The sequence below is a fragment of the Actinoplanes sp. HUAS TT8 genome (assembly GCF_051380535.1).
Classification (GTDB): Bacteria; Actinomycetota; Actinomycetes; order Mycobacteriales; family Micromonosporaceae; genus Actinoplanes.
Genome location: NZ_CP195646.1, coordinates 1,899,621 through 2,014,963 on the forward strand (window position 1 = coordinate 1,899,621; position 115,343 = coordinate 2,014,963).

Genomic DNA, 115,343 nt, shown 5'->3' on the forward strand with positions numbered 1-115,343 from the left:
ACCTCGACCCCGGCCCTGCTGATGCTGATCTCCATGGAGAGGATCATCCGCCAGCAGGCGGGGAACGATGTAGACCTCGCAGCGACCGGTTCCGAATGCCGCCCGCCACAGAGCCCCCCACCGCGAATCTCCGCCCTTCAGCGCGAACCCCGGCCCCGTTACCCAGCGCGAACCCCCAGCTCGCGCTGCGGGAGCGCCGGCCCAAGCGAGCCTCGCCCGACGCGAGTTGCTTGGCGGTAGGGGGAAGGCCTTTCGGGCGCTCCCTGGCAAGCAGGGAGCGCCCGAAAGCCGCCGCCGATGAGGTCAGTCGAAGTTCAGGCCTCCCGTTCGCGTGCGCTTGAGCTCGAAGAACCCGGGATAGTTGGCCAGTGTCCGGGCGGCGTCGAAGAGGCGCGCGGCCTCCTCGCCCCGCGGGATCTGGTTGAGGACCGGGCCGAAGAACGCAACCCCGTCGATGTGAATGGTCGGCGTGCCGACGTCCTCACCGACCGGGTCCATGCCCTCGTGGTGGGACTTGCGCAGCGCCTCGTCCCACTCGCTCGTCTCCGCGGCCGCCGCCAGCGAAGCCGGCAGACCCGCCTCGGCGAGCGCCTGCGGGATCACCGAGGCGAAGTCCTTGTCGCCCTGGTTGTGGATGCGCGTGCCGAGCGCGGTATAGAGGTCACCGAGCACCTCCTCGCCGTGCTGCTGGGCGGCGGCGGTCACCACCCGGGCCATGCCGAGCGAGCGGTCGACGAGCTCCCGATACCACTCCGGGAGCTCACGGTTCTCGTTCAGCACATACAGACTCATGGCACGGAAGCGCAGGTCGAAGTCGCGCAGCCGGCGCACCTCGAGGATCCAGCGGGACGTGATCCAGGCGAACGGACAGGCGGCGTCGAAATACAGGTCGACGGTGGTCATCAGATTGCTCCTCACTGAATTGCCGTGCCAACGCTAGAGCCTCGCTCGGCCGGTCCGGGCGCCAATCGTGCCTCAAGTGGATGGGCCAATGCATCGGACCACAGGGGTATATCGAATTCAGACCGTGGACTGAGGCGGCCCGGGTACCCGGCGGCCTAGCTTTGCCGCCATGTCCATCGCATCCCATGCCACAACCCGCCGCATCGAGGCCGCCACCAGGCCCGATCGCGATCGGGGCATCGACGCACTGCGCGCGGTCGCCATCCTCGGGGTGGTGCTCGGGCACTGGTTGGTGACCGCCCTGGTCTTCGGCGACGGGCCGGTCCAGGTGGCCAGCCCGTTGCGGTTCCTGCCGGCGCTGACGCCCGTGTCCTGGCTTTTCCAGACCTTGGCAATCTTCTTCCTGGTGGGCGGCCACGTCGCGGCCGCCAGTTGGTCAAGACGCCTTATCACGTACGAGGACTGGGTCGCGAGACGACTGAGACGGCTGTTCCGCCCGGCGGTCCTGGTCCTCGCCGCGTGGGCGGTGCTGGGCGGGTTCCTCCTGGCCCTGGGGATCGAGCCGGCCACCGTGCACACGCTGGTGTCGCTGGTGCTGTCACCGATGTGGTTCCTGCTCGTGTTCGCGGTGCTGACCGCGGCCACCCCGTTGGTGGTGCGACTGCATCCGGTGATCCCGCTCGCCGTCGTGGCGGTTGTCGATCTGCTCCGGCTCGACCTCGGTGCTCCCGCCTGGGTGGGGTGGATCAATCTGGCGGCCGGGTGGCTCGTGCCGTTCACGCTCGGCGGGCGGTGGGCGCGCATGTCCCGGAGGTCGCATGGGGGCTTGCTCCTCGGCGGCGCAGCGGCGACCGTCGCGCTGGTCACCTGGGCGGGATATCCGGCGGCGATGGTCGGGGTGCCCGGCGCCGGCTTCTCGAACCTGGCACCGCCGAGTCTGGCGGCGGTCACGTTCGGGCTGGCCCAGTGCGGTCTCGCCGGCCTGCTGCTGGATCCGCTGAGACGCCTGATGCGCCGCCCGGCGTGGTGGGCCGCGGTCGTGATCGCCAACCTGTTCGCGATGACGATCTTCCTGTGGCACCAGACGGCGATGATCACCACGACGGTTCTGGTCCGTCTCGCCATCGGCCCGCGGCTCGGCCTGCACACCGATCCGGACAGCGCGATGTGGGTGCTGGCCAGGCTCGGCTGGCTACCGCTGTTCGCCCTGGTTCTGCTGCTCGTCTGCCGCGCTGTGGGCAAACTCGTCCGCCAGCCCGGCTGACATCACGCATCCGCCGCGGTTACCGGACGGTCCGGTGGCGCCGACGATGCCGTAGGCGAAGGCCGGGTGGTGCCCGGGACGCGGCAACGGGACGGTCAGGGGGCGTCGAGGATGCCGTAGCGGGCCATCACGGCGGCACGGCGGGTTCGGTTGACGGTGCGGACCCGGCGGGCGATGAAGAAGACGTCGATCAACGTCCAGAGGCCGAGGCCGCCGAGGGTGAAGAGCATGAAGATCGAGCGGGCGGTGTCACCCAGGTAGAACCGGTGGCCGCCGAAAATTCCGGTCGCGCACCAGAGGACGTACGCAATCGTGGGGTTTTTCTTGATTGATTCGAATTCTGACTCAGCGCGCAGTAGGCGCAGGCGGTCCCACTCCGGGAGGGTGGCCTGCTCCTGCGGTGATCCCATTCGCGGAACGATAGCGGCCGGTGTGGCGCCGGCGAAAGTTTCCGGCACTGGCACTGGCATCAGCTCCGACACCGGCACTGGCACTGGCACCGACTCCGGCGTTGGCACCGACTCCGGCGTTGGCATCAGCACCGGCGTTGGCATCGGTGTCGGTGCTGGATCAGGGCTTCCGGGCGACCGCGCCGAACAGGGAGGCTTCGACCGGGGTGGGCTGCTCCTCGGCGTCCGGGTCGGGGCGCCACTCGCTGATGGCGGAGATGCCCGGCTCGATGAACTCCAGGCCGGTGAAGAACTGTTCGAACTCCGCGCGGGTTCGCGGGTAGACGTCCGAGCGGCCCGAACGCAGGGACTCGTCCCAGTTGGCCTTGAGTTCCGGAGTGAGGAAGTCCGTGGTGGCCAGCGTCATCGTCAGGTAGCTGCCGGAGGGCAGAGCGTCGACCAGCGAACGGACGATCTCCACCGAACGGGCATGATCGGGGAGGAAATGGGCGACAGCGACCAGGATCAGGGCGACCGGCTTCGACAGGTCGAGGATCTCCAGCGAGTCCAGGATCTCCGCCGGGTTGCGCAGGTCCTTCTCCAGGTAGCGCGTCTGGCCCTCGGACGTGCTGGTCAGCAGCGCGCGGGCGTGGACCATGACCATCGGGTCGTTGTCGACGTAGACGATCCGGCTGTCCGGGGCGATCCGCTGCGCGACCTGGTGCGTGTTGTCGGCGGTGGGCAGGCCGGTGCCGATGTCCAGGAACTGGCGGATGCCGGCCGGGCCGGTCAGGAAACCGACCGCACGCTGCAGAAACGCTCGGTTGGCGCGGGCCGCGATGCGCGCCGCGGGGTACGACTTGGCGAGCAGGTCGCCCGACTCCCGGTCGGCGGCGAAATTGTCCTTGCCGCCCAGCCAGTAGTTGTAGCGGCGGGCCGGGTGCGGCACCCCGGTGTCGAGCTTGTCGATCGTCACGCCGGGGATCCTAATAGGAAGGTGTACGGGCTGGAGCCGGCCGGCCGATGATCACGCATAGTGGCTGGCCGGGAGCCCTGAGTGTGGCGATTTGGCGAGCGGCCCGGGACGGGGCACTATGCACGGGTGCAGCGTTACCGAGTTGGAATCCTGGCTGGTGCGGCGGTCGTGGTCCTCGGCGGTGGCGGCCTGATCTATGCGGGCCTCAGCGACGGCGGCAGCTCCGACAGCGGCGTGCTGCCGAGCTCGCTGAGCCTCGGCGGCTCGAAGCCGACCGCGAGCGCGTCCCCGTCGCCGACCGGGCCGAGCCCGGAGGAGCTGGCGAAGGCGGCGCGGGCCAAGCAGGAGAAGCAGCTCACGGATGCGCTGAAGAAGCTCGCCGCCACGTCGCCCGAGTTCTCGGTCGCGGTTCAGGACAAGAAGACCGGCGAGACGTACGTCTATCGCGGTGATGAAAAATATGACACGGCCAGCATCGTGAAGGCTCAGATCCTTGCCTGCATGCTGCTCAAGGACCAGGACGCCGGCCGGGACCCGAGCTCGGGCGAGATGACGCTGGCCAAGCCGATGATCCAGCTCAGCGACAACAATGCGACGACCTCGCTGTTCACGCGCATCGGCGGCAAGACGGCGGTCGGCAAGTGCAACAAGCGGCTCGGATTGTCGGAGACCGTGGTCAATACGTCATGGGGTCTGACCCGCACGACCGTCGATGACCAGATCAAGCTGCTCGGCGAGTTCGTGGACACCAAGGGCCCGCTGGACGCGGATTCCCGCAAGACCGCGTTCACGCTGATGAACACGGTCAACTCGGCTCAGGACTGGGGCGTTCCGGCGATCGCCAAGACCGGCGAGACGTTCACGGTCAAGAACGGCTGGGACACGCGCTCGGCCGACGGCGGCCTGTGGGCGGTCAACACCATCGGCCGCGTCACCGACGGCGACGACGTGGATGTCTCGGTCGCGGTCCTGTCGCACAACAACAAGTCGATGGCGAGCGGCATCGCCCTGGTCGAGAAGGTCGCCAAGCTCACCCGGCAGTACCTCAAGTACTGAAAAGGCCTTCACCAGACTCGGGCGTTGATGTAGTCGGCGTCGCCCAGATACTGCAGGTGGTGGCCGGCGGCCAGGTGGCCCGCGAAGGCGGCGCTGCCGGCGGCGGCCTCGGCCCGCATGAACGCCACCATGTGGTGCAGCCGGGCGACGACCGCGTCCGGGAGCGCGGCGCGGGCGGCGTCGTCCAGTCCGTACCGGTCGCAGAACAGCCGGAGACGCTCAGCCTGGGAATCCGGCGGGCCGTGGGCGTCGGCACTTCCGGGCCTGGTCAGCGGGGCCCACCGGTAGACCGCGTAGGCGACGTCCCACAGGCGCGGCCCCGGCCGCGCGTGATCGAAATCAAACATGCCGACGACCCGATCGCCGTTCATCACGCAGTTGTACGGGGCGTAGTCGCCGTGACAGATCACCTCGACCGGCTCCAGGGCGGGCAGTTGCCAGCCGTCGCGCGGAGCGGAACGCGCATACGTCACGGTCGCGTCGTGGTAGGCGCGGAGCAGATCGGCCGCCGACAGGAGCGCGTCGGTCGACCACGCGGCCTCGCTCAGCGGATAGTCGGCCACCTCGCCGGGCAGGAAGTCGAGGATCTCGGCGCCGTCGCCGGCCAGGCCGTGGAACCGCGGCACGCCGCCGAAGCCCTGTGCCGCGAGTTCGCGCAGCAGTTCGTGAACCCGGGGCGACCAGGCGCCGGTCGGCCGGTGCACCCGGTCGCCGACGCGTACGACGTCGTTGATCCCACCGGTCAGCTGCTCACGTTCGGCCATCGGCCCATCATCACGAAATCCGGCAGATCGCGCTGCCCGATTTCGTCGTCGGCGGCACGATACTCCGGCATTGACGGTACTTCGGAATGCACAGTACTGTGCCGTGCGTGGATACCACGCAGCTCCTCAAAGGAGTGCTGGACCTGGCCGTCCTCGCAGCGCTGCGCGACGACGACGGTTACGGCTACGACATCCTGCGCCGGCTCCGGGCGGCCGGCCTGCAGGACGTCGGCGACGCCTCGGTCTACGGCACCCTCCGCCGCCTGTTCAACGGCGGTTTCCTCAACACCTATGTGGTCCCCAGCGACGAGGGGCCGCACCGCAAGTACTACGCGATCAACGCCGCCGGCCGCGCCGAGCTCGAGCGCAACGGCAAGACCTGGCGTGAGTTCGCCTCGACCATGAACGACCTGATCGGCGACCGGGGGACCGCGTGAACGACATCGCACAGGACGAGATCGCCGGGTATGTGGCGCAGGTGCGCACCGCCCTCGGCGGCGTTCCGGAGAGCACCCGGGAGGAACTGCTCGACGACCTGCCCGAACACCTCGCCGAAGTTCTCGCCGAGGGCAACGGCTCACTCGTCGAACGGCTGGGAACACCTTCCGCGTACGCGGCCGAACTGCTCGCCGCGGCCGGACTCGGCGGAGCGGCCGCGGTCCGCCGGGACCAGCTCACCGAGCTGCAGGAATGGGCGGCCGAGGCCCGCGTGCGCGGCGGCCGGTGGCTGAGCGAGGCGGACGTCCGGGTCGGACCGGTCATCGGATACACGAAGGCCAGCGAATTCCTGGTGCTGCTCCGGCCGGCATGGTGGGTGCTGCGCGGCTACCTGCTCGCGATGGTGCTGGCCCACCTGCTCGCCGGCGGATCCGGGCAGGTCGGGCTGCTGCCGCGGATCGGTGGCAGCCTGGTCGCCGCCGTGTTTCTGCTCGCGGCCGGCATCGTCGCGTCGATCTGGCTCGGCCGCCGGGGTACGCCGCCGGGGCGCTGGCCGCGGTACGCGTTCCGGTGGGGCACGGCGTTGCTGATCGTGCTCTCCGTGGTCGGGTTCGCCGGGGCCGACATGGACACGCGCAACCCCTCATACGTGGACGCGACGTACAGCGGCAGCTCCGGCTACGACAACGTGCGGGACGTGTTCGTCTACGACAGCCAGGGGCGGCTCGTCGAGGATGCGCAGCTCTACGACCAGTCCGGGGCGCCCATCCAGATGGGCAGCCAGTACTGCACCGACGAGCGGACCGGGGAGTCGTGGACGAGCTGGCATCGGGGGTTTCCGCGGTGCCCGGAGGGGAATCCCTTCCAGTCGCCGTCCGCGACGCCAGGTCCTGGAGGGGAAGAGGCGTTGCCCTCTCCGGTGGCGCCGTCGGGTGCACCGGGGCCGTCGGATGCACCGGGGCCGTCGGGTGCACCGGGAGTCACGCCGTCGGGGCCGCCGGCCTCCTCACCTGCCGGACGGGCACCGTCGCCGATCCCGTCAGTATCGCCCAGCCGCTGAGCCCCGCGAGGGTTGTCCACACCAGAAGGTTGTCCACAGGCCACCGACATGATCTTGCGACTTTGCGCAAGGCTGAGGGCAGCGGAGGTGGCCTCCCCTTGGGCTTCGTTTCAAGCGATCGTCGCAACACCTGATTGTTCTTGGGGTGTTCGTGTGGTGGATCGTGTGGGTGGTCAGGGAACCGGGCCGGTGGGGGCGGGCCGGCGGCAGGCATTCTTGGATCTTGTGGCTGCGGGTACGGGTACTAACGAGGCGTGTCGTCTGGTCGGCGTGAACCGTAAGACCGGTTATGAGTGGCGTCATCCGGGATTCAAGCGGGCCAAACAGGACCGGGCCCGGGAACGTCAGCGTGTGCGGCGTGAGCGGGAACAGGCAGCGGAGCAGGCGCGGGCCGCTGCCCGTTCGGACCGGTACTTGTCACAGGACGAACGGATTCGGATTGCTGATCTGGTCCGGGCCGGGTCCAGTCAGGCCGCGATCGCGGCCGGGCTGGGCCGGTCGCCGTCCACGATCAGCCGCGAGATCCGCCGCAACCAGGACCCCGACAGCGGCGACTACCACCCGTACGCTGCGCAGCAACACGCCGAGCAGCGCCGGCCACGCCCGAAACCGTCGAAACTGGCCGCGAGCCCACAGCTGCACACGGTCGTGCAGGCCATGCTGGACAGCAAGTACAGCCCGCAGCAGATCAGCCGCCGGTTACGCCGCGACCATCCCGAGCAGAGTGAGTGGCACGTGTCGCACGAGACGATCTACCAGGCTATCTACGTGCAGGGCCGCGGCGAGTTACGCCGCGAGCTCACCACCGCCCTGCGGACCGGCCGCGCGGTACGCAAACCTCGCCGCGAGCCCGGGCAACGCCGGCCACGGTTCACCTCCCCGATGATCATGATCAGTGACCGGCCCGCCGAAGCCGACGACCGAGCACTGCCCGGACACTGGGAAGGCGACCTGATCATCGGCAAGGGCGGCCAGTCCGCGATCGGCACCCTCGTCGAACGCGCCACCCGCTACGTCCTGCTCGTCCACCTGGGCAAAGACCGCTCCGCCGAACACGTCCGCGACGCCCTGATCGCCACCGCAGCAACCCTGCCCGCTCACCTGAAACGGTCACTGACCTGGGACCAAGGCGCCGAAATGGCCCTGCACCACGAGTTCAGCCTCACCGCGGACATGCCGGTCTACTTCTGCGACCCGCACTCACCCTGGCAACGCGGCTCGAACGAGAACACCAACGGCCTGCTCCGCCAATACTTCCCGAAAGGCACCGACCTGGCCCAGCACAACCCCGAACACCTCACCCACGTCGCCGCCGAACTCAACGGCCGGCCACGCATGACCCTCAACTGGGACACCCCCGCCGAACGCCTGGCTAAACTCCTCGAAACCGACCGTGTTGCAACGACCCCTTGAAACCGCCGGGAGGGTGGGCCGTGTAGTTGGGGCGGGGGACCAGCGCATCCGGGCGGTGGGTCGGGCCGCCTGATCGGGCCCGGATCCCGGTGTCGACGCCGGACACCGGGATCCCGCGGAAGGGCCGATCGACTCATCGGTGATCTTCTGTTTCACTGTGCTGCATGCAGACCGGTCCGCGCCTGGCCATCGATTACGGCACCGCCTGTACCCGGGCGGTGCTGGCCTGGCCGGAACGGCCCTGGCAGGCGCTGATCGTCGACGGCACGGCCGAGCCGTCGAGCGCCGTGCACGTCGGCCGGGACGGGAAGGTCACGGCCGGGGCGGCGGCGTGGCGGCTGGCCGAGGACGATCCGGACGGGTTCGTGGCGGCGCCGCTGGCCGAGGGGGTCGGGACGGTCCGCGTTCGTGGTCGCGGCGTGGACGTCGCCGATCTTGTCACGGCGACCCTGCTCATGATTGTTTCCGAGGCGGAGCGTACGGCGGGTGTCCTGCCCGCCGACATCCGGATGAGCGTCCCGGCGGGCTGGGACCCGGGCCGGCGTACGTGGCTCCGGCTCGCCGCCCACCAGGCCGGTCTCGGGCGCCCGCAGCTCGTCGAGGCGCCGGTCGCCGCGCTGCTGTCGACGCGGGCGGCGGCCGGGCTGGTGCTCGTGCTCGATCTCGGCGCGACCGTCGAGGTGAGTGTGGTCCGCTCGGACGCGGACGGTGCCGAGGTCCTGTCGACGGTCGCGGATCCGGACACGGGCGGCCGGGCCGTCGACGAACGCCTGGTGGCGATGCTGCTCAACACCCAGGACGGCGGGGTGGAGACGGCGTTGCGGGGGCCGACGGCGGGGACGGTGGCTGTCCTCCGTACGGGAAAGGAAGCTGTTTCTCAACAACCGGCGGTGACGGTGCCGCTTCCCGCGCCCGGGGCGGCCGTCGTGCTCAGCACGACCCTGGTCGAGCGGGCCGCCGAGCCGATGCTGCGACGTGTCGCCGAGCTCGCCGCCGATGCTCTCCGGGCCGCCGCGCTGGAGGCCGCCGACCTGGACGCGGTGTATGCGGTCGGTGCCACGGCCGCGATGCCGGCCGTGCCGCGGGTGCTGGAGCAGCAGCTCGGCGTGCCGGTCCGGGTCGCCACGATGCCCGGTGCGGCGGTCGTGCTCGGCGTCGCCGAGGCCGAGGGGGCGGCCGCCCCGGCGAGCGAGCCCGCCCCGAAGGTGCCGAAGCTCACCGTCCTGCGCGGGCTCGGCCTGCTCCTGCCCGGCCTGGCGTCTGTCGTCCTCTTCAGCCATTTCGTGTACGAGACCCGCGGCGCGACCGCGTCGAGTTGGGGCGAACTCGCCGTCGCGGGGATCCTCGCGCTGGTGTTGTGCCTGGCCGCGGGCCCGTGGATCGGGGCCGCGCTGGCCCGCGACGCCGGGATCCGCGGTCGCTGGGACGCGGCCGGGCAGGTGTCGGCCGGCCTGCTGACCGGTGACGCGTTCGGGGTCACGGTGGCCGCGCTGTACGCGGTCGCCGCCGGCCTGTACCTGGTCGTGCCGTTCGGCGAGCCGCTGCAGTGGGCCCTGCTGCCGGTGCTGCCCGCCGCCCTGCTCGCGGCCGCTGTCGCCGTGCTGATCCGGCGCCGGTTCAGCCCGCCCGTGATCGTGGAGTTCCCGCTGGTGGCGACGCTGATCCTGAGCGTCGGGAGCGTGCTGTTCACGCTGACCGTGGCCGGGGACGGCCCGCAGGTCTGGGCCAGCCGGGCCGGGGGAGCGCTGATCGGGGTCGGTGTGGCCCTGCTGCTGTTCCGGATCCGGGTACTGCAGGGGATCAGCGCGGTCGTGCTGGGCGTGTTCGGGTTCTTCATCGCCGACCCGCGGGCGATCGGCGTCTTCGGGGTCGGCATCGGCCTCGCCGTCGCCGTCTGGTGGGGCCAGCGCCTCCTGGCTCTTGTCCGAAGCTGAACATCCGGCGGGTGGGCCGACCATCCGCCGGCCGTAACCTGGCCGAAACTGACATTCGGCCGGTCGGACGGTACGGTGCGGCGGTGACCGGCCGCCCGCTGATCTTCCTCGACGTCGACGGCACGGTGATCCCGCTGCGATCCCGCGTCGTCCCGGGCGTGCCGCCGGCCCCGGCGGGCGGGAACCCGCTGCTCGACCGCATCGACCCGGCCGACGGCGCCCGCCTGCGCGCCCTCGACGGCGACCTGGTCTGGGCGACCACCTGGATGGACGAGGCCAACGAGGTCATCTCACCCCGGCTGGGCCTGCCCGCACTGCCGGTCGTCGACTGGCCGGACCGCGACCCGCAGCCCGGCCTGCACTGGAAGACGAGTTTCCTGGTCGAGTGGGCGGCCGGCCGCCCGTTCGCCTGGCTCGACGACGAGGTGACCGACGCCGACCAGCGCTGGATCGCCGCCCACCATCCGAACCGGGCCCTGCTGCGCCGCGTCCACCCGTTCACCGGCCTCGCCGACGCCGACTTCGCCGCCGTCCGCGCCTGGCTCCTGATGCTCAGCGCCTGATCAGGACCCGTATCCGGCCGGCCAGCCCTCCGCCCGGACGGCCTCCATCTCGCCGTCGGCGACCCGGCGGAACAGGGCGAACACCTCCGGGCGGGTGAGACCGCGGCGGTGGAACGGGCCGTCGTCACCTTCGTCGTTCTCCAGGACGACCAGCCAGTCGTCGCCGGCGAACGCACCCAGTGACCAGCCGGACCGGTTGTCGGCGAGCCAGACGTCGCCGTGTTCGACGTCGTCCGGGTCCTCGTCGAACTCGCCCAGCAGTTTGTCCAGGGTCTCGTCGGGGATCTCGTCGTGACCGGAACTGGCGCCGTACCGCCAGATGAGGGTGAACGTCACCTGAGCAGGATAGGCGTCGGGTTCAGTAGCGGAAGTGGCTGACCAGGGACTGCAGGTTGTTGGCCATCGTGCTCAGTTCGGTGACGGCCTGCTGGGACTGGGCGATGCCCTCGGTGCTCACCTGCGTCGCCGTGGCCAGGCCGTTGATGTTGGCGGCGATGTCGCCGGCGCCGGAGGCGGCCAGGGCGACGTTGCGGCTCATCTGTTCGGTGGTGGCGGTCTGTTCGGCGACGGCGGCGGCGATCGTGGCCTGGAATTCGTTGATGCTGGCGATGACCGAGGTGATCTCGCCGATGGCGGTGACCGCGCCGGCGGTGTCGGCCTGGATGGCCTGGACGCGGCGGGAGATGTCGTCGGTGGCCCGGGCGGTTTCCTGGGCGAGTTCTTTGACCTCGCCGGCGACGACGGCGAAGCCTTTGCCGAGTTCGCCGGCGCGGGCGGCCTCGATGGTGGCGTTGAGGGCGAGCAGGTTGGTCTGCTCGGCGATGCTGGTGATCACCTTGATGACTTCGGCGATCTCGGCCGAGGACTCGCCGAGTTTGCCGACCTGGGCGGTGGTGGCGTCGGCGACCGAGACGGCCTGGGCGGCGACGCGGGCGGCCTCGGTGGCGTTGTGGGCGATGTCGCGGATGGAGACGCCCATCTGGTCGGTGCCCTGGGAGACGTTGGAGACGTTGTCGTTGATGTTGTTGGCGGCCTGCGAGGCGGTCTGGGCCTGGTTCGCGGCCTGTTCGGCCGAGAGGGACATGGTGCTGGCGGTGGCCGTGAGTTCTTCGGCCGCGGCGGCGACGGCCTGGGCCGAGCCGGCCACCGAGGACATCACCCGGCGGGTGTTGGTCTGGGCTTCGTCGAGGGCGCGGGCCATCTGGCCGACCTCGTCCTGGCCGCGGACGTCGGCGGCCACGGTCAGGTCGCCGCCGGCCATGGCCTGCAGGGCGGCGCGGACCCGCTGCAGCGGCCGGGTGATGGACCGGACGATGAGGTTGGCCAGCACGATGACGGCGATCGCGGCGATGCTGACGGCCAGCCAGAGGACGTGTTCGGCGTTGGCCCGGCGGTGTTCGGCGTTGGTGTTGGCGCGGGCCACGGTGTCCAGGAACAGGGCCCGTTCGTTGGCCAGCACGGCGCTCATCAGGTAGTTGTCGACGCCGACCTGTTCCCAGGCGAGCCGGGCGCCGGCCTGGTCGGCCGCGGCCGAGGCGACGAACCGGGTCAGCGTGGCCGTGTAGTCGGCGGTCACCGCCTTGATCCGGCCGACCGACGCGTCCAGGCCGCTGGGCAGGTCGATCGCCGTCAGCTTGTCCAGCAGCGCGTCGGCCGAGGCGACCCGGTCCTTGAGCAGTTCGGCCTGCTTGGCCGGGTCGGTGCGGACGATCGCCTGGATGCCGTTGGCCCGCATCTCGCTGGCCTCGCGGTCCAGCTGGAGCACCAGGGCGCTGGCCGAGTTCAGGTTCTCCAGGTCGCGGGCGGTGCTGTCGGCCGTGTTGCTGTTGATCACGGTCACGCCGAGGCAGAGGGCCAGCGCGACCAGGCTGGCGGCGACCAGGACGGTCAGTTTGGTGCGGACCGAGAGGTCGAGGAAGCGCTGGATCATCGGATCATCCCGCCAGCTGGTCGGCGGTGTAGTACCCGCCGTCGACCAGCACCCGCTTGTAGTTGGTGCGGTCCACGTTCACCGGCTGCAGAAGGAACGTCGGGACCACCTTGACGCCGTTGTCGTACTGCTTCTCGTCGTTGACCTCGGGCACCCCGCCCAGCAGCAACGAGTTGGTCATCTGCACGGCGACCTTGGCCAGCTCGCGCGTGTCCTTGTAGACCGTCTCGGTCTGTGTGCCGGAGGCGATCAGTTTCACCGACTCCAGCTCGGCGTCCTGTCCGGTGACCACGGGCAGTTTCTTGTAACCGTCTTCCTGGAGCGCTTCGATGATGCCGCGACTCAATCCGTCGTACGGGGAAAGCACCGCATTGACGGTTTTGCCGTTCAACGGTCCGGCGAGCAGGCGCTGCATCCGTTTCTTGGCGACCGCGCCGTCCCATCGCAACGTCGCCACCTTCGTGAAATCGGTCTCGCCCGAGACGACTTTCAGACGACCCGATTTGATGTACGGGGTGAGAACGCTCATCGCCCCTTTGAAGAAGAAGGTCGCGTTGTTGTCGTCGGCCGACCCCGCGAACAACTCGATGTTGTCGCTTCCACCGCTGCTGCTCAGCTTCAACGCCTTGACGATGGCGCCGGCCTGGAGGACGCCGACCTTGAAGTTGTCGAAGGTGGCGTAGTACGTGATGTTCGGGGTGTCGCGGATCAGCCGGTCGTAGGAGATCACCGGCACCTTGGCCGTGGCCGCGCTGGCCAGCACGTCCTTGAGCGCGGTGCCGTCGATCGCGCCCACCACGAGCGCCTTCTCGCCGCCGCCGATCATGGCTTTGATCTGGCTGATCTGCTTGTCGACGTCGTCCTCGGCGTACTGCAGGTCGGTCTTGTACCCGAGCAGCTCGAACTGCTGGGCGATGCTCTTGCCGTCACCGACCCAGCGGGCCGATTTGGTGGTCGGCATGGCGATGCCGATGGTGCCCCGATCCGGCTGCTCGACGCTCGTCTCGTCCGAGCTGCTGCTGCAGCCGGACGCTGTGACGAGCACTATCGACGCGACGGCGATCAAGCGCATGGCGCACCCCCTCCACCCCCATGATCGGCCTTCGGGCGGGTGGCGTGAGGGCTATTCGTGACCTTCGGCAACCTTCTTGCCGGAGACCTTTTCACCGGACATCTTCGGCACCGGGGCGGGTCGGACGGAGAATGCCGGTTCGGTCGGCAGACAGGACACCACGCTCAGCGCGCCGTCCGGATGGCGGACGTACCAGGCGGAGGTGTAGGCAGCGACGATTTCCACGTCCAGCACGGTCGGCCGGTTCTCCGGCTCGTTGATTGCCGAACCGGTGCGAATCTGTCTCAAGATCGGGCGTCCGGTCCCGATACTGCGGATATGCGGCGGCCGGTGGTGTGGTGGGTCCTGGGCGGGCTGCTGCTCGCCCAGGCGGTGATCGCCGCGCTCGACGACACCGGGGCGGCGGCGCTGCGCGACGGCCTGGTCGCCGGGGTCGTCGGCAACCTGGCCTACGCGCTGCCCGGCCTGCTGGTCGCCGGGCGGGCCGCGCGCACGCCCGGCCCGGACCGGACGGCCTGGGGTTTCCTGGCCGCGGGCATGCTCGCGTACGCGGCCGGCAACCTCTACTGGTACTTCCGGATCCGCGAGCTCGACCCGGAACCCCTGGTCACCGCGGCCGACGTGCTCTGGTTGGCGTTCTACCCGTGCTTCGCCACCGCGCTCGTGCTGCTGCTGCGCCGGCGGCTGCCGCGGCTCAGCGCGGCCGCCTGGCTGGACGGGGTGATCGCCTCCGGCGCGGTGTCGGCCCTGGTCTCCATCCCGATCCTGGCCACCGTCGAACCGGCCCCGCAGGCCACCCTGAGCGGGGTCGTGGTCAACGCCGCCTACCCGGTCTCGGACATCGTGGTGGCCGGCTGCCTGCTCGGCGCGTGGGCGCTGTGCGGCTGGCGGGCCGACCGGACGATCGTCCTGCTGGTCGCCGGGATGGGCCTGTTCGCCACCGGCGACGCGTTCAGCATGGTGCTGATCTGGCAGGGCATCGACCCGTGGCCGGCCTGGCTCGACCTGTTCTGGACGGTCGGGCTGGTGCTGCTGGCCCTGGCCGCCCGGCAGCCGGCCCGCGCCGCCCGGGCCGGGTCGGACGGCTCCAGCATGTGGGTGAGCACCGCCGTCCCGTCCGGGCTGGCCCTGATCTGCCTGGCGCTGCTCGTCTTCCAGGCGGTCGGCGACCGGTCGCTGGCGCCGGTCACCAGCGTGCTGGCCGGGATCGCGGTCGCCGCCGCGCTGCTGCGCATGATCCTGAGCGTGCGCAGCGCCGAGGCGCTCGGCGCGGCCCGCCGGCTGGCCCGCACCGACGACCTGACCGGGCTGGCCAACCGGCGCCGCTTCGTCGAGGTCCTCGACCGATCGCTACCGGTCACCTGCCCGCTCGCGGTCGCGTTCGTCGACCTGGACCGGTTCAAGGAGGTCAACGACAGCTTCGGGCACGACGTGGGGGACAGCCTGCTGCGGATGGTCGGCGAGCGGCTGCGGGCCGGGCTGCCCGGCGACGTGCTGCTCGCCCGGCTCGGCGGCGACGAGTTCGGGCTGATCATGCCCGGACGGGACGCGAGCGGCGCCGGTGCGGTGGTCGAGGGCGTATTGCGTACGCTCAGGGAGCCTTTTGCCCTGCCTGAAGTTGATCTTCATGTGGACGCGAGCGTCGGCGTCGCGGTGTGCCCGGACGACGGCGAGGACCGGCCCACCCTGCTGCGTCGCGCCGACGTGGCGATGTACGCGGCCAAGAACGGGCACGAGGGGCTGACGTTCGCGACCGGGCTCGACGATCAGGCCCGGGCCCGGCTGACCATGCTGGAAGAGCTGCGGACCGGGCTCGGGCGCGGCGAACTGGTCCTGCACTACCAGCCGAAGGTCGAGGTCGGGCCCGGTCACCCGGTCGCCGGCGTGGAGGCCCTGGTCCGCTGGCAGCACCCCGAGCGCGGCCTGATCTACCCGGACACGTTCCTCTACACGGCGGAGAGCGCCGACCTGATGCGGCACATCACCGCGACCGTTCTCGATCTGGCCTGCGCGCAGAGCCGCACGTGGCGCGACCAGGGTCTGCCGGTCTCCGTCGCGGTCAACCTGTCGGTCTCCAACCTGCGTGATCCGTCCTTCCCGGGCCAGGTCGAAGAGCTGCTGACGAGGTACGGCCTGCCGCCCTCGGCGCTGGAGCTGGAGGTCACCGAGAGCGTGCTCATGACCGATGCCGATCACGCTCTGGCGCTGCTCGACCGGCTCCGGGCGATGGGCATCAAACTGGCCGTCGACGACTACGGCACCGGCTACTCCAGCCTCAGCTACCTGCAGCTGCTCCCCGTCGACGACCTGAAGCTGGACCGTTCCTTCGTCTCCCGCTGCACCACCGACCCGCGCAGCGCCGCCATCGTGCACAGCACCGTCCAGCTCGCCCACAGCCTCGGCATGCGCATCATCGCCGAGGGCGTGGAGGACGCGGCGACCCTGGCCAGGCTGGGCGAGTACGGCTGCGACCTGGCCCAGGGCTACGGCATCGCCCGCCCCCAGGACGCCGCCACCACCACCGCCTGGCTCCACTCCCAGCAGATCACCGCGGTCGCCGCCTAATGGTGATCGTCGTCGGCCGGCCACTCGTGGGGGATGACGGTCCACGGTTTGTCGGGGGAGTCCCGGTAGGCGGCGTGGCCGATCGGGAGGGTGGCCAGGTCGGCCACGGCCGGGTCGTCCTCGGCCAGGTGGGTGATGAGGGCCAGCACGGTGGCGTCGGGGAGGTTGGGGTCACTGACGCCGTCGCCGACGAGCCAGTCGTTGTGCTCGTCGTGGATGACGACGCGGGCCGGTTGCTCGCGGGTCAGCACGGTGCGCTGCACGACGGCGCCGAGCAGATCGGGGAAACGAGCGTCCGGGAACGGGAAGTCGACATTGCGGAGAATGTGGCCTGACACACCCGGTTATTACTGGTGAAACCCCCGAAAGGTTACGGCTCCGGGATCAGCGGCTGCTGAAAGCGGCGTCGAAGGCGGCGGTGGGAGCGTCGAACAGGTTCCTGCGGACGAACTCCAGGGCGGACGGGGCGCCGACGAGACGGTCCATGCCGGCGTCCTCCCACTCGACCGAGATGGGGCCGGTGTAGCCGATCGAGTTGAGGGCGCGGAAGCACTTCTCCCACGGGACGTCGCCGTGGCCGGTGGAGACGAAGTCCCAGCCGCGGTGCGGGTCGGCCCAGGCCAGGTGCGAGCCGAGGCGCCCGTTACGGCCGTTGCCGACGGCGAGTTTCACGTCCTTGCAGTCGACGTGGTAGATCCGGTCGGCGAACTCCAGGATGAAGTCGGCCGGGTCCAGGTCCTGCCAGACGAAGTGGGAGGGATCCCAGTTGAGCCCGAAGGCCGGCCGATGCCCGATGGCGTCCAGGGCCCGGCGCGTGGTCCAGTAGTCGTAGGCGATCTCCGACGGGTGCACCTCGTGCGCGAACCGGACACCGACCTCGTCGAACACGTCCAGGATCGGGTTCCACCGGTCGGCGAAGTCCTGGTAGCCGGCGTCGACCATGGCCGCGGTGACCGGCGGGAACATCGCCACGTACTTCCAGATGGACGAGCCGGTGAAGCCGACGACCGTGTTCACGCCCAGCCGGGCAGCAGTGCGCGCGGTGTCCATCAACGAGGAAGCCGCGCGCTGCCGGACACCCTCGGGGTCGCCGTCGCCCCAGATCGCGGGGGAGAGGATGTCGTGGTGGCGCTGGTCGATCGGATCGTCACAGACCGCCTGACCGGTCAGGTGGTTCGAGATGGCGTACACCTTCAGACCGTATTTTTCCAAGATCGCCAAGCGAGAAGAAACATACGAATCGTCGACGGCGCCGAGGGCGACATCCAGGTGATCACCCCAGCAGGCGATCTCCAGGCCGTCGTAGCCCCAGCCCGAGGCGAGCCGGCAGACCTCCTCGAACGGCAGGTCGGCCCACTGGCCGGTGAAAAGTGTGATCGGACGGGTCATGAGTCCTCCTCGACAACGGTCCACGCGGACGTCTCGGCCGACCGGGCCACGGCGTCGAGGACCAGCTGGACCTGCAGCGCGTCGGCGAACGACGGCGCCGGATCGTCCCCGGCGGCGATCGCCTGGACCAGGTCGTGCGCCTGGTGGGTGAAGGTGTGCTCGTAGCCGATCAGGTGCCCGGGCGGCCACCACACCGACATGTACGGATGCGTCGGCTCGGTCACCAGGATCCGGGTGAAGCCCTGCTCCTCGACCGGCGCGTCCAGGGAGTAGTACTGCAGTTCGTTCATCCGCTCGAAGTCGAAGGCGAGCGTGCCGAGCGAGCCGTTGATCTCCACGTGCAGGCCGTTCTTGCGCCCGGTGGCGAACCGGGTCGCCTCGTAGGTGCCGACCACGCCGTCCCCGAGCCGGGCCAGGAACAGCACCGCGTCGTCCACCGTGACCTCACCGGACTCCGACGAGCCGCCGGCCGCGGACAGGCCCGCCGACGACGACGGCAGCGGCCGGGACTTGACGAACGTCTCGGTCAGCGCGCACACCGAGGTGATCGACCGGCCGGTGACGAACTGGGTCAGGTCGACGATGTGCGCGCCGATGTCGCCCAGTGCCCCGGAGCCGGCGACCTCCTTGCGCAGGCGCCAGACCAGTGGGAACTCCGGATCCACGATCCAGTCCTGCAGGTAGGAGGCCCGGACGTGCCGGATCGTGCCGAGCCGGCCCTCGGCGATCATCTGCCGCATCAGCGCGACGGCGGGGACGCGGCGGTAGTTGAAGCCGCACATCGCCCGTACGCCGAAAGCCCGCGCAGCGGAAGCGGCCTTGACCATCTCGCGGGCCTCGGCCACCGAATTGGCCAGGGGTTTCTCGCAGAGCACGTGCTTGCCCGCGGCGAGCGCGGCGATGGCGATCTCGGCGTGCACGTCACCCGGCGCGCAGATGTCGATCAGGTCGACGTCGTCGCGGTCGAGCAGCGTGCGCCAGTCGTCGGTGTGCTCGGCCCAGCCGAGCCGGTCGGCCGCGGCGGAGACCGCCGTCGCCGACCGGCCGCTGAGCACCTGCATCCGGACCGGCGCCGGCAGATCGTAGACGTGGTTGACCGTGCGCCACGCCTGCGAGTGCGCGGCCCCCATGAACGCGTAGCCGACCATGCCGACGCGCAGCGGTTCCGACATGAGTACCCCTAGAAGCCGAGCTTCGCGTATTTCGAAGCGTTGTCCTTGGTGATCGTTTCCGAGGCGAGCGTGATCTCCTTGGGTACCTGCAGCTCGACCAGGTCCGACATACCCTTGCCCTGGCCGATCAACCGGGCCAGGCTGATCGCCGACGACGCCATCGACGGGCTGTAGGTGACGGTGGCCTTCAGCACCGAGTCGTCCTTGGTGATCGCGTCGATGGCCGCCTTGGAACCGGCCCCGCCGACCATGAAGAACTCGCTGCGACCGGCCTGCTTGATCGCGGCCAGCACCCCGATGCCCTGGTCGTCGTCGTGGTTCCAGAGCGCGTCCATCTTCGGCAGGGCCTGCAGCAGCGACGTCGCCGAGGCCTGCCCGGAGTCGGCGGTGAACTCGGCCGGGCGGCGGTTGGCGACCTTGAACCCGTACGTGGCCAGGGCGTCGTTGAAGCCCTTGGTGCGTTCCTGGGTGAGTTCCAGGGAGTCGATGCCCGGGATCTCGCCGATGATCGGGTTGCTGACGCCCTTGGCCTTGAGCTGCTCGCCGATGTACTGCCCGGCGGCCAGGCCCATGCCGTAGTTGTCGCCCTTGATCTGCAGCCGGTACGCCGCCGCGGACGGGAACGCCCGGTCCAGGTTGACCACCGGGATGCCGGCCTTCATCGCCTCCAGGCCGGTCGCGTTCAGCTCCTTGCCGTCGTGCGGGAGCAGCACGATCACATTCGGCTTCTGGGCGATCAGGGTGGACAGGGCGGCGCGCTGGGCGGCGGCGTCGGAACCGGCCTCGACCGGCCGCAACTCCACGTCGGAGTACGCCTGGGCCTGCGCCTTCGCGTTGTCGGTGATGGCGGCGATCCAGCCGTGGTCGGCCGCCGGCGCCGAGAATCCGATGATCACTTTCTGACCGGCGGCGGCGTTGGCGTCACCGGCGCCGCCGGTGTTCACCTGCGCCGGGGCGCCGGAGTCGTTGCTGGTGCAAGCGCTGAGCACGGCGCCGGCGCCGACGGCCGCGCTGCCGAAGAGGATGTGCCTACGGGTTATTGCCGACATCTCTCCTCCTGAGGAGGTTGGTGAGGGAGCGATAGCGGAACTGCTGAAGGAGCACGGCGGCCACGATGATGCCGCCCTTGACCATGTTCTGAACCTCGGTGGCGAGGTTGTTGATGGCGAACAGATTGGTGATCGTGGAGAACACCAGCACCCCGAAGAGGGCGCCGACGATGGTGCCGCGGCCGCCCGAGAGCAGCGTGCCGCCGATGATCGCGGCGGCGATCGCGTCCAGCTCGTACAGGTTGGCCATGGCCGCCTGCGCGCTGGTGGCCTGCGAGGTCAGCATGATCGCGCCGATGCCGCAGCACAGGCCGGAGAGCATGTAGAGCAGCAGGGTGTGCCGTTTGACGTTGATGCCGGCCAGCCGGGCCGCCTCCGGGTTGCCGCCGACCGCGACCGTCCGGCGGCCGAACGTGGTCCGGTTCAGCAGCACCCAGCCGGCCGCGACGACCAGCGCCAGGATCCACACCAGCAGCGGAATCCCGAGCAGTTTGGTGGTGGCGATGCTGTTGATCGTGTCGTTCGCGGAGACCTGCGTCTGCTTGCCGGAGATCTGCGCGGCCAGGCCGCGCGCCGACACCAGCATCGCGAGGGTCGCGATGAACGGAACCAGTTTCCCGTACGCGATGAGCGCGCCGTTGACCAGGCCCACGACGACGCCCACGACGAGCGCGGTGAAGATCATGCCGCCGGCGCCGTAGCTCTGCGTGGCCAGGGTGGTCGACCAGACGCCGGCCAGCGCGATGATCGCGCCCACCGACAGGTCGATCCCGCCGCCGATGATCACGAACGTCATGCCGACCGTGACCACGCCGATCCCGGACGCCTGCTGCAGGATGATCAGGAAGTTGTTCTTCACCCAGGCCGGGTCCGAGTAGAGCTCGGGCCGGGTGACGATCCCGATGATCACCAGGATGACGAGCACACCGACCAGGCCGAGGTTGCGCAGTAGATTGTCGTCGAATTTCTGATGTGCCTTGGGAAGCGCCGTCTCGGCGATCACGCGGCTTCTCCCTCCATCAACGACCCCGCCATCACGAGGTCGAGCACGGTGTCCTCGTCGATCTCGCCGGCGCGCGCCTCGTGGATCAGCCGGCCCTCGCGCATGACCAGCACCCGGTCGGCCAGGCCGAGCACCTCGGGCACCTCGCTGGAGACCAGCAGGACGCCGACGCCGTCCGCGGCCAGGTCGTGGATGACCTGGTACAGCTCGGCCCGCGCGCCGACGTCGACCCCGCGGGTCGGTTCGTCCAGCAGCAGCAGGCGGGTCTCTCCGAGAAGCCAACGGCCGACGACGACCTTCTGCTGGTTGCCGCCGGAGAGGGTGCGGGCCGGGCGGTCCACGTCGCGCGGGCGCAACTCCAGCCGGTCGGCGGTGCGCTGGGCGGCCGCGCGTTCGTCGCCGGCGGCGGTGAAGCCGGCCCGGGCGAAACCGGCGAACGATGCCAGGGTCATGTTCTTGAAGACCGGCTCGTCGAGCAGCAGGGCCTGGCTCTTGCGTTCCTCCGGGGCCATGCCCATGCCGTGCCGGACCGCGGCGCCGACACCGGTGATCCGGTGACCGTTCAGGATCACGGTGCCGGTGTCCGGGCGGCGGGCGCCGAAGATCGTCTCCAGGAGTTCGGACCGGCCGGAACCGACCAGACCGGCGATGCCGACGATCTCGCCGGGGCGGACGGTGAGGCTGACGTCGGCGAACTCCCCGGCGCGGCCGAGGTTGTCGACGGTCAGCAGCGGGGCCTGCGACTCGGCCTCGCCGATGCGCGGCGGGAACACGTACTCGAAGGATCGTCCGGTCATTTTTCCGACGAGTTCCCTGGTCGGAGTGCGGGCGGAGAGACCGGCGGCGGTCGTGCGGCCGTCCTTGAGAACCGTGACGCGGTCACCGATCTCGCGGATCTCGGCGAGCCGGTGCGAGATGTAGACGACGGCGATGCCGTTCGCGGTCAGCTCCCGGATGATCCGGAACAGGTTCTCGACCTCGTCGTGGGCCAGGACGGCACTGGGCTCGTCCATCACGATCAGCTTGGCGTCGTGCGAGAGGGCGCGGGCCATGCTGACGATCTGCTTGCCGGCCGCCGGGAGGTCCTTGATCAGGCGTCGCGCCGGGATCTCGGGGTGACCGAGCTTGGCCAGGATCGTCCGGGTCTGCGCGGCGGCACTACGGCGCCGGGTGAAGCCGAACCGGGACGGCTCGTGACCCAGGAACGCGTTCTCGGCCACCGACAGGTCGTCGACCAGGTCGAGCTCCTGGTAGATGGTGGCGATCCCGGCGCGCACGGCGGCCTGCGGGCTGGCCGGGGCGAACGGCTCGCCCTGCCACAGGATCTCGCCGGAGTCGGCGTGATGAACCCCGGCCAACACTTTGATCAGGGTGGATTTGCCGGCGCCGTTCTGCCCGAGAAGGCAATGGACCTCCCCTTCAAGGACTTCCAGGTGTACGCCGTCGAGCGCCCGGACGCCGGGGAACTCCTTCACCACGTCGGTGAGCGTGAGCACCGGCGCGGTCATGGGATCTGCTCGAATGCGGCGTCGCTGGCCAGGACGGCGGCACCGGTGACGCCGGCGCGGCCGCTCAGCTCGGAGAGCACGACCGGCAGGTTCCCGGTGGCCAGGGGGAGCGAGCGGCGGTAGACCACGCTGCGGATCTCGGCTAGTAGTACGTGGCCGAGCTGCGCCAACCCACCCCCGATGACGATCATCGACGGGTTGGCGAAGCTCACCAGGGCGGCCAGGACCCCGCCGACCCGGCGGCCGCCCTCGCGGATCAGCCGGATGCAGACCACGTCACCCTCGGCCGCGCCCTCGGCCACGTCCCGGGCGTTGAGCCGGTCGCTCTTGGTCAGGCGCTCGGCCAGCGCCGGGGACGCACCCGACCGGGCCGCGGCCAGCGCCTCCCGGGCCAGCGCGGCGCCGCTGAACACCGCCTCCAGGCAGCCCGAGTTCCCGCACGAGCAGGTCGGCCCGGACGCGTCGACCTGGATGTGCCCGATGTCGCCGGCGCACCCGTCGACCCCGCGGTAGACGTCACCACCGAGGTGGATGCCGCACCCGATCCCGGTGCCGATCTTCACGAACAGGAAGTCGTCGACCGAGCGGGCGACCCCGCCGTGCCGCTCGCCGATCGCCATGATGTTGACGTCGTTGTCGACCACGACCGGGCAGCCGTACTCCCGGGCGAGCAGTTCGCGCACCGGATAGCGGTCCCAGCCGGGCATTATCGGCGGGGAGACCGGCACGCCGTCGCGGAAACTGACCGGGCCGGGCACGCCGATCCCGACCCCGTCGAGACGGTCGTAGACGCCCTCGGCGCGTGCCTTGGCCAGCAGTTCGCTCACCCGGTGCAGGATCGGTTTCGGTCCCTTGCGGATGTCGGCCGGCTCCCGGTACGCCGCCAGGGTCTCCAGGCGCCCGTTGACCACCTCGACGTCGATCGAGCCGGCCCCGAGGTCGACCGCGGCGAACCGCAGCCGCGGGTGGATCTCGACCAGCGTCGAGCGGCGCCCGCCCCGGGACGCGGCCATCCCGGCCTCGGTGACGAACCCGGCCTTGATCAGGCGTTCTATCTCGCCGGTGAGCCTCGGGCGGGTCAGGCCCAGGCGGTCGCCGAGCTCGGCCCGGGACACCGGACCGTCGTCCCGGAGCGCGCGAAGAATCGATAACACGACAGCCACCTCACGTTCCGTGCTGTGTTCGCCGTCACGTTAGGACTCTTCTGTCGGTCGGGTCCATACCTTCGTTCGATGTAGACAGAACTTTTGTCGCTCCGTGCAAAAGTCGGCGTCCGGGACCCACGTTTCCGCGTCCTCCGGAGGCCGGGCCGCGTCGCGACCTCCGGGGGAGCGGAGGTCGCGACGCGGGGGCACGGGCGCGGTTCTACGGCCGTACGCGCAAGGGTTTGTGGGTTTTAATCGCAGCCGAGCGAGTCGCGGTAGCCGGCCGGGACGTGGCCGTCGGCGACGTCGTCGGCGACGTCCCAGAAGCCCTCGGCCCAGTCGCCCTCGTCGACCATCGCCTTCAGGGCCTTCCAGTTGTGGCTGCTGCGCATGGCCTGTTCGGCGCGGGCGCGGGCGTCCTTGTCGTGGGCCTTGTCGGCGCGTTCGAACTCGGCGATCCAGGCGCAGCCGACCTTGGCGGTGACCTGGGCGCTGAACTGGTACTGGTCGTTGGTGCCGAAGGTGAGCAGCTGGTCGGTGTCGAAGTTGGGCGGCATCGGGACGTCGGCCAGGACCTTGTTGGCGGCCTCGGCGGCGCGGGACGGGGTGACGATCTCGGCCGGCATGGCGGCGATGAACGTCTTGGCGTCGACGCGTTTCATCTTCTGGACGACGGCGTCGAACGAGGCGCGCGTCCAGGTCCCGCCGGTGCGCAGCTCGGCGAACATGCCGTCGCGGGGGCGCAGCATGAGCGCGAAGTCGCTCGCGCTGTAGGTGAAGACGTTGCCCGGCCAGTCGCCGATCGCCGACAGTTCCGGCTTGCTGACCTCGAGCCGGTCCTCGTAGTAGCTCTGGTACGACTTGGCCGGGTACCAGGTGATGTTGAGCGAGCTGGCACCCTTCTCGAAGAAGATGTCGCCGCTCTCGTCGGCGAAGCCGTAGACGCTGGTGACCTTCCAGCCCGGCTCGTCGATGAGCAGCCGGGGGTTGGCCTCGGCGGCCTTGAGCACGAAGGCCTGCGAGTCGGCCTCGTTCGGCGCGGCGATCGAGATGTTCGGCATCGGGCCGGCGTACTCGGTGGTGTCGCGCTGGTGCACGAACAGCGCCGCGGCGCCCACGACGCCGAGCACGGACGCGGCCGTGGCCAGCGGGATGAGGAAGCGGCGGGGTCTGGCCACCGTGGTCGGGACGGACATGATCTCCTCCAGGAGCTCCTGGTCAGCCCCGTGAAGGTCGTGAGAGCGGTACGGGTCGGCGTCGCGGACCATGCGGTCCAGGCGGTCGTCGGTCATCGGCCCTCCTCCGGGGTCGGTGCGGTCAGGACGCTGGAGACATGTCCGGGTCGGCGCAGATCGTCACCGACGAGATGACGCATCCGGGCGCGGGCCCGGGACAGGCGGGTGCGGACGGCGGCCGCGTTCACCCCGAGGACCTCGGCCACCTCGCGCGGCTCCAGGCCCTCCCACACGGTCAGGGTGAGCACCTCCCGGTCCAGGTCGCCGAGCCGGGCCAGGGCGTCGCGGACGGCCAGCCGCTCCGGGACGTCACTGCCCGGGTCCGGGGTCACCGCGGCCAGCCGGCGGCGCAGCCGCTCGCCGAGACGTTCCCGTCGCTCGCCGCCGCGGTGGTGGTTGGCCAGGACGCGCCGGGCGACGCCGTACAGCCAGAGGCGGGTCTCGGCGCCGCCGGGCACCTCGGCGCGGCGGCGCCAGGCGATCAGGAACGTCTCGGCGACGACGTCGGCCGCGTCGGCCGGCTGCTCGACGCGGCGCAGCGCGTAGCCGAGCAGCGGCTGGAAGTTGGCGGCGTACATCTGCCGGAACTGGTCGTCGGGGCTCACGGTCACCTCATGTCCGGGTGCGGCCCCATCGTGACAGGTGGCAGCGAGACGATGAAGGCCGATCCGCGGACCGGCTCCGGCCGGTACTGCACGTCGCCGCCGTTGGCCCGGGCCAGTTCACGGACGATGTACAGGCCCAGGCCGGTGCCGGCGACCTTACCGGCGGTGCGTTCGGCCCGGGCGAAACGGTCGAAGAGGCGGTTGCGGAACTCCGGCGGGACGCCCGGGCCCTGGTCGGCGACCTCGACGGTGACCGGGCCGGCGTTCGAGCGGCGGGCGACGATGGTACTGACGCCGCCGCCGTACTTGGCCGCGTTGCTGATCAGGTTGGTCAGGATCTGGTCGAGGTGGCCGGGCTGGGCCGACGCGGTCAGGTCGCGCGGGCAGGACACGGTCGCGGCGGTCGTCCCGGTGGCGCCGAGCGCGGCCTCGATGTGCTCGGCCACCCGGACCGGTCGCGGCGCCGCGGTCAGCCGCCCGGCGTCGATGCTGACCAGGGCCAGGACCTCGTCGACGATGGTGACCAGCCGCCGGGTGGTGGTCTGCACCCGGGTGATCATCTCGGCCGCCGACGGCGGTAGCGGATCGCCGTCCAGGACCAGGCCCAGGTAGCCGAGGATGCTCCCCAGCGGGTTGTTGATCTCGTGGCCGAGCATGCCGATCAGGTCGGCCTTGAGCTGGTTGGCGCTCTCCAGGTCCCGGTTGCGGTCGGCCAGCTCGGCCGTGCGCGCCCGCACCTGACTCTCCAGGGAGTCGTAGAGCAGCGCGTTGTCCAGGAACACGGCGAGCTGCCCGGCGATCAGCTCGACCGACTCCAGGCGCCCGGTCGAGAAGACGCCCCGCTGCCGGTGGTTGGCCAGGACCAGGACGGCGGCCTCGGCGTTGTGACAGACCACCGGCGTCACCAGAAGGGCACAAACCTCAAGACCTTGCACGTACGGGTCGGCGGCGAACCGGTCGTCGCACGTCGCGTCGGCCACCAGCAGCGGCTGGTGGGTGCGCTGCACGTAGCGGATCGCGGACAACGGCAGCCCGGTGTGCGGGGTGCCGGTGTGCCACTGCGAGTCGGCCCGGCGCCGCAGCGCCAGGTGCACGTCGGTGGCCCCGGTCATCGCGCTCAGCACGTCGCCGACCTGCGCGGTCAGACCGGACACGGTGGTCTGCGAACTCAGCGCCCGCGACGCCCGCAGGATCGCCATCAGGTCGAGCCGGTCGGCGCCGCTGCCCGGGGCGCTGCTGGCGGTGTTGCGCAGGAACGGGTGCTCGGTCTCCAGCCGGGCGACCGGGCCCTCGGCGCCCCACGCCCGGTAGGCGTCGCGCGCCTCGGTCAGCAGCTGCCGGCCGGTGTGGGTCAGGCCGAGCTCCAGGTGCAGGCGGGCGGCCCGTTCGGCCAGCAGGGCGTGGTGCCAGGGGCGGCCCTCGACGGCGTGCAGGCCGTCGTCGAAGCAGCGCAGCGCGGTGGCGGTGTCGCCCCGGCCCCGGGCGATCTCCGCGTCGACCAGCAGCAGCAGCGGACCCAGGTTGTGCGGGGACTCGGCCGCGCGGCGGGCCAGCCACTCCCGGGCGTCGTGCAGTTCCGCGGCCGGTTCCGGCGCGGCGGGCCCGGCCGGCTGGGCGCAGGCGGTGCCGGCCAGACTGAGGCAGCGCGTCACGTGGGTCAGCACGGTCGCGTAGAACCCGCGGATCGCGCCGACCTGCGCCATGGCCGCCGCCGAGTGCGTGTCCAGCGCCGCCGCGTCGCCGGTCAGCAGCGCGCCCAGGGCCCGCTTCTGGTGGTAGGTGGCCAGCGCCGGCGGAAACCCGGCGACCTCCGCGAGGTAGGTGCCCTCGTCGAAGTCGTCGGCCGCGAACGACCCGGGCGCCCCGGACCGTCCGCGCAGCAACCGGATCAGCTGCCGATGTCCGAGAGCGATCAGCCGCGCGAAGTGGTTCCCGGTCCGGTCGGCGAAGGCCAGGACCCCGTCCGTCTCCTCGGCGCAGGCCTCCAGCGACTCCTCGGTCTCCAGCAGCAGGGTCAGCAGCCGCGCGCAGTGCAGCCCGGCCACCTGTACGTCCCCGGCCGTGAGCAGGTCGTCGCGGGTCTGCCGGGCCGACTCGACGACCTCCTCCAGGGGCGTGAACCAGTGCGCGGCCAGCATCAGGTGCATGTACGTGGCGATCGCGGTCTCCGCCTGATACCCGTGCCGGCGCCCGGTCTCGGCCGCGTGCCGGGTCAGCAGGTACCCGGTGCGGTAGTCGTCCAGCAGCCCGATCGTCACGCAGATGGCCGCGCCGAGCGTCCCGGTCAGCGGCGCGCACACCCCGTTGCGCAGCCACAGGAGGTGGGCCTGGCCGACCAGCCAGGCGTGCCGGACCGGGTCGATCAGGAAGGTCGGGGTCAGCATCCGGTGCACGATCGCGGCGAGCGCCTCGATCCGCGGATCGTGGGTCTCCACGTCGGGGTAGTCCGGCCCGTTGACGGCCACCCAGTCGCGCATCTCGGTGACCACGCGCAGGTTGTCGGCGACCAGGTCGGCGGGTGGCTCCAGGCCGAAGCGCCGCAGGGTGTCGAGACCGAGGGCGATCGCCGCGCGGCACTCGCCCCGCTGGGTCAGGGAATTTATCTGTACGGCGGTGGCCCCGGCCGTCGCCACCGGCCCGCCCGGGCGCGCGGACAGCTCCCGGTAGATCTGATCGGCCTCGGCGTGCCGGCCCAGGTAGTAGAGCGCCGCGTGCCGGTCGACGGCCAGCGCGTCCCGGGTGGCCCGGTCGGCCTCCCCGGTCAGCGGCGCCAGCAGACGGTCGGCCGCCGCGAACAGCTCCTCGGCGACCAGGTAGTTGGTCAGCCGGGTGGTGCGCCGCCCGGCCGCGTGCAGCAGCCCGGCCGCCGTGCGCCGCTCCTTCTCCTCCGTGACCAGGCCGGCCACGGCCAGGAACTGCTCGGCCGCCTCGCGGGTGAAGTCGCCGTGCGCGGCCAGCCGGCGGGCCATGGTGAGCTGCAACTGCTCGATCTCGGCGGCCGGGAGCAGTTCGCGGGCGGCCTGCAGGACCAGGTCGTGCCGGAACCGTACCGGGCCGTCCACGCTGATCAGACCGTCGGCGACGGCCGGGGCGAGCCGGGCCGGGAGGGTGGCCGGCAGGGTTCCGGTGGCCAGCGCGAGCAGTTCCGGGCGCACGTCCGCGCCGAGACAGGTCAGCGCGGTGAGCAGGTCGCGGGTCGGCGGGGGCTGCTGCTCGAGACGGACGGCGAGGATCTGCGGGAGCCGGTGGCGCGCGACGAACTGCCGTACCTCCCGGGGGTCCCAGGCCCATCCGGACGGGGCCGGCGTCAGCAGACCCTCCCCGCGCAGCGCGTTGATCAACTCGACGATCGCGTACGGATTCCCGGCCCCGGCCGTCCCGATCAGGTCCGCGAGCTCGGCCGCGGATCCGGGCGCCAGGCGCAGGACCACACCGGCCAGCGCGGCGATCCCGGCCCGGTTCAGGCCGGTCACCCGCAGCGGCGGCCCGGCCAGGCCGTCCCGCTGCCAGCGGGCCACCAGCGGGGCGAGCGGGTGCTCGGCGTCGACCTGCTCGTCCCGGTAGGCGATCACCACCAGCAGCCCCGGCATCGGCCCGTCGGTGAGCATCCCGTCCAGGATCCGCAACGAGGACGCGGACGCCCACTGCAGGTCGTCGACGAGCACGACCAGCCGGCGGCGCTCGGCGACCGCCCGCATCAGCGAGGTCAGCGTCGTGCTGAGCCGGGTCGGCGCGGTCAGCGGGTCACCCGGGAACGGCGGCGCGTCGAAACCCATCAGCGCGGCCATCTCCGGGATGATCCCGGAGAGGACGGCGGCGTTCGGGCCGAGCGCGGCCAGGATGCGCTTGCGGTCCTCGGCCAGCTCCTGCTCGGGTTCGGCCAGCAGCAGCCGGCCCAGAGCGCGGATCATACGGGCGATGCCGCCGCTGTCCGTGCCGGTGCGGAACTGCTCGTACTTGCCGGCGACGAACCAGCCGCCGTACGCGCCGATCAGCGGTCTCAACGTCTGGACCAGGGCCGATTTGCCGATCCCGGCCGGGCCGCTGACCAGCACGGCCGGGGTGCCGCCGACCATCGCCCGGTCCAGGGACATGGCCAGCGCGCGCATCTCGCGGTCCCGGCCGACCAGCGCGGCCGGTGGTGGCAGAACCGCCGGGAAGTCGCGTTCGCCCAGCTCCCACCGGCCGTCCGGGTCCTCGAAGAAGCGGGCCAGGTCGTGGACCAGCCCGTCGGCGCTCTGATAGCGCCGGTCCGGGTCCTTCTCCAGCAGCCGCATCACGATCGCGCTCAGCCGGGGCGGCAGGTCGGGGGCGGGCGGGGTGGCGACGAGCGTGGCCCGGACCACGTCGAGCTGGTCGGTGCCGGGGAACGGGGGAGCGCCGGTGGCCAGGGCGTAGACGGTGGCGCCGAGCCCGTACAGGTCGGCCCGGCGGTCGGTGGTCAGCCCGGTCCGGCCGGTCTGCTCCGGGGCCAGGTAGCCGAGCGTGCCGACCGGGCCCTCGTCCGGCTCCGGGGTGCCGGCCAGCGCGAGGTCGTAGTCGATGAGCACCGGCGGGGCGTCCGGCCGGAGCACGATGTTGGCCGGGGTGATGTCGCGGTGCAGGACCCCGGCCCGGTGCACCGCGGCGAGCGTGCCGGCCAGGTCGTGCGCGGTGTGGACCAGCTCCGGCACCGGCATCGGGCCCGGCTCGGGCGGTGCACCGCCGTCGTCCAGCAGGACCAGGCACTGCCGCGGCTGGCGGGCGGCCAGACGCGGGACCCCGGGGACGCCGGCCAGCCGCTGCAGGATCGCGCGCTCGTGCTCGATGCGGCGGACCGCGCCCGGCCCGGTGGCCCGCTTGACCACGGTGGGCGAGGAGTCGGGTGAGGTGCGCCGGGTGACCATCGTGCGGTCACTCCGGTACAGCTGCTCCTCACCCACATACCGGATGATCCTACGTTTATCGCCGGTTTTCTCTCCTTTCACATCCTGCGACGCCCCGCGCCCGGCCACGGGCCCGGGGTCTCGGCCGGCAGCTCCACGGTCTCCGTCTCGGTACGGTAGAGCCGCAGGCCGCGGGCCTCGTAGTTGGCGACCGCGGTGGGGCCGTCGAGGCTGCAGGTGTGCAACCAGACCCGGCCGACCGGGGGCAGTCCGGGCCACCGGCCGGCCAGCGACCAGGCGTGCTCCAGGCCCCGGGCCAGCAGATGACCGCCGATGCGCCGGCCGACGAAGGCCGGCAGCAGCCCGAAGTACGTGATCTCCACCTCGCCCGGCCGGGTGCCGTCCAGCTCGACGTAGCCGGCCGGGGTGCCGCGCACGGAGGCCACCCAGGTCTCCACGCCCGGCCGGTCCAGGTGCTCCTGCCACTGCTGATAGGTCCAGGCCAGGCGGTCGGTCCAGAACCAGTCGCCGCCGACCGCGGCGTACAGGAAGCGGCTGAACTCCGGCGAGGGCAGCTCGGCCCGGACGACCTCGACCGGCACATCCGGTGGGCTCCCGGCCGTGACCTGGGAAGATGCGGTCTGTTCCAGATACCAGGTAGTGATCTCCACGCGCCCATGATCACACCGAGCGGGTGCTTCCGAGATTTCACGCACTGGTAATGACCGTGGCGGTGGGAGCGCTCCACAACAACGTCTATGGTTCGTCCATCGAAGCCACATTCAATCCCGAAGTGTCTCCCGCCGTCCTGTTCGACGCGCTCGGCCCCCTTGAGGTCCGGCGCCTCGGCAAACCCGTCGCCCTCGGCCCGCCGCAACGCCGGCTGCTGCTCCTGCGGCTGCTGGTGGCCGAACGCGCCCCGGTCGCGCGGGACGTCATGCTCGACGAGCTGTGGGGCGGCCGGCCGCCGACCGGCGGAGTCTCGTCACTGCACGCCCACATCAGCCGGCTGCGCGCGCTGCTGCCCGACGGCCCGCCGATCGTGCGCGACGGCGCCGGGTACGCGCTTCTGGCCGAGCCGGCGATGCTTACCACCGTGCGTTTCGAACGGGCCGTGGACCGGGCCCGCACCCTCTTCGCGGCCGGGCACGCGGCCGTCGCCCGGACCCGGCTGGAACCGGCCCTGAAGACCTGGCGCGGCCGGGCCTACGCGGAGGCGGCGACGTTCCCGTTCGCCCGGGCCGCCGCCGCCCGCCTGGAGGAGTGCCGGGCCGCCGCCGCCGAACTGCACGTGGCGATCCTGCTGGCGGCCGGCGACTTCACCGCCGCGACGATCGCCGCGCGGGACCTGACGGTGACCCACCCGCTGCGGGAATCGGCCTGGGAACTGCTGATGCGGGCGCTGTACCAGGCCGGGCGGCCGGCCGAGGCCCTCGCCCAGTACGGCCGGCTGCGGACCCGCCTGATCGACGAGCTCGGCGCCGAACCGGGGCCGGCCCTGCGCCGCCTGCACCTGGCGATCCTGCGACAGGACCCGGCGCTCGACGCCGTCCCGGAGCCGGCCCCGTTCCTGGGCGGGCGTCCGAGCCGGCTCATCGCCCCCGCGGTCTGAACGGCCCCCGCCGCGTTCGGCTGGGGCCTTCACGGCCGTACGGGAAAAAGGTCTCAGGTTGCGGTTTTCCACTTCTGGTTGGAAGTGCCCCCGCAGGACCACAGCTGCAACCGGGTCCCGTTGGCCGTGCCCTGGTCGCGGGCGTCGACGCACTGGCCGGTCACGGTGTTGACCAGGTTGTGGCCGGAGTCGATCTTGAACTTCTGGGCCCAGCCGCCGTTGCACCGGGCGACCTGGATCTGCGCGCCGTTCACGTTGTCGGCGTCGGCGATGTCCAGGCACAGGCCGAGCGAGCGGACCGTGCCCCCGGTGAACGTCCAGCGCTGGTTGGCCGCGCCGCCGCAGGACCACAGCTGCAGCGGGGTGCCGTCGCCGCCGGAGTCCTTGACGTCCACGCACTTGTTCGAGGCGTAGCCGACGATCATCTGGCCGCTCGCCGCCGCGGTCGTGGCCGCCTTGGTCGTCGCCTTGACCGCCGCGGTGGTGGGAGCCGTGGTCGGCGTCGCCGCCACGGCCCGGGTCGTGGTCGTGGCACCGGTGGCCGGTTTCGGGGCGGCCCCGGTGAACGGCGCGTTGCCGCCGGCCGCGACCGGCACCGGAGCACCCCCGCCGGACACCGGCTTCCCGCCCGCGGTGGCCGGCAGCGGCAGCGCGACGGCCGGGGTCGCAGCGGCGCTGGGCAGCAGCTGAGCCGCGGTGGCGGTCGCCGACGCCGACGGCGCGGCCTGAGCCGACGGCCGGTTCGCCTTGGTGATCAGGAACCCGGCGCCGACCGCGCCGGCCGCCACCGCCACCGCGATCACGGCCAGGACGGCGACCCGGCGCAGCAGGCCCGGCTTGCCGTTCCCGCCGCCGTCGTCGTCGCCGCCACGGCGGGCCGACGCGGCGAAGCTGGCGGCGAAACCCTGCAGTCGGGCGGTCGGGCGCGGCTGCTGCTCGGTCACGGGGAGTTCCTTCCAGAGAGGCCGGGCGAACGTATATCGACGCGGCCCACCGGTTCAACGCGTTGCGGGCGCCGCCAAGGAGACGACAAGAGGGCGACAAGAAATCGGCAAGGTCCTACCAAGAGCGCGCGGCCAAGATGGGTCGCTGTTGCCGTGCTCGGGGAGGAGTCCGCATGACCGACACCACCGTCGGAGGGGTGAGCTACCAGGTCACGCCGGAGTACCTGTCCGGCGCCGCCACGTCCGCCGACACCACCGCGGGGGACATCGCCGCGCTGCTCGACGGGGTGCGCAGTTACGTGGTGAGCCTGGAGGACTCGTGGCAGGGCATCGCCGCGACCAGCTTCCAGACGCTGATGCACAACTACGACGTGTACGCCCGGATGCTGCACGAGTCGCTGACCGGCATCGCCAGCGGACTGCGCGGGACGTACGTCAACTACACCGACGTCGAGACCCAGGTGGACCAGAACATCCAGCAGGTCGACCTGAACCTGCCGCCCGCCAACCTGAGCTGAGAGCGAGCCATGAGCGGTATCGATGACACCCCGATCTACGTCGGTGAGGGCCTGGAGGCGGCCGGTGGCTGGCTGAACGGCCAGTCCCACACGGCCGCCGACGAGCTGCACAAGCTGCGTACCCTGCTCGCCCCGCTGCAGGACGCGTGGACGAAGAGTTCCGCCGCCGAGTACTTCCAGGGCCTGCAGCACGAGTGGGACATCGCCGCGGTCGGCCTGTTCGGCCCGGACGGCGTGCTCGGCGAGATCGCCCACGTGATGAACGTCAACTGGACGAACTACGTGGACGCCGAGACCGCCAACATCGAGACCTGGCGGCACTGACCGAAATGCCGACGCTCGACCGTTGCCGGGTGACCGTGGTCGGGGCGCAACGCCGCGCCGACCTGGTCCTGCCGGCCCGCGCCGCCATCGCCGAGTACATCCCCGCGCTGCTGGAACTCTGCGGGACCGTCGACGACGACGCGACCTTCCCCGCGGTGTGGTCCCTGGCCCCGGCCGCGGCCCGCCCGTTCGCGCCCACGGCGACGCTGGCCGAGTCCGGCGTCACCGACGGCGCCACCCTCTACCTGCGCGACGCCGCCGCCGGCGAGCTCGACGAGCCGGTCGTCACCGACCTCGCCGAGCTGGTCGAGGCGGCCAACCGGCGCGGCCTGCGCTGGGACGCCCGGCTGCGGGCGCTGCTGGCCCTGCTCCTCGGGCTCGGGCTGACCGTGGCCGGGCTGATCGTGCTGGCCGCGCAGTCGTCGCCGCCCGCGCCGGCCGGGCTGGGGGCGGTGGCCGCCGGGATCGCCGGGGCGCTGCTGGCCCGGCGGGCCGTGAGCCGGGGCTGGCCGTTGCCGGGACCGATCCCGGTCATCCTGGCGCTGGCCGCGATCCCGCTGTTCGCGGTGGGGGCGGCGTTCCTGCCGGCGATCCGGATCTCACCGGCGACGGTGAGCGCGGGGCTGGCCATCGCGGTGACCCTGGGGGCGGCGGTGGCGCGGTTCGCGCTGCCGAACCTGGCGACGACGTTCGCGCTGGCGGCGTCGCTGCTGGCCCTGCCGGTGGGGGTGGTGCTGGCGCTGCTCGAACTGCCGGCGCCGCGGGCGGCGGCGGTGGTCGTGCTGATCGCGCTCGGACTGATCTACGTCGCTCCCCAGTTGTCCGGGCAGCTGGTGGCCTCGATGTCGCCGTTATCAGGAAATAATGCAATTGAGACCATGGTGGCGCGCGGGCGGGCGGTCCTGCTCGGACTCGTCGTGATCGGCGGCCTGACGGTGACCGGCGCGGCCACGGTGCTGACGGTGGACGGTGGACCGTTTTCGATCGCTCTGGCCGCCTCGGCGAGTGCGATTCTGGTTCTCCGCTCGGGCGGGCTTGCCGTCGTCCCGGCCGCCTTGGCGGCGCTGTTCAGCGGCGTGGCCGGCCTGGTTCTGACCGCGGTGCTGAGCGGTGCGACGCTGGCCGGCTGGGGCCCGCCGGCGGTCGCGGTCGCGGGACTGATCGCCGCTGGAGTTGGCCTTTCAGGGACATTTCGCGCGGCCGAGGAAGAGTTGGTCGACGCTTTGCCGGAAGAGCGCTCGGCCGTCGTCCGGATGGCCGGCACCCTCCTGGTCGCGGCCTGCCTGCCCCTCGCGCTGGGCGTGTTCGGCGTGTTCGGCACCCTGATGGACGCCGGCGGGCGGATGTGACCACGGCCGCCACCCTCCGGGTCGCCGCCAAGGGCTGGGGCGCCCACCGCACGATCGGCGCCGCCCTGCGCGAGGCCACGCCCGGCGCCGTGATCATGGTGCGGGCCGGCACGTACGCCGAATCCCTGGTCTTCACCCAGGACGTCACGCTGGTCGCCGAGAAGGGCGCCGACAGCGTCCGCGTGCACCCGGCGACCGGCCCGGCCGCCCGGGTCAACCACGGCCGGGTCACCCTGCGGGGCCTGACCCTGACCGGCAACCAGCCCGACGAGGCGGTCGTGCTGGCCCGCGAGGGCGAGACCGTTCTCGAGGACTGCGTCGTGGAGGGCGGCCGGGTGCACGTCACCCAGGACGCCGCGGTCACCGTCCGGCGCTGTCTGATCCGCGGGGCGTCCCGGGTCGCGCTCTACGCCACCGGCACCGCCACGGTCACCGTCGAGGACTGCACGGTCGAGAAGGCCGACGGGCACGGCATGGTCTTCGGTGACGCGGCCAAGGCGAACGTGCTGGCCAGCCGGGTCGACGGCGCGGCCGGCTGCGGGATCGTGCTGCAGGGCGAGGCGTCCGGCACGGTCGTCGACACCGACGTGACCGGCTGCGCCGACGCGGCCGTGCTGATCACCGGCCGGGCCAGCCGCCTGCTGCGCGGCACCCGTCTGCACGACAGCCGCACCGGGATGCGGGCCACCGGCGAGGCCGAGTCGCTGGTCCGGCTGGAGGGCTGCGAGATCTTCGCGACCTCGGCCGACGCGCTCACCCTGGACGGCGGCGGCGAGGTCCGTCTCCGCGACTGCCACGTGCACGACACCGGGGCCGCCGGCATTCAAGGTCAAGACCGTTTGCGCGTACGCCTGGAGAACTCCCGCTTCGTCGACATCGCCACCACCGGCGTGGCCGTGACCGGTCACGCGGTCGTCGAGGCGTCCGGGACGACTCTGGCCCGCAGCGGCGCCCACGCCGTCCACGCCTCCGGCGAGAGCCGCGTCGAGCTGCGCGACTGCACGATCAGCGACACCGCCGGCGTGGCCGTCGAGCTGACCGACCGGGCCCGCGCCGACCTGTCCGGGGGATCGCTGCGCGACGTCGCCGGGGCCGGCGTCCGGGTCTCCGGCGACGCGTACCTGAAGGCCACCGGCCTGACCGTCGAGCAGCCCGGCGTGGTCGGCGTCGACATCGACGGCGGCGACGCGGAGTTGCGCTCGTGCGTGGTCCGCGGCGGCCGGGCCGGGATCCGGCTGGCCACCCGCCACCGGCCGCTGCTGGCCGACTGTGTCGTGGAGGCCGCGGCCACCACCGGTATCGAGGTCGGTGAGGACACCGGCGCGGTGATCCGCGGCGGGACGGTGACCGGTACCGGCGGGACCGGCGTGCTCCTGTCCGACCGCAGCGAGGCCTGGCTGACCGACCTGACCGTCAGCGAGTCGCGCGGCAGCGGCGTGGTGGTGTGGTCCGGCGCCCGGCCGGTGGCCCGGCGCGTGACCGTCGACGGCGCCGGGAAGAACGGGCTCTACCTGCACGAGGACGCGCAGGGGCGGTTCGAGGAGTGCGTGGTCGGGCGCAGTGCGTACCCGGCCGTGCACTGCGGGCCGCGGGCGGTGCCCCAGCTGGTCGACTTCGTCGTGAAGGACGCCGCCGAGGATCTCTCCCTGGACGCCTCGGCCGAGCCGGTGCTGGAGAACTTCCGTACCGAGAACGTCGCCGCGACCAGCAGCAAGCCATCGGCCAGGAAAGAGCCGATCGACGTCGTCCCGGCCTCGGAAGATCAACTTCCGGTGTTGCTGGCGCAGCTGGAAGAGCTGATCGGCCTGGACCGGGTCAAGCGTGACGTGGGCGCGCTGGTCGACCTGTCCCGGATGATGAAGCGCCGCACCGAGGCCGGCCTGGCCGCCCCGCCGCTGAGCCGGCACCTGGTCTTAGCCGGCAACCCGGGCACCGGCAAGACCACCGTGGCCCGCCTCTACGGCCGGATCCTGCACGCGCTCGGCCTGCTCAGCCGCGGCCACCTGGTCGAGGCCGACCGGGCCGCGCTGGTCGGCGAGTACGTCGGTCACACCGGCCCGCGCACCCGGGCGTTGTTCCAGCAGGCGCTCGGCGGGGTGCTGTTCATCGACGAGGCGTACGCGCTGGTCCCGGTCGGTCAGCCGAGCGACTTCGGCCAGGAGGCGATCTCCACCCTCGTCAAGCTGATGGAGGAGCACCGCGACGAGGTCGTGGTGATCGCCGCCGGATACCCCGACGACATGGGCCGGTTCATCGCGTCCAACCCGGGCCTGGCCTCCCGGTTCACCCGGGTCATCGCGTTCGAGGACTTCACCCCGGACGAGCTCGTCCGCATCGTCCGGCAGCTCGCCGACAAGCACGAGTACACGCTGGACGAGCCGACCGTCGGGGCGCTGACCGAGCACTTCGCGACCGTCGAACGGTCGATCCACTTCGGCAACGGGCGCAATGCCCGGCAGCTGTTCCAGCGGATGACCGAACTGCAGGCCACCCGGGTGGCGAAGATCGCCGAACCGACCACGGCCGACCTGACCGCGATCCGATCCGGCGACCTGCCCTGGCTGGCCGCGTGATGACGAACTCAGTGACCGTTGCCGGTGCCCGCCGGGGGGCTCGGGAACTCGGAGTGACGCTCCAGTTCCGCGTACGTCCGGCCGGCGACGTTGACCACGCCGATGTACTGCCCGACCAGCTCGATCGCGTTCCCGAGGCTCTGCAGGGACTCCTGCATCATCGGGTTCATGTTCTTGGCGTACTCCTTCGCCGTCTCCTGGATCGGGCTCGGCTTGGTCACCGGGACGACCGAGCCGCCGCTGCCGCCGATCACCGCGCCGGTGCCCTGCCACTCGGCGACCTCGTCGGTGTCCACCTGACCGAAGATGGACCCGCCGGAGACGGCCGCCTGGACCTTGGCGGCCAGCGTCTCGTACTGATTGACCATGGCGGACGTGCGGGTCAGCATGCGCTCCAGGGAGTCACGCATGTCGCCCAGGTTGACCGAGATGGTGTCACCGGCGAGCGGCGGATCCTTCGGCGGCCCCGAGCCGGCCGCACCGTCCGGGAGGTCGGTGTTGAACGAGGGCATGGAGCCCGCGTCCCAGGCCATCACCAGGTGCGGCACCTGACCGCTCAGATCCTGGCCGGCGTGCTCGTACGGCGGCGCGTCGCCGGTGTCCGAGGTCGAGGGATGCGGGAAGAACGGGGTGGAGATCTCATCCGCCATGCCGTGCAGTTTTACATAGGCGATGGTTTCTGCGCAATAAAGGCGGAGGGGGCTTTCGGTGGCTGACCAGATGAGTTTCGCGGAATTCCGGGTGGCGCTCGGAGAACTGCAGGCGGCGATCGGTTCGGTGAGCTCCGAGAAATCGAAGATCGAGGCTGCCATGACCGCTATCGGTGGCGCTTTCACGACCGTCGACGGCGCCTGGGACGGTCCCGCCAGCGAGACGTTCGCCGAGCTCAAGACGTGGTTCGACCAGGTCTCGGCGGACTTGAGCGGCATTCTCGGCGACATGGTCACGCGCCTCGGAACGGCCTATTCGAACTACCACGAGATCGAATTGGAGAACCTGGGCAATGTCTCCTGAGCCGACCGTCAACTATGACGAGCTGCACACCGCGATCGTGGTCGACATGGACGCGATCAATAGCGCCGCGACGACCCTGGAAACACGGGGAAAAAATGTCGCGACCGGTCTCGTGAACATCAACAACACGCTCAGCGGGCTGCGCCTGGGCTGGGTCGGGACGACCGCCGCCGAGGTCGAGGCGTTCAGCAACCGCTGGGTCACCGTGGCCACCGCCCTGTTCGGCACCGAGGCGGCCAACAACGACGACGACCTGGACAGCAAGGACGGCGTCCTCAACGTGATGATCGTCGGCCTGAAGAGCGTGGTCGCGGCCTGGAACAAGACCGACCACGACCTCAAGGCGTACTTCGACGGCATGGCCGCCGGCCTCAACCCGGACAACACCAGCACCAGCACCGGCGGGGAAGCCCCACCCACCGCCGTCACCGAGACCTTCGGATCAGGTTCATGAGTGCCATCGGCTTCCACCGTCCCGCCCGCGCCTACCCACCGGAGGTCCCGGGCGAGAAGGTGGCCGTCCCGGCCCCGCCCCAGCAGAACCAGGAGTCGGCCGCCCAGGCCTGGCTCTACCTGCTGCTGCCCCTGCTGAGCAGCATCTCGATGGGCGCCTACCTGGTCACCTTCGGCCGCGCCTGGATGATCATGCTCGGCGTCGGCTTCATCCTGGTCTCGGTCAGCGTCACCTTCCTGGTCCGCGGGCAGACCCAGCGGCAGGCCCGCCGCCAGCGCGCCAAACAGCGCCGGCGCTACCACCAGCACCTCACCGAGCTGCGCGAACGCGCCCGCGAATCGGCCGCCGCCCAGCGCGCCGTGGCTGCCTACCAGCACCCGGCGCCGCACCGGCTGCTGGCCATCGCCCAGACCCGCCGCCGGGTCTGGGAACGCCGCCCGGCCGACCCGGACTTCCTGCACCTGCGGGCCGGGGCCGGGCAGGCCGAGTCGGCGCTGCGCCTGCAGCTGTCCGAGAGCAAGGACCCGACCGCCGACTACGACCGCTGGTCCCAGCGCGCCGCCCGCCGCCTGGTGGCCGACCACGGCACCGTCTCCGGCCAGGCCACCTGGGTCGACCTGGGCGGCACCGGCGTGCTCAGCGTCCTCGGCCCGGCCGCCGTGACCCGCGGCACCGCCCGCGCCCTGCTCGGCCAGCTCGCCGTCCTGCACAGCCCGGAGGACGTGCAGGTCGCCGTGCTCGCGGCCGGCGAGGGCGAGTGGTCCTGGGCCAAGTGGCTGCCGCACTGCCAGGACGGCTCGTCGCTGCTGCTCTCGACCCAGCTGGCCGGCCTCTCGGACCTGCTCGAGACCCGCCTGGAGAAGGTCCGCGCGGAACGCGCCGAACGCACCAGCGCCCTCTCCATGCGCCGCGGCCAGCGCGCCGACAAACACTTCGTGATCGTCCTCGACGGGTACGGCCCGCGCAGCGCGTCCGGCCGCGACCCGCTGATCGAGAGCCTGCTCACCGAGGCCGGCCCGGACTCCGGCCTGCACGTGATCTGCCTGGTCGAACGCGAGGCCGACGAACCCGGCCGGGTCGACGCCCGGCTGCGGGCCGGCACCGACGGGAGCATCGAGGCGCAGAGCCGGAACGCGAAACTGGTCGGCCCGGTCAGCGACGCGGTGGCCGACCAGCCGGGGACCGTCCTGGTCGAGCAGATCGCGCGGGCCCTCGCCCCGCTGCGGCTCTCCGGCGAGCGCGAGCAGGTCCTGGCCCGGACCGTGTCGCTGCCGACCATGCTCGGCTGCCCCGACCCGACCGAGGTCGATCCGCCGTCGATGTGGCGGGCGGCCGACGACCCGGCGCTGCTGCGGGTGCCGCTGGGTGTCACCGCCGAGGGGGCCGACCTGGTCCTCGACCTCAAGGAGTCCGGGCAGGGGGGCGTCGGACCGCACGGCCTGCTCGTCGGCGCGACCGGATCAGGCAAGAGCGAATTGCTGCGTACGCTCGTGACCGGTCTCGCCCTCACCCACTCGCCCGAGCTGCTGGGCATGGTGCTGGTCGACTTCAAGGGCGGCGCCACCTTCGCCGGCGTCACCGAGCTGCCGCACGTCTCCGGCCTGATCACCAACCTGGCCGACGACCTGGCCATGGTCGAGCGGATGCGCCTGGCCCTGGCCGGCGAGCAGGAACGCCGCCAGCAGCTGCTGCGCGACGCCGGGAACGTCGACAACGTCCGCGAGTACCAGCAGCTGCGCGCGGCCGGCGGCACCGACCCGCAGGGCCGTCCCCTGGCGCCGCTGCCGTACCTGATGATCATCGTGGACGAGTTCGGTGAGCTGCTCAGCCGGCGGCCCGACTTCATCAACCTGTTCGTGCAGGTCGGACGGCTCGGCCGGAGCCTCGGCATGCACCTGCTGCTGGCCAGCCAGCGGCTCGACGAGGGCAAGCTGCGCGGGCTCGAATCGCACCTGTCCTACCGGATCGCGCTGCGGACGTTCAGCCCGGCCGAGAGCCGTGCGGTGATCGGGACGCCGGACGCGTACCGGCTGCCGCCGCTGCCCGGCTCGGCCTACCTCAAGGTGGGCGAGAGCGTCTACGAGCGCTTCCGGGTCGCCCACGTGTCGGCGCCCTACCTGGCCGGGGACCCGGAGGCGCCCGCGCCGCGGGCCGCGGCGTTCGAGCCGGTGCCGTTCACCCTCCGTACGCCGGAAGATGCCAAGCGGGCCGAAGCGGCGGCGGCCGAGGCGGACGGCGAACCGGAACCACCGATCGCCGTGGCGAAGCCCGGCGGAGTGACCGAACTGCAGGTCATCGTCGAGCGGATCCTCCCGCACGGCCCGCCCGTGCACCAGGTCTGGCTGCCCCCGATGCCGCCCGTCATCGACCTCGACTCGCTGCTCGGCGACCTCGGCCACGACGAGCGCGGCTACCGGGCGACCGACTGGCCGGGTGGCTCGCTGCGGTTCCCGATCGGCGTGGTCGACCTGCCGTCGCGCCAGGAACAGCGCGTGATGGCCATGCGCATCGACGACGCCGGCGGGCACATCGCCCTGGTCGGCGCGCCGCAGACCGGCAAGAGCACGCTGCTGCGGACCGCGATGCTCTCGGCCATGCTCACCCACACGCCGGACGAGCTGCGGTTCACCGCGATCGACTTCGGCGGTGGCGCCCTCGCCGCGACCGCCGGGGCGCCGCACGTGCTCGGCGTCGCCGGGCGCACCGAGGACGAACGGATCCGCCGGGCCCTGTCGATCGCCCGCCAGCTGCTGGTCAGCCGGGAGAAACTCTTCGCCGAACTCGGCCTCGACGGTGTCGCCGAGTTCCGCCGCCGCCGGGACGCCGGTGAGCTCCCGGCCGGGCTCGACGCGGCCGACCACGTGCTGGTCATCGACAACTGGGCCGCGCTGCGCTCCGCCGTCGACGCGGCCGACCAGATCGTCAACGACATCTCCGCCCGTGGCCTCGGCGTCGGCCTGCACCTGCTGATCACCGCCAACCGCTGGGCCGAGATCCGCACCAGCCTGCGCGACAACATCGGCGGACGCCTCGAACTGCGCCTCAACGAACCGGGCGAGTCCGAGATCAACCGGGGCGTGGCCCGTGGCCTGGTCAGCCGCCTGGCCGGCCGGGGCATCGCGCCGCCCGGCAACCTGTTCCACGCCGCCGTCCCGCGCCTCGACGGGGCCGGCACCGTCGACGGACTCGCCGCCGCGCAACAGGCCGCCGTCGCCGACCTGGCCGCCGGCTGGCCCGGCCCGGTCCCCGACCGGCTGCGGGTCCTGCCACGCTCGGTCACCGCGGCCGACCTCGCCCCGGTCGACGGCGGCATCCCGATCGGCCTGCGTGAACACGACCTCAGCCCGGCCACGCTGCGCTGGGCCGCGACCGACCCGCACTTCCTGGTCCTCGGCGACTCAGGATCAGGAAAAACCACCTTCCTGCGTACGTGGATGCGCCAGGTCGCCGCCCAGCGCAGCTCCGAACAGGTGCGCTTCATCCTGTTCGACTACCGCGGCGGCCTGCAGGACGTCGTGCCGGACGAGTACATCGGCGCGCGGGCGGCCACCGGGGACCACGCCACGGCGTACCTCAAGCAGGTCTTGGACAAACTGGCCGAGCGCCGCCCACCGCTCGACCTGACCGCCGCCCAGCGACGGGCCCGATCCTGGTGGAGCGGCCCCGAACTGTGCCTGGTCGTCGACGACTACGACCTGGTCGCGGGCACCGGCGGACGCGGGCCGCTGAGCCCGGTGGCCGACCTGATCGGCCAGGCCGGCGACGTCGGCCTGCGGCTCGTCCTGGCCCGGCGGGTCACCGGCATGTCCCGCGCGGCGATGAGCGACCCGGTCCTGACCCGGCTGCGCGAATACGGCGCCGGCGGCCTGATCCTCTCCGGCGACCACCGTGAGGGTGTGCTGCTCGGCGACCAGAAAGCCGTCCGGCGCGACGAACCGGGCCGCGGCGTGCTCGTCGCCCGCGGGCGCGCCCCCGAACTGATCCAGGCACTGCACGACCCGGAGGACGTCGTCGATGGGGATTGAGTTCGACACCGGGCCGATCCGCGACCTGGCCCGGGAGTGGATGCACACCGGGGACACCCTGTACACCGAGACGTTCGGGATGTCCTTCGAGGTCATCGGCATGACGTACACGTGGCGGGGCCAGGCGTCGGCCGCGGCCCGGTCGCTGTTCTTCGTCTCCGACGGCAACTGTGTCTACGACGCCGTGCACAAGGCCTGCATCCAGGCCTGGACCATCGGGTACGCGCTGTCCGACTACGCCGACGAGGTCGACAAGGCCCTGGCCGAGGCCCGGCGGGCGCAGATCGTCGAGGCGCTCGTGGCGATCTTCGGCATGATCTTCGACCTGGTGCTGATGGGCGTCGGCATGCTCATCGCCGAGGCGCTCAAACTGCTCAGCGCGGTCTGGCAGTGGCTGCGCGCCACCATGGCCGCGTTCGAGGCGCTGCCCGCGGCCTTCCACTTCGTCTTCAACGGGGTCATCGCGGCCGGTACCGGTCTCGGCGTCGACATCCTCTCCCAGATCGCCGCGAACTCGATCATGCACCTGCCGACGGTCATCGACTGGAAGAACGAGGCGATGGTGATCGGTATGGGGTTCTGGATGGGGGCGGCCTTCTCCATCCCGGATCGCAACACGCCGCACTTCGGCCCGTCGGTCGTGCACGCCGACGTGCCGCACCTGCCGCCCACGCCGAAGCCGGGGGAGGTGCCGAGCCCGGGGAGCGTGGACGTGCCGCATCTCGGGCTCGACCTGCCCAACTTCGGGGGGAGGCGGCCGGAGACGCTTACGACGACGGACTTCACGACGCACAGTCCGGACCTGATCCTGCCGGGTCGAGGGAACCCGGAGAACTTCTCGGGGAACGCGCTTCATCTTGATCTCGGGGAACCGGTGGTGGCGCCCCGGCCGGAACCGACGATCACCCGGCCCGGGATCGACCCGGGGACACCGCGGCCGCAGGTGGATCGGGGGCTCTCGCCGGACACGATCGTGGCCCGGCCGTCCACGCCGGAGGCGTTCACGCCGCCGGGGCGGGCGCTCACCCCGGACCCGGGGACACCTCGGCCGGTGCTGGAGACGCCGGCGGGCACCGGGCATCGGCCGGTGACGGAGACTCCGGTGCCGGGCGGGCATCTGCCGGTCACCGAGACTCCGCGGTCGGTGATCGATCCGTCGGTGTCGGCTGGGCGGCCTGTGGTGGAGCCGCCCGCGCCGTCCACGGCCCGTCCTGTCGTCGAACCGTCCACTCCCGCGTCCGCGCGGCCGGTGGTGGAGCCGCAGCGGACGATCTCGCTGCCCACCTCCTCCAAGCCGACCCTGGATCTGCCGCCGTCGGTGGGGACGAAGTGGGGCACTGACGTCAACGCGCCGACCACCGGCATGCGGGACCTTTCGGGCGCGCCGGGTTCGCCTTCGCACGGGCACGTCGAACTGCCGGGCACTCCGGGCCGGCCGGCGCATCTGGAGCCGGCTCGGCTCGACGCCGGGCCGGGCGGCGGTGGGACGAAACTGACCGCCGGCCCCGAGTCGTCGCCGTCGTTGACGCCGCGCAACCTCGGCCGTGGCCTGGACACCGACCTCCCGGCCATCGGTCCCGGCAAGCACACCGAGACGCCCTTCGGCAGCCCCGGAAAGCATGCCGAGGCGCCGTCCGCCGGGCATGCCGAATTGTCGCTTCCGGGCTCCGGGAAGCACGCTGACCAGCCCCTCCCCAGCCCTGGCAAGTCGGGGGAGACCCCGTTGCCCGGCCCCGGGAAATCGGGGGACACGTCCCCTTCCGGCCCTGGGAAGGCCGCGGAGACCCCGCCGCCCGGCAAGTCCACCGACAGCGCCCCGGGCAGCCCGGCCCGCGAGGACGACCTCAAGCTCCCCGACGTACCCGACTACCAGCCCAGGATCGACAAACCGGCCGAACCGGCCAGCCCCAGCACGATCCGCGAGCTGATCAAGAAGCACGAGACCCGCGCGACCGAGGACGTCCAGCTCCCGGAGTTCCCGAGGATCCGCACCGACGGCGGCCCGGACGCCGACACCTGGGCCCGGGCCCGCCAGGACGAGATGCTCCAGGCCGTACCCGAACACGACCGCCCGGGCCTCGTCGACCGCCTCGACAGCGACGACGAGAACGTCCGGTTCAACGCCGAGGAAGAACTGGTCAAGAACTTCCACAAGACGGTCAAGGCCGCCGATGAGGCTGCCGTGGCCGCGGTCGCCCGGCAACTCCGAGGCCTCGACAAGGTGCCCGCGCCCGAGTCGCTGCCGAAACCCCGGTTCGGCTACCGGGCGACCCGCTCGGACGCCTCCGACCTGACCGAGTCCACCGCCGGGGCCTGGACCGACGCGCGACGGACGGCGGCCGAGAGCAACGACCCGCAGCGGATCGCCTCGGTCGAGGACAACATCCGCGGCCAGGGCTGGGAACCGGACGTCAAACCGCCCTCCGAGCGGGCCGTCAAGAACCAGATCGGCAAGGCGCCCGAGGTGCCGGCCGACCGCTTCGGCGACGACTGGGCCAACCAGGCCCGCGGCGACGCCCACGCGGTCGGCATGACCGACGCCGAGATCGACCCGCACATCACCCGCGTACAGCGGGCCGGGAATTTCAACGGCACCCGCGAGGACCTCACCCGGGCGTTGCGCGACATGCACACCGAGATCGGCCGCCGGGCCGGCATGCCCGAGCGCGAGATCTCCGAGTACCACGCGCGGATCGACAAACACCTCGACGCCGGGCGGCCGCGGCTGGCCCAGCACGCCAACGAGGCGTTCGAGAACCGGGTCGGCGAGCACCGCCAGGTCCGGGAACTCCTCGACGACGCCCACCTGAGCCGGCAGGAACGGGCCGACGGCGCCGGCATGACCGAAAAGGACTACCAGACCTACCGGGAGCAGTTCGAGGAGGCGTACCGGACCGGCGACGACGGCCGGATCGGCGACCTCTACCGCGACTTCGACCGGGATTTGGACCAGCGGCACGCGGCGGGCGAGGCCGAGATCGGCGCCCGCCTGCGCGAACTCAACCCGGACATGCAGTGGGGCAAGGCCGAGCACGTCAAGGACGACGGCCCGCCGGCCCGGCCCGGCAAGGACGATCCGGCCTTCACGAAGATCCAGAAGAAGTTTCAGTCGATCAAGACTCCCGAGAAGGTGGAGGACCGGCCGAGCGCCCACCCCGACCTCGACCGCCGGATCGCCGACCTGAAAGGCGCGGGCGACGAGGCGGACCTCGCCGCGCGCCTCGACAACCTGCGCGACAAGCCCGAGCCGCCGTCCGCGCCGGGGCCGTCCCGGGACACCCTCGAAAGCGGCCTCGACGACCTGAAATCCACCAGGTCCGACACCCCCGAGGCGCCGGGCACCTCCACCGACAAACCGGGCATCTCCACGGACAAGCCCGCTACCTCCACCGACAAGCCCGACACGGACAAACCGGTCACCGACAAGGGTGATTCCGACGAGGTCGTCCTCGACAAGGACGAACAGGATCTCGCCGCGCGCTTCGAAAGGCTGAGGGGCGGCCCCTCGAAAACCCCGGAAAAACCCGAAACCCCAGGCAAAATCTCCGAAAACCCCGATTCCCGTACGGCGTCAAGACCCGCCCCCGACCGGGACGCCGAACCACCGGTCAAACCCCAGGCCGGCGACCTCGTCATGGAACGCCCCCGGGTGACCCGCTCCGAGCCCGAACCCACCGTCCCGGAACGCTCGATCCGCGAAACCCCGCCCCGCCGCTCCGACCAGCAGCGCCAGGCCCGCCTCGACGCCGACCAGAACGGCGTCGACCGTTCCCGTGTCACCCGCGAGGACTCAGAGGAGGACGCGACCGCATTCCACGACGAGTTGCAGTCGTGGTTCGACACGATCCGCCACCGGAACGAGCCCGAGCCGTCCGCGCACGCCGATACCCTGGAGACCCGAGGTTCCCGCCCCGAGGACGCCGCCCCGGACGACGACCTGGTCGCCCGCTTCAACGCCCTGCGCGGCCCCCGCCGCAGTGAGTCCCCGGCCCCGGCCCTGCGCGAGGAGACCCCCGAGGTTCATGGGTCGCGGTCTGAGGATCTTGTTGACAACACGGATCTGATCGAGCGGTTCAATGCGCTGCGGGGGCCGCGGCGGCTGGAGCCGGAACCGTCGGTGCACGGAGAGACGCCGGAAGCGCCGCTGACTCCGCAGGAGCGGGCCGATCTGGATTCGTTCATCGCGGATCTGGAACGGGAGCAGGCGGACGTCGACGCGTTCGTCGCCCACCTGGAACGCGAGCAGGCTGATCTGGACGCGTTCTACGCGGAGCTGGAGCGGTTCGGCGAGACGCACGTGCCGGATCTGCCCATGGTCAGCCCGCCGACGGCGATCGTAACGACGGGCATCCATGACTCGGCGACGGTCGTGTCCGCGATTGATCAGCACGTGGATCTCACGGTGATCAGGACCGAATTCAACGTGCAGGGGACCGTCGCCCCGAGGTCGGTGGAGATCGTCCGGACGTGGATGCAGATCGAGGGTGCCCAGATCACCCGCCAGATCTGGGGATCCGACCTCCCGCACCTGCCGCCGAGGGAGACCCCGCCGCAGCAGACCAACCAGGCCCAGCAGCAAGCTCCGGCGCAGCAGCAAGACGCGGAGCAGCCGCCGGGCACGCAGCCACAAGACGCGGAGCAGCCGCCGGCGACCCAGCAGCACGACGGCGCGACCCAGCAGCACGACGGCGCCGTGCAGCAGAATGACGGGGCGGCGCAGCAGCAACCGGGCCAGGTGCGGGTCGATGATCCGCGGGCTGGGCAGTGGCAACGGGAGCTGGAGCAACTCACCCAGCGCGGCGAGCGCCGCCTCGAACGCCTCTGGATTCAGGAGCGGGAGGAGGCCACCGCCGCCCAGCGGTTCTACAACCAGTTGCGGGCCGAGGCCACCACCCTCGAAGTCCGTGGGGCGTTCACGCCGGAGCAGATCCAGGAGCGCGGCGCCCGGTTCCTGGACGAGCAGTTGCAGCGGTACCACTACGAGCCGGGTGTGCGCACCGGCCGCTTCCAGACGGTCCTCGACGACCTGCTTTTGTCGCCGTCCGAACGTCCGGCGAAGCCCGCGACCACTGAGCGCGGTAACCAGACCCGCACCCAGCAGCAGGCGGACGAGGACGCCCTGACGCCGGAGGACGAGGCCCGCTACGAGGCGATCCTCGAGGAGATCCGGCAGGAGCAGGCCCAGCGCCGCCCGGCCCCGGAGCCGCCGTCGCTGCGGGAGATCTTCCGCGACCGGATCCGGGACCTTCCACAGACCCGGGACACGACCCTCCCGGAGCGCGAGCCGCTGGTCGAGGAGGAACCGCCCGCCGACGCCTGGGCCGACCTGGCCATCGGCGACGCCACGTTCGACCTGCAGACGTCGATGTCCGCTTTTGCCCAGCGCGACGTCCGTACCTGGATGGCCCAGCAGCGAGCCGACCGCGCCCGCCTGTTCTGGGGTGACGCCGAGCCCGTCGACCTGAGCCCGCGCAGCAAGCCGGCCGACCCGCGCGAGCAGCAGTGGCAGACCGATCTGCGGCAGCTCGCCGCCGAGGGCCGGCAGCGCCTGATCGACGTCTGGCGGCAGGAGCTCGACGAGCACGCGGCCGCCCGGACGTTCCACGGCCTGTTGCGTGACGAGGCGCCCGGCGGCGAGGTCACCGCTCGCTTCGCGATGTCCGACATCCGCGAACTCGGCCACCAGTTCCGCAGCGACTTCCTGACCCGCCGCGGCACCGAGGACACGTTCAGCACCGGCCGCTTCGACGAGGCCCTCGCCGACATGCTGAACCCCCGCCCGCGCGAGGCGACACCCGCCCGCGCCGCAACCACCGGGACCACCGAGCCCGCCACCGCCACCGCCGAAGGCACCGCCTCCGCCACCGGCACCGCGACCGCCGAGACCGACGCGACCGAGACTGCTGACGCGACCGCGACCACCTCGGGGGAGGGGACCGCGCCGCGCGTCACCTCCGACCCGGCGTTCGAGGAGTGGTACGCGGCGAAGATCGCCGCACAGGAGGCCCGCCGGGCGCAGGAACGGGCCTCGGCCCGGCCCCGGACCGCCGAGCCGCGCGACACCCGCCCCGACCCGGCCTCGCTCACCCCCGAGCAGCGGGCCGAAACCTGGACGAAGACGTCGAAGGACCTCCAGGCCCGCGCCGCCCAGCAGGTGGAGACCGCCGCCACGGTCGAGCGCAACCGCCCCGACCTGGGCCTGGAGATCGGCCGCGAGCTGGACCGCGCGGCCGCCGACATCGCCGCCCGCGACCGCCTGACGACGCCGCTGCCGCCCGGCACCGCGCATCAGACCGCCGACCACCGGGCTCGGATCAACCGGATCTACGACCAGATCTACGCCCCGGTCATCGAGGCCGGCGCCCGACCCTACGAGTCCGCGTTCACCACCGCCGACCGCGTCTGGAACGTCACCCGCGAGACCCTGCTGCGCGAGGTCCACGAGCAGGAGATGGCCCGCCACGAGCTGCTGCGCCACCAGCCCACGATGACCAACCTGCTGGTGTCCGCCCTGATCGCCGGCCACTCGATGACCGCGATCAGCGCGGCGATCACCGCCTTCGGCGCCGACATCGGCGCCGAGATCCGCAGCCAGCTCGCCGCCCCCCAGCCGTTGATCCGCGCCCGCCGCGACCAGTGGCTCGCCATGGAGTCCCGCCTCGAAACCCGTCTCCACCATCACTTCCAAACCCTCAAACCCGATTTGGGTACGGCCGAAGAACCGCCCGCCCTCACGACGGAAACCGCCACCGAGCAGCTCCCCCTGACCACCGCGAGCTCAACCACCGTCTCTGCCGCTTCCGCCGCCACCACGGCTGCCGAACAGGCTGCTGCCGACGCAGTGAAGGCGACCGAGGAGGCCTTCCAAGCGGCGGTCAGAGCGCGGCGGGAGGACGCCGGTCGGCGGGTGACGACCGAGTTCGATCAGTTGGGAGCGGGTGATTCCGGGCTGCTGGAGCGGCTGCGGGACAACGTCGACACCCTCGGCCCGATGATCGACGAGATCGTCGAGGCGGGAATCGGACGGGCCGTCGAGCGCGCCCGGAGCAGCGAGTTCACCGAGCCTGCCACCGAGGCCGCGCTGGCCGAGATCGACGCGGCCGTCGACACCGTCGTCGGGGAGTTGCCGCGCCTGCTCGACCAGGCGGAGGGCCTGCTCCTCGAACGGGATCTGGCCGCCGCCGACATCAAGCGCCTGGCCGCCGACCGGGAGCTGCCGCCCGGTTCGCTCGACCGGATCATGGTCCAGCACGTCCGGGACCACCTGACCGCCTGGCTGGACCTGCACGGCGCCCACGCGACCGCCCTGACCTCCTCGATCGCCTCCCTGGCCGACGACCTCCTCCCGAAGCCGCCGAACGACCAGGCGACGGCCGGGCAGCCGACGCAGGGAATGCCGGCTCACGACGAGCAGGGCGCCCGGGACCAGGCTGACCGGGACCAGGCTGACCTGGACCAGGCTCACCAGGGTCAGGCCCACCAGGAGCAGCCCGGTGTGGCCGAGCAGCGCCTGGCCGCGGCCCTCGGCATCCTCGACCCGTGGGGCGGCGAAGCGGCCGAATGCGCCACCCGCGTGCTCACCGCCCTGGACGCGCTCGGTCTCGGCCCGGCCCGCCGGTCCCGCGACGACGGTGCGGGCAGCCGGGTCACCGATGTGATCGGTGAGCGGCTCGGCGGCCGGTTCCGCGACTCGTGGGCGAGCGCCCTGAGCGAGCTGCCGCCGGGCGCGGTGACCGCGGTCTGGCTCGACCCGCTCAACGACGACGCCCACCTGGTGCTGGTCCTGCGCCTCGACGACGGCGGCTACGCGCTGGTCGAGACCCTGGTCCAGGACGGCCCGGGCTATCGGGCCGGGCGGCTCGACGACCCGGCCGTGCTCGGCCGCGTCCGCCTGCCGCTCGACCTGGACGGCGCCGTCGCCCACGCTTCCCTGACCGATTCCGCCCAGCTCCCCGCCGAAGGGACAAAAGCCGACGGGACAAAAGCCGAAGGGACGAAAGCCGACGGGACCGAGCGGGCGGGGCTCGCGCCGGAGCGGAACGTGCGGGTGGACAGCCTGCTCGACCCGGGCGGTACCGCGCCCGGCATGCTCTCCAACCTGCGCCGCCCGGTGCGGATCGCGCTGAACGATCCGCTGGTCAACCCGGCCCTCGACGAGCACGAGGCCGAGCTGGGGCGCTGGCAGGACGAGGAGCTGCTGACCGGTGTCTCCGGTCTGCTCACCGGGCCGTTGGTGCGGGCGTCGGCGGCGGCCCACACCACCCTGTTCGAGCACGTCGCCGAGCACGTCGCGGGCACCCGGGTGCTGACCGTGGCCGAGTTCGAGGACGCGATGGCCGGGGTCGCCCAGCATCAGGCGATCCGGGGTCATCTGATGCGGGACCGGCATGCCCTGTTGCGGCGGCAGATCGCCGAGTGGGCGGCCGCGCTCGACGGCCGTACGCGAAAGCAGCAGTTTGATCTTGTTGTTGCGGCTGAGCTCGGTGCGCAGATCGAGACCCTCGCCCCGCACCGGGCCGGGATCGAGGCGGCCGCGCGGTTCGGGCGGGAGCGGGCCGGGCGGTTGCTGGCCGCGGACGGCACCGTGCCGCTGGTGTTGCCGGCCGAGTTGGTGGCGGTCGGCGGTCATGCCGCGGAGATCGCCGACGGTCTGGCCATCCTGGTCGACCGGGCCGGGATGCTGGCCGATTACGCCGACAGCACGCGCCGGGCCGAGCGGGTCGGCTGGGCGACGCTGCTGCGGCCGGACGGGGTGGCCGAATCGCCGAACGGGCGGCTGGTCGACGCGTTGCGGCAGGCCGCCGTGGCGCAGGGTGTGGTCGTGCCGCAGGCGACCCTGGACGTCTGGGACGAGCTGGCCGAGTCCGGGGTGCCGGTCGATCTGGCCGACGTGGCCGAGGAGTCCGGGGTGGTGATCTTCGCGGTCAGCCTGGGCCGCGGCGATGTTCTCACGGCCGACGACGTGGACGACGACACGATGGTGTTCGAGCCGGACGGCGCGGACGAGAACACGCCCGAGCTGATTCTGGCCCGGGTCGAGGACGGCCCGTGGCAGGCGCTCATGCCGTCGCCGCACCGCGCGCACGCCGAGGCCGCCTGGTATGTCGACCGCGGTGCCCTGGGCGAGTTCGCGGTCTCGGCGGCCGACTGGGCCGATCCGGCCCTGACGGCGCAGCGCACGGCGGCCGGGCTGGCCGGCCGCAACCTGGACGCGGCGGTCACGACCGGGGTCGAGGAGCAGATCCGGCACATCCTGTCGGGCGGCGACCGCAACGCCGCGGCGGGCGCCGAGCAGCAGCTCACCGACCTGCTCGACCACTGGGACCGGGTTCTCGCCGAGGGGGTCACGGTCGCGCTCGGCGGCCACCTGGTGTGGATCAAGCCGCGGCCCTCCGGGCTCGGCGTGCGCGAGCCGCAGCCGGCCCCGACCGGCCGGTACGGCGTCTCGTTCGCCTCGACCGCCGTCGACTCGGCGACCGAGCAGGGCAGCAGCCGCTCGCTCGTCGACCTCGGCGCCGAGCTGCTGTTCAACGCCACGGCCGGCGCGATGGCCCGGTTGATGCTGGCGTTTCCGAAGGTCAGGCTCTCCACCGAGCGCGGTCACGGGGCGGCCCAGGACCTGAAGGTGATCTCCGGCCGGAAGCTGTTCGCCACCAGTCTGACCGATTTCGCCGGTGACCTGCTCTTCGCCGTCAGCGTCGACGGGCAGGCCCCGATCGAGTTGACCGTCCCGCCGGCCGACGGTGATTTCGCCATCCGGTTCGCCACCCCGCACGTGACCGCCCAGCGCCGCCCGATCGCCGGGACCGCGCGGTCGGCTGCGCACCTGGTCCGCGACACCAGCGCCGGCGCCCGCGAGGTGATCAACGCGGTCGGGCTGGACGCCCTGGTCCGTGACGTGCACCGGAGCCTGCTCGGGGTCGAGGGGCTGTCGGTCGACGGCTCGGTGCGGATCGCGAAGCGGATGACCGCCGAGGTTCTCAACGAGCGGGCCGCCCGGAACCGCAGCATCGCCCTGCTCAGCAACGGTGTGGTGATGGACCCGATCGAGGAGGACGGGTTCTGGACCCAGCCGGTGATCCGGTTGCGGCCACAGCGGATGCAGTACCTGGCCGGCGCTTCCAATCCGGAGGTGACGATCCGCGACGACAAGGGCATCTTCCGCGGGGCGGCCCGCAGCCGGTCGGCCGGCGCCAGTGTCTCCGGCGCGATCGAGGTGCTGCCGCGCGGCATCAAGGCGGCCGCCGGGTCGATCGTCAGCGGCAACGTGTCGGTCACGGCCGGTCCGGAGGTGACCTGGAAGTCCGGCACCGACGGCAAGACCGATGTGAAGACCGGCAGCCACACCGTGCTGAACACGTCGGACCAGCAGCACCTGTACCGGACCGTCTTCGGCGGCGACGTCGAGTTCCTCGGGTCGAACCGGCCGATCGCCGACGTGCGCGGCGGCCGGGTCGAGGGCGAGCTGGGTGTCCTGCACCGGGACGCGGCCGCCTTCGAACGCCGGTACTTCGGGGAGGTGCTGCCGGTCGCGACGACGCCGCTGATCACGCTGCAGCCCGAGCCGGCCGTCACGCTGTCCGGCCCGCTCACCGGGCCGCAGCTGGACGCGCTGCTCGGCGGGCCCCTGCCGTTCGCCCCGCACCTGCGGCCGGGCATGACCGCGCCCCGGGCCGCGGTCGTCGGGGTGCCGTCGGTGCTGGCCGCCGGGCGCGGGCATGCCGAGGCGATGGAGACGAAGTGGCCCGGCATCGAGCGGGTGCTGCCCGGTGTCGAGATGATGCTGCGCGACGCGGTCGGGAACCGGGCCGGGGTGCCCGCCAAGGACTGGGCGCGAGCTCGGCAGGTGCTTGAGGCCGCGTACGGGAAAGGGGTCCTCGAAGCCGAACCGGACCGTCTGTGGGTCGGCGCGCAGGAGGACTTCACCATCGGCGGGCGCACGTACCACGTGGTCGTCACCGCCCACCCGGGCCAGGTCACCAACACCGGCATCCCGGACGTCGTCGTCTCCAACACCCGGGCCGTGCGCGGCCCGTCGGTCAAGGGCGGCAAGTCGGGCTCGATCTCGGCCGAGTTCGCGCCGAGCGGCCAGGTCCGCATCGGCAAGGGCCTGGGCCGTTTCGTGGCCGGTCCGCGCCTCTCCGGCGAGCAGGAGTGGGGCGCCGAGCAGTCGGTCAGCTCGTCGCTCAAGGAGTACATCCGCTCCGAGTTCGCGGTGGAGACGGCCGCCCGGGTGACGACCGTCGTCACCATCGCGGTCAGCGAGGGCGACCAGGCCCCGGTCGTCCGGCGGCTCGACGGCGACCCGGTCGAGCACGTGTCGGTGCCGCGGTTCTACCAGGCCCACACCGCGCCCGGCACCCTGGCCGCGACCCGGGTCGGCCCGGCCTTCCTGAACGGTGTGGTGCCGATTCCGCTCGCGGCGCACGGTGTCTCCGGGATCCGGCCGTTCTTCGGCAACCTGCCCGAACTGTCGGCGGCCGTGGCCGAACTGTGGGCCGAGGCCAACCACCTGCGGTCGAACCCGATGACCTGGCCCAAGCCGATCCGGCAGCTCGGCGAGGCCGGCGAGCTGTCGGCGGCGTTCGGTGACCTGACCGACGGGCGCGGCTGGTACGTGCCGCTCGGGCGCAACGGCAACACCGAGTCGGCCGCCGTGATCACCGCCGTGGTGCACGGCGCCCAGCGCAGCGCCACCACCGTCGACGGCGAGATCGAGAAGTACTCCCAGCAGGCCGGCAGCACCGGCCGCGGCAGTGACCGGACCCGGACGTTCGGGGCCGGCGGCAGCACCGGCGCGGTGTTCAGCTTCGGCGGCGGCGAGGAGGAGGACGACAGCTCCGGCACCCGTCTCGCCGGCACCGGCGGCGGGACGCGCGAGTGGTCGCGCGGCAGCGGCGAGAGCCACGACCAGGGCATGATCACCATCACCCGGGAGACGACGCGGGGCGCGCACTACCGGGCGTCGGTCGCGTTCGAGGTCCGGGTGATCAGCTGGCCGGCCGGGTCGACCCTCCGGCAGACGTTCCGGGCGGCCGCGCCGGCCACCGCGTCCCGGACCATCCGCCTGCGCGCCGACGACCAGATCAGCCTGCTCGTCGAGGACCGGCTGGCGACGCTGCTCGGGATGACCAACGCCGCCGCGCCGCCACCGGTCGTGGGCCGCATACTGATCGACCCGGACGTGGCCCGCGCGTTCACGCACGCCGAGCACATCCACGCCCCGGGCCTGCTCGACCAGATCGTGCGGCAGCTCAAGCTCTGGGACCTCGCCCCGAACGGGGTGGCCGGGACCGAGCGGTACGACCTGCTGCACGCCCAGCTGGCCGAGACGTTCCGCTCGCACCGCCTGGAGGTCGGCCAGTTCGACCTGTTCGGCTCCGGCCTGCTCGGCTGGTTCCCGATCCTCGACGGCCCGGTCACCGGCTACCTGACCGTCTCCGCGCGCGTCGTCAACCGGACCGTGACCGGCACCTTCGCCCGGCCCGGCCTGGACGGCACGTTCCGGGCCGAGGGGACCGAGGAGCACGCGCACGAGGTCAGCCGGGGCGGTGGCGGTGGCGGGTTCGGCCAGGGCCGGTTCCGGATGATCGGCGCGGACGGGGTCGGCGGCGGCGCCGCGCTGGCCGGGGGCGGCGGTTCGGGCCGGGAGGAGACGCACGGCAGCGCGACCACCACCAAGACGATCTACCGGCTGAACACCAAGAGCCGGCACATGACGGAGTTCACCGAGAACCTCCGCATCGAACTGACCATGGAACACACCACCGCGCCGCGCGATCTGATCCTGGCGGTGCGCGACGGCTACCGTACGGCCGTCGACCGGGTCCACGCGCTGATCGGGCACCGGGCCGCCCCGGCGACGGTGACCAGGCCGTTCACCGCCCACACGACCGGGACCATGCGGTCGGTCGTACCGACCTACCTGACCCGGGTGACCGGCGCCGCCGGACTGTTCGGGCTGCAGGCGGTCAGCCAGGTCGCGCCGGCCGTCGTCCCGCACGACCGGTGGCTGACCGCGCGGCAGCGGCAGACCGTCCGCACCCAGCCGTCGCTCAACCACGTCGTGCTCGAGGACACCACGGTGCAGCCGCTCACGCTGACCGCCGCCGCCGAGATCGCGCGGCTGATCGAACGGGTGCGGGAGCACACCGAGACGCCGGCCGAGCTCGGCGTGCGGGCGACCCGGGTGGCCAGTGAGTCGTTCCTGCGGCCGCGGTTCCTGGACCTGCTGCGGGGGGACGGGCACCGGATCGGGAACGAGACCGTCCGCGCCTACGTGACCGGAATCCATCAGGTCCACGACGGCGGGAACGCGGTGTCGGGGCGGTTCAAGTGGCGGTCGTACCAGCAGACCACCACCGCCCCCGAGGAGTCGGTCGGCCAGTTCAGCGGCTGGCACGGTTCCCTGACCGGGGACGGCGGCCACCCGATCCACAAGCCGCACGAGCCGGGCAAGCTGTACCTGAAGAAGGCCGGCGGCGGGGGCGGCTTCGCCCTGTCCGGCGACCGGGGGGCCGAGGTCGGCAGCGAGCTCAGCACGACCAACGAGCGCAACCACGAGAGCAGCGGCGACTACCGGTTCTACGCGGCCGACCTGACCGTCGTGGTCGAGGGCCCGAACGGGGCGATGGCGGTCGACGTGCCCCGCGGCCTGACCCTGCTCAGCCTGCGCGACGCCACCGCCATGACGCAGGCCGCGAACCTGCCCGCGGTGGCCGCCGGGCCGGTCGCCGCCGCCCAGCTGCCCCTCGCCCCGGCGACGGGGGAGCGGACCGCGTCCGGGCCGATCCTGCCGTGGCTGCGGTCGCTGCTGCCGGACCTGCCGCCGATGCCGCGCCTGACCGATCTCGTCCGCCTGGCCGCCGCCCCGGCCCCGGCCGCCGCGCCCGCCATCGAGATGACCCCGATCCGGTCCGGCTTCGCGGTCCCGCCCGAGCCGGCGATGACGTCACCGGCGCAGGAGACGGCCGGCCGCAGGGCGATCGCGGTCGGCGACGGCGACGACCTCGCCGCCGTGGCCCGGGCCGCCCAGCTGCCCGACGGCTGGACCGGCCTGGTCACCCACACCCGGGACGGGTGTCCGGTGCTCGGCGGCGACCGGGTCACCCCGGACACCTGGCTCGACCAGGCCCTGCCGCAGGCGGCCCGGAACGCCGCCCGGACCGGCAACAATCAGGGCCTGGTCCTGGCCGGCTGCGAGCTGAGCGACGCCGACACCGCGGCCATGTCCACCGCCCGGCGCACCCTGCAGCGCCTGGCCACCGAGAACCACGGGATCGCCCCGGCGGTGATCGCCAGCCGCGCCCCGGTCTGGGCCAGCCAGACCACCGGCGCGATGTTCAGCGGCCAGGCCACGGTCAGCGACCAGGGCCGGCTGCTGCCCGGCACGCCGGTCCCGTTCGAGCGGCTCACCCTGGGCCCGGACGGCGTCGAGCGGACGCTGCTGGGCGACGACGGCTGGCTCAGCACCCCGCCGCCCGGCGCCATGCGCGGCCCGTGGACGCAGCTCATGCTGGGCGTGCCCACCCTGCAGGCGCCGGCGACCCGCGCGCTGGTCGACCACCACCCGCTGCGCAACCCGTCGGCGGCCGAGCAGGCGACGATCCAGCGGTGGCGGGACGAGACCGTCCTCGACGGACTCAGCACCGCCCTGGCCGACGGGCCGGCCGCCGCGGTCGCGGGTGCGTACCGGGACCTGTTCGCCGCGGTGGCCGACCACGGCACGACCCCGCTGACCGGGGACCAGTTCCTGGACGCGGCCGAGCACGTCGCCCGGTACACCGAGATCGCCCGGCTGGTCGACGCCCACCCGAACTCGATGCTGCGCTACCACCTGGCCGAGTGGGCTGCCGGACGACCGGGCCGGACCACCGAGCAGCGGCACGACCTGATCGTGACGGCCGAGCTGGGCGCGGCGATCGAGGCCCTGGCCGGGCACGAGGCGGCCATCGACACGGTCGCCCGGCAGGCCCGCCAGGACGCCCGGGACCGGCTCGACGCGGACGGGAAACCGCCGGCCGTGCTGCCGGACGAACTGACCGCGGCCGCCGCCCACCCCGAGGAAGTGGGCCGGGCGCTGGCCGTGCTGTGGGATCGGGCCGAGTCGCTGACCTCGCTGGCCGAGGCGCTGCGGGAGGGCGTGCGCTTCTCCGACGGGATCCTGCTGCCCGCGCTGCCGACCGTCGCCACCGGACCGCAGGCCGGGCTCGTGGCCGCGCTGCGCCAGGCCGCGTACGAGCAGCAGGTCGAGTTGTCCGCCGACGTCGAACGGGCCTGGTCCGCCCTGGCCGGCGACCCGGCGGCCGGGGACGCCGACCTGACCGTGCTGGCGAACCAGGCCGGGGTCCTGATCGCCGCGGCCGACATCGGCGCGCACACCGTTGTCTCCACGAGCCAGGCCACCCCGTTGGTGACGTACCACGGCGCGGACACCGGTGCGCTGCTGCCGATCGTGCGGCACAACGGCGTGTGGCGGGCGCTGGTCGCGAACCCGGCCCGGCGGTCGGTCACCCGGATCGCCGAGGCGGCCTGGTACGCCGAACGCGGCGCGCTGGGTGAGTTCTCGGTCGCCGCGGCCGACTTCGCCAACCCGGCCGCGACCGCCGATCTGCTGGCCGAGGCCCTCGACGGGGCCACCCTGCCGGCGACGCTGCGGGACCCGGACGTCCGGCGGGCGTTCCGTCACGGCGTACGCGATGAGATCGAAAAAATTCTCGGCGGCGAGGGCCGGGCCACGGGCGGGAAGCCCGAGGAGGACCGGCGCACAGAACTGCAGGACTACTGGGAGAAGGTGCTGCACGAGGGGGTGACGGTGCCGATCGCCGGCCGCCTGGTCTGGATCAAGCCGCGGCCGGCCAACCTGGCCGTGCGGGACCCGCGCCCGCCGCGCCCGAAGCGCTACGGCGTCTCGTTCGCCTCCACCGCGATCGACACCGCCACCGAGCAGGGCGGCGAGCTCAGCCTGAGCGACGCCGCCGTCGAACTGCTGTTCAACTCGGCCCTCAGCCACGTGTCCCGGCTGCTGCTGGCCTTCCCCAAGATCGGGATCGGCACCAGCGCGAGCCACGGCGCCGGCGAGGACCTGAAGGTGATCTCCGGCCGGAAGCTCTTCGCGACCAGCCTCACCGAGTTCGCCGGCGATCTGGTCTTCGACGTCTCGGTCGACGGTGACCTGGTCGGCCGCCTGCCGGTGCCGCCGGACGCGGGCGACTTCGCGATCCGCTTCCCGACCCCGCACGTCGAGGCGCCGGTCCGGCCCGACTTCGGCGCGACCGCGGACGGCAGCGCGCAGATCCGCGACACCGGTACCGGCGGGCGGGAGGTGATCAACGCGGTTCAGCTGGGCGACCTGGTCCGCGCGGTCCACCGCAGCCTGGCCCTGGTCCCGAAGCTGACGCCGGCCCAGCGGGCGTCGATCGCCGAGCGGATGACCGAGGAGGTGCTCAACGAGCGGGCGTTCCGCAACCGGAGCATCGCCGTGCTCAGCAACGGCGTGGTGATGGACCCGATCGAGGCCGGCGGCGTGTGGATGCAGCCGCTGATCCGGATCCAGCCGGTGCGGATGCAGCACCTCGGCGGCGCCACCCCGGCCGTCACGATCCGCGACGACAAGGGCGTCCTCCGCGGGACGTCGCGCAGCGCCTCGGGCGGCCGGTCCCTGTCGGCCGGGTTCGACTTCCTGCCGCGCGGCCTGAAGACCTCGTCGCACTCGGTCGCGCGGGGCAACCTGTCGATCGGCCCGGAGGTCTCCTGGAAGTGGGGCACGGACAGCTCGGTCGACGTGAAGACCGGCAGCCACACGGTCCTCAACACCAGCGAAGATCAACATCTTTATCGTACGGAGTTCGCGGGCGAAGTCCGTTTCCACGCCGTCGGCGCCCCGGTCCGCGACATCCCGGCCGTGCCGGTCGAGGGCGAGCTGGGTGTCCTCGACCGTGACGTCGCCGGCTTCGAGCAGCGGCACTTCGGCCGGAAACTGACGACGACCGACACGGCGCTGATCACGCTGCCGCCCGAGCCCGGCGTCACGCTCTCCCGGGGGAAGGACGACGCCGAGCTGAACGCGCTGATCGGCCGGCCCCGGCGCCATGCCCCGCACCTGCGTCCGGGCGTGACCGAGGCGCGGGCCGCGGTGGCCGGGGTGCCGCCGGTGCTGGCCGCCGGGCGCGGGCACGCCGAGGCCATGGAGACGAAGTGGCCCGGCATCGAACGGGTCCTGCCCGCCGTCGAGGAGATGCTGCTGACGGCCCACGGGACCGAGGACATCCCCGGCAAGGACCGGGCCCGCATGCGGCAGCTGCTCGAGGCCGCGTACGGCAAGGGAGTCCTGGAGGCCGAACCGGACCGCCTGTGGATGGGCGCCCAGGAGGACTTCGTCATCGACGGCAGTACCTACCACGTGGTCGTCACCGCCCACCCGGGCGAGGTGACACCGAACCGGCTCGGCGACGAGTTCGTCTCCAACACCCGGGCCGTGCGCGGCCCGACCGTCGAGGCCGGTCTCTCCTCCGGCCGTGGCGAGAGCTTCGCCCCGAGCGGCCAGGCCCGGATCGGCCGCAACAGCGCCGCCCGCGGGGTCGTCGCGGTCCGGGCCGGCGGCGGTCACGAGCGCAGCCACGAGCAGTCGGTGACGGCGTCGCTGAAGGAGTACCTGCGCTCGGAGTTCACCGTCGCGCGCAGCGTACGGGTCCCGACCGTGATCACCATCGCGGTCAGCGCCGGCGACGGGCCGCCGGTGACCCGTGTGCTGGAGGGCGCGCCGATCACCGAGCACCTGTCCGTCCCGGCCTACTACGACAAGGTCACCGCCGGTCACGTCCGGGTCGAGCGGATAGCGGAGGGGAAGTGGGCCGGGCTGACCGGGAACCTGGTGCCCTTCGACCTGTTCGGCGTATATGGCATCCGGCCGTTCCTGGGCAACATGCCGGAGCTGTCGGCGGCCGTCGCCGAGCTGTGGGCCGAGGCGAACCACGTCCACTCGAACGCGATGACCTGGCCCAAGCCGATCCGGATGCTCGGCGAGGGCGGCGAGCTGGCCGCCGCGTTCGGCGAACTCACCGACGATCGCGGCTGGTACGTCCCGCTCGGCCGCAGCGGCGGCGTCGACTCGGCCGCCGTGATCAAGATGGTCGTGGTGAACGACCGGCGCAGCGACACCGACGTCGACGGCGAGATCGAGAAATACTCCCAGCACCTCGGCAACGCCGGCACCAAGGACGATTCCGGCTGGTCGGCCGGGTTCTCGATCGGCGCCGGCGGGGTGTTCAGCTCCACCGACCCGAAGGTGTCGGAGCCGGCTGACGACGACGACCAGGGCACCCGTGGGGCGTTCACCGGCGGGCACGCCCGGGACTGGAACTGGGGGAAGAGCCGCAGCGAGGAGCAGGGCTCGATCAACATCACCCGGGAGACGACCCGCGGCAGCCACTACCGGGCCGACGTCCGCTTCGAGGTCAAGGTGCTGTCCTGGCCGGACGGCCGCACCCGGACGAGCCGGACCATCCGGCTGCGCGCCGACGACGTGCTGTCGTTCCTGGCCGACCACCGGCTGGCGTCGGAGCTGAACCTGCACGACAGCCCGCGCCGGCCCGCCCCGAGCCGCAGCCGGACCCTGCTGCACGGCGACGTGACCCGTGCCCTCACCCACGTCGAGCACCTGAACGCGCCCGACGTGATGAACCAGATCTTGTCCACCCTCAAGCTGTGGGGCGTCACCCCGGCCGTGCCGCGCGGCCAGGAGGGGTACGACCTGCTGCACCACCAGCTGGCCGAGACGTTCCGCTCGCACCGCCTCGAAGCCGGCCACTTCGACCTGTTCGGCTCCGGCCTGCTCGGCTGGTTCCCGGTGCTCGAAGGCCCGAAGACCGGCTACCTGACCGTCGAGGCCAAGGTTGTGGGCCGCACGCCGAAGTCGGACTTCGCGCGTCCCGGCACCGACGCCACGTTCCGCGCCGAGGGCCTGGCCGAGCGCGCCGAGGAGAGCCGGTCCGGCAAGGAGTCGTCGTGGTTCCTGGGCGGCCGGTTCCGGCGCATCGGCCACGACGGGGTCGGCGGCGGGTTCGCCCCGGCGGTCAGCGGTGGCAGCGGCTCGGAGGTGAGCCACGGCGAGGCCACCACGACCAAGACGATCTACCGGCTGAACACCCGGAAAGCCTCGATGACCGAGTTCACCGAGGACCTGCGGATCGAGTTGGACATCCGGTTCACGCACGCGCCGCGCGGGCTGGTCGAGGCAGCCGGCAAGCTGTACCGGAACAGCCGGGAGGCGCTCGCCGCGCTCGTCGGCCAGGGCCCGGCGCCGGCCTCCACCATGGTCAGCCGGGTACGGGTAGGCGGTTCGGTGCGCTACATCGTGCCCGACTACCTGACCCGCCCCCTCGACAAGCCGGCGCCGCGGGCCGGGATGCGGCCGGTCACCGAACCGCTGGCGATCACCGCGCAGAACGGCGTCTGGCTGCGCCGGACCGCCCCGCCCGCCCTGCGCGGCCGGGAGTCGCACAACGCGGCGATCCTCGCCGACGAGACGTTCCAGCCGCTCACCCTGCCCGCCGCCGGCACCGTCGCCCGGCTGGTCGACCTGGTTCGGCACGGGCACTCCGGCCAGATGGCGGCCCGCCAGGTCGCGACCGGCCCGGCCCTGGCCGACCAGGAGACCCCGGCCGCGCTGGGCCTGCGGGCCACTCGCGCGGCCAGCGAGTCGACGCTGCGGCCGCGGACCCTCGACCTGCTGCGCCCGGACGGCCACCTGATCGGCGGCGACCGCGTCCGGATCCTGGTCAATCGCCTCCACCAGTTGCACGACGCCGACGGCGGGCCGGTGACCGCCAACTTCAAGTGGCGGGCCTACGAGCAGACCACCACCGCGCCGAAGGAGTCGTTCGGCGAGTCGAGCGGCTGGAACGCCGGGATCGGCGTCGACGGCGGCCACCCGATCCACCACGCCCGGGAGGTCGGCAACTTCACGCTCAAGAAGGCCGGCGCCGGTGGCGGCATCGAGGGCGGCCGGGAGTGGGGGCGCGAGTCCGGCAGCGAGCTGAGCACGACCAACGAGCGCAACTTCGAGAACAACGACAACTACCGGTTCTACTCGGCCGACGTGACCGTGCTGGTCGAGGGGGCCAGCGGGTTCTCGCTCGCGGTGGACGTACCGGGTGGGCTGACCATGCTCAGCCTGCAGGACGGCGCGCACTGGGATGCCGCGCTCGGGACGCCGCCCGTGGTGGCCGGTCCGGCCGCGCCGGTGACGATGCCGCTGACCGGGACGCCGGTGGAGACGGCGACCGGGCCGTTCTGGTCGCGGATCCGTAGCCTGCTGCCCGACCTTCCGGCCGCGCCGACGCTCAGCACGCTGGTGACGGCGGCGACGGCCGCGGCCACCACCCTGGCTCCCGGCACCGGGCTCGGGTCCGGCTCGAAGGCCGCACCGCCCGAAACGGAAATGTCGGAAATCACCAGTGGCGAGAAGCAGGAGCAGGAGTCGCAGAAACCGCCTGCCCTCGATCAGGAGGAGCGGGAGGCCTGGCCGATCCCGGCCGAGCTGACCGGACCGACCCGCCGGATCGAGGCCGGGAGCGGCGGCAACCTCACCTGCCTGCTGCGGTCCCTGGTCATCGCCGCCCCGGACGCGGTCAGCGCCCTGCTCGGCGCCGAGCACGCCCGCGCCCTGACCGACCTGGCCACGGTCCGCGCCCAGGCGATCGAACGGGTCGACGAGCCCGGCCCGCAGGTCGCCGCCCGCGGCGTGCCGGACCACCGCCTCCGGCAGCTCGACGCGGTCGTGCCGGCCCTGCGCGAGGCGATCGCCGCCCGCATCGCCGCCGACGACGCCCTGGGCGACCTGTTCTTCCAGACCATCGCCGACCGCGACGGCACGGCGGTCCCGCAGGTCCGCGCCCGGCTGGCCGCCGAGGTCCGTGCCTGGGACCTGACCCGGGACGCGAGCGACGAGTTCGTCCAGATGGCCGCGTTCGCGCTGGGCCGCCGGATCGTCGTGGCCCGCCTCGGCGCCGATCACCGCACCACGGCCGGTCTGGCCGCCGCCCCCGAGCGCTTCGGCGACTTCGAGGCGGCCACGACCGAGCCGATCGCGCTCTACCACGACCGGCACGGCATCGGTCACTACCAGGCCTGGCTGCCCTACACCCCCGACGGTCACCTGATTCCCGGCGCCTTCGGCGCATGGACCACGATTGACGTACGGCCTGAGCCCCCGTCCCCGATCGAGCGGGTCGCGGCCGCCGCGCGGCTTCCCGAGGGCTGGGCCGGCCTGTTCACGCACGCCCGCGACGGCCGGCCGATCGTCGGCGGCGAGCGCGTCCACCCCGACGAGTGGCTCGACGTGGCGCTGCCCGCCGTCGAGGAGCGCGCCGGTCAGTTCGGCGGCGCCGACGGCCTGGTCCTGGCCGGCTGCGAGCTGCTCGACGCGGACACCGACAGCCTGTCCGTGCCCCGCCGTGCCCTGGAGCGCCTGTCCGAAGGCGATCACACGATCGTCCCGACGGTGATCGCCACGACGGCCCCGATCTGGGTCAGTGAGACCACCGGCGCGATGTTCAGCGGCGAGGCCACCGTCGACGAGCAGGGCCACCTCGTGCCCGGCACCCCGGTCCCGTTCGAGCGGCTCACCCTGGACCCGCCGGTCGAGGGCGAGACGCGCCGCGGCATCACCCGGGTCCCGTTGCGCGAGGACGGCTGGCTGCTCCGGCCGGACGGCAACCTGGCCGGGCCGTGGACGCAGCTCATGCGCGGCCTGCCCACGCTCCTGCCCCGCCCGGCCGCCGAGGCACCCCGGCCCCTGGCGATCAACGATCCGCTGCTCAACCCGCCCGCCCCGGACGCCGCCCTGGTCCAGCGCTGGCGCGACGAGAACCTCCTGGACGGCCTGGCCACCGCGCTCGACGGTCCGGCCGTGGGCCAGGCCGGCGCGGTCCGGGCGGCGCTGTTCGCCGAGGTCCGCGACCACGCGGCCGGAACCACGACGCTGACCCCGGCCCAGTTCCTGGACGCCGCGGGGGCGGTCGCCGCGCACACCGAGATCCGCACCCTGATCGAGGCCGACCCGAACGCGGTGCTGCGCTACCAGCTCGCCGAGTGGGTCGCCGGGCTGGCCGCGCGCACTCCGGAACAGCGCCACGACCTGGTCGTCGCGGCCGAGCTGGGCCACGCCGTCGAGACCGTTTCCGGTCAGATCGCGGCGGTCCACGCGGCCGAGGCGCGCGGGCGGGTCGACGCGCAGGCGCTGCTCACGGCCGCCGGTGGCACGGTTCCGCGCGAGCTGCCCGAGCGGATCGCCCTCGCGGCCCGGCACGGCGACGACGTGGCCCAGGCCCTGGCCGTCCTGCTCGACCAGGCGCCGGCCCTGAACACCCTGGCCGCCGGGCTGCGGGGCGGGACCGGGGCGGTCGCGCCCGCGGTCACCCGCCCGGCGCGGGCCGCCTGGTACGTCGAGCGCGGCGCCCTCGGCGAGTTCGCGGTCGCCGCCGCCGAGTTCCGGGACCCGGCCGCCACCGCCGACGTCCTGGCCGAGGCGCTCGGCGCGGCCCCGCTCGGGGACGGTGTGGCACGGACAGCGCTGCTCACCGGCGTACGGGAAGAAATTGAAAAGATCTTGAAGGGTGGCGACGGGGCGTCCGAGGGGATGGCCGCGCTCCAGGACCACTGGGAGAAAGTCCTGGCCGAGGGCGTCACGGTGGCCGTGGCCGATCGTCTCGTGTGGATCAGGCCGCGCCCGGAGAGCCTGATCGTCCGCGACCCGCAGCCGGCCCGGTCCAGCCGGTTCGGCGTCTCGTTCGCGTCCACCGCGATCGACTCCGCGGCCGAGCAGGGCAGCTCCAAGGGCCTGGCCGACCTGGGCGTGGAGCTGCTGTTCAACTCGGCCCTGAGCCACCTGTCCCGGTTGCTGGTCTCCGCGCCGAAGGTCTCCGTGGGCACCAGCCGCGGGCACGGCGCGGGCGAGGACCTGAAGGTGATCTCCGGCCGGAAGCTCTTCGCGACCAGCCTCACCGAGTTCACCGGCCGCCTCGTGTTCGACGTCTCGATCGACGGCATCGCGACCGCGAGCCTGCGCGTGCCCGACGGCGCCGGCGACTTCGCGATCAAGTTCGCCACCCCGCACGTCGCCGCGCCCCGCGAACCCGACCTGACCGCCGCGGCCCAGGGTCCGGGAACGCACACCCGCGACACCGGCGTCGGCGCGCGCGAGGTGATCAACGCGGTCAAGCTGGGTGACCTGGTCCGCCGCGTGCACCGCAGCCTCGCCGCGACCGAGAGCCTGACCCCGGCCGCCCGGGCCACCATCGCCGCGCGGATGACCGCCGAGGTCCTCAACGAGCGGGCCGTCCGCAACCGCAGCATCGCCGTGCTCAGCAACGGCGTGGTGATGGACCCGATCGAGGTCGACGGCTTCTGGACCCAGCCGGTGATCCGGTTGCGCCCGGTCCGCATGCAGCACCTGACCGGTCCGGCCCACCCGCGCGTCACGATCCGCGACGACAAGGGCATCTTCCGCGGGACGTCGCAGAACCGGTCGGCCGGCACGTCGCTGTCGGCCGGGTTCGACTTCCTGCTCCGCGGCATCAAGGCCGACCCGGGCACGGTCGCGCGGGGCAACATCTCGGCCGGTCCCGAGTTGTCCTGGAAGTGGGACACCGACAGCGCCCTGTCCGTGAAGAGCGGCAGCCACACGGTTCTCAACACCACCGACGACCAGGAGCTTTATCGTACGGAGTTCGCCGGCGAGGTGACGTTCCTGGCGCCCACGAGTCCGATCCGGAACATCCGCAACGCCGCGGTCGAGGGGGAACTCGGCGTCCTCGCCCGCGACGCCGGCGACTTCGAACGCCGGTACTTCGGGCGGACCCTGCCGGCGACCGCGACCGCCCCGATCACCCTCCCGGCCGAGCCGGCGGTCCGGCTCTCCGACCCGCGGACCGACACCGAACTGGACGGGCTCGTCGGACGGCCCTGGCCGCTCGCCCCGCACCTGCGCACCGGGGTCACCCGGGCGCGCGACGGACAGCCACGGGTGCCGCTCGTGCTGGCCGCCGGGCGCGGGCACGCCGAGGCGATGGAGACGAAGTGGCCCGGCATCGAACGGGTGCTCCCCGGCGTCGAGATGATGCTGCGCGAGGCCGTCGGGACGCGCGAAGGGGTGCCGGCCAGGGACTGGGCGCGGGTCCGGCAGGTGCTCGAGGCCGCGTACGGCAAGGGGGTCCTCGAAGCTGAACCGGACCGTCTGTGGGTCGGCGCGCAGGAGGACTTCGTCATCGGCGGGCGCACCTACCACGTGGTCGTCACCGCCCACCCCGGTCACGTCGTCGCCAACGACGACCCGGACCCGTTCACGTCCAACACCCGGGCCGTGCGCGGACCGGCCGTCGAAGCCGGGAAGTCGAGCTCGTGGGCGGCCGGGTTCGCGCCCAGCGGCCAGCTGCGGCTGGGTGACGAGGGCTTCAAGGCGATCGGCGCCGCCCGTATCGGCGGGGAGCGGGAGAGCGGCCACGAGCAGTCCGTGACCGCGTCGCTCAAGCAGTACATCCGCTCCGAGTTCGAGGTGGGCCACAGCGTACGGGTGCGGACCGCCGTCACCATCGCGGTCAGCGAGGAGGAGGGCGCACCGGTCGTCCGCGAGCTGCTCGGGGCGCCGATCACCGAGCACCTGGCCGTGCCGGCGTACTACGAGCACTTCACCGCCCGGGCGAGCCGGATCGACCCGGCGACCGTGGTCACCACGCCGGCGACGTGGAGCGACCTCTACGCCGACCGGATCCGCTTCGACCAGAAGGGCGTCTCCGGGATCCGGCCGTTCTTCGGCAACATGCCCGAGCTGTCGGCGGCCGTGGCCCGGCTCTGGGGCGTGGCCCACGCCCGGCAGCCCAACCCGATGACCTGGCCGAAACAGATCAGGATGCTGGGCGAGGCCGGGGAGCTGGCGGCGGCGTTCGGGGACCTGACCGACCCGCGCGGCTGGTGGGTGCCGCTGGGGCGGCGCGGGGACACGGAGTCGGCCGCGGTGATCAAGATGGTCGTGGTGGACCCGGAACGCAGCCGGACCGGGACCGACGGGGAGATCGAGAAGTACTCGCAGCACGCCGGGAGCGCCGGGACCAAGGACGAGGTGGCGTGGTCGGGCGGCGTCTCCGCCGGTGGCGGCGGCATGTTCAGCTCGTCCACCGAGGGACATGCCGATGACGACGACAGCGGCACGCGCGGGGCGATCACCGGCGGGCGGACCTGGGAGTGGACCAAGGGCGACAGCCGGAGCGACGAGCGCGGGATGATCAACATCACCCGGGAGACCAGCCGGGGCGGGCACTACCGGGCGAGCGTCGCGTTCGAGGTCCGGGTCGTCAGCTGGACGACCGGGTCGACGATGCAGCAGGTGCTCGGCCGGGAACGGCCGGCCCGGTGGAGCCCCAAGGTGCGGCTGCGGGTCGACGGCGGGCTGTCGTTCCTGGCCGAGAACCGGCTCGCGTCGCTGCTGCGGCTGCCCGGCCGGTCGCCCGCGCCGGGGCCCCGGATCACCCGGACCCTGCTCGACCCGGATCTGTCCCGGGCGTTCACGCACGTCGAACGCATCCAGGCGCCCGAGGTGATGGACCGGATCGTGCGGCAGCTCAAGATGTGGCGGATCACCCCGACGGTTCCGGCCGGCACCGAGGCGTACGACCTGCTGCACGCCCAGATCGCCGAGACGTTCCGCGACCAGCGCTTGGAGATCGGCCACTTCGACCTGTTCGGCTCCGGGCTGCTCGGCTGGTTCCCGGTGCTGACCGGGCCGGTCACCGGCTACCTGACCGTCCAGGCCAAGGTCGTGGACCGGCGGCCGACCGGCGACTTCCCGCGGCCCGGCGCGGACGCGACGTTCCGCGCGGAGGGCACCACCGAGGCGACCGAGGAGAGCAGCAGCGGATTCAGCAGCGGCGGCTTCGTCGGCGGGCGGGTCCGGCGGATCAACCACGAGGGCATCGGCGGCGGCGTGGCCCCGGCGGCCGGCTGGGGTGACGGCACCGAGGAGGTGCACGGCGAGGCGACGACGACCAAGAAGATCTACCGGCTGAACACCAAGTCCGGGCACATGACCGAATTCACCGAGGACGTGACGGTCGCGCTGGAGATGCGGTTCACCACGGCGCCGCGGGAATTCCTCGAAACGATCCTGAGCACGTACCGGACCGTCCGGGACCGGATCATCGCGACCGCCGAGCACGCGGCCCGGACGGCCTCGGCGACCCGGGTGCACCGAGACCCGGCGGTGCCCGGGACCGTCCGGTACGTCGTGCCGACCTACCTGACCAAGCCGGCCGGCGCCTTCCTGGCCGACAGCATGCCGCTGGTCGCGCGGGCGCCCGGGGCGTCGGTCCTCGACCGGCCCGGCGCCTGGCTGCGGCGGTCCGAGGTGGCCGCGCTCGCGGACCAGCCGTCGCTGAACGCGGTGATCACCGGGGACGATTCGTTCCAGCCGCTGACGCTGCCGGCCGCCGACGAGATCGCGCGCCTGGTCAACCTGGTCCGGCATCCGCACTCCGGGCAGATGGCGGCCCGGGCCGTGGCCGACGGGCCGACCCTGGCCGAACGGGAGTCGCCGGCCGATCCGGGACTGCTCGTCAGCCGGGCCGCAAGCGAATCCGTGCTGCGGCCGCGCGCCCTCGACCTGCTGAAACCGGGCGGCTACCAAGTCGGCGGGGCGACCGTGCGGGCGTACGTGACCGGGATCCGGCTGCTGCACGGGCCCGATCGGGCGCCGGTCACCGGACGGTTCAAGTGGCGGGCGTACGAGCAGACGACCACCGCCCCCAAGGAGTCGTCGGCCGAGTTCAGCGGCTTCGGGGTGGACGTCTCCGGGGACGGCGGACATCCCGTACACAAGGATGTCGAGATCGGAAAGCTCACACTGAAGAAGGCCGGAGGCGGGGGCGGGCTCGAATACGGCCGGGACGAGGGGCGCGAGCACGGCAGTGAACTGAGCACGACCATCGAACGCAACAACGAGGTCAGCTCGAACTACCGGTTCCACGCGCTCGACCTGCGCATCGTCGTCGACAAGGGCGGGGCGGCGGTGGCCTCCGACGTCACGGCCGGGCTGACCATGGTGAGCCTGCGGGACCGGGCGGCGCTCGGAGAAGCGATCCAGGCGGCCCGGCGGCCGGTCTTCGGACCGGCGCAGCGGGAACGGATGCCCCTCGCCGAGACCGAGGTGGAGAGTGCGGTCGGGCCGCTGTGGGCCCGGATCCGGGGGATGCTGCCGGACCTGCCCGCGCTGCCGACCCTGGGCACGCTGATGGCGGCGGCCGCTGCACCCCTGGCTCCGCCCATCGAGATGACCACGATCCCCGGGGTCGAGGACGTCGTTGCCGTGATGCGGCTTCCCGAGGGGTACTCCGGGGTCGCGACACACGCCCGGCAGGGTGTTCCGATCGCGGGGGACCAGCCGGCCGATCCGGAGACCTGGGCCGGCGCCCTCGTCGAGCAGGCCACCGGCACCGCGGACGGGATGGTCCTGGTCGGGTGCGAACTCGACCGGCCGGACAGCTCCGGAGTCTCGGTCGCGGAGCGGGTGCTGCGCCGTCTCGCCGCCGGGCCGCACCCCGTGGAGCCGGCGGTCATCGCCAGCGCGGCGCCGGTGTGGGCGAGCGTCACGACCGGGGCGGTGTTCAGCGGGACGGCGACCGTGGCCTCGGACGGGACGCTGATTCCTGGGAAGGCCGAGCCGTTCCAACGGCTGATTTTGGAAGAAGATCGAGTTCGGCGTACGCCGTTCGGCGACGGATGGCTGACCGGGGCGGCCGTCCAGGGGCCGTGGGTGCGGCTGATGCACCCGCCCGTCGCCGGCGATCACCTCGACATGACGCCGGCGCCGGACGGGATGCTCGACGACCTGCTGCAAGAAGCGGCCCGGACGGGTGTGCCGGCCGAGCGGCAGACCGTGCTCGGGCCGGACGAGGCCTGGCCGCGCGTCCGTCCCCCGGCGGCCGGCTCTCCGCGGGCCGCCGGACCGTGGACCCCGACTCGCCCGCACACACCGACGGCCCCGTCGCCCGCGTCGGGTGGGGCGCAGCCGTCTCCTCCGGACGGGGAGACCAGCCCCGACGGGCGGAGGCAGCGCGGCGGGCGGCACGCTGCGTGGCACAAGACTCAACCGTGGTTCGCCGGGGAGTCCGGCAACGAAGGGAGTAAACGGTGACCGATTCCTGGCACGGACTGCTGCTGGCCCTGGCCGGCGTGGCCCCCGACACCGACCTGGCCGCGGCGCGGGCCGCGCTGGCCGGCCCGGACGGCCACCCGCACGGCGACGACGGCGCCCTGGCCGCTCTGGAGGTGCTGCACTCGGTACCGGCGATCGGCTCCGTCCTGACCACCGCCGACCTGGCCGCGGCAGCCGTCCTGGCCGGCCGCCAAGGCCCGGCGGCCGCCGCCACGGCCCTGTCCACGGTCGGCCTGAAAGCCTCGGACCACACCTGGCAGCCCCTCGGCCCCCGCGGCGACCTGACCGGAACCGATCACCCCGACCCGATCGTCCAGCACCTGCGCACCCAGCCCGGCGTCCTCGGCGTGTGGGGCGCCCTGCGTGGCCCGTCCGAGGATCCTGTCTTCCTGGTCGAGGTCGCGGCCGACCCGGCCGCCGTGCGGATCCCGGACTCGGCGGACCCGGCGCCGGTCGAGGTGTTCCGATCCGGGACACAGCTGCCGGACTATCACCGGGCGGCCCTCGGCGGCGCGGCCCTGCTCTGGGCGGCCGAGACGACCGCACCCGAGCTGGTGCCGGTCTTCGACGGCGTCGACGAGGCGGGCGGCCCGAGGTTCGACCCGGACCATCCGATGCTGGACGAGGCCGAACGCGCGGGTGTCGCGGCCTACCTCGACCAGGCCGATCCGGTGCTGCTGACCACCGCCACCATGGCCGACGTGGTCGAACCGTCCCGGGGCGAGGTCGTCCCGCTGACCTACCGCACCGACGGCCGTTTCGTCTGGCCGGACGCCGCCGCGTATTACGCCCGCGAGCACGGCCTCGCCCCCTTCGGCCCGCTGCTCGCCGCGATCCGCTCAGCCGACTACCGTCCGCCCGCAACCCCCACCGTCACCCGTTTCCGCGCGGAGGCCACCCTCTTCTCCCGCTGACCCCACCTGCGCCGGCCCGCCGGCTGAGTCTGCTTGCGGAAGTTTTTCGCTGGGGCTGTCACATTCGCAGGCGCTGGTCAGTCCATATGTCGAAACCGAACTGCTGGAGAGGTGGACGACATGCGGGTGGCGGTGGCCGGTGGCACCGGTTGGCTGGGCAAGCTGGTGGTGACGGCGGCGACGGACGCCGGGCATGAGGTCGTGGTGATCTCGCGGGCGCGGGGCGTGGATCTGACCACGGGCACCGGCCTGGACGAGGCGCTGCGCGGCGTCGACGTGGTGATCGACGTGTCGAACATCGAGACGGTGAGTGGCGCGAAGGCGGCCGCGTTCTTCGAGACCGTCACCCGGAATCTGCAGGCAGCCGAGGTGCGGGCCGGGGTCAAGCACCACGTGCTCGTGTCGATCATCGGGATCGATCGGGTGGAGTGGGGTTACTACCAGGCGAAACTCAACCAGGAGAAGGTGGCCCTGGCCGGTCCGGTGCCGACGACGGTGTTGCGGGCGGCGCAGTTCCACGAGTTCGCGCTGCAGTCGCTGACCCGGTTCGGCGGTCCGGTCGCGCTGGTGCCGGCGATGCTGAGCCAGCCGGTCGCCGCCCGCGAGGTCGCCGTGGAACTGGTCCGCCTGGCCGAGGGCGAACCCCGCGGCCAGGCCCCGGAGCTCGCCGGCCCGGAACCGCTGCAGATGGCCGACCTGGTTCGCAAGGTCGCCCGGCAGCATGGCCCGCGCAAGTGGGTGCTGAGCTTCCCCCTGCCCGGCAAGGCCGGCAAAGCAATGAAGTCCGGCGGTGCCCTCCCCGCCGGCCCGGGCCTGCGCGGCACCCAGACCTTCGACGAGTGGCTGGCCAACCTCCGATGACCCCGAACGCGAGCACCCCGGCCACCGCGAGCACCCCGGCCACCGCGAGCACCCCGGCCTCCGCGAGCACCCCGGCCTCCGCGAGCACCCCGGCGAAGACGGTCGCGGCATCGATCCTGGCGCTGAACGCCGCTCTGGTCGGCGTCTGGGCCGGCGCTTTCCCCCTCTCGTTCTACCGCGACTTCCCCTGGCCGGGCGCCCACTGGGTCTCAGCGCTCGGCCCCTACAACGAACACCTGGTCCGCGACGTCGGGGGCCTCTACCTCGCCCTGCTCGTCCTCTCGGTCGCCACCCTGCGCCGCCCGGCCCTGCGGACCACCACCGGGGGCGCCTGGCTGATCTTCAGCGTGGAGCACTTCCTGTGGCACGCCTTCCACCTGGACGTCTTCCCCCGCTTTCACCAGGTCGCGAGCTTGGCGGCCCTGTCCCTGCCGCTGCTGCTCGCCGTGCTGTTGCTGATCCCCGCCCGCGCCGCCGCACCGGCAGCCCGGGACACCTGACCGTGGGCGGTCGCTCGGGACCGCCCACGAACATGGCCACCACCAGCGCGAACAGCTTGGTGACAACGACCGCCAGCAGGACCGAGACCAGGAGATTCAGCATGCCCCTATTCTCGGGCGGGGGTACGACAAGAATCGCTCACGATCGAAGCGCGGGCATCGCCGAGGCGAGCATCACACGCCAGTCCGGCAGCGGGTCCACCCCGGTCCCGGCCCAGCGGTCGTGACCGAGCACGCTGTAGGCCGGGCGTCGCGCCGGCCGCACGAAACGGTCGCTGGTCGTCGCCCGTACGCGCAAAGGGTCTAATCCGGCCTCGGCGAACACCGCCCGGGCCAGCCCGAACCACGTCGTCGAGCCCGCGGCGGTGCCGTGGTAGATCCCGGGCGCGGCCGACGACCGCCCCAGCGCCACCAGCTGTTGAGCGAGGGCGAAGGACCAGGTCGGCGGCCCTTCCTGATCGTCCACGACGTCGAGCGTGTCGCGTTCGGCGGCGAGCCGGAGCATGGTCCGGACGAAGTTCGGCCCGTGTTCGCCGTACAACCAGGCCGTTCTGACCACGAAGCCACCCGCCGCCAGCACAGCTTCCTCGCCCACCGCCTTGCTGCGGCCGTAGGCGTTGAGCGGCGCCCGCGCCGCGTCCTCGGCGATCGGCGAGCGCGCGTTCCCGTCGAAGACGTAGTCGGTGGAGACGTGGATGAGCCGTTTCCCGGCGGCGAGGGCGAGGTTGCGCACGCCCTCCCCGTTGATCGCGGTCGCGGCGTCCTCCGCGGTTTCCGCACCGTCGACGTCGGTCCAGGCGGCCGCGTTGATCACGACGTCGACGCCCTCAACAGCGTCCCGAACGGCCGCAAGATCGAGAATGTCCAGGTCATCACGGGTCGCCGCGACAAAAGAGGAAGCCTCGACGGAAGAGGAAGCCTCAACGGAAGAGGGCGCCGCGGTGGAAGAAGGATCGGACAGGACCGTCTGCAGGTCACGGCCGAGCATCCCGCCCGCGCCGGTCACGAGCCAGCGCATCAGAGCCCGGCCCGTTCCTTGAGCGGCTCCCACCAGGCCCGGTTCTCCCGATACCAGGTCACGGTGTCGGCCAGTCCCTGCTCCAGGGTGACCTGCGGCTCGTACCCCAACTCGTTTTTGATCTTGGAAATGTCGAGGGAGTAGCGCCGGTCGTGCCCCTTGCGGTCCTGGACCGGGGTGACCATGTCCCAGCTCGCGCCGCACGCCTCCAGCAGCCGCCCGGTCAGGTCGCGGTTGCTCAGCTCGGTGCCGCCGCCGATGTTGTAGACCTCGCCCGACCGGCCCTTCTCGAGCGCGAGCTGGATCCCGCGGACGTGGTCGGTGACGTGCAGCCAGTCGCGGATGTTTCCGCCGTCGCCGTAGAGCGGCACCGGCTTGCCGTCGAGCAGATTGGTCACGAAGAGCGGGATGACCTTTTCCGGGAACTGGTGCGTGCCGTAGTTGTTCGAGCAGCGGGTGACCACGACGTCCATGCCGTGGGTCCGGTGCGCGGCCAGGGCCAGAAGATCAGAAGAGGCCTTCGAGGCGGCGTACGGCGAATTCGGCGCCAGCGGCCACGTCTCCGTCCACGATCCCTCCTCGATCGACCCGTACACCTCGTCGGTCGAGACGTGCAGGAAGCGCCCGATCCCGGCCTCCCGCGCGGCGTCGAGCAGCACCTGTGTGCCGAGCACATTGGTCGTCACGAACGGCACGGCGCCGCTGATCGAACGGTCCACGTGGGACTCGGCGGCGAAGTGGACGATCGCGTCGTGGCCGGGCAGCAGGTCGCGCAGCAGGCCCGCGTCGCCGATGTCGCCGTGCACGAACTTCAGTCGGGAATCCGTCACCGGCACATTTGCCCGGCTGCCGGAATAGGACAACAGGTCCAGGACGGTCACGGACGCGCCGGTCATCCCGGCGAATTCATCCTTTAGGATGGCACGGACATAGGCCGAACCGATGAAACCGGCGCCCCCGGTCACGAGAATCTGCACAGCGGGCGAGTGTACTACCGCCTCCACTGTGCTTAGTCTTCGTCGGTGCGCGGAATTCTCCTGGCCGGTGGCACCGGCTCCCGGCTGTGGCCGATCACCATGGCCATGTCGAAACAGTTAATGCCAATTTTTGACAAACCGATGGTGTACTACCCGTTGACCACCCTGGTCTCCGCCGGAATTCGCGAGATCCTGGTCATCACCACGCCCGAGGATCAACCGCATTTTGAGCGCCTGCTCGGTGACGGCCGCCGATTCGGTCTGTCCCTTTCTTATGCCGAACAACCGAAACCGGACGGGATCGCCCAGGCGTTCCGTATCGGCGCTGATTTCATCGGCGACGAGCCGGTTGCGCTGATTCTCGGCGACAACATCTTTCACGGTGTGGGTCTCGGCCGGCAGCTGGCCCGCTTCGACCGCCCGGCCGGCGGGCGGGTCTTCGCCTACCCGGTCGCCGACCCCGAGCGGTATGGCGTGGTGGAGTTCGACGATGCCGGCCACGTGCTGTCGATCGAGGAGAAACCCGAGAAGCCCAAGTCGACGTACGTCGTTCCGGGCCTCTACTTCTACGATGCCGACGTGGTGGAGATCGCGAACGGGCTGGCGCCCAGTGCGCGCGGCGAGCTGGAGATCACCGCGGTCAACGAGGAGTACCGGCGCCGCGGCAAGCTCGACGTGACCGTGCTCGACCGGGGCACGGTGTGGCTGGACACCGGCACGTTCCAGTCGATGGTGCAGGCCTCGGAGTACGTACGGGTGATCGAGGAGCGCCAGGGCCTCAAGATCGGCTGTGTCGAGGAGGCCGCGTGGCGGCTCGGGTTCATCTCCGACGAGCAGCTGCGTGAGCTGGCCGGCCCGTTGCTGAAGAGCGGGTACGGCGTCTACCTGGAGCGCCTGCTGGACTCCGGCAAGTACGGGGGAGTGCTGTGAAGATCCGCCCGCTGAGCATCGAGGGCGCGTGGGAGATCACCCCCGTGCAGTACGGCGACGACCGCGGCACCTTCCTGGAGTGGTACCGCTTCGACCACCTGGCCGCCGTCGTCGGGCATCCGCTCGATCTGGCCCAGGCCAACCTCTCCACCTCGGCCGCGGGCGTGGTGCGCGGCGTCCACTTCGCCGACGTGCCGCCCGGGCAGGCCAAATACGTGACATGTGTCTCGGGCGCGGTTCTCGACGTGATCGTGGACATCCGGGCCGGCTCGCCGACGTTCGGGCAGTGGGAGGCGGTGCGGCTGGACGACACCGACCGGCGGGCCGTCTACCTCGGTGAGGGGCTCGGGCACGCGTTCTGCTCGCTGACCGAGGGGGCCGTGGTGACCTACCTCTGCTCGGCGACGTACCGGCCGGGCCACGAGCACGGTGTGCACCCGCTCGACCCCGAGCTGGGCATCAGCTGGCCGGTCGCCACGCCGCTGCTGTCGCCCAAGGATGCCGCCGCGCCGTCGCTGTCCGAGGCCCTTGCGGCCGGGCTGCTCCCGCGGTATGACACGTGCCGTGACTACCTGGAAACAATGCGTCGAGATGACGACAGTCAATCATTCGCCGCAGGCGATTGACCTGCGTAGATCACCGTAGTATGGCTGTCAGTTCCGAACTGGACGGACGCCTTTGAGCCTCAGCCGAACCGCCAATCGCGGCGGCCGGAAGGGTGTAGCGCGGAACGGCCACGGTTCGGAAGTCTGTCTCATGTGTCCGGTGGGTTGCTCGTATGTGATCGGCCCATCACTCTAAGCTGTGCGTGAAGCCGAACGAGTGCTTCGGCGCCTGATGGATCCGGCTTGTCCGGATTCCCACTAATTATTGGTAATGGATTGACCGCAGCCAATGGGGGCAGAGGCGTGCAGACAATCGAGTCGCTGGCCACCGTCGACCTGAGCGACAGAGCGCTCGGCATCCGGCGGGGCAAACGAGCCGGCGAGACCCGGGCCGGCTGGCAGAACCGGTATGCCCGGATGCTGTACCTGATCGACCTCGTCGTCGGGCTCGGCGCCGCGTGCTGGGCGCTGGTCCTGCGGTTCGGGCCGGACGGTGACGAGCCCAACATGAGGGGCTACGTCCTGCTGACGGCGCTCCTGCCGATCGCCTGGGTGATCTGCCTGTCGGCCAACCGGGCCTACGAGCCGCGCCACCTGTTCGTCGGCACCGACGAGTACGCCCGGGTGTTCCGCTCCGGCGTGGCGCTCACCGCAGTCCTGGCCATCTTCTCGTTCGCGTTCGACCTGCGCCTGGCCCGCGGCTACGTCAGCATCGCGCTGCCGCTGGCCATCGCCGTCGACCTGGGCGCCCGCTACCTGTACCGGCAGCGGCTGCACCGCTCCTGGGGCCGTGGCAACCGCCTGCACCGGGTCCTGCTGGTCGGCCACGAGCAGGCGGTCTCGGACATGACCCGCCGGCTGCGCCGCGAGCGCTACCACGGCCTGGGCGTGATCGGCGCCGTGCTGCCGGCCGCGCCGACCCCGAAGACGTTCGCCGCCGGCATGCCGCCGGTCTACGGCACCTTCGACAAGGTCGACTCGGCCGTGACCCGGGCCGACGCCGACACGGTGATCGTGCTGGCCTGCCCGGAGATCGACGGCCCCGCCCTGCGCCGGCTCGCCTGGCAGCTGGAACGCGAGGAGATCGACCTGATCGTGGCCAGCACGCTGGTCGACGTGGCCGGCGACCGCACCACCATCCGCCCGGTCGACGGCCTGCCGATGCTGCACGTCGAGCACCCGAAGCTCAAGGGCAGCGCCCGCTTCTTCAAGGCCACCTTCGACCGGGTCGGCGCGATCGTGCTGCTCGCCCTGCTCTCGCCGATCCTGCTGGTCGTCTCCGCCCTGGTGATGTGGGGCAAGGGCGGCCGCGGCCCGGCGATCTTCAAGCAGGAGCGCGTCGGCAAGGACGGCCGCACGTTCATGCTCTACAAGTTCCGCACCATGGTGGTCGACGCCGAGGAGCGACTGGCCGAGCTGCAGGCGCTCAACGAGCACGACGGCGAACTGTTCAAGATCAAGCAGGATCCGCGGATCACCCCGATCGGCCAATGGCTGCGCCGCTTCTCGGTGGACGAGCTGCCCCAGCTGTTCAACGTGGTCAAGGGTGACATGTCGCTCGTCGGCCCGCGCCCGCCGCTGGCCCGCGAGGTGGCCGGGTACCCGTCGGACATGCTGCGCCGGCTCGTCGTCAAGCCCGGCCTGACCGGCCTGTGGCAGGTGTCCGGCCGCTCCGATCTGTCCTGGGAGGAGTCGATCCGGCTCGACCTCAGCTATGTGGAGAACTGGTCGCTCGCCATGGACCTGGCCATTCTGGCCCGCACGGTGAGCGCGGTGATCCGCAGCTCAGGAGCCTACTGACGCGCTGAACGCCAAAGCCCGGCTCCCGTTACGGGAGCCGGGCTTCTTCGGCTTGTACGGGCCCTCAGGCGGCCTCGGAGACCGCCTGCCGTAGATCGGTCGGACGCAGCCGTCCGGGAGCGGCCAGATAGGCCAGGAGCACGTCCGCGATCCGGGTGCCGGCGTGGCCGTCCCAGAGCGCCGGCGACCGCTTGGCCGGAGGTTCGACCAGGACCCGGAGCGCGGTCCCGATGATGCGCTCCGGGTCCCGTCCGACGAGGATGTTGGTGCCCTCGGTCAGGGTGATGGGACGCTCGGTGGAGTCCCGCATGGTCAGGCATGGCACCCCGAGCGCGGTCGTCTCCTCCTGCACCCCGCCGGAGTCGGTCAGCACCAGCCGGGCCGACGCCTGCAGGGCGATGAAGTCGAGATAACCGGCCGGCGGCACCAGGCGGATGCCGTCGGGCAGCCCGGCCTCCTCCAGCCGGGCCGCGGTCCGCGGATGCACCGGCAGGATGACCGGCAGCTGCCGGGCCACCTCGGCGAGCGCCTTCAGCAGACCGGCCAGCATGCCGCTGTCGTCCACGTTGGCCGGCCGGTGCAGGGTGGCCAGGGCGTACCCGCCCGGGGTCAGGCCGTAGCGGTGCAGCACGTCGGAGGCGAGCGCGCGGTCGAGGTTCGCGAACAGCGTGTCGATCATGACGTTGCCGGCCAGGTGGATCTGGTCCTCGTGGTAGCCCTCGGCCCGCAGGTTGTCCACGCCGTCCGGCGACGGCGCGAACAGCAGATCGCTGAGCCGGTCGGTGGCGACCCGGTTGACCTCCTCGGGCATGCTCCAGTCCCGGCTGCGCAGCCCGGACTCCACGTGCGCGACCGGCACCCCGGCCTTGGCCGCGACGAGGGCGCAGGCCAGCGTCGAGGTGACGTCGCCGACGACCACCACGGCGTCCGGCCGCAGCTCGGTGACGAGCGGCTCGAACGCGAGCATCACCCGCGCGGTCTGCTCGGCGTGGCTGCCCGACCCGGTGCCGAGGTGGCGGTCCGGCTGGCGCAGTCCCAGGTCGGCGAAGAACACGTCGTTCATCGCGGCGTCGTAGTGCTGGCCGGTGTGCACCAGCACCACCTCGGCGCCGCGCTGCTCGAGCGCGTCCATCACCGGCTTGACCTTCATGAAGTTGGGCCGGGCGCCGGCCACACAGATGATCCGGGGCACGGTCAGATCACCTCGACCGTGGGCCCGGTGGCCAGCCGGCGCCGGGTGTCCAGCACGTAGTTGGCCTCGCGGGCGAGCAGGTCGTAGTCGAACTCGTCGTGGTCGGCGAGCAGCACCACCGCGTCGGCCGAGCGCACCTCGTCGGCGTCGGCCGTGACCATGGTCAGATCGGGCGCCCCGTGCACCGCCTCGACGACGTGCGGGTCAGCGACCCGGACCTCGGCGCCCATCTGGTTGAGCAGCTGCACCACGCGCACCGCGGGCGACTCCCGGGCGTCGCCGGTGTTCTTCTTGTACGCCAGCCCGAGCAGCAGGATCCGGCTCCCCGAGACGGAACGCTGCCGGCGGTTGAGCGCGTCGATGAGCCGGCGTACGACGTAGTCGGGCATGTGGTTGTTGATGTCGTTGGCCAGGTCGACGAAGCGGAAGCTCTGGCCGAGCGCCCGCTGCACCCGCCAGGACAGGTACGACGGGTCGATCGGCAGGCAGTGGCCGCCGACGCCCGGACCAGGGGTGAACCGCATGAAGCCGAACGGCTTGGAGCTGGCCGCGTCGATCGCCTGCCAGACGTCGATGCCCAGGTCGTTGGAGATCATCGCGATCTCGTTGACCAGCGCGATGTTGACGTGCCGGAACGTGTTCTCGATCAGCTTGGCCAGCTCGGCCTCGCGGGTGGACGAGACCGCCACGGTGCTCTCCACCACCGAGTCGTAGAACTCCTTGACCCGCTGCAGCGAGGTCTCGTTCACGCCGGAGACGATCTTCGGGGTGTTGATGACGTTCCAGGTCGGGTTGCCCGGGTCGATGCGCTCCGGGCTGAAGCCGAGCGCGAAGTCCTCGCCGGCGACCAGGCCGGAGACCTTCTCCAGGATCGGCCGGACCACCTCTTCGGTGGTGCCCGGGTAGGTGGTCGACTCCAGGACCACCGTCGCGCCGGGGCGCAGATGCTCGGCCAGCAGCTCGGTGGACGCCTCCACGTAGGAGAGGTCGGGGGCGCCGTCGCGCAGGGGGGTGGGCACGGTGATCAGGGCGACGTCGAACCCGGCGCAGTCGGCCGGGTCGGTGCTGGCGCGGTAGTTCCCGCCGGCCAGCACCGCGTTGAGCCGCTCGGCCGAGATGTCCTCGACGTACGACTCGCCCCGGCTGAGCCGGCCGACCCGGACGGTGTCGACGTCGTAGCCGACGACCTGGTGGCCGACCTCGGCGGCGCGGACGGCCAGCGGCAGCCCGACGTACCCCTGGCCGGCGATGACGACTCGCATGGCAGTTCCCCTCAGTTGCTCTTCGTAGTCGTGCTGGTGGACGCCGTACGCGGGGGATCGGTGGCGGGGGAGGTGGTCCGGGACGGGCGCGCCCACTCGCGCGCGACCAGCCCGATGAAGGCGACGTTGGTGGTCAGGTAGCGGCGGCCGAGCCGGCGCGGCTCCTGCAGCGCGCGGTAGAGCCACTCGCAGCCCAGTCGTTGCCAGGCGACCGGCGCGCGTCTCACCACGCCGGCCAGGACGTCGAACGAGCCGCCGACACCGTGCACCACCTTGGCCCCGCTGCGGGCGCCGTAGGTGGACACGAACACCTCCTTCTTGGGCGAGGTCATGCCCAGGAAGAGCAGGTCGGCACCGCTCTCGTGGATGGCGTCGGCGACCGCGGCGGACTCCTCGGCGGCGTAGTAACCGTCCCGATATCCGGCGATCCGCAGCCGGGGATGCTGCGCGCGGATCCGCTCGACCATGGTCTCCAGCACCTCGGCGCGCGCGCCCAGGAAGTAGACCGAGTGGCCGCGCAGCTCGGCCATGTAGAGCAGACGCTGGAACAGGTCGATGCCGGCCACCCGCTCGGGCAACGGCTGCCGCAGCACCCGGCTGGCCCAGACCACGGACTGCCCGTCGGCCACGATCAGGCCGCAGCCGGTGACCGCGTCCCGCAGCGCCGGGTCGTCGCGCATCTTCACGATCTTGGCGGCGTTGACCACCCCGACCTCGAGCAGCTCGCCGTTGGTGATCGAGTCCAGGCAGCGCTGGACGGTCTGCTCCAGGGTGAGCGCGTCCAGCGGGACGCCGAACAGATCTCGCCGGCCGTCGGTCGCGGCCGGCACGGTGGCTTCGGTCATGGTCAGCGTCCCTTGCTCTCGGCCGCGGCCACCGGGCGGGCCGACGGATCCAGGGAGGCCAGCCAGGCGAAGTAGAGCCAGCCGAACTCGTACGGACGGCACTCCCGGTCCAGGGCGGCCGGCCGGTAGATCCGGTTGATGATCGGCAGGCGAAGGCCCGGGCGCACCCGGGTGGTGGCGGTGTGCACGCCGCGGACGATCTTCTTGGGGTCGCCCCGGAAGACCTTGCGTACGGTCAGCCCCGCGTCGTGGAGCAGCAGCGTCTCGCCGTCCGGGCCGAGCTCGGCCGGGTCGGTCATCCAGCGCAGGCCCTTGCGGATCGGCTCCCCGAAGTCCGGGCCGCCGGCCTCGGTCAGGTCGAGCAGCGCCATCGGGCCCATCGCGTGCTGGTGCACCGAGTAGACCGGGTAGCCCTCGATCACCTCGCCGGTACGGGCGTCGTAGTGCCACCACCACTGCCCGTCCGGGCCCTGCAGGCGGCAGATCTGCTCGGCCGTGGCGCGGGCGGCGGCCAGGGCGGCCGGGTCGTCGCCGGAGTGGTGCAGCCGGGCCAGCGCCTGGATCGGGTACACCTGGTCGGCGAAGCACGCCACGTGCGCCCGGTACGGCTTGACCAGCCCGGCCCCGGTCACGTGCGGGAAGACCGGGCTGCCCGGGACGATGCTGCCGAGCAGCCGCTGCCGGGCCGCGGCCAGGTGTTCCTCGACGTCCAGGAGCGGGCGGGCGGCGGCGAGCGCCGAGACGACCCAGGCGCACTCGACGACGTACTCGGCGGCGGTGCGCCGGTCGAAGTCGCGCAGCCGGTCGACGGCCTCGGTCAGCCGGGGATGGCCGGCCTGCGCGGCGGCCCAGGCGATCAGCGCGACGTCGCCCAGGTTGGTGCTCGCCGCCTGCCGGTCGATCAGCAGCCCGATGAAGCTCTCCAGGCTGTGGCCGCCGAGCTGGGCCGGCTGATCCGCGACCGGCAGCCAGGCGACGCCGAGCGCCACGATCGCGGCGTAGCGCAGGCTGGTGCCGCGCTGATGCGCGTCGACGCGGTCAGCCGATGTGGTGAATGCCCGTGTGAATACGAATTCGTCGGTCTCGGCCCGGTACATTTGCGGGAGTCCGCGGGATGCGAGCCTGATGAGGCGATTTGTCAGCTCGGTGGTTTCGCCATCGAGGTAGGCGTACCTCGCAGGTGCTGGCGTCATGTCGTCCTTCCGGAGGGCGAGGGCGTTTGCGCCCACAGAGGACAGCTATCCCCGAGGCCCGGGCGGTACACGAGGAGAGGCTGTTCGCAGGGAGACAAGGGCATGCGGAACCATCGGCCGAGGTGAGCCGGAAAGCCGATCGTCACCGAAGCCGTGGGGTCGCAAGCGAGGCTACTTAGGACGATCCAGTCATCGGTAGATGTGTCTGTTGGATGACACTGCCTTATGCCCGGCTTTGCGACAAGGGTTCCGATAGCTCCGACCGACCGGCGACTGTGGAACCACCGAAACGGACGGACATGATGGACCGTCGGCCGTCCGGCCCGGCCGATCCGTCACATTCAGGCGTCCACGGGCTCCGGTGAGAAGGCCCGCCGGCGCCGGCGCAGAAGGAACTCGTCGGCCCACATCGCGGCGGCCAGCGAGAGCCCGCCGCCGAGCAGCAGGCTTCCGCCCAGCGCCCGCACGCGCGAGTTCGGCAGCTTGACCGCGTCCGGCGCGGCCAGCATCGTGATCGTGATCCGCTCGCCGGCCGCGATGTTCGACGCGTCCTGCAGCTGGCCCAGCTCCCGGGTGAAGGCGGCGGTCACCGTCGCCAGTGAGCGCAGCGCGCTCGCCTCGTCCGCCTCGGTGGCCGTGACCTGCACGGACGAGATCAGGTACTCCGGCGTCTGCCGGGTGCCGCTGTTGCGCGGCGTCAGCACGTACGTCCCGGTGACCCCGGCCCGGCGCAGGTCCTCCTTCCCGCTCGGGCTGGAGAGACGCTGGGCCACGCCGGCCGAGAACGTGGCCACCGACGGGCGCAGCACGGCGAGCTGATTGCGGATGTCCGGTGTCTGCGGCGGCTGCACGGCGAAGACCTCCGTCGCCCGGTAGACGGTCGGCGGCCTGGCCGCCCAGAACCACGCGACCAGAGCTGTGACCAGGAACCCGCCGAGAAGAATCCACCAGCGCCGGCGAAACACCTGGAGCACCTCGGGAAGATTCACGGGGGGCCTCCCTCTGCTTGCTTTGTCGGGGCGGGATCATATCCTCGACTGTCGGCCGAGTCGTATGTAGAAAGCAGACAGAAGCCACCTCCGTTCGGAGGGTGGTGGCAGTCTCTGTACACCTTGTACGTTGACATCGCGAACGGCCCACGACCCCTTTTGTCACTTACCAGCCGTGAGACCGTCGTCTCTCGGGAGCAATGGAGAGGGTATGGACCTCGGCGAGATCCTGCGCGTAATGCGGCAGCGCTGGCTACTGTGGACGCCGATCATGGTGGTGACCGGCGCGCTGACTGTTCTCGCCTACGTCATGCTCCCCACCACCTATGAGTCGACGAGCACGGTCAGTCTGCTGAGCGCGGAACGCGCGTCGCTGATCAACAAGAACGGCAACACCAACCCGTTCCTGACGTTCGACACGTCGCTCGTCGCGACGGCCGACTTCCTGTCGCGCAGCATGTCGTCCAAGGGCGCCCAGGAGGCGCTCAAGAATCTCGGCGTCACCGAGGAGTACACGGTCGCCCTGGCCGACAACGCTCAGGGACCCTTCGTCGCCATCGTCGTCACCGGCGACGACCAGGCCCACGTCCTCACGTCGACCCAGACGCTGACCGACTACGCCGGGAGCGAGCTCGCCAAGATCCAGTCGGCGAACAACGTGAAGCCCGAGGACATGGTCCGGCTCACCACGATCATCCCGCCGCAGAAGCCGGAAGCCCAGATCAAGGCCAAGCTTCAGCTGGTCATCGGCGTGGCCGGGGCCGGCACGGCGCTGGCCTTCATGGTCACCTTCATCACCGAGGGACTGGTGCGCTCCCGCACGGCCCGCCAGTCGGCCTCCGGCCGATCGGCGCCGGCCTCGGGCGCCGCGGCCCCGGCCGCTGCGTCCGCACCGGCCGCGCCCGAACATCGGGACCCGGAGAAGACGGCGATCGTCAACATCCCGCCGAGCACCCGGCTGCCCGCGCCGACCACGGCCCGGCCCGCGCCCTCGGCCGAGGACACCCAGCTGATCATCAGCACCGCCGCGCGGCCGCCGGCGACCTCGCCGTCGTCTCGTCGCGGCGGCTCACCGACCGGTGTCTACCGCTCCGGTACGAACGGGAAGTCGCCCGACGATGGGAAATAGACCCGATGGCTACTAGGTCGGCGGACGGGCCGGGCCAGGTGATGGTCCTGACCCGCCCGGATCGGCCGGCCGGCCTGCAGCGCGTCGTCGCGCGAGCGAGGGTGCGCGAGCACGGCACGAATCCGGCGGCGATCCTCTCCGTGTACGTGGTCCTGCTCATGCTGGTGCCGTCCCGCCTGGTCCTCGGTGGTCTGGGCGCGGTCGGCACGATGGCCACGATCTGGGCGCTCGTCGGTCTGATGTGGGCGGTCGGCAGCTGGCTGACCCGGCGGATCCGGCCCCTGCCCGGCTCCCGTGTCCCACGGGTCGTGATGGTGCTGCTCGGGGCGGCCATCGTCAGCGCGTACGTCGGGTGCGCCCGCCGCGACGCCGTCGCCCTCGAGATCAACGCGGCCGACCGCGGACTGATCCTGCTGGCCGCCTGGTGGGGCGTCGTGCTGATCGCCTCCTCGGTCAGCGACCTGGAGCGGATGAAGAAGCTGCTGCGCCTGCTGGTGCGCTGCGCCACGGTCGTCGCCTGCATCGGCATCGCCGAGTTCATGCTGCACCGTTCGCTGCTCGGCTGGCTGTCGATCCCGGGGCTGGAGTCGAACGCCTCGGCCGCCGCGGTGATGACGCGGGGCGCGTTCACCCGGCCGACGTCGACGGCCAGTCACCCGCTGGAACTGGCCACCACGCTGGCGATGATCCTGCCGTTCGCGGTCCAGCAGGCCTTCGACCCGATGACCAAGGGCGGCGCGATCCGCCGGTGGGCCCCGGTCGGGCTGATCGCGGTGGCCTCGGTCGCCACCGTGTCGCGGTCCGCGGTGATCGGCGTCGTGCTCGTCCTGATCATCCTGTTCCCGACCTGGAGCAGCAAGCGCCGCTGGCCCGCGGTCGGTGCACTGATCGCCGCCCTCGGTGTCCTCAAGGTCGCGATCCCCGGCTTCCTCAGCACGATCATCGGGATGTTCACGGCCTGGTTCAACGGCACCGATACCAGCACCCAGGCCCGGGTCATGGACTACGAGGACGTGCTCACCTTCGTCGAGCAGCGACCCTGGTCCGGAATGGGTTTCGGCACGTTCCTGCCCAGCCTGTACCGCTACACCGACAACATGTACCTGCTCGCCCTGGTCGAGATGGGCATCGTCGGGGTCGTCGCCCTCCTCGTGGTCTTCATCGCCATGATCCACAACGGGGGCGCGGCCCGGCGGCGTTTCGCCGACCCGGTGAGCCGCGAGCTCGCCCTCTCCTTCGTGGCCGCCGGTTTCGTGGTCCTCGTCTGCACCGCGACCTTCGACACCCTGAGCTTCCCGATGGTGTCGGGCCTCGTCTTCCTTCTCCTCGGCCTCTCCGGAGCACTGCTCGGGATCGCCAGACAAGAAACCCCGGTGAATGACAGTGAGTAACCTGCAGGCGAAGGTCGCCTCGGCCGCCCGCTGGAGCGTGCTCAACACTGTGGTGGTCCGGATCGGCAACTTCGCCGCCGGTGTCATCCTCGCCCGCTTCTTCCTCAGCCCCTACGACTTCGGTCTCTACGCGGTCGGCGCCGTGATGCTCGCGGTGCTGCTCAGCGCCAACGAGATGGGCGTCAGCCTGGCGGTGATCCGCTGGGAGGGCGACGTACGGCGGTTCGCGCCGACCGTGCTCAGCCTCTCCACGCTCTCCAGCCTGGTGCTCTACCTCTCGCTCTACTTCGCCGCGCCGTTCGCGGCGACCGCGCTGGGGTCACCGGCGGCGACCGACGTCCTGCGCGTGCTCTGCCTCACCGTGGTCATCGACGGCATCGCCTGCGTGCCGGCCGGGCTGCTCACCCGCGAGTTCCGGCAGGGCCCGCGGATGGTGATCGACCTGCTGATCTTCGTGGTCAGCACCTCGGTCACCATGGTCCTGGCCGTGCAGGGGCAGGGGGCGATGAGTTTTGCCTGGGGCGCCGTCGCCGGCAACCTGGTCGGTCTCGCGGCCACCGCGGTCGCGGCTCCCGGAATGCTGCGCTTCGGGTGGGACCGGAAGATCGCCGTACGTCTGCTGAGGTTCGGTCTTCCCCTGGCCGGCGCCAGTCTGCTGGTTCTCGCCATGGTCAACGTCGACTCGCTGGTGGTCGGCGCGGCCCTCGGCCCGGTCGCGCTCGGCTTCTACCAGATCGCGGTGAACATGTCGGGCTGGCCGGTCCGGACGATCTCCGAGGCGGCGCGCCGGGTCTCGTTCGCCGGGTTCTCCCGGATCGCCGACGACACCCGCTCGCTGGCGTCCGGCTACGCCTCCTCGCTGTCGGTCCTGATGGCGGTCGCCGTGCCGGCCTGCGTGCTGCTCGGCACCCTGGCCGAGCCATTGATCAGGGCGGTCTACGGTGACCAGTGGGCGCCGGCCGCCGCGGCGCTGCGCTTCCTCGCGGCGCTCGGCCTGATCCGGGTCGGATACGAGCTGACCTACGACTGCCTGGTCGCGGCCGGCCACCGTAAACTGCTCATGGGGGTGCAGGCGCTCTGGCTGGCGGCACTGGTCCCGATCCTGATCGGCTTCGTCCACCCGTTCGGCATCGCCGGTGTGGCGGCCGGCCACGTCGTCGTCGGCGTGCTGGTCGTGATCCCGGTGTTCCTCTGGGCGCTGGCCCGGGTCGGCATCGCGCCGCGGGTCGTCGCCGGCGCGGTCGGCCGGCCGTTCCTGGGCGGCATCGCGGTGGGGGTGACCGGCTGGAGCGTCTTCACGGTGGTCGGCCACGGGTTCGCCGGCCTGGTCGTCGCCGGTCTGGCCGCCCTGCTGGTCTACGTGCCGTTCGTGCTGCCGCTGCTGCGCCGGCTGCGTCCCGTTCCGGCCGCCCCGGCCGTGCCCGAGCCGGTCGAGGCGGGGATCTGAGACGTGATCAAGCGGTTGTTGCGGCAGCGCATCGGGTGGCTGCCGCTGTACGAGATGCGTAACAAACTGCTGCTGTCGCATACCGCGGTGCCGTTACGCCGCTTCGAGGACGCCGAGGTCACCCGGCTGTCCCGGGCCCTTCCGGGCGGGAAGCCCCGGGCCACGGTCGCGACCGTGGTGCTCACCTACCGCCGCCCGGACGACCTGCGGCGAGCGGTGGCGTCGGTGCTCGGCCAGACGTTCCGCGACCAGGTCGTGATCGTGGTCGACGACGGTGGCGGGCTGCCCGATCTGCCGGCCGACCCGCGGCTGTCGGCGGTCAGCCTGTCCCGGAACATCGGCGTCGCCGGGGTGAGCCGCAACGTCGGCATCCGGCTCACCGACTCGGAGTTCGTGGCGTTTCTCGACGACGACAACCTCTGGCATCCCGGGCATCTGGAGACGGCGCTCGGACGGCTGCGCGGCCCGGACGCTCCGGACGCGGTCTACACGGCGATGCGTCGGGTCACGCCGGACGGTGCGCTGCGGGACGTCCTGTCGGTCCCGTTCGACCGGCAGGCGGCCCGCAACAGCAGCTTCCTCGACCCGAATCCGCTGGTCGCCCGGCGGGCCCGCGCGCTGCACTTCAGCCGGATCCGGCGGGCCAAACCGGTCGCACCGCGGGAGGACTGGGAGATGATCTTCCGGTACAGCCGGCACCGGCGTGTCGAGCACGTGCCGGTGCCGACCGTGGACTACCTGGTCAACCCGGACAGTTACTGGACGGCCTGGAACACCGCCCGGTAACAGCCGGTCAGCGGCGACCCAGTTCCAGCGTGGACGGCCGGATGAGCGCCCGCAGCGCACTGCGGCTGCGCTCCTGGCCGAGCACCGCCCGCAGGGCCTCGCGCAGGGCGACCGCCGACCAGTAACCGGCCGCCGCGACCGCCGAGTGCCGCATCCGGTAGAGGCGGACCCGGTTGACCGTGAGCAGGCTCCACAGCCGCGGCGAGACCTTCGATTCCCCGCCGAGGTGGGTGACCTCCGCGGACGGTACGAGGACCGTGGCGTACCCGCGGTCGGCGGCCCGCAGGGCGAACTCGGTCTCCTCGGAGTAGAGGAAGAACGACTCGTCCCAGGGCCCGGCGGCGTTCAGGCACTCGGCCGAGATCAGCATGATCGCGCCGGTGGCCCAGTCGGCCCGGGTGGCGCGCCGGTACGCCTCGTCGTCCAGGACGGTCTCGCCGAACGGCGCCAGGCGGCCGGCCCGTTGACCGGCGAGCGCCTCGCCGAGCGCCCGCGCGATGGTCGGCCGGCGTCGCAGCGAACGGGCCAGGTGCCCGTCCTCGTCGAGGATGCGCGGCACGGTGACGCCGGTGCGGCCGGCCGCGGTGTCGCCCAGGGCCGCGTACAGCGTGGCGATGACGCCCGGGGTCAGCCGGATGTCGGGATTGAGGACGAGGGCCGCGTCGAAGTCGCCGGCGTCGGCCAGGCCCGCGTTGATGGCGGCGGCGTAACCCGCGTTGCGGCCCATCCGGATCACCCGGCACTCGGGCAGGGTCTTCTCGGCGAGCAGGACCGAGTCGTCGGCCGAGTCGTTGTCGACCACCGTCAGGGTCCACTCCAGGCCGGCCAGCCCGGCGTGGACCGTCTCGAGCAGCCCGGGCAGGGGTGCGGCGCTGTTGTAGGTGACCACCACGGCGGCCACTCGGGGGGTACGTGTCATCAGGCTGTCCTGCTGCTCTCGTCGCGAAGCCAGGTGTTGAAGTCGCCCTCCCGGATCGGCCGGCGAGCCTTGGCCCGGGCGACCATGGTCACCGCCAGGAAGACCACCAGGTGGGGCAGGAGCGCCGGGTTCCGGCGGGCGATCCCGATCAGGTCGGCGCGGCTGGTGCGGGACTCCTCGGTGTTCACCTTCTCGATCCGCAGCATCTGGGCGGTGGTGGTGAGGGAGCGGACCCGGCGCTTGATCAGATCCCGGGTGGCCCGCGGAGTGTGCACCTCCACGACGGCGTCCGGCACGATCCGGCGGGCCTCGGGCCGGAAGGCGACCGAGGCGGCGAGGTCGTCGCCCATCGCCTCGGGCAACTCGGCGAGTCGTCGCCCGCCCTCCGGGCCGACCGCGATCACGCCGCGGCCGTAGAGGCCCGCGCGGACCGAGGGGAGCAGCTCCCAGACCCGGAAATACCAGCGCACGGTCAGCGGGCGGCCGGTGGTGGTGAGCCGGCGGTCCGGGGCGACGGCGAGCACGCCGGGCTGTTCCAGGGCCGCGGCCAGCCGGCGTACGTCCGCGGTGCCGATCACCACGTCGGCGTCGACGTACATCCGCGGGTAGTGGCGGGCGTGCTCGTCGCCGAGGCGCAACGCCCGGTGCTTGTTGGCCGCCCCGGTCTCGACGACGGTGACCGCCGGGCCGAAGCCCCGGGCCACTTCGGCGGTGTCGTCGGTGCAGCCGTTGGCCACCACCACGACGTCCAGCTCGCCGGGTTCCGCGTCGGCCAGCAGCGCGGTGAGCAGACGGCCGATGACCGCCGCCTCGTTGTGCGCGGGGACCACGATGCTCACGCTGGGGACTGAAGCTGTCACCGGGCGAGTATCGGAAACCCGAGCGGCGGTGCACCAGGGCCATCAGGCTCGATCACTATCGGATGTCGGACAAGCCCCCTGAACGAACGGGCACATCATTCACGTCCTCAGTGGATTTCGGGCGTGAGTCCAGATGCTACGTTCATGCGCGCCGTGGCTTTTCCCACGCGAGCCCTCATCCTCTGCTTCCGCCGTCCATTGCGGACCGTATTCGAAGGGTGTCGTGATCATGCCGACTCATCGCCGACTGGGCGGGCGGCTGCCGCTGCTCGTCGTGCCGGCCGTCCTGCTGGTCGTGGCCGTCGCGGCGGTCGTCGTCTGGCGGGTCCGCAGTGACGGGGACGGCTGCACCTACGGCACCGACGGATGTGTCGTGGCCCCGCTGGCCGAGCGGTCCGGCCCGGATCCGGCCTCCGAACCGCTGGCCTCGTCGGCGGTGCCGTCGGCCCGTCCGGGCTCGTCGTTCGCGTCGCCGGCCCGGTCGCCGGGTTCGGCCCGCCCCAAGCCGCCGTCGGCGACGCCCACCCGGGGCAGCGAGGGTGAGGTCAACCGGGGCCCGTGCGCCTCGGCCGCGGCCTGCGGCTACCCGCATGCCGGCAACACCGGTCCGACCAAGACTCCGAAGACGAAGAAGTCGGGCGACATCTCGATCAAGGAGAACGGCCAGGTCGTCGACGGCTGGAACCTGACCGGGTCGCTGGACGTCTACGCGAACAATGTGACCGTCAAGAACTGCACGATTACCTCGAGCAACTGGTGGGCGATTAATCTGCGGCCCGGTTTCACCGGCCTCAAAGTGACCCATTGTCGTATTGCCGACAATCCTGGAAAGGGCCCGGACAACGGCGGCTCGAACTATGCCGTGTCCAATATGGGCGATGGTTCGGTGGAAGTCGGATATAACGAGATCGCCGGTTTCGGAAATGTCCTTTCCATGGGGCACGGCAACATTCACGACAATTATGTGCACAGTTTGTCGACTTTTGTCACGCAGAGCGGCGAGTGGCAGCACACCGATGCGGTGATCAGTAACGGCAGCGACAGCGGTGGCCTCGTCATCCGGCACAACACGCTGCTCAACCAGACCCCGATCGACAAGGGTTCGACCGCCGCGGTCGGCCTGTACGCCGACAACGGCCCGGTCCGCAACACCACGGTCCAGGACAACTGGATGGCCGGCGGTGCGTATGTGCTGTACGGCGGGGCCAAAGGATCGTCCAACGTCAAGATCCTGGACAACGTCTTCTCCACCCAGTTCCACGCCAACGGCGGCATCTACGGCTTCGCCACCGCCTGGGACGCCTCCGGGTCGGGCAACGTGTGGAGCGGGAACCGGACCTCCAAGGGCGTCTTCGTCACCGCACCCAAGGAATGACCGCGCCCGGGTAAAGAAAGTCAACAACCGACTGGACGATCGGTCCGGCGCCGATCGTGCAGAGTGTGGCAGCCTTTGTCCGGCCCCCGCGCACCGATGATCTGGGGCTCGCGCATCGTCCGATGTGTAGTCTCCGAATTGGGCACAACAACTTTCTCCGTCCCAGGACAGGCATGCATATATGAGGTCTCGACTCACTCCGTCCGCGATGGTGATGGCGCTCGTCGTCACCCTCGCGGTGGTCCTGCCGGCATCGAGCAGCGCGGCAGCCGATCCCTGCGGCACCGGGTCCAATCCGGTGGTCTGCGAGAATTCCAAACAGGGCACCCCGATGGAGGACTGGTACACACCCAGCGCCTGGGGTGAGATCGGTGGATTCACCACCAAGGAGAGCGTCGCTCCCGGGGAGACGCTCCAGTTCAAGGTGAGCTCCGCGGTCCCCTACAAGATCTCCATCTATCGGCTCGGTTACTACGGTGGCGACGGTGCCCGGCTGATGCCGACCTCGCCCACCGCGACGTTCCCGGCGATCACCCAGCAGGACTGCGACCACGACACCGGCACCGGCCTGGTCGACTGCGGCAAGTGGTCGGTGACCGCCAGCTGGGCGGTCCCCTCGGACGCGGTGTCCGGCGTCTACATGGCGATGCTGGACCGCACCGACGGCGACGGCGTCATGCCGTACCCGTTCGTCGTGCGCCAGACCACGCCGACGTCGAAGATCGTCATCCAGACCTCCGACCAGACCTGGCAGGCCTACAACGGCTGGGGCGGCCAGGACCTCTACGGCGGCGGTGGCCCCGCCCCGGACGGCCGGGCCTACAAGGTCAGCTACAACCGGCCGATGGACATCTTCGGCGACAACGGGATCTTCGGCGGCGAGTACGCGATGATCCAGTGGGTCGAGCGCAACGGCTACGACGTCAGCTACCTGTCCGGCATCGACGTGACCAACCGGCCCGCCGCCGTCCTCGGGCACAAGGTCTTCGTCTCCTCCGGCCACGACGAGTACTGGAACCAGAAGCAGTGGAACAACGTGGTCGCCGCCCGTGCGGCCGGTGTCAACCTGGCCTTCTTCAGCGGTAACGAGGTCTTCTGGCGCACCCGGCTGGAACCGAGCATGGACGCCAGTGCCACTCCGGACCGCACCCTGGTCTCGTACAAGATGACCAAGATGGCGCAGAACAACGGAGTCGCCGACCCGAGCGGGCAGTGGACCGGCACCTGGGTCGACCCGGTCGGGGCCGGTTCCGGCGGCAACACCCCGCCCAACCAGCTGACCGGCACCCTGTTCACGGTCAACGGCACCCGCGTCGACGCGATCCAGGTGCCGTACGAGTACAGCCGCATGCGGCTGTGGCGCAACACCTCGATCGCGAGCCTCAACCCCGGTCAGAAGGCCACCTTCCCGACCGGCACACTCGGCTACGAGTGGGACAGCGACGTCGAGAACGCCGCCCGCCCGGCCGGCGCGATCGCCCTGTCGTCCACCACGGTCGACGTGCAGGACGGCAAGCTGCTGCTCGACTACGGCAACACGTACGGCAACGGCGAGGCCACCCACAGCCTGGTCGAGTACCGCGACCAGACCTCGGGGGCGCTGGTCTTCGGCGCCGGCACGGTGCAGTGGTCGTGGGGCCTGAGCACGGTCCACGTCTACGACGCCACCACCGAGGACGTCCGGATGCAGCAGGCCACCCTGAACCTGTTCGCGGACATGGGCGTGCAGCCGCTCACCCGGCAGACGAACCTGGTGGCGGCCGTGCCGTCCACCGACACCGTCGGCCCGGCGGTGACCATCAGCGCCCCGGCGGCCGGATCGACCATCCCGGCGCTCAAGGCGGTCACCATCTCGGGTACGGCGACCGAGGCCGGCGGCGGCGTCCTGGCCCGGGTCGAGGTCTCCGTGGACGGCGGCGCCACCTGGAACAAGGCGACCGGCTTGGGCAGCTGGACGTACAAGTGGACGCCGACCGCGATGGGCGCCACCTCGATCAAGGTGCGGGCGGTCGACGACAGCGTCAACATCGGCACGACCGCCACCCGGGCGGTCACCGTGGGCGTGCCGGACTGCCCGTGCACGATCTTCCCGGACACCGCGAAACCGGGCACGGTCAACGCCGGTGACCCCAGCGCGCTGGAGGTCGGTGTCAAGTTCCGCACCAGCGTGGCCGCGACCGCGCTCGGCGTGCGCTTCTACAAGTCCACCGGCAACACCGGCACGCACGTCGGTCACCTGTGGAGCTCGACCGGCAAGCTGCTGGCCACCGGCACGTTCACCAACGAGACCGGGTCGGGCTGGCAGGAGGTGGACTTCGCCAAGCCGGTCGCGCTGGCGGCCAACACCACGTACGTGGCCTCGTACTACGCGCCCAACGGCGGGTACTCGGCGGACTCGAACTACTTCGCCTCCGCCGGCGCGGGACTCCCGCCCGTCCAGGCGTTGCAGTCCGGGGTCTCCGGCGACAACGGCCTCTACAAGTACGGCACCGGCGGCGGGTTCCCGACCCAGAGCTACAACCACGCCAACTACTGGGTCGACGCGATCGTGGACACCGCCAGCGCGACCGACCAGCCGCCCACGGTGACCGGGGTGACGCCGGCGCCCGACGCCACCGGGGTCACGCTGAACACCGGTGTGACGGCCACCTTCAGTGCCGGGCTGGACCCGGACACCCTGCAGTTCTCGCTGAAGAAGCAGGGCGGGCCGACGGTGCCGACCTACACCGACTACGACGACAGCACCAGGACGGCGAGGCTCACCCTGGACACGCCGCTGGCGACCTCGACGACGTACGAGGCGTCGGTGCGCGCGGCGGACGCGTTCGGCAACCTGATGCAGGCGCCGTACACGTGGACGTTCACCACGGGCAGCACGCAGACCGCGCCGAACTGCCCGTGCACCCTGTGGCCGACCTCGGCGACGCCGAGCACCGCCAACGCCAACGACTCGAACTCGGTCGAGCTCGGCGCCCGGGTGAAGGTGGCGGTCGACGGCTTCATCACCGGGGTCCGCTTCTACAAGGGTGACCAGAACACCGGCACGCACACCGGGACGCTCTGGTCGAGCACCGGTGACGAGCTGGCCACCGGCACGTTCGGGCCGGAGACGGCCTCGGGCTGGCAGACGCTCCTGTTCGCCAACCCGGTCCCGGTGACGGCCGGTTCCACGTACGTCGTCTCCTACCACGCTCCCAGCGGCCGGTACTCCGCGGACATCGGGTACTTCGCGAACGCCCGGGCGGTGTACCCGCTCGCCGCGCCGGCCGACGGTGACGGCGGTGGCAACGGCCTCTACAAGTACGGCGACCGGGCCTTCCCGACCGGTTCGGCGGGCTCGGCCAACTACTGGGTGGACGCGATCTTCACCGTCAGCTGAACCGTAGAGGTGCGCCGGCCGGACGACTGTCGTCCGGCCGGCGCGCGACCAAGTGAGGCAAAGATGAGTTCCGTCAGTGTCGTCATCCCGTGCTACAAGTACGGGCACTATCTCGCCGACTGCGTCCGCAGCGTCTTCGAGGGCAACGAGGGCGTCGACATCCGCGTCCTGATCATCGACGACTGCTCGCCGGACGACTCGGCGCAGGCCGCCCGGGCACTCGCGGCGACCGACCCGCGCATCGAGGTGCGGGTGCACGAGACCAACAAGAGACACCTGGCGACGTACAACGAAGGCCTTCTCGAATGGGCCGACGGGGACTACTCGGTGCTGCTGTCGGCCGACGACTTCCTCGCACCGGGCGCGCTGGCCCGCGCGGTCGCGCTCCTCGACGCCAACCCGTCGGTCGGTTTCTGCTACGGCCGGCCGGTGCACTTCCAGCATCCCGGCCCGCCGCCGCCGGCACGCACCGAGGTCAAGGGCCACCACATCTGGCCGGGCCGCTGGTGGCTGGAGCGCCGCTTCCGGGAGGGGCACGGCTGCATCACCTCGCCCGAGGTGGTGGTCCGCACCGATCTGCAGCGCAAGCTGGGCGGCTACGACCCGCGCCTGCCGCACTCGGGTGACATCGAGATGTGGATGCGGTTCGCGGCGCACGCCGACGTCGGCTTCGTCCGCGGCGTCGACCAGGCCTTCTACCGCCTGCACGACAACAACATGTCCAAGCCGCACTTCGCCGCGATGGTCGAGGAGCTGGGGCAGCGGCGGGCGGCCTACGAGGTGACCCTCGAACGCTGCGGCGACGTGCTGCCCAACCGCGACGAGCTGGACGCGGTGATCCATCGGAAACTGGCCCGGATCGCGCTGCGCCGGGCGGTGCGCGCCTACGACCGCGGCCGCGTGGACGAGCTCCCGGTCGAGGAACTCGTCGAGTTCGCCCGTGACTGCTGGCCGCAGTACCGGTCGCTGCCCGAGTTCCGAGGCCTGCAGGTGCGCCGCCGCATCGGTGCGCGGACGATGCCGTACCTGCAGCCGCTGGTGCTCAGCGCGGTCGCCGGCAAGGGCCGCGAGTGGCTCTGGTGGCAGCACTGGAAACGGCACGGCATTTAAAGATCAAAGACGATGTGCGCGTACGGCCCGGTCGCCGCCCCGATCCACTCGGGACGGCGACCGGGCCGTCTCAGCGGACGACCGCCGGTGACCAGGCGTCGGGGATGAAGATCGCGGGCGTGCCGGAGCCGTCCGCGTTCGCCGTCCACACATCGGTGGAGCTCGTGCCGGTCTGCTGCCGCGCGAGGCCGTAGAGCACATGCTGGTCGTCGAGCCACTCGACCTGGTCGTCGACGCTGTGCGTCTCGGCAAGCCGAACCGTCTGACGGGTTCTCAGATCGAAGACGGAGATCCGCCACTGGCCGGCCGGCAGGTCGCCCCGGGTCTTGATCGCCACCCGGGTGCGGTCGGGCGACAGGGACGGGCACTCCGCGTCCTCACGCAGCGCGGTCAGCGTCCGGGCCGACAGGCTGCCCTGCACCAGCCAGGTCTTCTTGCCCGAGGCCGCGGTGGCGTAGAACGTGTCGTCGTCGGCGAACGTCACGCCCCACAGGTTCCGGTCGGCCGCGGTGATCGGCCGGCCGTCCACGACGAGCGTGAACTTCTCCAGGTCCTCCGACCCGCTGCCGTCGGTGCGGCTGACCAGCGTACGGGTGGAGAACTGGCCGGGTGCGGCGTAGCTGTCCCCGTACACGAACGTCGTCGTGGCCCCCAGCGAGCCGTCCCGGGACAGTCGCGCCCGGCTCGGGATGCCCGACAGCGGAAGGTCGAGCGACGCTTTCCAGTCCGGCCCGAGCACGTCGGCGTGGTAGGTGGTGACCAGCCCCGGGCGCGCGTACAGGCAGAGTGACCGGTCCGCGGTCGCGTACACCCGGTCGCACGTGGCCGGTGTCAGCGCGCGCGGCCCGGCCGGGTCGGTCAGCGCGGCCAGCGCCACCTTCCCGAACCCGGCCCCGCGGATGGTGCTGCGGAAGACCACGTGCGGCACGGCCCGCATGGCGGCCAGATCGGCGGTGGCGAAACTGGGGCCGGGCGCCGCCGCGGCGCTCTTCTGGTCGGAGCGCACGTGCACGACGTACGTCAGCGAGCCGGCCACCGCCACCGCCACGATCCCGGCCAGCGCGGCGATCCGCCACCCGGACCCGCTCACCGGGCGGCCGGTTCGGCCGAGCGCAGCAGCCACGCCGCCGCCGGGATGGCCACGGCGAGCACGGCGGCCATGGTCAGCAGGGCGCTCTGCGCGCCGATCAGGGTCCACAGTCCACCGAAGGCGAGCGACGAGGCGAAGCGGGCCAGCACCACCACGGTCTGCGCCGAGGCCAGCGCGCTGCCCCGGCTCACCGACGGGGCGATCCGGCTCACCAGAGCGGAGAGCACGCCGTCGGTGCTGGCGTAGAAGACGCCGAGCAGCAGCAGCGTGGCCACGGTCATCGCCGGGCCGGAGAACGGGCCGCCGGCGGCCAGGTACGCGGCGACGAGCGCGACGTGCCCGCCGATCAGGACCCGGGAGCGGCCGATCCGGTCGGCCAGCCGGCCGAGCGGGACGGCCAGGAGCAGGAATCCGATGTTGGTGCCGACGTAGAGCAGCGGGAACGTCGCCACCGCGAGTTCGTCGCGGTCCTGCAGGGCGAGGTACAGGAAACCGTCGCCCACGGTGAGCAGACTCAGCAGCCCGAACGCGAGCATCGGGCGGCGCAGCGCCGGCCCGGCCGCGGCCCGCACGATGGCCCGCAGCCCGGTCGCCGCCGCCTCACCGCGGGTCCGCAGATCGGGCACGAACAGCACCAGCACGGCGAGCCCGACCAGGCCGACCGCGAACGAGACGACCCAGATCGAGTTGTAGCTGCCGGGCAGCCACAGCAGCAGTCCGAAGGCGGCCAGCGGGCCGAGTGCGGCACCCACCGTGTCGAGCGCGCGGTGCACCCCGAACGAGCGGCCGAGCGACTCCGGCTCGGACGACTCGGCGATCATCGCGTCGCGCGGCGCGGTGCGCAGACCCTTGCCGAGCCGGTCCAGGGTGACCACGCCGGTGATCCCGGCGAGCCCGTTGACCGGCACCATCGCGATCCGGCTGACGGCCGACACGCCGTAACCGGCGACGGCGACCCATTTGGGGCGGCCCCGGTCACCGAGATATCCGCCGGCGATCCGGACCAGGGCGCTGATCCCCTGGTAGACGCCGTCGATGAAGCCGTACGCGAGCAGGCCCATGCCGACGTGCTCGGTCAGGTAGATCGGCAGGACGGCGTTGACCATCTCGCTCGACACGTCGGTCAGCATGCTGACGACACCGAGCAGGACGACGGTGGCCGGCACCGCGACACGGGCCCGCTGCCGCCGGGACGGGGAGTCCCCGGCCGGCCGGTCTTTCAGAGACAGGTACACGGTTTCCTCTGGTGCTGAAGGTGCCGAGTTACTTCAGTGCGCTGATCAGCGCGGCGGCGACGGTCTCCTGCTGCGCGGCCGAGATCTGTGGGTAGATCGGCAGCGAGAGCAGTTCCGGCGCGGCCGCCTCGGCGTTCGGGAACGAGCCGCCCAGGTGTTCGAACGCGCCGGTGCGGTGCACCGGGAACGGGTAGTGCACGGCCGCGCCGACGCCGGCCTCGTGCAGCCGGGCCAGCACCTCGTCGCGTCGCGGGACCCGGACGCAGTAGATGTGCCAGACGTGCTCGTTGCCGTCCAGCGTCACCGGCAGCACGACGTCGTCGAGCCCGGCCAGCAACTGGTCGTAGCGGGCGGCGGCGGCCCGGCGGCGCTGGTTCGCGCTGTCGAGCCGGGCCAGCTTGGCCCGCAGCACGACCGCCTGCAGCCCGTCGAGCCGGCTGTTCACGCCGATCAGATCGTGGTGGTACTTGCGGGTGCTGCCGTGGTCGCCCAGGGTGCGTACCGTGCCCGCCCACTGATCGGAATCGGTCACGACGGCGCCCGCGTCGCCGTACGCGCCGAGGTTCTTCCCGGGGTAGAAGCTGGTCGCGGCGATCCCGCCGGCCCCGGCCCGGCGCCCGAGCCGGGTGGCGCCCTGCGACTGCGCGGCGTCCTCGACGATCGCCACGTCGTCGCGCCCGGCAAGGCCGGCGCGCAGCTGCTCGACCGGCGCCAGCTGGCCGTACAGGTGGACCGGCACGATGGCCCGGGTGGCCGGGGTGACCGCCGCGAGTGCGGCCGGCACGTCGATCAGGTAGGTGCGCGGGTCGCTGTCGACCAGCACCACCGTGCCGCCGGCCCGGACGACCGCCTCGGCCGTGGCGATGAACGTGTTGGCCGGCAGGATGACCTCGCTGCCCGGGCCGACCCCGACCGCGCGGAACGCCAGCTCCAGGGCGTCGGTGCCGTTGGCCGCGCCGACGCAGTGGGTGACACCGGAGTACGCGGCGTACTCCTGCTCGAACGCGCGCACCTCGGCGCCGCCGATGAACGCGGTCTCGGCGATGATGCGCTTGAAGCCGGCCTCGACCTCCTCGGCCACCTCCGCGTGGGCGGCGGCGAGATCGACGAGTGGAATCCTGGTCATCACGGTCCTTTGCGTAGCGGACGGGCCGGGCTGCCGACCCACGTCTCATGAGGTGGCACGTCGCGCAGCACGAGTGCGCCCATGCCGACGAGCGCCTGCTCGCCGATGGTCAGGCCCTCCCGGACGAGGGCACCCGCACCGATGTAGGCCCCGGGGCGGACCACCGTCGCCCCGCCGAGCCGGACCCCGGAGGCGAGGGTGGCGTAGTCGCCGATCACGTCGTCGTGGGTGAGCACGACGTGCGGCATCACGGCCACGTGCGCGCCCACGGTGACGTCGGCGGTCAGTACGGTCCCGGCCAGCAGCACGGTGCCGGGCCCGACCGTGCTGCCGGCGCCGATCGAGGCGGACGGGTGGACGATCGTGGCGTACCGTTCGACCGGCAGACCGAGCCGTTCGACGATCTTCCTCCGGGCGGTGTAGTTGCGCGGGTTGCCCACGCAGACCACCACCGCCACGTCCGTCATGTCCCGGACACTGTCGACCGGGCCGAGGATCGGCCGGCCGGACCGGGTGGAGCCGTGCAGTGCGGGGTCGTCGTCGACGAAGCCCCGCACCTTCCAGTCCCCGGCCGCGGCCGCCGCCGTCTCCCGGGCGAAGCCGCCCGCTCCGACGATGACGACCTCGGTCACCGGCCGGCCAGCTCGCGCAGGACGCCGACGATGTACTTCTGATCGTCCTCGGTCACCTTGTGGTGCAGCGGCAGGATCAGCGAATCGCGGGTGATGCGTTCGGTGACCGGCAGCGGGCCCGGGGTGACGTCGGCGTAGGCCGGCTCCAGGTGCGACGCCATGATGCCGCGGCGGGCCGAGACGCCGCGCTTGGCCAGTTCGGCCAGGACGTCGTCGCGGCCGGTGCGGTACGGCCGGTTGATCAGCACCCAGAACGACTGGTAGTTGGTCGTCCCGTGGGCGGGGTCGCGGACCGGCACCAGACCGTCGATGTCGGACAGCAGTTCCTGGTAGCGGGCGGCCAGTTCGCGGCGCTGGGACACCAGGCCGGCCAGGCGGCCGAGCTGGACCAGGCCGACCGCGGCCTGGATGTCGGTCATCCGGTAGTTGTAGGCGGTCTCCAGGTACGCCTCCAGGACCGGCTGGGAGCTCTTGTGCCGGTCGGCCGCGGACACGTTCATGCCGTGCTCGCGGAGCCGGCGCAGGCGCACGGCGACCGCGGCGTCGTCGACCGTGACCATGCCGCCCTCGCCGGTGGTGAGCACCTTGCGCGGGTGGAACGACCAGGCGGCGATCGCGGCGCCGGTCCCGGCCGGCTGGCCGTAGGCGGTGGAGCCGGCGGCGCAGGCGGCGTCCTCGACCAGCGCGACACCCCAGTCGGCGGCGGCCTTGCGCAGGCCGGCCGTGTCGAACGGGACGCCGCCCTGGTGCACGGCGATGATCGCGCGGGTGCGCGGGGTGCGGACCGCGTCGATGGTCTCGACCGTAACGTTGCCGGTGGCCAGGTCGACGTCGGCGAAGATCGGGGTGGCGCCGACGTAGCGGACCGCGTTGGCGGTGGCGATGAACGACAGCGACGGGACGATGACCTCGTCGCCGGGTTCGAGGTCGAGCAGCACCAGGGACAGGTGCAGGCCGGTGGTGCAGGAGCTGACGGCGACGCCGTGGCCGGCGCCGACCGTGGCCGCGAACTGCCGCTCGAACTCGGCGACCCGCGGGCCCTGGGCGACCCAGCCGGAGCGGACGGCGTCCGCGGCGGCCTGGGCCTCCTCCTCACCCAGCATGGGGATCATGACGGGGATCATTTGGACGACCGCCACCAGTCGACCAGGCCCTGCAGGCCCTCGTGCAGGCCGATCTCGGCGCGGAAGCCGATCGCCTCGGCGGTGTGCCCGGTCTCGGCCAGGCGGCGGGTGACGCCGTTGACGGCGCGGGCCGGGCCGTGCTCGGGCACCAGGTCGGACTTCATCACCGCGGACAGCGCGGCGGCGAGTTCCTTGAGGCTGGTCTCCTCGCCGCGGGCGATGTTGAACACCTCGTCGGTGACGTCGGCCTGCGCGGCCAGGATGTTGGCCCGGGCGATGTCGGCGACGTGCACGAAGTCCATGGTCTGCAGCCCGTCGCCGAGGATCAGCGGGGGAGTGCCGGCCTCGATGCGCTCCATCCAGCGGATCAGCACCTCGGTGTAGAGACCGAAGATGTCCATCCGCGGGCCGTACACGTTGAAGTACCGCAGCGCGACGTAGTCCAGGTCCTTCATGGCCTTGAAGCTGCGCAGGGTGGCCTCGTTGAACGCCTTGGCCGCACCGTAGAACGTGTCGTTGTTGTACGGGTGGTGGCGCTCGGTCGTCGGGAACTGTTCGGCCAGGCCGTAGACGGACGCCGACGACGACGCGATGACCTTCTTGACGCCGGCGTCGGCCGCCGCCTCGATCACGTTGAACGTGCCGTCGACCAGGACCTCGTTGGCCAGCCGGGGCTCCTCGGCGCACTGCGTGATCCGGATCGCGGCCAGGTGGAACACCAGGTCCTTACCGGCGGTGACCTCCTGGACCAGTTCCACGTCGCGGATGTCGCCCTCGACGAGGGTGACCGGCCCGTTCTCGAGCGCCCAGGCCAGGTTCTCCCGCCGGCCGCGGACGAAGTTGTCCAGGACGACGATCTCGGCGGCCCCGCCGCGGACGAGTTCGTCGACCACGTGCGAGCCGATGGTGCCTGCTCCGCCGGTGACCAGGGCGCGCGCGCCCTCGATCGATACAGCCGTCACGCCATGTGCCCTTCGTTGAGCTTGATCATCGTGCCGCCCTCGGCGAGGCTACGGGAGGCCGCCTGCAGCAGCTCCAGCACCCGCAGGCCGGAACGGCCGTCGGTGAGGGCGGGCGTCTTGGTGGTGATCGCCCGTGCGTACTCGTCGACCATGGTGCGCAGCGCTTCCCGCTCGGTCAGCGCCGGTGCGACCATGTCGCCGGAGCGGTAGGAGATCAGGATGTCGCGGCGCTGCTCGTCGCCGAGCTCGTCCGGGGACGCCACGTCGACGCCCCGGTCGTAGACGGCCAGCCGCTGGCTGGGGTTCAGGTCGTCCCAGACCAGGGTCCGCTTGGAGCCGCCGAAGATCGCGGTGCGGATCTTCACCGGGGACAGCCAGTTCACGTGGATGTGGGCGATCGCGCCGTTGCTCAGCTGCAGCGTCAGGTAGGCCACGCAGGCCCGGCCGGCGCCGATCCCGTCCGCGCCGTGCGCCGCGACGGCCACCGGGGTGACGCCCTCGGGCAGCACGAAGTCCAGGATCGACAGATCGTGCGGCGCCAGGTCCCACAGCACGTCGATGTCCTTCTGGACAAGACCGAGATTGATGCGTACGGAATCCAGGAAGTGCAGCTCGCCCAGCTCGCCCGAGTGCAGCAGCTCCCGGATGCGCAGCACCGCGGGCGTGTAGCAGTACGTGTGGTCGCACATCAGGGTCAGGCCGCGCTCGTCGGCCTCCTCGACCAGCTGCAGCCCCTCCTCGTAGGTGGCCGCGAGCGGCTTCTCGACGAGCACGTGCTTGCCGGCCCGCAGCGCGGCCAGGGCCACCTTGAGGTGGGTGCCGGCCGGGGTGGCGATCGCCACGGCCTGCACGGACGGGTCGGCCAGCACCTCCTCCAGGTCGGCCGTGACCTGGACGGTCGAGTAGCCGCCGAGGACGCGGCGGGCCCGTTCGACGTCGAGGTCGCAGAGCCAGCGCAGACGGAACTGCGTGCTGCCCTGGAAGTTGCGGACGAGGTTGGGGCCCCAGTACCCGGCCCCGATGACGGCGATCCCGATCGGCTCGGACGCGTTCAACAGACTTCCCGTCTCTCTGGTCAGGACTCACAGACTCCTGGGAAGCTATCCATCCCCTTAGGAGCGACGCTAGATCGGTGTCGCATTCCCGCGCGCCCGGCGGCCGAAGCCGATCCGTTCGGCCGCCGCGGGTAGACCAACGGTCACTTTGGAGTGAGCCGTCGACTTACCGACATCAGCCTTGGTGGTCCTCCGCTACCCTGTGCGCGACCTGAGGTGAAAGGGATTTCATGACCGACGTTACCGTGGCCCCGACCGCCGATGTGGACGATCGCGCGGAGATCGGCGCCGGCACCCGGATCTGGCATCTGGCGCAGATCCGCGAGGGCGCGACGCTCGGCGCCAACTGCAACATCGGCCGCGGGGCGTACGTGGGGCCCGGCGTCACCATCGGCGACAACGTCAAGCTGCAGAACCATGCGCTCGTCTACGAGCCGGCCGTGCTGGCCGACGGCGTGTTCATCGGCCCGGCGGCCGTGCTCACCAACGACGAGTACCCGCGCTCGGTCACCCCGGACGGCCGCCTCAAGGACGGGCACGACTGGGTCGCGGTCGGCGTCACCGTCGGCGAGGGCGCGGCGATCGGCGCCCGCGCGGTCTGCGTCGCCCCGGTCACCGTCGGCCGCTGGGCCCTGGTCGCCGCCGGTGCCGTGGTCACCAAGGAGGTGCCCGACTTCGCGCTGGTCGTCGGCGTCCCGGCCCGGCGCATCGGCTGGGTCGGCAAGGCCGGCAAGCCACTGACCGCCAAGGGCGAGGGTGTCTGGGTGTGCCCGGAGACCGGCGCGTCGTACGTCGAGACCGACGGCGTGCTCACCGAGGCATGAAATTCTGGGACTGGCCGCTGGCCCTGATGGTTCTCGTCTTCGCCGCCCCGATCGTCGCCGGCGGTGCGGTCCTCTACACCCGGGGCTGGGACGAGGCGCGGGCGTATTTCGTCGGCGAGTCCGGCCAGGTCGCGCCGTTCCGGGACTGCGAGTGGGTGCCGCGCACCAACGGGGACAAGGACGAGGGCTGGGAGTGCCGGGGCGTGTTCACCGGCGGCGGCCTGCGGGTGAACGACGTGCGCCTGACGCCCCGGCTGCCCGAGCGCCCGACCGGCCCGGTCCCGGCGATCGTCAGCGGCCCGTCGGCCACCACCGCCTGGACCACCTCCGGCGCGGAGATGCTGTTCGCGGCCACCGCCGGGGTGGTCCTGATGGCGATCTCGCCGACCATCGGGGTGCTGCAGTTCCGCAAGGAGATCGCCGCGGCCTACCGGAAGCGCCGGAGCCGCCGCGACCTCACCGGCTGAGCGACTCGCTCGCGCCCTGCCGCCAGCGCTCCGGCGTCGCCTCGTGCTCGGTGCGGAAACGCTTGATGAAGTAACTGGCGTCGGGATATCCGACCCGGTGGGCCACGGCCGCGACGGTCAGATCGGTTTCGGTCAGCAGGCGGCGGGCCTCCTGCATGCGGCGCTCGGTCAGCCACTGCTGCACGGTCCGGCCGGTCTTGCGGCGGACCACGGTGGTGAGATGGCCGGGGGTCAGGGCGAGCGCGGCCGCGACGTCGGCGAGGGAGACCGGGTCGGCGAAGCGTTCTTCGATGACGTCGAAGACGGCGGCGAGCAGCGGCTCGTCGGCCGAACGGAGCTCGCCGGCGACGTCCGGGGTGAGCCGGGCGACGGCGACCAGCAGCAGGGTCAGGTGGGCCAGCGCGGCCTCCGGATAGCCGGTGCGGCGGCCCTGCAGCTCGGCGTCGAGCGCGGACAGACGGTCCAGCCAGGCGTTCCGCTCGCCGGGCGGCACGCGCAGGCGCTGGGCGCGCTCGCCGCCGGCCGCGAACGGGAACAGCAGCGGATGCGCCCGCCAGGACGCGTACGCGCCGGCGCGGATCACGTCGGCCGGGAAGAACACCACCCAGCCGTCGGTGACGATGTCGGCCACCTCGGCCGGGAACGACAGCACCTGTCCGGGCGCGACGACGAACAGGTCCCCGTCGGTGACTGACCATTTCCGGTCGTCGATGACGAACGTTCCCGAGGCCCGGTCGGCGTAGAGGAGGACCAGGAAGTCGTGGGTGTGCGTCTGCGGGCGCGGCAGCGGGTGCGGGGTGAGCGCCACGTCGGGCAGGCGGGAGACGGCGACCGGGGGAGTGCCCGGGCCGCGCCGGTAGACCGCGACCGGGACACCCCCGGCGGTGCGCCGCCCCATCCGCGTCGGGCGGGCGTGCGGCGGACCCGAAGAATGTCGGATCACCTCCGACGATTCGACGATGTCGCTGCTCGGCTCCGGCATGAGGCTAAGCGTACGACCGAATTTCGTCTGATCACCATCGGGAGTGCGTCATGAGCGAGACCGTCCGGCCCTACATCCCGGCGATGGGACGGCACTGGATGCTGTTCCTCTACGATCCGTTCGTGAAGCTCGCCGGCCTGCACCGGGTGCACGGCGAGCTGCTGGACCGCGCCGGGGTCCGGCCCGGGCACACGGTCCTGGAGATCGGCTGCGGCCCCGGCGACCTGCTCCTGCGGCTGGCCCGCCGGGAGCCGCGGGCCGAGCTGACCGGCATCGACCCCGACCCGGCGGCGCTGCGCAAAGCCCGGCGCAAGGCCGGCCGCCACGGGCTCCCGGTACGGTTCGCACCGGCGTACGCGGATGATCTGCCCTTCCCGGACGACAGCTTCGACCGGGTGCTCTCGTCCTACATGCTGCATCACCTCGACGCGGACCAGCAGGTCGCGGCCGTGCGGGAGGTCCGGCGGGTGCTCCGGCCCGGTGGCGAGCTGCACGTGGTCGACGCCGACGGCACCCCGCACCAGGGGTCGAGGCGCCATCGGCATTCGCAGCTGGCCGGGCACACCCCGGAGCGGATCCTGCGGGTCATGGCGTCGGCCGGGCTGACCGAGGTGCGGGAGAACGGCCGTGGCCAGGGCCGGACCGCCCTGGGCCACTACGTCTTCCTCCGCGCCGGTGTCTAGGGTGTCGCGTCCCAGGCGGCCATCCTGAGGGTCACCTGCCCGGTGTCCGGGACCGGTTCGACGTTGAGCCGGACCAGGGCCGTCTGCCCGGCCGGGGTGGGCCCGCCGGCCAGTAGACAGTACGTCTTGTCCTCGCGCAGCTCGACGCTCGGACCGGACGGGTTGTCCTGGATGGCGTCCGCGCATTCGGTCGCGGTCGCGGTGTCCCCGGCGATCGTGCCGGTCCGCACGCTGCCCAGGGCGACCAGGCGCAGGTCGCCACCGTCGACCGAGGAGATCACCACGTCGCCGTCGGTGTCGTCCAGCGACGGCCGGGCCAGGTTGATGGCCTGGGACTGCTCCCCGGTGGCCGGGACGGTCAGCTCGGCGGACTCGTAGATGGTGCCGAACGTGCCGGACGGGACGGCGGTCGCCGAGGTCTCGGCCGCCACGCTCGGTGACGGCGAGTCGGCCGGGCTCGGGCTCGGGCTCGGACCGGTACTCGGATCGGCACTGGGCACTGCGGTGGCCGAGGCGGGTGCGGCCGACATGACGGCGGACGCGGCGGCCGAACCCGCCCGGGGCACCGAGGGGGCCTGTCCGAGAAGCGGGCTGAACCGCGGCGACTTCACGACGTCGGCCGGGAACGGCACCAGGACGCCGAGGTGCGGCGATCCCGGAGCGCTGAACGGCGGGGGAGCGGCCGGGCTCACGGCCTCGTCCACCGGTCCCCGGTTTCCGTCCAGGGCCCGGGCCATCGCCCCGCCGCCCACCACCACGGCCAGGACGGCGCCGACGAAGGCCAGTACCGCCGGTCGCAGCCGCTTCCCGGTTGCGGCCCGCTCGGCCTGACGCGGCCGGGGGACGGCCCGCCGGCACGCCGCCGTCGGACCGGAGCGCGGTTTCGCCTGCCGGGCCCGCCGCCGCAGGTCGGCCAGTCCGGCCGCGGCGTCGAACGTCATCCCGGCCACCGCCTGCCGTTCCGCCTCGGCCAGCAGGCCGCGTTCCTCGGGCGTCAACAACGGCCTATCCACGGTCGCCGTCCTTCCTGGCCTGGAGCTTCGCCCGCAAGATCTTCCGGGCGTGTTGCAGATGCGTGCGCACCGACGTCGAGGCGATGCGCAGGTGCAGGGCGATCTCGTTCGCGGTCCACCCCTCGTCGAGCAGCATGACCACGGTCCGTTGCTGTTTCGAGAGCCCACGCACCAGGTCCAGCGCGTCGGTGTCGCCGGCGTCCTCGTCGCCGAACCGCACGAACGAACTGAGCCGCTCGGACAGGTCGGCGTCGCGCCCGCGTCGCCGCCACACGTTCTGGACCGAGTTCTCGAGGGCGCCCGACGCGTACCGCAGGCGGCACTCGGGCGACTGCGGGTGCACCAGCGCCCACTTCCGGTAGACGCCGACCAGCGCGTCCTGGGCCGCATCGGCGGCATCCTCGCGACTCAGACCCCGGGCTATCGCCCGGCCGACCAATTTCGCGTACGTGTCCTGGTAGAACCGCGCGAAGCTGCCCTCGGCCGACTCCCCGTCCGGCTCCGGGTCGCGCCGGACCAGCGGATGCGGCCCGTCGTCGCCGGGCGGCGCGAGCGTCACCACGACGCCCGCCCGCCACCGTCCCCGCCGCGGCGCCAGACGACCCGTACCTCCAGATACGATCGTCGCCGCCGGACCTGCCCGCGTTCACCGGTCCGGGCGAGGCGGCGGTTACCGCCCTCCCCGCCGAACACCGTCATCATTGAGCTGATCAGCTGACCCAGCAAGGCGCTGATCAGCAGCCCCCATATGTCCACGTTTCCCCCGTCGACTGTGCGGCTCACCGGTGCCGTCCCCGGCGACCGGTCATGCCAATAGAACGCAGCGACCAGGCGAAACGTCTAAAGCTCATCGGAACAAATCCCGAAGAGCCACCCCTAAACCACAAATCAGACGACCGCGTACGGGTGAACGAGGCTCGTGTCCGCGGCGCGGACGCCCACGGCCGTGACTTCCCCGGTCCGCGGCGCGCGATCTCCCGGGCCGGACGCGGTCGCGGTGCTCGCCCCGTACGCGCAAATTCTCTTGATCGTGAAGTTGGCCGGCTGGGCATTTTCGGATCGGGACTTGAGCAATCGCTTAAAACTGCTAGATTTGAGCAGTCGCTCAAACCGGTGGGAGGTGGGCTGTGGCCAGGGTTTATGTGGAGACGGTGATCGCAGCGCCGTTGGAGCGGATCTGGGCGGCGACGCAGGATCCGCGGGAGCACGTGCGGTGGGACGTCCGGTTCGGGCGCATCGATCCGGTGGCCGACGGCGAGTTCACCTACGCCACGGCGGTGCTGCCCGGCGTCGAGATCGCCGGGTACGGCGTGCACAGCGGCGAGCGTCGGCAGGCGTCCGGCGAGGCGGTGTCCGCGCTGCGGTTCGGCTCGGACGACGTGCGCTCGCTGATCCGGGAGGGATCCGGATATTGGCGGTATGTGCCGGCTGATCATGGCGTGCGCTTCCTGACCGGGTACGCCTACCGGCCGCGCTGGGGGCGGCTCGGCCGGCTGATCGACCTGGTGTTCGGGCCGGTCTTCGGCTGGGCGACCGCCTGGTCGTTCGACCGGCTGCGGCTCTGGCTCGAACGCGGCGTGACACCCGAACGGGCCCGGTGGCACGCCGTTCTCGACCTCGCCCTGCGGGCCGCGGTGATCGCCGTCGCGCTCCACACCCACTGGTGGCTGCTGGTCGTTCCGGCGATCCTGCTGCCCCCGCACCCGTTGACCCCCGCCGCGCGTCGATGCCGGCGGCAACCCCGCCCTTCCCGGCGGGAACCCCGTCGTTCCTGGCGGGAGCCCCGTCGTTCCTGGCGGGACCTCCGTCGTTCCCGGCGGGAAACCGGAAAGGAAGAACCGGCATGACCTCGGTATTCGAACAGGCTCTGGGCGACGACTTCGACCGGCTGCACCCGCGGCTGCAGCGGCGCTTCGGGGTGGACGGCACGCGGGATCAGGGCTGCATCGGCACCGGAACCATGGACAAGGTCTGGCGCGGCGGCGCCTTCACGGCGCCGTTCCTGCACCTCGGGACGCTGCGGCACGTGCTGTTCCCGGAGACCGGGACGGACATCCCGTTCACCATCGAGAACTATGCCTACGGCGACACGTACGGGCGGCCGACGCTCACGTTCGTGCGCACGTTCCAGGTCCGGCCGCACCGCCGCCGCCGTTTCGACGCGACGATGGTCTACCACCCGGACCGTGACGTGATCGTCGACTACCTGGGGACGACCCAGCATCTCGCCGTCGACCTCGACGTCAGCACGGACGAGCGGGGTGGCCTGCGGATCCGCAGCGGGTCACAGGTGTTCCGGGGCGGGGTCCGCTGCCCCGGCCTGCTGCTCGGCGACGCCGAGGTGCGGGAGTGGTGGGACGAGCGGGCCGGGCGCTTCAACATCCAGGTGACCGTGCGGAACCGTCGATTCGGCCCGCTGTTCGGCTATCACGGGAGTTTCACGGCGACGTATGTGGGCGCCGGCGCCCCGGTGCCGGCGGCGGTCCGCCCCCTGCGCGAGAACCCCGCCTGAGCTGCTGGTCTCCTGCTCGTCCAGGCCTGGTCGGCGCCGGTGGGGCCAGGCCGCGACGCCTGCCCGGCAGGCCGCGGGGTGAGGTCAGGTCACGAGGTTCGTCCGGGTCAGGTCACGAACAGGGCCACGGCGACGGCGGTGGCGAAGACGACGATCGTCCAGCGCAGCGCCTCGGACGGCAGGCGCCGCGCGATCCGCGCCCCGGCGAACCCCCCGATGATCGTCGCCGGCGCCAGCACCCCGACCACCGCCCAGTTCACCGGCCCGAACACGCTGTACAGCAGCACGGTCGTCAACCCCACCACGGCCGCGAAGACGTTCTTCAGCGCGCTGATCCGCCGCAACGGCTCGTCGAGCACCAGGGCCAGCCCGGCGATCAGCAGCACCCCCATCGCCGCGTTGAAATACCCGCCGTAGCACCCGCACAGGAACACCGCGAGCCGGAACATCCCCGGACTGTTCCCCGGCCGCCCGGCCAGCCGGCTCAACCGATCCTGGAACGCCATCAGCATCGCGGCCAGCAGCAGCAGGAACGGCACCACCACGTCGAACACGGACCGCGGCGTGAACAGCAGAACCGCGCTCCCGCACAACGTCCCGGCGACCGCCACCGGGATCATCGTCCTGATCCGCGCCCCCTGCCCGACCAGGTCGGGCCGGCTGCCGGCGGCACTGGCCGCATACCCGGGCGCGACCGACAGCGCGTTGCTCACGTTGGCCGCCACGCCCGGCAGCCCGAGCCCCACCAGCAGCGGAAACGTGATCAGCGACCCGCCACCGGCGATCGCGTTCACCGCCCCGGCGACCAGCCCACCTCCGAACAGGACAGCAATCTCCCCACCCATCACCCCAAGATTCTCTCCTGCCCGCCGGCGGGCCCTGCGACCTGCGGTCACCTGAAGGAATGACATTCCAGCGGCCGGTGAACCGCGGGCCTCTCCCGGTGGTGTCCGCCGGTGAGTCCGTCAGCCGACGACGGATCGCACCACCGGAAGGAACCACCATGAACCTTCACCGGATCCCGCAGATCCCCACCCCGAGCCGGCGAGTGCTGACCGGTGCGGCTGCCGCCGTGACGGCCGGAGCCCTCGCCGTTTTCGGCCTGACCGGCCCGGCCGCCGCGTCCGGCGACGACACGAACTGTGTCGACGTCAGTGTGGCCAAGGGGCGGGTGACCTCGACCGTACGGGTCGACAACAACTGTTCGACCGATGTCGACGTCCGCATCCTGATGTCCGCCCCGCGGCTCGGTGGCTACCCGTGCGTCACCGTCGGCGCCGGCACCCGGTGGTCGTACAAGTTCGTCCGGGCCTACCACATCTACTGGGGCACCGAGTTCTGCTAGCCCCGCCCGCTCTCACCCGCCCAGGGTCCGCCCCAGCCGGCGGACCGCCACCACCAGGCCGATCGCCCCCATCGCGGCCAGGTACAACGCTCCCACCAGGATCTTCACCGAGATCACCCCGAGGGCCGGCCCGCGGAGCAACTCGATCCCCTGGTAAAGCGGCAACCACTGCACCACGATCTGCACCGGGCGCGGATAGACCGACAGCGGATAGAACGTCGTCGCGAACAGGAACATCGGCAGCATCACCAGCTGGATGTACTGCATGTCCTGCCAGTCCCGCAGAAACGTCACCACGACGACCCCGGCGGTGGCGAACGCGAACGCGATCAACGCCGCGCCCGGCACGACCAGCAGCGCCCACGGGGACCGGACCAGTCCGAACGCGGTGATCACGACGAGGAAGGCCAGACTGACGATCGTCCCGCGAAGCACCGCCCAGCCGATCTCGCCCAGCGCCACGTCCCGCTCGGTCAGGGGAGTGGCCAGCATCGACTCGTACGTCCGATCGGTCTTCAGTTTCCCGAACATCAGGAACGTCGTCTCGTTCATCGCACCGTTCATCGCCGCCGTCGCCAGCAGCGCCGGCGCCACATAGGCGGCGTAGCGCACCGGCTCGCCGCCGGCCACGTCGGTGACGGTTCCGACCAGCACCCCGATCCCGACCCCGATCGACAACAGATACAGGATCGGCTCGAAGATCTCGGCGAGCAGCACGTACCACGTGTGCTTGTAGATCATCAGATTGCGCTCGACGAGCACGGCGGCGCTCACGCGGTCAGCCTCCGGGTGTAGGCGCGCCGCCCGGCCAGGTAACCGGCGGTGATCAGCGCGAGCAGGACGAGCACGTGGACGACGATCGGCCCGGAGCCGCGGCACAACTCGGTGCCGTGCCAGAGCGGGCTCAACCAGACGAGCGTCCGCAACGGGCCGGGCAGCTGCTCGGCCGGGAAGAACGTGCCGGAGAACATGTACAGCGGCATGATCACGAAGCGGAACACGGCGCTGAGTTTCGCCGGGCGGTCGGTGCTCACCGCGTACGCCGAAATCGGGGTGGCGAAAGCAAGCGCGGTGAGCACGGCGCCGAACAGAGCGCTCGGGGAGGCGGCCCCGAAGACGAGCAGGACCAGCAGGATCGCGGCCGAGTCGAGGGTGGCGCGGAACGCGGTGAACAGCAGGTGCCCGGTGAAGATGTCGGAGGGCTCCATCGGCGTGGTCACGGCGGCGCGATAATTGCCGCCGGGACGCGCGGACTGGAAGACCGGGCCGGAACCGTGGATGAAACCCATCTGCATGGCCGACGCGGCGAGCAGGCCGGGGCCGATGAACGCCAGGTAGGAGCCGCCGTGCAGGTAGGCGCTGCTCTGCGCGTCGACGAGTTTGCCCAGGCCGAGGCCGAGCGCGGTGACGAACAGCAGCGGATTGGCGATGCTGATCACGGCGGTGCCGCGCCAGGTCCGCCGGTAGCGGTGCCACCAGTAGCCGAACTCGCGCGTCGCCGGCCGGGCCAGAAGCCGCGCCCCGGCCGGACTTATGGCCGGACCCGCTCCCCGCGCCTCGGCCGGTTCTGTTCCCCGCGTCTCGGCCGGGTTTGTTCGCGCCGTCTCGGTCGGGTCTGTTTGCGCCGTCTCGTTCGGGTTCGTTCGGGGCGCCTCGGTCGGGTTCATTCGATCAGCGTCCGTCCGGTCAGGGTGAGGAACACGTCCTCCAGGCCGGCGCGGCGGACCAGCGCGGTCAGCGGATCGAGCCCCCGGCGCCCGACCTCCTCCAGCGCGGACTCCCCGTCGGTCGTGTAGCAGAGCAGCCGATCCGGCAGCACCTCGATGCGCTCGCCGATCCCGCGCGCCTTCTCCGCCGCCTGCTCGTGCCGGTCGAGCGGGAACCGCAACTCCAGGACCTCACGGGTGACATACCGCTCGATCAGTTCGCGCGGCGAACCGTGCGCGACGATCCGCCCGCCGTCCATCACCGCGAGCCGGTCGCAGAGCTGCTCCGCCTCGTCCATGTAGTGCGTGGTCAGGATCAGCGTGACCCCGTCCTGCTTGAGCCGGAACAGTCGCTCCCACAGCAGGTGGCGGGCCTGCGGGTCGAGCCCGGTGGTCGGCTCGTCGAGCAGCAGCAGGTCAGGCTCGTTGACCAGGGACCGGGCGATGGTCAGGCGCCGCCGCATGCCCCCGGACAGATCCTGCACGCGCGCCGTCCGCTTGTCGGTGAGCCGCGCGAACTCGAGCAGCCGATCCGTCCTCTCCCGGATGACCTTGCGCGGAAGACCGAAATAGCGCCCGTAGATGAGAATGTTCTCCTCCACGGTCAACTCTGTGTCAAGCGTGTCATCCTGCGGAACCGACCCGAGCCGAGCCTTGATCGCCCGCCGATCCCGCGCCGCGTCATGACCGAGAACGGTCAGCTCACCCCCGCTGCGCGGCGACACGCACCCGATCATCCGCATCGTCGTCGACTTCCCCGCCCCGTTCGGCCCGAGAAACCCGAACGCCTCCCCCCGCCGCACATCGAAGTCGATCCCCCCGACCGCCACATGCTCCGGCGGTCCTTCGTAGACCTTGGTCAGCCCCCGCGCGCTGACCAGCGCCATTGAGTCATCCACGACCGAACGCTACAAGTATCGAACTCCCTCACGCAATAAATAGACCAAAACCCGAAAATCCAAGACTTCCCCGTACGGCGGGTAGCCGCGCCCCACCTCCCGCCACCAATTCGCCGCGCCTCACCACACCCCGCCGTCAACTCGCCGCGCCTCACCGCGCCCCGCCGCCAGCTCGCCGCGCCTCACCGCGCCCCGCCGCCAGCTCGCCGCGCCTCACCGCGCCCCGCCGCCAATTCGCCGCGCCTCGCGGGTCCGCCACCGCCCCGCCGAGCCAGACCCCAGCCCCTCCCGCACCAAACCCCGCAGTACCGCGCACCCAGAATCGGCCCCGCCACCCCCACCTGCTGACCACGCTCGCCCACGCCGAACCCGCGGGGCCCCACCGGACCGGCAACCCGACCCGGCTGGCCTGATCTCGCGAGACGCCAATCGTTCGGCCGAGCGTGCCTCTGCCGCCTGCCGGGCAGAATGTTGCGCCATGGACCACCACGATCACGGTCACGGCCACCATCACCACACGCCGGATCCACCGATGCCGTCGTCGGACTCCTGGTCCTCGGCCCCCGGTTCCTGGGCGCCCTCCACCGGCGGTGCCGCGGACTCCTCACCCGCGCCGGCCGCCGCCATCCCGGACCCGTGGACCGCGCCGCCCGAGACCGGATCGTCCGTCTCGGGCAGCAGCACGGACGACGCGGAGGCCCCGAGCACGTGGTCACCAGCGACCGGCTGGCCCGCCGAGCCGGCCAACTCGGCGACGCCCGCCTATGTGAACAGCGCGCCGACCGACCCGCCCTTCGAAGCCTCCGGCGCCGGAACGTTCGCCAAGACCACACCACTCGCTAATGCCGAACCGTCCGCTGCGGCCGCGTCGCAGGGTGGGGCGGCGCTCGG

The 115,343-nt window shown here is 71.8% G+C and carries 83 protein-coding genes (2 of these 83 cut by a window edge); 37 read left to right on the forward strand and 46 right to left on the reverse strand.

All coding sequences use genetic code 11. The features are described 5' to 3' along the window. Together ACSHV8_RS08395 and ACSHV8_RS08400 are read right to left on the reverse strand one after the other, a co-directional pair. On the reverse strand, positions 1-35 hold the 5' portion of the coding sequence (locus ACSHV8_RS08395) for a GNAT family N-acetyltransferase (RefSeq protein WP_436531053.1). 592 nt of this gene lie to the left of the window's left edge; the window shows 35 of its 627 coding nt (coding positions 1-35); its start codon is at positions 33-35; its stop codon lies beyond the left edge, outside the window. A gap of 268 nt (positions 36-303) precedes the next feature. Continuing rightward, positions 304-903 (reverse strand): mycothiol-dependent nitroreductase Rv2466c family protein, encoded by a 600-nt coding sequence (locus ACSHV8_RS08400; RefSeq protein ID WP_436531055.1) that lies wholly within the window; start codon positions 901-903, stop codon positions 304-306. 169 nt (positions 904-1,072) lie between these two features. On the opposite strand from ACSHV8_RS08400, the gene ACSHV8_RS08405 reads away from it, so the two are divergent. Continuing rightward, positions 1,073-2,167, forward strand: coding sequence for an acyltransferase family protein (locus tag ACSHV8_RS08405; RefSeq protein ID WP_436531057.1), 1,095 nt, complete (start codon positions 1,073-1,075; stop codon positions 2,165-2,167). A 95-nt stretch (positions 2,168-2,262) separates the two neighbouring features. Here ACSHV8_RS08405 and ACSHV8_RS08410 read toward each other — a convergent pair whose 3' ends face one another. Continuing rightward, positions 2,263-2,577 (reverse strand): TM2 domain-containing protein, encoded by a 315-nt coding sequence (locus ACSHV8_RS08410; RefSeq protein WP_436531059.1) that lies wholly within the window; start codon positions 2,575-2,577, stop codon positions 2,263-2,265. A 160-nt stretch (positions 2,578-2,737) separates the two neighbouring features. Then, positions 2,738-3,532 carry an SAM-dependent methyltransferase gene (locus ACSHV8_RS08415; protein WP_436531060.1) on the reverse strand — a complete coding sequence of 265 codons (795 nt, stop codon included), beginning with the start codon at positions 3,530-3,532 and terminating at the stop codon, positions 2,738-2,740. Positions 3,533-3,700: 168 nt separating this feature from the next. On the opposite strand from ACSHV8_RS08415, the gene ACSHV8_RS08420 reads away from it, so the two are divergent. After that, positions 3,701-4,588, forward strand: a complete 888-nt coding sequence (locus ACSHV8_RS08420) for a serine hydrolase (RefSeq protein ID WP_436536719.1) — start codon at positions 3,701-3,703, stop codon at positions 4,586-4,588. 8 nt (positions 4,589-4,596) lie between these two features. Here ACSHV8_RS08420 and ACSHV8_RS08425 read toward each other — a convergent pair whose 3' ends face one another. Then, positions 4,597-5,352, reverse strand: coding sequence for a phosphotransferase enzyme family protein (locus tag ACSHV8_RS08425; protein ID WP_436531062.1), 756 nt, complete (start codon positions 5,350-5,352; stop codon positions 4,597-4,599). A 107-nt stretch (positions 5,353-5,459) separates the two neighbouring features. Between ACSHV8_RS08425 and ACSHV8_RS08430 the strand changes: the two genes are divergently transcribed. The 5 genes from ACSHV8_RS08430 to ACSHV8_RS08450 all read left to right on the forward strand — a co-directional run bounded on the left by ACSHV8_RS08430 (position 5,460) and on the right by ACSHV8_RS08450 (position 10,760). Continuing rightward, the gene (locus tag ACSHV8_RS08430) at positions 5,460-5,789 is read left to right on the forward strand and encodes a PadR family transcriptional regulator (RefSeq protein WP_436531064.1); all 330 of its coding nucleotides are present in this window, start codon (positions 5,460-5,462) and stop codon (positions 5,787-5,789) included. Further along, positions 5,786-6,850: an HAAS signaling domain-containing protein gene (locus ACSHV8_RS08435; RefSeq protein WP_436531066.1), complete on the forward strand. Its 1,065-nt coding sequence runs from the start codon at positions 5,786-5,788 to the stop codon at positions 6,848-6,850. Before ACSHV8_RS08430 ends, ACSHV8_RS08435 begins: the two co-directional genes overlap by 4 nt. A gap of 225 nt (positions 6,851-7,075) precedes the next feature. Next, on the forward strand, positions 7,076-8,263 hold the full coding sequence (locus tag ACSHV8_RS08440) for an IS30 family transposase (protein WP_436536721.1): 1,188 nt from the start codon (positions 7,076-7,078) through the stop codon (positions 8,261-8,263). Positions 8,264-8,427: 164 nt separating this feature from the next. Beyond that, entirely contained in the window at positions 8,428-10,197 is a 1,770-nt protein-coding gene (locus ACSHV8_RS08445; protein WP_436531068.1) for an Hsp70 family protein, read from the forward strand. A gap of 83 nt (positions 10,198-10,280) precedes the next feature. Beyond that, positions 10,281-10,760 carry an HAD domain-containing protein gene (locus ACSHV8_RS08450; protein WP_436531070.1) on the forward strand — a complete coding sequence of 160 codons (480 nt, stop codon included), beginning with the start codon at positions 10,281-10,283 and terminating at the stop codon, positions 10,758-10,760. On the opposite strand, the gene ACSHV8_RS08455 is transcribed toward ACSHV8_RS08450, so the two are convergent. The 4 genes from ACSHV8_RS08455 to ACSHV8_RS08470 are packed head-to-tail and all read right to left on the reverse strand — an operon-like array spanning position 10,761 to position 13,987. Continuing rightward, entirely contained in the window at positions 10,761-11,096 is a 336-nt protein-coding gene (locus ACSHV8_RS08455) for a hypothetical protein (RefSeq protein WP_436531073.1), read from the reverse strand. Between the two features lie 22 nt (positions 11,097-11,118). Then, complete coding sequence (locus ACSHV8_RS08460; RefSeq protein ID WP_436531075.1) at positions 11,119-12,690, reverse strand: methyl-accepting chemotaxis protein; 1,572 nt, start codon at positions 12,688-12,690, stop codon at positions 11,119-11,121. 4 nt (positions 12,691-12,694) lie between these two features. Next, positions 12,695-13,762, reverse strand: a complete 1,068-nt coding sequence (gene chvE, locus ACSHV8_RS08465) for a multiple monosaccharide ABC transporter substrate-binding protein (RefSeq protein WP_436531076.1) — start codon at positions 13,760-13,762, stop codon at positions 12,695-12,697. A 51-nt stretch (positions 13,763-13,813) separates the two neighbouring features. Continuing rightward, positions 13,814-13,987 (reverse strand): hypothetical protein, encoded by a 174-nt coding sequence (locus tag ACSHV8_RS08470; RefSeq protein ID WP_436531078.1) that lies wholly within the window; start codon positions 13,985-13,987, stop codon positions 13,814-13,816. Positions 13,988-14,080: 93 nt separating this feature from the next. Between ACSHV8_RS08470 and ACSHV8_RS08475 the strand changes: the two genes are divergently transcribed. After that, on the forward strand, positions 14,081-16,327 hold the full coding sequence (locus tag ACSHV8_RS08475; RefSeq protein WP_436531080.1) for a putative bifunctional diguanylate cyclase/phosphodiesterase: 2,247 nt from the start codon (positions 14,081-14,083) through the stop codon (positions 16,325-16,327). Here the strand turns inward: ACSHV8_RS08475 and ACSHV8_RS08480 are convergent. The 11 genes from ACSHV8_RS08480 to ACSHV8_RS08530 all read right to left on the reverse strand — a co-directional run bounded on the left by ACSHV8_RS08480 (position 16,324) and on the right by ACSHV8_RS08530 (position 30,969). Beyond that, a complete protein-coding gene (locus ACSHV8_RS08480) occupies positions 16,324-16,665 on the reverse strand; it encodes a hypothetical protein (protein ID WP_436531082.1) in 342 nt (113 codons plus the stop codon). The genes ACSHV8_RS08475 and ACSHV8_RS08480 overlap by 4 nt on opposite strands. Positions 16,666-16,711: 46 nt before the next feature. Further along, a complete protein-coding gene (locus ACSHV8_RS08485; RefSeq protein ID WP_436531084.1) occupies positions 16,712-17,716 on the reverse strand; it encodes a sugar phosphate isomerase/epimerase family protein in 1,005 nt (334 codons plus the stop codon). After that, the gene (locus ACSHV8_RS08490) at positions 17,713-18,888 is read right to left on the reverse strand and encodes a Gfo/Idh/MocA family protein (protein ID WP_436531086.1); all 1,176 of its coding nucleotides are present in this window, start codon (positions 18,886-18,888) and stop codon (positions 17,713-17,715) included. The genes ACSHV8_RS08485 and ACSHV8_RS08490 overlap by 4 nt, the downstream gene beginning before the upstream one ends. An 8-nt stretch (positions 18,889-18,896) precedes the next feature. After that, the gene (locus tag ACSHV8_RS08495; protein WP_436531088.1) at positions 18,897-19,937 is read right to left on the reverse strand and encodes a substrate-binding domain-containing protein; all 1,041 of its coding nucleotides are present in this window, start codon (positions 19,935-19,937) and stop codon (positions 18,897-18,899) included. Next, positions 19,918-20,940 (reverse strand): ABC transporter permease, encoded by a 1,023-nt coding sequence (locus ACSHV8_RS08500; RefSeq protein ID WP_436531089.1) that lies wholly within the window; start codon positions 20,938-20,940, stop codon positions 19,918-19,920. The genes ACSHV8_RS08495 and ACSHV8_RS08500 overlap by 20 nt, the downstream gene beginning before the upstream one ends. Next, the gene (locus ACSHV8_RS08505; RefSeq protein WP_436531091.1) at positions 20,937-22,448 is read right to left on the reverse strand and encodes a sugar ABC transporter ATP-binding protein; all 1,512 of its coding nucleotides are present in this window, start codon (positions 22,446-22,448) and stop codon (positions 20,937-20,939) included. Before ACSHV8_RS08505 ends, ACSHV8_RS08500 begins: the two co-directional genes overlap by 4 nt. Continuing rightward, positions 22,445-23,611, reverse strand: a complete 1,167-nt coding sequence (locus tag ACSHV8_RS08510) for an ROK family transcriptional regulator (RefSeq protein WP_436531093.1) — start codon at positions 23,609-23,611, stop codon at positions 22,445-22,447. Before ACSHV8_RS08510 ends, ACSHV8_RS08505 begins: the two co-directional genes overlap by 4 nt. A 233-nt stretch (positions 23,612-23,844) precedes the next feature. Continuing rightward, positions 23,845-24,885: a hypothetical protein gene (locus tag ACSHV8_RS08515; RefSeq protein ID WP_436531095.1), complete on the reverse strand. Its 1,041-nt coding sequence runs from the start codon at positions 24,883-24,885 to the stop codon at positions 23,845-23,847. Continuing rightward, a complete protein-coding gene (locus ACSHV8_RS08520; protein WP_436531097.1) occupies positions 24,882-25,433 on the reverse strand; it encodes an RNA polymerase sigma factor in 552 nt (183 codons plus the stop codon). Before ACSHV8_RS08520 ends, ACSHV8_RS08515 begins: the two co-directional genes overlap by 4 nt. 2 nt (positions 25,434-25,435) lie before the next feature. Further along, positions 25,436-30,319: a sensor histidine kinase gene (locus ACSHV8_RS08525; protein WP_436536723.1), complete on the reverse strand. Its 4,884-nt coding sequence runs from the start codon at positions 30,317-30,319 to the stop codon at positions 25,436-25,438. 77 nt (positions 30,320-30,396) lie between these two features. Continuing rightward, entirely contained in the window at positions 30,397-30,969 is a 573-nt protein-coding gene (locus tag ACSHV8_RS08530; RefSeq protein ID WP_436531098.1) for a GNAT family N-acetyltransferase, read from the reverse strand. A 122-nt stretch (positions 30,970-31,091) separates the two neighbouring features. On the opposite strand from ACSHV8_RS08530, the gene ACSHV8_RS08535 reads away from it, so the two are divergent. Then, positions 31,092-31,910, forward strand: a complete 819-nt coding sequence (locus tag ACSHV8_RS08535; RefSeq protein ID WP_436531099.1) for an AfsR/SARP family transcriptional regulator — start codon at positions 31,092-31,094, stop codon at positions 31,908-31,910. Positions 31,911-31,963: 53 nt separating this feature from the next. Here the strand turns inward: ACSHV8_RS08535 and ACSHV8_RS08540 are convergent, their stop codons facing one another. Beyond that, the gene (locus ACSHV8_RS08540; RefSeq protein WP_436531101.1) at positions 31,964-32,854 is read right to left on the reverse strand and encodes an RICIN domain-containing protein; all 891 of its coding nucleotides are present in this window, start codon (positions 32,852-32,854) and stop codon (positions 31,964-31,966) included. A gap of 173 nt (positions 32,855-33,027) precedes the next feature. Between ACSHV8_RS08540 and ACSHV8_RS08545 the strand changes: the two genes are divergently transcribed. From ACSHV8_RS08545 to ACSHV8_RS08560, 4 genes are read left to right on the forward strand one after another with little or no spacing between them, the layout of a single operon-like run. Then, the gene (locus tag ACSHV8_RS08545) at positions 33,028-33,372 is read left to right on the forward strand and encodes a WXG100 family type VII secretion target (protein WP_436531103.1); all 345 of its coding nucleotides are present in this window, start codon (positions 33,028-33,030) and stop codon (positions 33,370-33,372) included. Positions 33,373-33,381: 9 nt separating this feature from the next. Further along, on the forward strand, positions 33,382-33,696 hold the full coding sequence (locus ACSHV8_RS08550; RefSeq protein ID WP_436531104.1) for a WXG100 family type VII secretion target: 315 nt from the start codon (positions 33,382-33,384) through the stop codon (positions 33,694-33,696). Positions 33,697-33,725: 29 nt separating this feature from the next. Then, the gene (gene eccD / locus ACSHV8_RS08555) at positions 33,726-35,045 is read left to right on the forward strand and encodes a type VII secretion integral membrane protein EccD (protein ID WP_436531106.1); all 1,320 of its coding nucleotides are present in this window, start codon (positions 33,726-33,728) and stop codon (positions 35,043-35,045) included. Further along, on the forward strand, positions 35,042-37,618 hold the full coding sequence (locus ACSHV8_RS08560; RefSeq protein WP_436531108.1) for a right-handed parallel beta-helix repeat-containing protein: 2,577 nt from the start codon (positions 35,042-35,044) through the stop codon (positions 37,616-37,618). The genes eccD and ACSHV8_RS08560 overlap by 4 nt, the downstream gene beginning before the upstream one ends. An 8-nt stretch (positions 37,619-37,626) precedes the next feature. On the opposite strand, the gene ACSHV8_RS08565 is transcribed toward ACSHV8_RS08560, so the two are convergent. After that, positions 37,627-38,268 (reverse strand): hypothetical protein, encoded by a 642-nt coding sequence (locus ACSHV8_RS08565; RefSeq protein WP_436531110.1) that lies wholly within the window; start codon positions 38,266-38,268, stop codon positions 37,627-37,629. A gap of 58 nt (positions 38,269-38,326) precedes the next feature. Between ACSHV8_RS08565 and ACSHV8_RS08570 the strand changes: the two genes are divergently transcribed. From ACSHV8_RS08570 to ACSHV8_RS08600, 7 genes are all read left to right on the forward strand, one after another. After that, positions 38,327-38,632, forward strand: a complete 306-nt coding sequence (locus ACSHV8_RS08570; protein WP_436531112.1) for a WXG100 family type VII secretion target — start codon at positions 38,327-38,329, stop codon at positions 38,630-38,632. Beyond that, on the forward strand, positions 38,622-39,086 hold the full coding sequence (locus tag ACSHV8_RS08575) for a hypothetical protein (protein WP_436531114.1): 465 nt from the start codon (positions 38,622-38,624) through the stop codon (positions 39,084-39,086). The genes ACSHV8_RS08570 and ACSHV8_RS08575 overlap by 11 nt, the downstream gene beginning before the upstream one ends. After that, entirely contained in the window at positions 39,083-43,111 is a 4,029-nt protein-coding gene (gene eccCa, locus ACSHV8_RS08580) for a type VII secretion protein EccCa (RefSeq protein ID WP_436531115.1), read from the forward strand. Before ACSHV8_RS08575 ends, eccCa begins: the two co-directional genes overlap by 4 nt. Beyond that, positions 43,101-71,294 carry a hypothetical protein gene (locus ACSHV8_RS08585; protein WP_436531117.1) on the forward strand — a complete coding sequence of 9,398 codons (28,194 nt, stop codon included), beginning with the start codon at positions 43,101-43,103 and terminating at the stop codon, positions 71,292-71,294. Before eccCa ends, ACSHV8_RS08585 begins: the two co-directional genes overlap by 11 nt. After that, positions 71,291-72,229, forward strand: coding sequence for a hypothetical protein (locus ACSHV8_RS08590; RefSeq protein ID WP_436531119.1), 939 nt, complete (start codon positions 71,291-71,293; stop codon positions 72,227-72,229). The genes ACSHV8_RS08585 and ACSHV8_RS08590 overlap by 4 nt, the downstream gene beginning before the upstream one ends. A gap of 120 nt (positions 72,230-72,349) precedes the next feature. Next, entirely contained in the window at positions 72,350-73,090 is a 741-nt protein-coding gene (locus ACSHV8_RS08595; RefSeq protein ID WP_436531121.1) for an SDR family oxidoreductase, read from the forward strand. Then, on the forward strand, positions 73,087-73,590 hold the full coding sequence (locus ACSHV8_RS08600) for a hypothetical protein (protein WP_436531123.1): 504 nt from the start codon (positions 73,087-73,089) through the stop codon (positions 73,588-73,590). The genes ACSHV8_RS08595 and ACSHV8_RS08600 overlap by 4 nt, the downstream gene beginning before the upstream one ends. Before the next feature lie 139 nt (positions 73,591-73,729). Here ACSHV8_RS08600 and rfbD read toward each other — a convergent pair whose 3' ends face one another. Next, positions 73,730-74,611: a dTDP-4-dehydrorhamnose reductase gene (gene rfbD / locus ACSHV8_RS08605; protein ID WP_436536725.1), complete on the reverse strand. Its 882-nt coding sequence runs from the start codon at positions 74,609-74,611 to the stop codon at positions 73,730-73,732. Beyond that, on the reverse strand, positions 74,608-75,585 hold the full coding sequence (gene rfbB, locus ACSHV8_RS08610; protein ID WP_436531125.1) for a dTDP-glucose 4,6-dehydratase: 978 nt from the start codon (positions 75,583-75,585) through the stop codon (positions 74,608-74,610). The genes rfbD and rfbB overlap by 4 nt, the downstream gene beginning before the upstream one ends. Positions 75,586-75,630: 45 nt before the next feature. Here rfbB and rfbA point away from each other — a divergent pair, with 45 nt between their 5' ends. The 3 genes from rfbA to ACSHV8_RS08625 all read left to right on the forward strand — a co-directional run bounded on the left by rfbA (position 75,631) and on the right by ACSHV8_RS08625 (position 78,920). Continuing rightward, positions 75,631-76,515 (forward strand): glucose-1-phosphate thymidylyltransferase RfbA, encoded by an 885-nt coding sequence (rfbA, locus tag ACSHV8_RS08615; RefSeq protein ID WP_436531127.1) that lies wholly within the window; start codon positions 75,631-75,633, stop codon positions 76,513-76,515. Next, positions 76,512-77,141 carry a dTDP-4-dehydrorhamnose 3,5-epimerase family protein gene (locus ACSHV8_RS08620; RefSeq protein ID WP_436531129.1) on the forward strand — a complete coding sequence of 210 codons (630 nt, stop codon included), beginning with the start codon at positions 76,512-76,514 and terminating at the stop codon, positions 77,139-77,141. The genes rfbA and ACSHV8_RS08620 overlap by 4 nt, the downstream gene beginning before the upstream one ends. 282 nt (positions 77,142-77,423) lie before the next feature. Then, complete coding sequence (locus ACSHV8_RS08625; protein WP_436531131.1) at positions 77,424-78,920, forward strand: sugar transferase; 1,497 nt, start codon at positions 77,424-77,426, stop codon at positions 78,918-78,920. 64 nt (positions 78,921-78,984) lie between these two features. Here ACSHV8_RS08625 and wecB read toward each other — a convergent pair whose 3' ends face one another. The 5 genes from wecB to ACSHV8_RS08650 all read right to left on the reverse strand — a co-directional run bounded on the left by wecB (position 78,985) and on the right by ACSHV8_RS08650 (position 84,401). After that, positions 78,985-80,112, reverse strand: a complete 1,128-nt coding sequence (gene wecB, locus ACSHV8_RS08630) for a non-hydrolyzing UDP-N-acetylglucosamine 2-epimerase (protein ID WP_436531133.1) — start codon at positions 80,110-80,112, stop codon at positions 78,985-78,987. A 2-nt stretch (positions 80,113-80,114) separates the two neighbouring features. Beyond that, on the reverse strand, positions 80,115-81,374 hold the full coding sequence (locus ACSHV8_RS08635) for a nucleotide sugar dehydrogenase (RefSeq protein WP_436531135.1): 1,260 nt from the start codon (positions 81,372-81,374) through the stop codon (positions 80,115-80,117). A gap of 11 nt (positions 81,375-81,385) precedes the next feature. After that, positions 81,386-82,219, reverse strand: a complete 834-nt coding sequence (locus tag ACSHV8_RS08640; RefSeq protein WP_436531137.1) for a WecB/TagA/CpsF family glycosyltransferase — start codon at positions 82,217-82,219, stop codon at positions 81,386-81,388. 2 nt (positions 82,220-82,221) lie between these two features. Beyond that, the gene (locus ACSHV8_RS08645; protein WP_436531139.1) at positions 82,222-83,316 is read right to left on the reverse strand and encodes a hypothetical protein; all 1,095 of its coding nucleotides are present in this window, start codon (positions 83,314-83,316) and stop codon (positions 82,222-82,224) included. A gap of 437 nt (positions 83,317-83,753) precedes the next feature. Further along, a complete protein-coding gene (locus ACSHV8_RS08650) occupies positions 83,754-84,401 on the reverse strand; it encodes a hypothetical protein (protein WP_436531140.1) in 648 nt (215 codons plus the stop codon). Positions 84,402-84,612: 211 nt separating this feature from the next. Here ACSHV8_RS08650 and ACSHV8_RS08655 point away from each other — a divergent pair, with 211 nt between their 5' ends. Genes ACSHV8_RS08655 through ACSHV8_RS08670 form a run of 4 tightly spaced genes read left to right on the forward strand, consistent with a single transcriptional unit; the run spans position 84,613 to position 89,154 of the window. Continuing rightward, a complete protein-coding gene (locus tag ACSHV8_RS08655; protein WP_436531142.1) occupies positions 84,613-85,530 on the forward strand; it encodes a hypothetical protein in 918 nt (305 codons plus the stop codon). A gap of 5 nt (positions 85,531-85,535) precedes the next feature. Next, positions 85,536-86,921, forward strand: coding sequence for an O-antigen ligase family protein (locus ACSHV8_RS08660; protein WP_436531143.1), 1,386 nt, complete (start codon positions 85,536-85,538; stop codon positions 86,919-86,921). Continuing rightward, positions 86,908-88,368: an oligosaccharide flippase family protein gene (locus ACSHV8_RS08665; protein WP_436531145.1), complete on the forward strand. Its 1,461-nt coding sequence runs from the start codon at positions 86,908-86,910 to the stop codon at positions 88,366-88,368. Before ACSHV8_RS08660 ends, ACSHV8_RS08665 begins: the two co-directional genes overlap by 14 nt. Positions 88,369-88,371: 3 nt before the next feature. Continuing rightward, entirely contained in the window at positions 88,372-89,154 is a 783-nt protein-coding gene (locus ACSHV8_RS08670) for a glycosyltransferase family 2 protein (RefSeq protein WP_436531147.1), read from the forward strand. A gap of 7 nt (positions 89,155-89,161) precedes the next feature. Here ACSHV8_RS08670 and ACSHV8_RS08675 read toward each other — a convergent pair whose 3' ends face one another. After that, on the reverse strand, positions 89,162-90,073 hold the full coding sequence (locus tag ACSHV8_RS08675; protein WP_436531148.1) for a glycosyltransferase family 2 protein: 912 nt from the start codon (positions 90,071-90,073) through the stop codon (positions 89,162-89,164). Further along, entirely contained in the window at positions 90,073-90,912 is an 840-nt protein-coding gene (locus ACSHV8_RS08680; RefSeq protein ID WP_436531150.1) for a glycosyltransferase family 2 protein, read from the reverse strand. The genes ACSHV8_RS08675 and ACSHV8_RS08680 overlap by 1 nt, the downstream gene beginning before the upstream one ends. 244 nt (positions 90,913-91,156) lie before the next feature. On the opposite strand from ACSHV8_RS08680, the gene ACSHV8_RS08685 reads away from it, so the two are divergent. The 3 genes from ACSHV8_RS08685 to ACSHV8_RS08695 all read left to right on the forward strand — a co-directional run bounded on the left by ACSHV8_RS08685 (position 91,157) and on the right by ACSHV8_RS08695 (position 96,797). Further along, on the forward strand, positions 91,157-92,308 hold the full coding sequence (locus ACSHV8_RS08685) for a hypothetical protein (protein WP_436531152.1): 1,152 nt from the start codon (positions 91,157-91,159) through the stop codon (positions 92,306-92,308). A gap of 181 nt (positions 92,309-92,489) precedes the next feature. After that, complete coding sequence (locus ACSHV8_RS08690; protein ID WP_436531154.1) at positions 92,490-95,687, forward strand: DUF4082 domain-containing protein; 3,198 nt, start codon at positions 92,490-92,492, stop codon at positions 95,685-95,687. 63 nt (positions 95,688-95,750) lie between these two features. Then, the gene (locus tag ACSHV8_RS08695) at positions 95,751-96,797 is read left to right on the forward strand and encodes a glycosyltransferase family 2 protein (protein WP_436531156.1); all 1,047 of its coding nucleotides are present in this window, start codon (positions 95,751-95,753) and stop codon (positions 96,795-96,797) included. Positions 96,798-96,867: 70 nt separating this feature from the next. Here ACSHV8_RS08695 and ACSHV8_RS08700 read toward each other — a convergent pair whose 3' ends face one another. Genes ACSHV8_RS08700 through ACSHV8_RS08730 form a run of 7 tightly spaced genes read right to left on the reverse strand, consistent with a single transcriptional unit; the run spans position 96,868 to position 104,021 of the window. Further along, positions 96,868-97,887, reverse strand: coding sequence for a hypothetical protein (locus tag ACSHV8_RS08700; RefSeq protein ID WP_436531158.1), 1,020 nt, complete (start codon positions 97,885-97,887; stop codon positions 96,868-96,870). Continuing rightward, positions 97,884-99,122: an MFS transporter gene (locus tag ACSHV8_RS08705; protein WP_436531160.1), complete on the reverse strand. Its 1,239-nt coding sequence runs from the start codon at positions 99,120-99,122 to the stop codon at positions 97,884-97,886. Before ACSHV8_RS08705 ends, ACSHV8_RS08700 begins: the two co-directional genes overlap by 4 nt. A 28-nt stretch (positions 99,123-99,150) precedes the next feature. Next, complete coding sequence (locus ACSHV8_RS08710) at positions 99,151-100,248, reverse strand: DegT/DnrJ/EryC1/StrS family aminotransferase (RefSeq protein WP_436531161.1); 1,098 nt, start codon at positions 100,246-100,248, stop codon at positions 99,151-99,153. Continuing rightward, positions 100,248-100,880 (reverse strand): acetyltransferase, encoded by a 633-nt coding sequence (locus ACSHV8_RS08715; RefSeq protein WP_436531163.1) that lies wholly within the window; start codon positions 100,878-100,880, stop codon positions 100,248-100,250. Before ACSHV8_RS08715 ends, ACSHV8_RS08710 begins: the two co-directional genes overlap by 1 nt. Continuing rightward, a complete protein-coding gene (locus ACSHV8_RS08720; RefSeq protein WP_436531165.1) occupies positions 100,877-101,992 on the reverse strand; it encodes a DegT/DnrJ/EryC1/StrS family aminotransferase in 1,116 nt (371 codons plus the stop codon). The genes ACSHV8_RS08715 and ACSHV8_RS08720 overlap by 4 nt, the downstream gene beginning before the upstream one ends. 8 nt (positions 101,993-102,000) lie before the next feature. Further along, entirely contained in the window at positions 102,001-102,966 is a 966-nt protein-coding gene (locus ACSHV8_RS08725) for an NAD-dependent epimerase/dehydratase family protein (RefSeq protein ID WP_436531167.1), read from the reverse strand. Further along, the gene (locus tag ACSHV8_RS08730; protein WP_436531169.1) at positions 102,963-104,021 is read right to left on the reverse strand and encodes a Gfo/Idh/MocA family protein; all 1,059 of its coding nucleotides are present in this window, start codon (positions 104,019-104,021) and stop codon (positions 102,963-102,965) included. The genes ACSHV8_RS08725 and ACSHV8_RS08730 overlap by 4 nt, the downstream gene beginning before the upstream one ends. Before the next feature lie 230 nt (positions 104,022-104,251). Between ACSHV8_RS08730 and ACSHV8_RS08735 the strand changes: the two genes are divergently transcribed. After that, the gene (locus tag ACSHV8_RS08735) at positions 104,252-104,845 is read left to right on the forward strand and encodes an acyltransferase (RefSeq protein WP_436531171.1); all 594 of its coding nucleotides are present in this window, start codon (positions 104,252-104,254) and stop codon (positions 104,843-104,845) included. Continuing rightward, a complete protein-coding gene (locus ACSHV8_RS08740) occupies positions 104,842-105,312 on the forward strand; it encodes a hypothetical protein (protein WP_436531172.1) in 471 nt (156 codons plus the stop codon). The genes ACSHV8_RS08735 and ACSHV8_RS08740 overlap by 4 nt, the downstream gene beginning before the upstream one ends. On the opposite strand, the gene ACSHV8_RS08745 is transcribed toward ACSHV8_RS08740, so the two are convergent. Then, positions 105,302-106,210: an AraC family transcriptional regulator gene (locus ACSHV8_RS08745; RefSeq protein WP_436536727.1), complete on the reverse strand. Its 909-nt coding sequence runs from the start codon at positions 106,208-106,210 to the stop codon at positions 105,302-105,304. The two genes, ACSHV8_RS08740 and ACSHV8_RS08745, sit on opposite strands and share 11 nt — an antisense overlap. A gap of 134 nt (positions 106,211-106,344) precedes the next feature. Between ACSHV8_RS08745 and ACSHV8_RS08750 the strand changes: the two genes are divergently transcribed. Further along, complete coding sequence (locus ACSHV8_RS08750; protein WP_436531174.1) at positions 106,345-106,977, forward strand: class I SAM-dependent methyltransferase; 633 nt, start codon at positions 106,345-106,347, stop codon at positions 106,975-106,977. On the opposite strand, the gene ACSHV8_RS08755 is transcribed toward ACSHV8_RS08750, so the two are convergent. The 3 genes from ACSHV8_RS08755 to ACSHV8_RS08765 are packed head-to-tail and all read right to left on the reverse strand — an operon-like array spanning position 106,974 to position 108,773. Beyond that, on the reverse strand, positions 106,974-107,990 hold the full coding sequence (locus tag ACSHV8_RS08755; RefSeq protein ID WP_436531176.1) for a hypothetical protein: 1,017 nt from the start codon (positions 107,988-107,990) through the stop codon (positions 106,974-106,976). The genes ACSHV8_RS08750 and ACSHV8_RS08755 overlap by 4 nt on opposite strands. Continuing rightward, positions 107,983-108,552, reverse strand: a complete 570-nt coding sequence (locus tag ACSHV8_RS08760) for an RNA polymerase sigma factor (RefSeq protein WP_436531178.1) — start codon at positions 108,550-108,552, stop codon at positions 107,983-107,985. Before ACSHV8_RS08760 ends, ACSHV8_RS08755 begins: the two co-directional genes overlap by 8 nt. Beyond that, the gene (locus tag ACSHV8_RS08765) at positions 108,546-108,773 is read right to left on the reverse strand and encodes a hypothetical protein (protein WP_436531180.1); all 228 of its coding nucleotides are present in this window, start codon (positions 108,771-108,773) and stop codon (positions 108,546-108,548) included. The genes ACSHV8_RS08760 and ACSHV8_RS08765 overlap by 7 nt, the downstream gene beginning before the upstream one ends. A 344-nt stretch (positions 108,774-109,117) precedes the next feature. Between ACSHV8_RS08765 and ACSHV8_RS08770 the strand changes: the two genes are divergently transcribed. Then, positions 109,118-109,837: a hypothetical protein gene (locus ACSHV8_RS08770; RefSeq protein ID WP_436531182.1), complete on the forward strand. Its 720-nt coding sequence runs from the start codon at positions 109,118-109,120 to the stop codon at positions 109,835-109,837. After that, a complete protein-coding gene (locus ACSHV8_RS08775; RefSeq protein ID WP_436531184.1) occupies positions 109,834-110,502 on the forward strand; it encodes a DUF4166 domain-containing protein in 669 nt (222 codons plus the stop codon). Before ACSHV8_RS08770 ends, ACSHV8_RS08775 begins: the two co-directional genes overlap by 4 nt. A gap of 107 nt (positions 110,503-110,609) precedes the next feature. On the opposite strand, the gene ACSHV8_RS08780 is transcribed toward ACSHV8_RS08775, so the two are convergent. Continuing rightward, entirely contained in the window at positions 110,610-111,347 is a 738-nt protein-coding gene (locus ACSHV8_RS08780) for a sulfite exporter TauE/SafE family protein (protein ID WP_436531186.1), read from the reverse strand. A 158-nt stretch (positions 111,348-111,505) separates the two neighbouring features. On the opposite strand from ACSHV8_RS08780, the gene ACSHV8_RS08785 reads away from it, so the two are divergent. Then, a complete protein-coding gene (locus tag ACSHV8_RS08785) occupies positions 111,506-111,847 on the forward strand; it encodes a hypothetical protein (protein ID WP_436531188.1) in 342 nt (113 codons plus the stop codon). 12 nt (positions 111,848-111,859) lie between these two features. Here the strand turns inward: ACSHV8_RS08785 and ACSHV8_RS08790 are convergent, their stop codons facing one another. From ACSHV8_RS08790 to ACSHV8_RS08800, 3 genes are read right to left on the reverse strand one after another with little or no spacing between them, the layout of a single operon-like run. Continuing rightward, positions 111,860-112,621 carry an ABC transporter permease gene (locus ACSHV8_RS08790; protein WP_436531190.1) on the reverse strand — a complete coding sequence of 254 codons (762 nt, stop codon included), beginning with the start codon at positions 112,619-112,621 and terminating at the stop codon, positions 111,860-111,862. Then, positions 112,618-113,514 (reverse strand): ABC transporter permease, encoded by an 897-nt coding sequence (locus ACSHV8_RS08795; RefSeq protein ID WP_436531192.1) that lies wholly within the window; start codon positions 113,512-113,514, stop codon positions 112,618-112,620. The genes ACSHV8_RS08790 and ACSHV8_RS08795 overlap by 4 nt, the downstream gene beginning before the upstream one ends. Continuing rightward, positions 113,511-114,452, reverse strand: a complete 942-nt coding sequence (locus ACSHV8_RS08800; protein ID WP_436531194.1) for an ABC transporter ATP-binding protein — start codon at positions 114,450-114,452, stop codon at positions 113,511-113,513. The genes ACSHV8_RS08795 and ACSHV8_RS08800 overlap by 4 nt, the downstream gene beginning before the upstream one ends. Positions 114,453-114,930: 478 nt before the next feature. Here ACSHV8_RS08800 and ACSHV8_RS08805 point away from each other — a divergent pair, with 478 nt between their 5' ends. Next, positions 114,931-115,343: the 5' portion of a DUF4190 domain-containing protein gene (locus tag ACSHV8_RS08805; protein WP_436531196.1), read on the forward strand. It continues 226 nt past the right edge of the window; 413 of the gene's 639 nt are visible here — the first part of the coding sequence; the start codon lies at positions 114,931-114,933; its stop codon lies off the right edge, out of view.

Bases quoted from the DNA above. Each gene is read 5' to 3' on its own strand.
- ACSHV8_RS08785 (WP_436531188.1), top strand. From the start codon at position 111,506: ATGAACCTTCACCGGATCCCGCAGATCCCCACCCCGAGCCGGCGAGTG.
- ACSHV8_RS08410 (WP_436531059.1), bottom strand. From the start codon at position 2,577: ATGGGATCACCGCAGGAGCAGGCCACCCTCCCGGAGTGGGACCGCCTG.
- ACSHV8_RS08690 (WP_436531154.1), top strand. From the start codon at position 92,490: ATGAGGTCTCGACTCACTCCGTCCGCGATGGTGATGGCGCTCGTCGTC.
- ACSHV8_RS08585 (WP_436531117.1), top strand. From the start codon at position 43,101: ATGGGGATTGAGTTCGACACCGGGCCGATCCGCGACCTGGCCCGGGAG.
- ACSHV8_RS08710 (WP_436531161.1), bottom strand. From the start codon at position 100,248: ATGACCAGGATTCCACTCGTCGATCTCGCCGCCGCCCACGCGGAGGTG.
- ACSHV8_RS08660 (WP_436531143.1), top strand. From the start codon at position 85,536: ATGGCTACTAGGTCGGCGGACGGGCCGGGCCAGGTGATGGTCCTGACC.
- eccCa (WP_436531115.1), top strand. From the start codon at position 39,083: ATGAGTGCCATCGGCTTCCACCGTCCCGCCCGCGCCTACCCACCGGAG.
- ACSHV8_RS08665 (WP_436531145.1), top strand. From the start codon at position 86,908: ATGACAGTGAGTAACCTGCAGGCGAAGGTCGCCTCGGCCGCCCGCTGG.
- ACSHV8_RS08675 (WP_436531148.1), bottom strand. From the start codon at position 90,073: ATGACACGTACCCCCCGAGTGGCCGCCGTGGTGGTCACCTACAACAGC.
- ACSHV8_RS08490 (WP_436531086.1), bottom strand. From the start codon at position 18,888: ATGTCGGAACCGCTGCGCGTCGGCATGGTCGGCTACGCGTTCATGGGG.
- ACSHV8_RS08405 (WP_436531057.1), top strand. From the start codon at position 1,073: ATGTCCATCGCATCCCATGCCACAACCCGCCGCATCGAGGCCGCCACC.
- ACSHV8_RS08595 (WP_436531121.1), top strand. From the start codon at position 72,350: ATGCGGGTGGCGGTGGCCGGTGGCACCGGTTGGCTGGGCAAGCTGGTG.
- ACSHV8_RS08445 (WP_436531068.1), top strand. From the start codon at position 8,428: ATGCAGACCGGTCCGCGCCTGGCCATCGATTACGGCACCGCCTGTACC.
- ACSHV8_RS08735 (WP_436531171.1), top strand. From the start codon at position 104,252: ATGACCGACGTTACCGTGGCCCCGACCGCCGATGTGGACGATCGCGCG.
- ACSHV8_RS08485 (WP_436531084.1), bottom strand. From the start codon at position 17,716: ATGACCCGTCCGATCACACTTTTCACCGGCCAGTGGGCCGACCTGCCG.
- ACSHV8_RS08745 (WP_436536727.1), bottom strand. From the start codon at position 106,210: ATGGGGCGGCGCACCGCCGGGGGTGTCCCGGTCGCGGTCTACCGGCGC.
- ACSHV8_RS08640 (WP_436531137.1), bottom strand. From the start codon at position 82,219: ATGACCGAAGCCACCGTGCCGGCCGCGACCGACGGCCGGCGAGATCTG.
- ACSHV8_RS08550 (WP_436531104.1), top strand. From the start codon at position 33,382: ATGAGCGGTATCGATGACACCCCGATCTACGTCGGTGAGGGCCTGGAG.
- ACSHV8_RS08645 (WP_436531139.1), bottom strand. From the start codon at position 83,316: ATGTACCGGGCCGAGACCGACGAATTCGTATTCACACGGGCATTCACC.
- ACSHV8_RS08545 (WP_436531103.1), top strand. From the start codon at position 33,028: ATGACCGACACCACCGTCGGAGGGGTGAGCTACCAGGTCACGCCGGAG.
- ACSHV8_RS08525 (WP_436536723.1), bottom strand. From the start codon at position 30,319: ATGGTCACCCGGCGCACCTCACCCGACTCCTCGCCCACCGTGGTCAAG.
- ACSHV8_RS08750 (WP_436531174.1), top strand. From the start codon at position 106,345: ATGAGCGAGACCGTCCGGCCCTACATCCCGGCGATGGGACGGCACTGG.
- chvE (WP_436531076.1), bottom strand. From the start codon at position 13,762: ATGCGCTTGATCGCCGTCGCGTCGATAGTGCTCGTCACAGCGTCCGGC.
- ACSHV8_RS08460 (WP_436531075.1), bottom strand. From the start codon at position 12,690: ATGATCCAGCGCTTCCTCGACCTCTCGGTCCGCACCAAACTGACCGTC.
- ACSHV8_RS08400 (WP_436531055.1), bottom strand. From the start codon at position 903: ATGACCACCGTCGACCTGTATTTCGACGCCGCCTGTCCGTTCGCCTGG.
- ACSHV8_RS08475 (WP_436531080.1), top strand. From the start codon at position 14,081: ATGCGGCGGCCGGTGGTGTGGTGGGTCCTGGGCGGGCTGCTGCTCGCC.
- ACSHV8_RS08695 (WP_436531156.1), top strand. From the start codon at position 95,751: ATGAGTTCCGTCAGTGTCGTCATCCCGTGCTACAAGTACGGGCACTAT.
- ACSHV8_RS08740 (WP_436531172.1), top strand. From the start codon at position 104,842: ATGAAATTCTGGGACTGGCCGCTGGCCCTGATGGTTCTCGTCTTCGCC.
- ACSHV8_RS08775 (WP_436531184.1), top strand. From the start codon at position 109,834: ATGACCTCGGTATTCGAACAGGCTCTGGGCGACGACTTCGACCGGCTG.
- ACSHV8_RS08780 (WP_436531186.1), bottom strand. From the start codon at position 111,347: ATGGGTGGGGAGATTGCTGTCCTGTTCGGAGGTGGGCTGGTCGCCGGG.
- ACSHV8_RS08635 (WP_436531135.1), bottom strand. From the start codon at position 81,374: ATGCGAGTCGTCATCGCCGGCCAGGGGTACGTCGGGCTGCCGCTGGCC.
- ACSHV8_RS08425 (WP_436531062.1), bottom strand. From the start codon at position 5,352: ATGGCCGAACGTGAGCAGCTGACCGGTGGGATCAACGACGTCGTACGC.
- ACSHV8_RS08575 (WP_436531114.1), top strand. From the start codon at position 38,622: ATGTCTCCTGAGCCGACCGTCAACTATGACGAGCTGCACACCGCGATC.
- ACSHV8_RS08495 (WP_436531088.1), bottom strand. From the start codon at position 19,937: ATGTCGGCAATAACCCGTAGGCACATCCTCTTCGGCAGCGCGGCCGTC.
- ACSHV8_RS08565 (WP_436531110.1), bottom strand. From the start codon at position 38,268: ATGGCGGATGAGATCTCCACCCCGTTCTTCCCGCATCCCTCGACCTCG.
- ACSHV8_RS08515 (WP_436531095.1), bottom strand. From the start codon at position 24,885: ATGACCGACGACCGCCTGGACCGCATGGTCCGCGACGCCGACCCGTAC.
- ACSHV8_RS08505 (WP_436531091.1), bottom strand. From the start codon at position 22,448: ATGACCGCGCCGGTGCTCACGCTCACCGACGTGGTGAAGGAGTTCCCC.
- ACSHV8_RS08795 (WP_436531192.1), bottom strand. From the start codon at position 113,514: ATGAACCCGACCGAGGCGCCCCGAACGAACCCGAACGAGACGGCGCAA.
- ACSHV8_RS08655 (WP_436531142.1), top strand. From the start codon at position 84,613: ATGGACCTCGGCGAGATCCTGCGCGTAATGCGGCAGCGCTGGCTACTG.
- ACSHV8_RS08720 (WP_436531165.1), bottom strand. From the start codon at position 101,992: ATGATCCCCATGCTGGGTGAGGAGGAGGCCCAGGCCGCCGCGGACGCC.
- ACSHV8_RS08600 (WP_436531123.1), top strand. From the start codon at position 73,087: ATGACCCCGAACGCGAGCACCCCGGCCACCGCGAGCACCCCGGCCACC.